General features: G+C 72.4%; 98 protein-coding genes and 1 riboswitch (1 of these 99 running past the window's edge). Of the genes, 44 read left to right on the top strand and 54 right to left on the bottom strand.

Features of this window, described 5'->3' with window-relative positions; translation table 11 throughout:
* The 5 genes in view from BXA11_RS09295 to BXA11_RS09275 are tightly spaced (at most 55 nt apart) and all read left to right on the top strand, a layout consistent with a single transcriptional unit that may run on beyond the window.
* A protein-coding gene (locus BXA11_RS09295; RefSeq protein WP_076434147.1) for a peptidase associated/transthyretin-like domain-containing protein crosses the window boundary here: on the top strand, positions 1–30 show its 3' end. Its footprint begins 462 nt before the window's first position; 30 of the gene's 492 nt are visible here — the last part of the coding sequence; the start codon falls outside the window, past its left edge; it ends in the stop codon at positions 28–30.
* Complete coding sequence (gene pcaB / locus BXA11_RS09290) at positions 20–1,201, top strand: 3-carboxy-cis,cis-muconate cycloisomerase (RefSeq protein WP_076434146.1); 1,182 nt, start codon at positions 20–22, stop codon at positions 1,199–1,201. The genes BXA11_RS09295 and pcaB overlap by 11 nt, the downstream gene beginning before the upstream one ends.
* Positions 1,198–1,965, top strand: a complete 768-nt coding sequence (gene pcaD, locus BXA11_RS09285; RefSeq protein ID WP_076434145.1) for a 3-oxoadipate enol-lactonase — start codon at positions 1,198–1,200, stop codon at positions 1,963–1,965. Before pcaB ends, pcaD begins: the two co-directional genes overlap by 4 nt.
* The gene (gene pcaC / locus BXA11_RS44415; protein ID WP_076434144.1) at positions 1,962–2,333 is read left to right on the top strand and encodes a 4-carboxymuconolactone decarboxylase; all 372 of its coding nucleotides are present in this window, start codon (positions 1,962–1,964) and stop codon (positions 2,331–2,333) included. The genes pcaD and pcaC overlap by 4 nt, the downstream gene beginning before the upstream one ends.
* A 55-nt stretch (positions 2,334–2,388) precedes the next feature.
* Positions 2,389–3,792, top strand: coding sequence for an MBL fold metallo-hydrolase (locus tag BXA11_RS09275; protein WP_076434143.1), 1,404 nt, complete (start codon positions 2,389–2,391; stop codon positions 3,790–3,792).
* 28 nt (positions 3,793–3,820) lie between these two features.
* Here the strand turns inward: BXA11_RS09275 and BXA11_RS09270 are convergent, their stop codons facing one another.
* A complete protein-coding gene (locus BXA11_RS09270) occupies positions 3,821–4,927 on the bottom strand; it encodes a class I tRNA ligase family protein (RefSeq protein WP_076434142.1) in 1,107 nt (368 codons plus the stop codon).
* Positions 4,928–4,937: 10 nt separating this feature from the next.
* Complete coding sequence (gene polX, locus BXA11_RS09265; RefSeq protein WP_076434309.1) at positions 4,938–6,656, bottom strand: DNA polymerase/3'-5' exonuclease PolX; 1,719 nt, start codon at positions 6,654–6,656, stop codon at positions 4,938–4,940.
* Positions 6,657–6,814: 158 nt separating this feature from the next.
* Between polX and BXA11_RS09260 the strand changes: the two genes are divergently transcribed.
* Together BXA11_RS09260 and BXA11_RS09255 are read left to right on the top strand one after the other, a co-directional pair.
* A complete protein-coding gene (locus BXA11_RS09260; RefSeq protein WP_143734165.1) occupies positions 6,815–8,005 on the top strand; it encodes a sensor histidine kinase in 1,191 nt (396 codons plus the stop codon).
* A complete protein-coding gene (locus BXA11_RS09255; RefSeq protein ID WP_030507990.1) occupies positions 8,002–8,607 on the top strand; it encodes a response regulator transcription factor in 606 nt (201 codons plus the stop codon). Before BXA11_RS09260 ends, BXA11_RS09255 begins: the two co-directional genes overlap by 4 nt.
* Before the next feature lie 15 nt (positions 8,608–8,622).
* Here the strand turns inward: BXA11_RS09255 and BXA11_RS09250 are convergent, their stop codons facing one another.
* The 3 genes from BXA11_RS09250 to BXA11_RS09240 all read right to left on the bottom strand — a co-directional run bounded on the left by BXA11_RS09250 (position 8,623) and on the right by BXA11_RS09240 (position 12,213).
* Complete coding sequence (locus BXA11_RS09250; protein WP_239105326.1) at positions 8,623–9,624, bottom strand: acetamidase/formamidase family protein; 1,002 nt, start codon at positions 9,622–9,624, stop codon at positions 8,623–8,625.
* A gap of 5 nt (positions 9,625–9,629) precedes the next feature.
* Positions 9,630–11,024 carry an APC family permease gene (locus BXA11_RS09245; RefSeq protein WP_076434139.1) on the bottom strand — a complete coding sequence of 465 codons (1,395 nt, stop codon included), beginning with the start codon at positions 11,022–11,024 and terminating at the stop codon, positions 9,630–9,632.
* 82 nt (positions 11,025–11,106) lie between these two features.
* Entirely contained in the window at positions 11,107–12,213 is a 1,107-nt protein-coding gene (locus BXA11_RS09240) for a substrate-binding domain-containing protein (protein WP_076434138.1), read from the bottom strand.
* Here BXA11_RS09240 and BXA11_RS09235 point away from each other — a divergent pair, their 5' ends adjacent.
* From BXA11_RS09235 to BXA11_RS09225, 3 genes are all read left to right on the top strand, one after another.
* Positions 12,214–12,666 (top strand): MarR family winged helix-turn-helix transcriptional regulator, encoded by a 453-nt coding sequence (locus BXA11_RS09235; RefSeq protein ID WP_076434137.1) that lies wholly within the window; start codon positions 12,214–12,216, stop codon positions 12,664–12,666.
* A 106-nt stretch (positions 12,667–12,772) separates the two neighbouring features.
* The gene (locus BXA11_RS09230) at positions 12,773–13,510 is read left to right on the top strand and encodes a TetR/AcrR family transcriptional regulator (RefSeq protein WP_076434136.1); all 738 of its coding nucleotides are present in this window, start codon (positions 12,773–12,775) and stop codon (positions 13,508–13,510) included.
* A 15-nt stretch (positions 13,511–13,525) separates the two neighbouring features.
* Positions 13,526–14,812 (top strand): cytochrome P450 family protein, encoded by a 1,287-nt coding sequence (locus tag BXA11_RS09225; protein WP_076434135.1) that lies wholly within the window; start codon positions 13,526–13,528, stop codon positions 14,810–14,812.
* Here BXA11_RS09225 and BXA11_RS09220 read toward each other — a convergent pair.
* Complete coding sequence (locus BXA11_RS09220; RefSeq protein ID WP_076434134.1) at positions 14,796–15,758, bottom strand: ankyrin repeat domain-containing protein; 963 nt, start codon at positions 15,756–15,758, stop codon at positions 14,796–14,798. The two genes, BXA11_RS09225 and BXA11_RS09220, sit on opposite strands and share 17 nt — an antisense overlap.
* A gap of 207 nt (positions 15,759–15,965) precedes the next feature.
* Between BXA11_RS09220 and BXA11_RS09215 the strand changes: the two genes are divergently transcribed.
* A complete protein-coding gene (locus BXA11_RS09215; RefSeq protein ID WP_076434133.1) occupies positions 15,966–16,715 on the top strand; it encodes a nucleotidyltransferase domain-containing protein in 750 nt (249 codons plus the stop codon).
* A gap of 24 nt (positions 16,716–16,739) precedes the next feature.
* Here the strand turns inward: BXA11_RS09215 and BXA11_RS09210 are convergent, their stop codons facing one another.
* The 3 genes from BXA11_RS09210 to BXA11_RS09200 form a co-directional block, all read right to left on the bottom strand.
* Positions 16,740–18,338 carry a peptide chain release factor 3 gene (locus BXA11_RS09210; RefSeq protein ID WP_076434132.1) on the bottom strand — a complete coding sequence of 533 codons (1,599 nt, stop codon included), beginning with the start codon at positions 18,336–18,338 and terminating at the stop codon, positions 16,740–16,742.
* Positions 18,339–18,515: 177 nt separating this feature from the next.
* Positions 18,516–19,094, bottom strand: coding sequence for a TetR/AcrR family transcriptional regulator (locus BXA11_RS09205; protein ID WP_076434131.1), 579 nt, complete (start codon positions 19,092–19,094; stop codon positions 18,516–18,518).
* A gap of 19 nt (positions 19,095–19,113) precedes the next feature.
* Positions 19,114–20,106: an ArsR/SmtB family transcription factor gene (locus tag BXA11_RS09200; RefSeq protein ID WP_076434130.1), complete on the bottom strand. Its 993-nt coding sequence runs from the start codon at positions 20,104–20,106 to the stop codon at positions 19,114–19,116.
* Between the two features lie 63 nt (positions 20,107–20,169).
* On the opposite strand from BXA11_RS09200, the gene BXA11_RS09195 reads away from it, so the two are divergent.
* Together BXA11_RS09195 and BXA11_RS09190 are read left to right on the top strand one after the other, a co-directional pair.
* The gene (locus BXA11_RS09195) at positions 20,170–21,150 is read left to right on the top strand and encodes an aldo/keto reductase (RefSeq protein ID WP_076434129.1); all 981 of its coding nucleotides are present in this window, start codon (positions 20,170–20,172) and stop codon (positions 21,148–21,150) included.
* A gap of 159 nt (positions 21,151–21,309) precedes the next feature.
* Positions 21,310–23,262, top strand: a complete 1,953-nt coding sequence (locus BXA11_RS09190; protein ID WP_143734164.1) for an HNH endonuclease signature motif containing protein — start codon at positions 21,310–21,312, stop codon at positions 23,260–23,262.
* 50 nt (positions 23,263–23,312) lie between these two features.
* Here the strand turns inward: BXA11_RS09190 and BXA11_RS09185 are convergent, their stop codons facing one another.
* The 6 genes from BXA11_RS09185 to BXA11_RS09160 all read right to left on the bottom strand — a co-directional run bounded on the left by BXA11_RS09185 (position 23,313) and on the right by BXA11_RS09160 (position 29,427).
* Entirely contained in the window at positions 23,313–24,614 is a 1,302-nt protein-coding gene (locus BXA11_RS09185) for a condensation domain-containing protein (protein ID WP_083744085.1), read from the bottom strand.
* A 112-nt stretch (positions 24,615–24,726) separates the two neighbouring features.
* A complete protein-coding gene (locus tag BXA11_RS09180) occupies positions 24,727–25,902 on the bottom strand; it encodes a lipid-transfer protein (protein WP_076434126.1) in 1,176 nt (391 codons plus the stop codon).
* Positions 25,899–26,324, bottom strand: coding sequence for a MaoC family dehydratase (locus tag BXA11_RS09175; protein WP_076434125.1), 426 nt, complete (start codon positions 26,322–26,324; stop codon positions 25,899–25,901). Before BXA11_RS09175 ends, BXA11_RS09180 begins: the two co-directional genes overlap by 4 nt.
* Positions 26,321–27,256 carry a bifunctional MaoC family dehydratase N-terminal/OB-fold nucleic acid binding domain-containing protein gene (locus BXA11_RS09170; protein ID WP_076434124.1) on the bottom strand — a complete coding sequence of 312 codons (936 nt, stop codon included), beginning with the start codon at positions 27,254–27,256 and terminating at the stop codon, positions 26,321–26,323. The genes BXA11_RS09175 and BXA11_RS09170 overlap by 4 nt, the downstream gene beginning before the upstream one ends.
* 103 nt (positions 27,257–27,359) lie before the next feature.
* Positions 27,360–28,190: a phosphoenolpyruvate hydrolase family protein gene (locus BXA11_RS09165; RefSeq protein ID WP_076434123.1), complete on the bottom strand. Its 831-nt coding sequence runs from the start codon at positions 28,188–28,190 to the stop codon at positions 27,360–27,362.
* 1 nt (position 28,191) lies between these two features.
* A complete protein-coding gene (locus BXA11_RS09160) occupies positions 28,192–29,427 on the bottom strand; it encodes a Tm-1-like ATP-binding domain-containing protein (RefSeq protein ID WP_076434122.1) in 1,236 nt (411 codons plus the stop codon).
* Between the two features lie 90 nt (positions 29,428–29,517).
* Between BXA11_RS09160 and BXA11_RS09155 the strand changes: the two genes are divergently transcribed.
* Positions 29,518–30,909 (top strand): aminotransferase-like domain-containing protein, encoded by a 1,392-nt coding sequence (locus BXA11_RS09155; protein ID WP_076434121.1) that lies wholly within the window; start codon positions 29,518–29,520, stop codon positions 30,907–30,909.
* A gap of 75 nt (positions 30,910–30,984) precedes the next feature.
* Here the strand turns inward: BXA11_RS09155 and BXA11_RS09150 are convergent, their stop codons facing one another.
* The 10 genes from BXA11_RS09150 to BXA11_RS09105 form a co-directional block, all read right to left on the bottom strand.
* Positions 30,985–31,743 carry a sugar isomerase domain-containing protein gene (locus tag BXA11_RS09150; protein ID WP_204054109.1) on the bottom strand — a complete coding sequence of 253 codons (759 nt, stop codon included), beginning with the start codon at positions 31,741–31,743 and terminating at the stop codon, positions 30,985–30,987.
* A gap of 10 nt (positions 31,744–31,753) precedes the next feature.
* A complete protein-coding gene (locus BXA11_RS09145; protein WP_159454753.1) occupies positions 31,754–32,494 on the bottom strand; it encodes a GntR family transcriptional regulator in 741 nt (246 codons plus the stop codon).
* A complete protein-coding gene (locus BXA11_RS09140; protein WP_076434118.1) occupies positions 32,491–33,345 on the bottom strand; it encodes an ROK family protein in 855 nt (284 codons plus the stop codon). The genes BXA11_RS09145 and BXA11_RS09140 overlap by 4 nt, the downstream gene beginning before the upstream one ends.
* Positions 33,342–34,166 (bottom strand): carbohydrate ABC transporter permease, encoded by an 825-nt coding sequence (locus tag BXA11_RS09135; protein ID WP_076434117.1) that lies wholly within the window; start codon positions 34,164–34,166, stop codon positions 33,342–33,344. Before BXA11_RS09135 ends, BXA11_RS09140 begins: the two co-directional genes overlap by 4 nt.
* Positions 34,163–35,068 carry a carbohydrate ABC transporter permease gene (locus tag BXA11_RS09130; RefSeq protein WP_076434116.1) on the bottom strand — a complete coding sequence of 302 codons (906 nt, stop codon included), beginning with the start codon at positions 35,066–35,068 and terminating at the stop codon, positions 34,163–34,165. Before BXA11_RS09130 ends, BXA11_RS09135 begins: the two co-directional genes overlap by 4 nt.
* Positions 35,065–36,384, bottom strand: a complete 1,320-nt coding sequence (locus BXA11_RS09125) for an ABC transporter substrate-binding protein (RefSeq protein ID WP_204054110.1) — start codon at positions 36,382–36,384, stop codon at positions 35,065–35,067. The genes BXA11_RS09130 and BXA11_RS09125 overlap by 4 nt, the downstream gene beginning before the upstream one ends.
* 138 nt (positions 36,385–36,522) lie before the next feature.
* Positions 36,523–37,683, bottom strand: coding sequence for a steroid 3-ketoacyl-CoA thiolase (locus BXA11_RS09120; protein ID WP_076434115.1), 1,161 nt, complete (start codon positions 37,681–37,683; stop codon positions 36,523–36,525).
* Positions 37,676–38,302, bottom strand: a complete 627-nt coding sequence (locus tag BXA11_RS09115; RefSeq protein ID WP_076434114.1) for a TetR/AcrR family transcriptional regulator — start codon at positions 38,300–38,302, stop codon at positions 37,676–37,678. Before BXA11_RS09115 ends, BXA11_RS09120 begins: the two co-directional genes overlap by 8 nt.
* A 125-nt stretch (positions 38,303–38,427) precedes the next feature.
* Complete coding sequence (hsaA, locus tag BXA11_RS09110) at positions 38,428–39,594, bottom strand: 3-hydroxy-9,10-secoandrosta-1,3,5(10)-triene-9,17-dione monooxygenase oxygenase subunit (protein WP_076434113.1); 1,167 nt, start codon at positions 39,592–39,594, stop codon at positions 38,428–38,430.
* Entirely contained in the window at positions 39,591–40,355 is a 765-nt protein-coding gene (locus BXA11_RS09105; RefSeq protein WP_076434112.1) for a TetR/AcrR family transcriptional regulator, read from the bottom strand. The genes hsaA and BXA11_RS09105 overlap by 4 nt, the downstream gene beginning before the upstream one ends.
* A 112-nt stretch (positions 40,356–40,467) precedes the next feature.
* Here BXA11_RS09105 and BXA11_RS09100 point away from each other — a divergent pair, with 112 nt between their 5' ends.
* The 3 genes from BXA11_RS09100 to BXA11_RS09090 are packed head-to-tail and all read left to right on the top strand — an operon-like array spanning position 40,468 to position 44,625.
* Entirely contained in the window at positions 40,468–41,058 is a 591-nt protein-coding gene (locus tag BXA11_RS09100; RefSeq protein ID WP_076434111.1) for an NADPH-dependent FMN reductase, read from the top strand.
* Position 41,059: 1 nt separating this feature from the next.
* On the top strand, positions 41,060–42,787 hold the full coding sequence (locus BXA11_RS09095; protein ID WP_076434110.1) for an ABC transporter ATP-binding protein: 1,728 nt from the start codon (positions 41,060–41,062) through the stop codon (positions 42,785–42,787).
* On the top strand, positions 42,784–44,625 hold the full coding sequence (locus BXA11_RS09090) for an ABC transporter ATP-binding protein (protein ID WP_076434109.1): 1,842 nt from the start codon (positions 42,784–42,786) through the stop codon (positions 44,623–44,625). The genes BXA11_RS09095 and BXA11_RS09090 overlap by 4 nt, the downstream gene beginning before the upstream one ends.
* On the opposite strand, the gene BXA11_RS09085 is transcribed toward BXA11_RS09090, so the two are convergent.
* From BXA11_RS09085 to BXA11_RS09070, 4 genes are all read right to left on the bottom strand, one after another.
* The gene (locus BXA11_RS09085) at positions 44,546–44,884 is read right to left on the bottom strand and encodes a TraR/DksA family transcriptional regulator (protein ID WP_030512336.1); all 339 of its coding nucleotides are present in this window, start codon (positions 44,882–44,884) and stop codon (positions 44,546–44,548) included. The two genes, BXA11_RS09090 and BXA11_RS09085, sit on opposite strands and share 80 nt — an antisense overlap.
* Positions 44,881–45,657, bottom strand: a complete 777-nt coding sequence (locus tag BXA11_RS09080; protein ID WP_076434108.1) for a rod shape-determining protein — start codon at positions 45,655–45,657, stop codon at positions 44,881–44,883. Before BXA11_RS09080 ends, BXA11_RS09085 begins: the two co-directional genes overlap by 4 nt.
* The gene (locus BXA11_RS09075; protein WP_076434107.1) at positions 45,654–45,938 is read right to left on the bottom strand and encodes a TraR/DksA C4-type zinc finger protein; all 285 of its coding nucleotides are present in this window, start codon (positions 45,936–45,938) and stop codon (positions 45,654–45,656) included. Before BXA11_RS09075 ends, BXA11_RS09080 begins: the two co-directional genes overlap by 4 nt.
* 199 nt (positions 45,939–46,137) lie before the next feature.
* On the bottom strand, positions 46,138–46,509 hold the full coding sequence (locus BXA11_RS09070; RefSeq protein ID WP_143734163.1) for a hypothetical protein: 372 nt from the start codon (positions 46,507–46,509) through the stop codon (positions 46,138–46,140).
* Between the two features lie 207 nt (positions 46,510–46,716).
* Here BXA11_RS09070 and BXA11_RS09065 point away from each other — a divergent pair, with 207 nt between their 5' ends.
* Together BXA11_RS09065 and secD are read left to right on the top strand one after the other, a co-directional pair.
* Positions 46,717–47,124 carry a hypothetical protein gene (locus tag BXA11_RS09065; RefSeq protein ID WP_076434106.1) on the top strand — a complete coding sequence of 136 codons (408 nt, stop codon included), beginning with the start codon at positions 46,717–46,719 and terminating at the stop codon, positions 47,122–47,124.
* 33 nt (positions 47,125–47,157) lie between these two features.
* Positions 47,158–49,404 carry a protein translocase subunit SecD gene (secD, locus tag BXA11_RS09060; protein ID WP_076434105.1) on the top strand — a complete coding sequence of 749 codons (2,247 nt, stop codon included), beginning with the start codon at positions 47,158–47,160 and terminating at the stop codon, positions 49,402–49,404.
* A 61-nt stretch (positions 49,405–49,465) separates the two neighbouring features.
* Here secD and BXA11_RS09055 read toward each other — a convergent pair whose 3' ends face one another.
* Positions 49,466–50,188, bottom strand: coding sequence for a glycoside hydrolase family 25 protein (locus BXA11_RS09055; protein ID WP_051762834.1), 723 nt, complete (start codon positions 50,186–50,188; stop codon positions 49,466–49,468).
* A gap of 12 nt (positions 50,189–50,200) precedes the next feature.
* A riboswitch (cyclic di-AMP (ydaO/yuaA leader) is annotated at positions 50,201–50,345 on the bottom strand.
* Positions 50,346–50,862: 517 nt separating this feature from the next.
* Between BXA11_RS09055 and BXA11_RS09050 the strand changes: the two genes are divergently transcribed.
* The gene (locus tag BXA11_RS09050; RefSeq protein ID WP_076434104.1) at positions 50,863–51,435 is read left to right on the top strand and encodes a flavin reductase family protein; all 573 of its coding nucleotides are present in this window, start codon (positions 50,863–50,865) and stop codon (positions 51,433–51,435) included.
* Between the two features lie 850 nt (positions 51,436–52,285).
* The gene (locus BXA11_RS09045; protein WP_159454752.1) at positions 52,286–54,448 is read left to right on the top strand and encodes an HNH endonuclease signature motif containing protein; all 2,163 of its coding nucleotides are present in this window, start codon (positions 52,286–52,288) and stop codon (positions 54,446–54,448) included.
* Between the two features lie 23 nt (positions 54,449–54,471).
* Here the strand turns inward: BXA11_RS09045 and BXA11_RS09040 are convergent, their stop codons facing one another.
* Positions 54,472–55,362 carry an IclR family transcriptional regulator gene (locus BXA11_RS09040; protein ID WP_076434102.1) on the bottom strand — a complete coding sequence of 297 codons (891 nt, stop codon included), beginning with the start codon at positions 55,360–55,362 and terminating at the stop codon, positions 54,472–54,474.
* A gap of 436 nt (positions 55,363–55,798) precedes the next feature.
* On the opposite strand from BXA11_RS09040, the gene BXA11_RS09035 reads away from it, so the two are divergent.
* A complete protein-coding gene (locus BXA11_RS09035) occupies positions 55,799–57,481 on the top strand; it encodes an alpha/beta hydrolase (RefSeq protein ID WP_076434101.1) in 1,683 nt (560 codons plus the stop codon).
* On the opposite strand, the gene BXA11_RS09030 is transcribed toward BXA11_RS09035, so the two are convergent.
* Together BXA11_RS09030 and BXA11_RS09025 are read right to left on the bottom strand one after the other, a co-directional pair.
* Positions 57,470–58,057 (bottom strand): TetR/AcrR family transcriptional regulator, encoded by a 588-nt coding sequence (locus BXA11_RS09030; protein WP_076434100.1) that lies wholly within the window; start codon positions 58,055–58,057, stop codon positions 57,470–57,472. The genes BXA11_RS09035 and BXA11_RS09030 overlap by 12 nt on opposite strands.
* A gap of 76 nt (positions 58,058–58,133) precedes the next feature.
* On the bottom strand, positions 58,134–59,417 hold the full coding sequence (locus BXA11_RS09025) for a C39 family peptidase (RefSeq protein WP_076434099.1): 1,284 nt from the start codon (positions 59,415–59,417) through the stop codon (positions 58,134–58,136).
* 253 nt (positions 59,418–59,670) lie between these two features.
* Between BXA11_RS09025 and BXA11_RS09020 the strand changes: the two genes are divergently transcribed.
* Together BXA11_RS09020 and BXA11_RS09015 are read left to right on the top strand one after the other, a co-directional pair.
* Positions 59,671–60,498, top strand: a complete 828-nt coding sequence (locus BXA11_RS09020) for a D-alanyl-D-alanine carboxypeptidase family protein (protein ID WP_204054099.1) — start codon at positions 59,671–59,673, stop codon at positions 60,496–60,498.
* Positions 60,499–60,643: 145 nt separating this feature from the next.
* Positions 60,644–62,179, top strand: a complete 1,536-nt coding sequence (locus BXA11_RS09015; RefSeq protein ID WP_076434097.1) for a M28 family metallopeptidase — start codon at positions 60,644–60,646, stop codon at positions 62,177–62,179.
* Between the two features lie 18 nt (positions 62,180–62,197).
* On the opposite strand, the gene BXA11_RS09010 is transcribed toward BXA11_RS09015, so the two are convergent.
* A complete protein-coding gene (locus BXA11_RS09010) occupies positions 62,198–63,124 on the bottom strand; it encodes a DMT family transporter (protein ID WP_204054100.1) in 927 nt (308 codons plus the stop codon).
* A gap of 152 nt (positions 63,125–63,276) precedes the next feature.
* On the opposite strand from BXA11_RS09010, the gene BXA11_RS09005 reads away from it, so the two are divergent.
* The 12 genes from BXA11_RS09005 to BXA11_RS41210 all read left to right on the top strand — a co-directional run bounded on the left by BXA11_RS09005 (position 63,277) and on the right by BXA11_RS41210 (position 74,105).
* Positions 63,277–63,870 (top strand): TetR/AcrR family transcriptional regulator, encoded by a 594-nt coding sequence (locus BXA11_RS09005; protein ID WP_076434096.1) that lies wholly within the window; start codon positions 63,277–63,279, stop codon positions 63,868–63,870.
* Entirely contained in the window at positions 63,867–65,018 is a 1,152-nt protein-coding gene (locus BXA11_RS09000; protein ID WP_076434095.1) for an FAD-dependent oxidoreductase, read from the top strand. Before BXA11_RS09005 ends, BXA11_RS09000 begins: the two co-directional genes overlap by 4 nt.
* An 83-nt stretch (positions 65,019–65,101) precedes the next feature.
* Positions 65,102–66,433: an MSMEG_0569 family flavin-dependent oxidoreductase gene (locus BXA11_RS08995; RefSeq protein ID WP_076434094.1), complete on the top strand. Its 1,332-nt coding sequence runs from the start codon at positions 65,102–65,104 to the stop codon at positions 66,431–66,433.
* A gap of 5 nt (positions 66,434–66,438) precedes the next feature.
* A complete protein-coding gene (locus tag BXA11_RS08990) occupies positions 66,439–67,254 on the top strand; it encodes an amidohydrolase family protein (RefSeq protein WP_076434093.1) in 816 nt (271 codons plus the stop codon).
* Between the two features lie 37 nt (positions 67,255–67,291).
* Entirely contained in the window at positions 67,292–67,807 is a 516-nt protein-coding gene (locus BXA11_RS08985) for an MSMEG_0572/Sll0783 family nitrogen starvation response protein (RefSeq protein ID WP_030512256.1), read from the top strand.
* Between the two features lie 4 nt (positions 67,808–67,811).
* A complete protein-coding gene (locus BXA11_RS08980; RefSeq protein WP_204054101.1) occupies positions 67,812–68,876 on the top strand; it encodes an MSMEG_0568 family radical SAM protein in 1,065 nt (354 codons plus the stop codon).
* Between the two features lie 7 nt (positions 68,877–68,883).
* A complete protein-coding gene (locus BXA11_RS08975; RefSeq protein ID WP_076434305.1) occupies positions 68,884–70,314 on the top strand; it encodes an MSMEG_0567/sll0787 family protein in 1,431 nt (476 codons plus the stop codon).
* Positions 70,311–71,153, top strand: coding sequence for a carbon-nitrogen hydrolase family protein (locus tag BXA11_RS08970; RefSeq protein WP_076434092.1), 843 nt, complete (start codon positions 70,311–70,313; stop codon positions 71,151–71,153). The genes BXA11_RS08975 and BXA11_RS08970 overlap by 4 nt, the downstream gene beginning before the upstream one ends.
* Entirely contained in the window at positions 71,150–71,986 is an 837-nt protein-coding gene (locus BXA11_RS08965; RefSeq protein ID WP_030512252.1) for a carbon-nitrogen hydrolase family protein, read from the top strand. Before BXA11_RS08970 ends, BXA11_RS08965 begins: the two co-directional genes overlap by 4 nt.
* Complete coding sequence (locus BXA11_RS08960; RefSeq protein WP_076434091.1) at positions 71,983–73,065, top strand: MSMEG_0565 family glycosyltransferase; 1,083 nt, start codon at positions 71,983–71,985, stop codon at positions 73,063–73,065. Before BXA11_RS08965 ends, BXA11_RS08960 begins: the two co-directional genes overlap by 4 nt.
* Before the next feature lie 9 nt (positions 73,066–73,074).
* Positions 73,075–73,701, top strand: coding sequence for an HAD-IA family hydrolase (locus BXA11_RS08955; RefSeq protein ID WP_076434090.1), 627 nt, complete (start codon positions 73,075–73,077; stop codon positions 73,699–73,701).
* A complete protein-coding gene (locus BXA11_RS41210) occupies positions 73,701–74,105 on the top strand; it encodes a VOC family protein (RefSeq protein WP_204054102.1) in 405 nt (134 codons plus the stop codon). The genes BXA11_RS08955 and BXA11_RS41210 overlap by 1 nt, the downstream gene beginning before the upstream one ends.
* Before the next feature lie 3 nt (positions 74,106–74,108).
* Here BXA11_RS41210 and BXA11_RS08950 read toward each other — a convergent pair whose 3' ends face one another.
* From BXA11_RS08950 to BXA11_RS08940, 3 genes are all read right to left on the bottom strand, one after another.
* Entirely contained in the window at positions 74,109–74,684 is a 576-nt protein-coding gene (locus BXA11_RS08950; protein WP_076434089.1) for an NADPH-dependent FMN reductase, read from the bottom strand.
* Positions 74,685–74,792: 108 nt separating this feature from the next.
* Positions 74,793–75,932: an acyl-CoA dehydrogenase family protein gene (locus BXA11_RS08945; protein WP_076434088.1), complete on the bottom strand. Its 1,140-nt coding sequence runs from the start codon at positions 75,930–75,932 to the stop codon at positions 74,793–74,795.
* Complete coding sequence (locus tag BXA11_RS08940; RefSeq protein ID WP_204054103.1) at positions 75,929–79,366, bottom strand: indolepyruvate ferredoxin oxidoreductase family protein; 3,438 nt, start codon at positions 79,364–79,366, stop codon at positions 75,929–75,931. The genes BXA11_RS08945 and BXA11_RS08940 overlap by 4 nt, the downstream gene beginning before the upstream one ends.
* A gap of 162 nt (positions 79,367–79,528) precedes the next feature.
* Between BXA11_RS08940 and BXA11_RS08935 the strand changes: the two genes are divergently transcribed.
* Complete coding sequence (locus BXA11_RS08935; protein ID WP_076434087.1) at positions 79,529–80,008, top strand: Lrp/AsnC family transcriptional regulator; 480 nt, start codon at positions 79,529–79,531, stop codon at positions 80,006–80,008.
* Here the strand turns inward: BXA11_RS08935 and BXA11_RS08930 are convergent.
* The 5 genes from BXA11_RS08930 to BXA11_RS08910 all read right to left on the bottom strand — a co-directional run bounded on the left by BXA11_RS08930 (position 79,983) and on the right by BXA11_RS08910 (position 86,359).
* The gene (locus BXA11_RS08930; RefSeq protein ID WP_143734162.1) at positions 79,983–81,521 is read right to left on the bottom strand and encodes a serine/threonine-protein kinase; all 1,539 of its coding nucleotides are present in this window, start codon (positions 81,519–81,521) and stop codon (positions 79,983–79,985) included. The two genes, BXA11_RS08935 and BXA11_RS08930, sit on opposite strands and share 26 nt — an antisense overlap.
* A gap of 86 nt (positions 81,522–81,607) precedes the next feature.
* Positions 81,608–83,329, bottom strand: coding sequence for an amylo-alpha-1,6-glucosidase (locus tag BXA11_RS08925; protein WP_076434085.1), 1,722 nt, complete (start codon positions 83,327–83,329; stop codon positions 81,608–81,610).
* 29 nt (positions 83,330–83,358) lie between these two features.
* On the bottom strand, positions 83,359–84,165 hold the full coding sequence (locus BXA11_RS08920; protein ID WP_076434084.1) for a carbohydrate ABC transporter permease: 807 nt from the start codon (positions 84,163–84,165) through the stop codon (positions 83,359–83,361).
* Entirely contained in the window at positions 84,162–85,073 is a 912-nt protein-coding gene (locus tag BXA11_RS08915) for a carbohydrate ABC transporter permease (RefSeq protein ID WP_208865556.1), read from the bottom strand. The genes BXA11_RS08920 and BXA11_RS08915 overlap by 4 nt, the downstream gene beginning before the upstream one ends.
* Before the next feature lie 5 nt (positions 85,074–85,078).
* Positions 85,079–86,359 (bottom strand): sugar ABC transporter substrate-binding protein, encoded by a 1,281-nt coding sequence (locus tag BXA11_RS08910; protein ID WP_083744080.1) that lies wholly within the window; start codon positions 86,357–86,359, stop codon positions 85,079–85,081.
* Between the two features lie 390 nt (positions 86,360–86,749).
* On the opposite strand from BXA11_RS08910, the gene BXA11_RS08905 reads away from it, so the two are divergent.
* Complete coding sequence (locus BXA11_RS08905; protein WP_076434081.1) at positions 86,750–90,322, top strand: LamG-like jellyroll fold domain-containing protein; 3,573 nt, start codon at positions 86,750–86,752, stop codon at positions 90,320–90,322.
* A gap of 65 nt (positions 90,323–90,387) precedes the next feature.
* Here BXA11_RS08905 and BXA11_RS08900 read toward each other — a convergent pair whose 3' ends face one another.
* On the bottom strand, positions 90,388–90,966 hold the full coding sequence (locus tag BXA11_RS08900) for a TetR/AcrR family transcriptional regulator (RefSeq protein ID WP_051762805.1): 579 nt from the start codon (positions 90,964–90,966) through the stop codon (positions 90,388–90,390).
* A 203-nt stretch (positions 90,967–91,169) separates the two neighbouring features.
* On the opposite strand from BXA11_RS08900, the gene BXA11_RS08895 reads away from it, so the two are divergent.
* Both BXA11_RS08895 and BXA11_RS08890 read left to right on the top strand, forming a co-directional pair.
* The gene (locus BXA11_RS08895; protein WP_076434080.1) at positions 91,170–92,612 is read left to right on the top strand and encodes an MFS transporter; all 1,443 of its coding nucleotides are present in this window, start codon (positions 91,170–91,172) and stop codon (positions 92,610–92,612) included.
* A gap of 23 nt (positions 92,613–92,635) precedes the next feature.
* Positions 92,636–93,523 carry an oxidoreductase gene (locus BXA11_RS08890; RefSeq protein ID WP_076434079.1) on the top strand — a complete coding sequence of 296 codons (888 nt, stop codon included), beginning with the start codon at positions 92,636–92,638 and terminating at the stop codon, positions 93,521–93,523.
* An 8-nt stretch (positions 93,524–93,531) separates the two neighbouring features.
* Here the strand turns inward: BXA11_RS08890 and BXA11_RS08885 are convergent, their stop codons facing one another.
* The 8 genes from BXA11_RS08885 to BXA11_RS08850 all read right to left on the bottom strand — a co-directional run bounded on the left by BXA11_RS08885 (position 93,532) and on the right by BXA11_RS08850 (position 106,501).
* A complete protein-coding gene (locus BXA11_RS08885) occupies positions 93,532–95,226 on the bottom strand; it encodes an AMP-binding protein (RefSeq protein ID WP_083744115.1) in 1,695 nt (564 codons plus the stop codon).
* A 59-nt stretch (positions 95,227–95,285) separates the two neighbouring features.
* Complete coding sequence (locus BXA11_RS08880; RefSeq protein ID WP_076434078.1) at positions 95,286–96,551, bottom strand: TIGR02679 family protein; 1,266 nt, start codon at positions 96,549–96,551, stop codon at positions 95,286–95,288.
* Positions 96,548–100,906 carry an SbcC/MukB-like Walker B domain-containing protein gene (locus BXA11_RS08875; RefSeq protein WP_076434077.1) on the bottom strand — a complete coding sequence of 1,453 codons (4,359 nt, stop codon included), beginning with the start codon at positions 100,904–100,906 and terminating at the stop codon, positions 96,548–96,550. Before BXA11_RS08875 ends, BXA11_RS08880 begins: the two co-directional genes overlap by 4 nt.
* Positions 100,903–102,360, bottom strand: a complete 1,458-nt coding sequence (locus tag BXA11_RS08870; protein ID WP_076434076.1) for a DUF2398 family protein — start codon at positions 102,358–102,360, stop codon at positions 100,903–100,905. The genes BXA11_RS08875 and BXA11_RS08870 overlap by 4 nt, the downstream gene beginning before the upstream one ends.
* Positions 102,357–103,925, bottom strand: a complete 1,569-nt coding sequence (locus BXA11_RS08865; protein ID WP_083744079.1) for a TIGR02677 family protein — start codon at positions 103,923–103,925, stop codon at positions 102,357–102,359. Before BXA11_RS08865 ends, BXA11_RS08870 begins: the two co-directional genes overlap by 4 nt.
* A gap of 172 nt (positions 103,926–104,097) precedes the next feature.
* The gene (locus tag BXA11_RS08860; RefSeq protein WP_076434075.1) at positions 104,098–104,703 is read right to left on the bottom strand and encodes a class I SAM-dependent methyltransferase; all 606 of its coding nucleotides are present in this window, start codon (positions 104,701–104,703) and stop codon (positions 104,098–104,100) included.
* An 80-nt stretch (positions 104,704–104,783) separates the two neighbouring features.
* Positions 104,784–105,644, bottom strand: coding sequence for a haloalkane dehalogenase (locus tag BXA11_RS08855; protein WP_076434074.1), 861 nt, complete (start codon positions 105,642–105,644; stop codon positions 104,784–104,786).
* A gap of 41 nt (positions 105,645–105,685) precedes the next feature.
* A complete protein-coding gene (locus BXA11_RS08850) occupies positions 105,686–106,501 on the bottom strand; it encodes an NAD(P)H-binding protein (RefSeq protein ID WP_076434073.1) in 816 nt (271 codons plus the stop codon).
* Between the two features lie 431 nt (positions 106,502–106,932).
* On the opposite strand from BXA11_RS08850, the gene BXA11_RS44410 reads away from it, so the two are divergent.
* Together BXA11_RS44410 and BXA11_RS08840 are read left to right on the top strand one after the other, a co-directional pair.
* A complete protein-coding gene (locus tag BXA11_RS44410) occupies positions 106,933–108,363 on the top strand; it encodes a family 43 glycosylhydrolase (protein ID WP_076434072.1) in 1,431 nt (476 codons plus the stop codon).
* A 159-nt stretch (positions 108,364–108,522) separates the two neighbouring features.
* Positions 108,523–110,976, top strand: a complete 2,454-nt coding sequence (locus tag BXA11_RS08840; RefSeq protein ID WP_076434071.1) for an N-acetylmuramoyl-L-alanine amidase — start codon at positions 108,523–108,525, stop codon at positions 110,974–110,976.
* A 44-nt stretch (positions 110,977–111,020) separates the two neighbouring features.
* Here the strand turns inward: BXA11_RS08840 and BXA11_RS08835 are convergent, their stop codons facing one another.
* Positions 111,021–111,674: a hypothetical protein gene (locus tag BXA11_RS08835; protein WP_076434070.1), complete on the bottom strand. Its 654-nt coding sequence runs from the start codon at positions 111,672–111,674 to the stop codon at positions 111,021–111,023.
* A gap of 476 nt (positions 111,675–112,150) precedes the next feature.
* Here BXA11_RS08835 and BXA11_RS08830 point away from each other — a divergent pair, with 476 nt between their 5' ends.
* Together BXA11_RS08830 and BXA11_RS08825 are read left to right on the top strand one after the other, a co-directional pair.
* Positions 112,151–113,140 carry a hypothetical protein gene (locus BXA11_RS08830; RefSeq protein WP_244303580.1) on the top strand — a complete coding sequence of 330 codons (990 nt, stop codon included), beginning with the start codon at positions 112,151–112,153 and terminating at the stop codon, positions 113,138–113,140.
* A 221-nt stretch (positions 113,141–113,361) separates the two neighbouring features.
* Entirely contained in the window at positions 113,362–113,589 is a 228-nt protein-coding gene (locus BXA11_RS08825) for a hypothetical protein (protein ID WP_030512223.1), read from the top strand.
* Between the two features lie 257 nt (positions 113,590–113,846).
* On the opposite strand, the gene BXA11_RS08820 is transcribed toward BXA11_RS08825, so the two are convergent.
* Together BXA11_RS08820 and BXA11_RS08815 are read right to left on the bottom strand one after the other, a co-directional pair.
* Positions 113,847–114,050 carry a cold-shock protein gene (locus tag BXA11_RS08820; RefSeq protein WP_030512222.1) on the bottom strand — a complete coding sequence of 68 codons (204 nt, stop codon included), beginning with the start codon at positions 114,048–114,050 and terminating at the stop codon, positions 113,847–113,849.
* A gap of 371 nt (positions 114,051–114,421) precedes the next feature.
* A partial coding sequence (locus BXA11_RS08815; protein ID WP_076434068.1) for a glycoside hydrolase family 11 protein occupies positions 114,422–115,106 on the bottom strand: 685 nt, incomplete at its 5' end.

Below are 115,106 nucleotides of genomic sequence, written 5' to 3'. Positions count from 1 at the left end.
GAGCGGGAGACGGTCTTCCTTGAGTTCTGACGGAGGCGCTGATCGCGGGCTGCTCTCCCCGGTGTGGGCGGGCACGGAGGTGGCGGCGGTCACGGCCGACGACGCCTGGCTGCGGGCGATGCTGGAGGCGGAGGTGTGCCTCGCGCGGGCGCAGGCCCGCCTCGGCGTCGTCCCCGGGCGGGCCGCCGCCGCGATCGCCGAGGCGGCCCGTCATGACCGCCACGACGCCGCCGGCCTCGCCCGCCGCGCCAGGGACGCCGGCAACCCCGTCGTCCCGCTGGTCAAGGACCTGCGGGCCGCGGCCGGCGAGGCCGGGTCCTGGGTGCATCACGGCGCGACGAGCCAGGACATCCTCGACACGGCGGCGATGCTGGTCGCCGCGCGGGCCCGCGAGGTGATCCTGCGCCACCTCGACCGGGTGCTCGCCGCACTGGCCCGGCTGGCCGCCGACCACCGGGACACCCCGATGGCGGGCCGGACGCTCGGGCAGCAGGCCGTGCCCACCACGTTCGGCCTGAAGGCCGCCGGGTGGCTGACCGGCTGCCGGGACGCGCGCGACCGCCTGGCGGCGGTGCCGCTGCCGGTCCAGCTCGGCGGCGCGGCCGGCACCATGGCCGGGTACGGCGAGAGGGCGCTCGACCTGCTGCCGCTGTTCGCGGCCGAGACCGGGCTGGCCGAGCCGGTGCTGCCCTGGCACACGCTGCGCACGCCGGTGACCGACCTGGCCGGCGCGCTCGCCGCCGTGACGGGCGCGCTGGGCAAGCTCGCCACCGACGTGATCCTGCTGGCGCAGAGCGAGGTGGGCGAGGTCGCCGAGCCCGCCGCGCCGGGCCGGGGCGGTTCGTCGGCGATGGCGCACAAGCGCAACCCGGTGCTGGCCACGATGATCAGGTCGGCGGCGCTCCAGGCCCCGGCGCAGGCGCAGGTCCTGCTCACCGCGCTGGTCGCCGAGCACGAGCGGCCCGCCGGGAGCTGGCACGCCGAGTGGCAGCCGCTGCGCGAGTGCCTGCGCCTGGCGGGCGGCTCGGCCGAAACGGCCGCCGAGCTGGCCGAGGGGCTGGAGGTGTTCCCCGGGCGCATGCGGCACAATCTCGATCACCTGCTCGCCGTGCTGGCCGAACACGGGGAGGACCCCGGCGTCGGATCCGCGCCCGCTCTGGTCGACCGGGCTCTGGCGCACCACGAGAGAAAGGCACCATGATCCCGCACCACCGATTCGACGGGCCGCAGGACGCCCCGGTCGTCGTGCTCGGGCCCTCTCTGGGCACGACCCTCGACCTGTGGGAGCCGCAGCTCCCCGTGCTCACCCGCACCTGGCGGGTGCTCCGCTACGACCTGCCCGGCCACGGCGGCTCGCCGGCCGCCTCCGGTTCCGCGCGTGATCTGACCGTGGACGACCTCGCCGACGGGGTGCTGGCGCTGCTCGACCGCAACGGCCTGGACTCGGTCGCGTACGCGGGGGTGTCGCTGGGCGGGGCCGTCGGGACCGCGCTGGCGCTGCGTGCGCCGGACCGCGTCGCGAGCCTGGTCCTGTGCTGCACCTCCGCCCGGTTCGGCACGGCGGAGAGCTGGCGCGAGCGCGCCGCGCTGGTCCGCGCCGAGGGCACCAAACCCCTGACCGAGGCGACGCGGAGCCGGTGGTTCACGGCGGGCTTCGCCGACGCCGAGCGCTACCTGGACATGCTGCGTGGCGCGGACCCCGAGGGATACGCCGCGTGCTGCGACGCCCTGGCGGTCTTCGACGTCCGCGACCGGCTCGGCGAGGTCCGCGCGCCCGCCCTGGTGATCGCCGGAGCGGACGACCCGGCGACGCCGCCGTCGGACGCCGAGGTCCTGGCCCGGAGCATCCCGGAGGCCGAGCTCGTCGTCGTGCCGGGGGCCGCGCACCTGGCCGCCGCCGAGCGCCCGGACGTCGTGAACACGGAGATCACCCGGCACCTGACCACCCGCTGGAGGACGGCATGAGCCACGAGGACGGCATGCGGGTGCGCCGCGAGGTGCTGGGCGACGCGCACGTGGACCGGGCGCAGGCGCGGACCACCGAGTTCACCGCGGACTTCCAGGACCTGATCACCCGGTACGCCTGGGGCGAGATCTGGACCCGGCCGGGGCTGGACCGCCGCACCCGCAGCTGCATCACGCTCACCGCCCTTGTGGCGCGCGGGCAGCTGGAGGAGCTGGCCATGCACGTGCGGGCCGCGCGGCGCAACGGTCTCACGACCGAGGAGATCAAGGAGGTGCTGCTGCAGACCGCGATCTACTGCGGGGTGCCGGCCGCCAACGCCGCGTTCGCCGTCGCCCAGCGGGTGCTGGCGGAGGACGTCCCGGGATGAGGTGAAGTCCTTTTCCCTGGGTACGGGTGCCTCACGAGCACGAGGAGGGACCTGAATGATCGAAATCATCCCAGTCGAAACCCCCTCCCTGGGCGACCGAAGCTACCTCGTCACCGACGGGGAGGTCGCCTTCGTGGTGGACCCGCAGCGGGACATCGACCGGATGCTCCGCCTGGCCGAACGGCGCGGCGTCGAGATCCGCCACGTCTTCGAGACCCACGTGCACAACGACTACGTGACCGGCGGGCCCGCCCTGGCCGCGGCCACCGGCGCGGACTACCACGTCAACGCGGCCGACCCCGTGGAGTTCGACCGGAGCCCGACCGAGGACGGGGACGTGGTCGAGGCCGGCCCGCGCATGCGCCTGCGGGCCGTCGCCACCCCCGGCCACACCTTCACCCACCTGTCGTACGTGCTGGAGTCCCAGGACCGGCCGCCCGCCGTGTTCACCGGAGGTTCGCTGCTGCACGGCACGACCGGGCGGCCCGACCTGCTCGGCCCCGAGCACACCGGCGCCCTGGTGCGCGCCCAGTACGCCTCGGCGCACCGGCTGGCCCGCGAGCTCGCGGCCGAAACCGACGTCTTCCCCACCCACGGGTTCGGCAGCTTCTGCTCGGCCACCCAGTCGGACGTCGCCGAGTCGACGATCGGCAGGGAGCTGCGGGTCAACCCGGTCCTGACCCGGAGCGAGGACGAGTACGCGGAGTCGCTGCTGGCCGGGCTGGACGTCTACCCGGCGTACTACGCGCACATGGCCCCGCTCAACCTGGCCGGGCCGGACGCGCCGGACCTGTCCGCGCCGCGCCGCGCGGACGCCGCCGAGCTGCGCCGCCGCCTGCGGGCCGGCGAGTGGGTCGTGGACCTGCGGTCCCGTACGGCGTTCGCGGCGGGGCACCTGGCCGGGGCGCTCAACTTCGGGCTGGACGGCAACCTCGCCGTCTACCTGGGCTGGCTCATCCCGTGGAGCTCGTCGGGAACGCCGCGGATACCGGTGACCCTGCTGGGCGAGACACCCGGGGACATCGCGCAGGCGCAGCGCGAGCTGGCGCGGGTCGGCATCGACCGCCCGGCCGCTGCCGCCACGGGAGGGCCCGCGGAATGGACCGGCGACGACAAGCCCGCGTCCATGCCGACGGCGACGTTCGCCGACATGGCGGCCGTGCGGCGCCACCGCCCGATCGTGGTCCTGGACGTGCGCCGTGCGGTGGAGTGGCGCGAGTCGCACGTCCCCGGCGCGATCCACATCCCGCTGCACGAGCTGCCCGCGCGGCTGGACGAGGTGCCCGGCGGCGAGGTGTGGACGCACTGCGCGAGCGGCTACCGGGCGTCCATCGCCGCCTCGATCCTGGCCGCCGCCGGGCGGGACGTGGTGGCCGTGCACGACGCCTACGACCCCAGCACCGTGATCTTGCAATTTGTCGCAGACAGCGGCGTCGACCTGGCACGGAACCATCCGTGATCATGCAATGCCGCCCGATGGGCCGTCGTCAGCGGAGGGCCAGCAGCGCGATCACGGTGCGGGCGGCCTGCCCGCCCTCCGCCTCGGCGATCGCCAGGGCGGTCGCGACGTCCAGGTCGTCCAGCAGCGCGCGCACCGCCGCCCGCTCCCCCGCCGCCGAGGCCGCGGGCCGCCCGGCCGCCGCATGCAGCCGTTCCAGCCGGGCCGCGGCCTTGTCCAGGCCGCCGGGGCGGTAGTCCCAGTCGGCCGCCCACGGGTGGCCGAGGAGCAGCAGGCGCACGGCGCCGACGGGGTGGTGCCGCAGGAGGTCGGCGGTGAAGACGAGGTTGCCCGCCGACTTGGCCATCTTGGCGCCGTCCACGCGGACCACCCCCACGTGGAGCCAGGCGCGGGCGAACGGCCGCACTCCGGTCACCGCCTCGGCCATCGCGGCCTCGTAGGCGTGGTGCGGGAAGCGCAGGTCGGCGCCGCCCGCGTGCAGGTCGAGAGCCGGGCCGAACGTCGTCAGCGCCATGGCGGCGCACTCGGCGTGCCAGCCCGGCCGCCCGTCGCCCCACTCGCTCGGCCAGCCCGGCTCTCCCTTCGCCGACGGCCGCCAGACCGCGACGTCCGCCGGGTCGTCCCTGCGCGGGCCGGCCCCGCCGGAAACGGGGTCGTCGCCGAACTCCGCCAGCAGGCGGGCCGCCTCCTCGGCGTCGAGCCCGGCCCGCTCGCGCACGCCCGCGCCCCGGAAGTACACCGCGCCCTCCCGCTCGTACGCGTGGCCCAGCTCCAGCAGCGCGCGGGCGAGCGCCACGACCTGCGGCACATAGGTGTGCGCCCGCGGCTCGTACGTCACGGGGTGCACGTGCAGCGCGGCCATGTCCCTGTCGAAGTAGAACTGCTGCACGGCGGCGAAGCTGTCGTAGGGGCTGCCGGCCCGGCGCGCCGCCGAGGTCAGCACGTCGTCCACGTCGGTGACGTTGCGGCACACCTCGACGGGCACGCCCGCGTGCCGCAGCACCCGCACCGCCACGTCGGCCCACACGAACGTCCTCGCATGGCCGAGATGGGTCGTGTCGTAGGGCGTGATCCCGCACACGTACATCCGGGCGCGGCCCACCACGGGCAGCGGCGTCGTGCCGATCGTCAGCATGCAACCCCCTTCATCCCAGGCGGAGGAACTCCCGCAGCCGATCCAGTGGCCACGTGTTGATTACCCGGTCGGGGGTGAGCCAGCCGCGCTGCGCGGTGCCGACGCCGTACCGCATGACATCGAGGTGCGGCACGGCGTGCGCGTCGCTGTCGATCGAGAACAGCACGCCCCGGTCGGCGGCCCGCCGGACGAGGCCCGAGGGCAGGTCGAGCCGGTCGGGGAAGGAGTCGATCTCCAGCGCCGTCCCGGTGCGCACACAGGCGTCGAACACCCTCGGCCAGTCGGCGTCCACCGGCTCCCGCCTGCCGATGATCCGCGCCGTCGGATGGCCGATGATCTTCACGTACGGGTTCTCGCAGGCCCGGATCAGCCGCCGGGTCATCTCCTCGGGCGGCTGGGTGAAGTGCGAGTGCACCGAGGCCACGCACAGGTCGAACCCGGCCAGGAACTCCGGCGGCCAGTCGACCTCGCCCTCCGGGCCGATGTTGAGCTCGCACCCGTGCAGCAGCGTCATGCCGTGGCGGGCCGCGCCGAGGCGGCGGAGCCGTTCGCGCTGGTCCAGCGCCTTCTCGTCGGTCATCCGCTGCATGAAGAGGTCGGGCGCGTGGTCGGTCACCGCGTAGTAGGCGTAGCCGCGCGCCGCGGCCGCCTCGACCATCTCCTCCAGCGGCGCGAGCCCGTCGGTCAGGTCGGTGTGGGTGTGCAGGTCGCCGCGGATGTCGGCCAGGGTCACCACCGTGGGCAGCCCCCCGGCCAGCGCGGCCTCGATCTCCCCGGTGTCCTCGCGCAGCGCCGGCTCGATCCACGGCAGGCCGAGCATGCCGTACACCTCGGCCTCGTCCGCCGAGGTGATCTTCTCGCCGGTCGCCACGTCGAACACGCCGTACTCCGACAGCTTCAGCTTCCGGTGCACGGCGATCTCGCGGGTGCGGATGTTGTGCGCCTTGGAGCCGGTGAAGTACTGCAGCGCGGCTCCCCAGGAGTCCCCCGGCACCACCCGCAGGTCGACCTGGAGCCCCGCGGCCGTGCGGACCGAACTCTTCGTCTCGCCGTGCGCGATCACCTCGGTGACGTACGGCAGTGTGGTGAAGGCCGCCATCAGAGCGGCCGGATCCTCGGCCGTGGCCAGGACGTCCACGTCGCCGATCGTGTCCTTCATCCGCCGCAGCGACCCGGCGTACGCGCACCGCTCGCAGCCCGGCACGGCCTGCAGCGCGGGGACGATCTCCTCGGCGACCGCCATCGCGATCCCGATGTGCACCCGGCTGCCGGTCTTGCGCATCACCTCGATGCCGTGGAGCAGGTTCTCCTCGGTCTTCGTCCCGAAGCCGTGCAGCCCCTCCAGGGCCCCGGCGTGGATGGCGTCCTCCAGCTTCTCGATCGAGTCGACGCCCCGCTCGTGATACAGGACCATGGCCTTCTTCGGCCCGAGCGTGGGGATCGTGGTCAGCAGGCGCACCCCGGCGGGGATCTTCGTCCGCAGCTCCTCCAGCTGGTGGATCGACCCGGTCCGCAGGTATTCGTCGATCTTCGCGGCGATCGACGCGCCGACGTTCGGGATCGCCCGCAGGGCCGCCGCGTCCATGCCGTCGATCTCGTGGCCGTACCCGCCGACCGACCGGGCCGCCTTCTCGTAGACCCGCACCTTGAACGCGTCTCCCCCGGTGATCGCGATCAGGTCGGCGTACTCCTGCAGCAGCCCGGCGACGTCCTCGTTGCAGCGTCTCATCACAGGCACCCCCAGGCCAGCCTGCGACGAGCCCCGGATCCCCCTCCAGGTGCGGAGGTCCCGGCCCGGTGTGACCGAAGACCCGGGTGATTCGTACTGCTCTCAAGGCGACATCCCGCCCTGCCCTCCCGGGCCGGAAGTTGACCATAATGGCGGCCATGACGGAAGCGGCGGAGCGGGCGGAGGAGCGCGAACCCGAGTCTGCCCCGCCGCGCCCTTCCCTGCCGCGGCCCGTGCGGCTGCCTGGCCGGTTGCTCGCCCCGGCGTTCGGGCTGACCGTCCTGCTGCTGATCGCGCCGGCCGCGACCGCGGCGTCGGCGGTGCCGGCCTGGCCCGCCTGGTCCCTGGTCGCCGCCGCAGGGCTGTCGTTCGTGGGGACCGTGCTGACCGCCCGACGGGATCGCCCGGGCGTACGGCCCCTGACGGTGGCGTTCGTCGCGCTGCTCGCGGCGGTCACGGTCACGGCGGCCCTGGCCTACAGGACGGACGGATGGCAGACGCTGTTCTCTCTGCTCGCCGTGGCCGTGGCGCTCGTGCTCCCGGTCCGTGCGGCGCCCCCGCTCGTCGCCGTCACGGCCGTGCTGGCCACAATCGTCCCTGTGCACGGCTCGTTCGGCGAAGCGCTGTGGGGCGCCGCGCTGACCACCTTCCTCGCCGGGATCACGACGTACGGCTTCCGCCGGATGGGCGAGGTGATCGAGGAGCTCGGCCGGACCCGGGAGGCGCTCGCCGTCGCCGCCGTCTCGGCCGAGCGCCTGCGCTTCTCCCGTGACCTGCACGACCTGCTCGGCCACACGCTCTCGATGGTGGTCGTCAAGGCCGAGGCCGTACGGCGGCTGGCCCCCCGCGACACGGAGGCGGCCATGCGGCACGCCGCGGACATCGAGGCCATCGGGCGGCAGGCGCTGACCGAGGTGCGTGAGGCGGTCACGGGTTACCGGGACGCGAGCCTCGCCTCCGAGCTCGACAGCGCCAGGGCGGCCCTGGCCTCGGCCGGCGTCGACTGCGTGGTGAAAGAGTCGGGGCCCGCGCTGTCGCGGGAGACCGACATGCTGCTGAGCTGGGTCGTCCGGGAGGGGGTCACGAACGTCGTGCGGCACTCCGGTGCCCGGCGCTGCGTCATCACGCTGCGCCGCGACCGCGACCCGGTGCTGGTGGAGATCGGCGACGACGGGACCGGCGCTGTGACCGGCGAGGAGGACGGCAGCGGCCTGCGCGGGCTGCGCGAGCGCCTGACCGCCGCGGGCGGGCGCCTGACCGCCGTCCGCGGGCCGCGGGGGTTCGTCCTCACCGCCGAGATCCCGCACGCGGGCGTGGACGATGACGACGACCGGAAGGACGGCCTGTGACCCGTGTGCTGATCGCCGAGGACCAGACGATGATGCGCGACGCGCTCACCGTGCTGCTCGACCTGGAGGACGACTTCGAGGTCGTCGCGCAGGTCTCGGCGGCGGGCGAGATCGTTCCCACCGCGCTGCGGGTCAAGCCCGACGTGGCCCTGCTCGACATCGAGATGCCCGGCGGCAGCGGTCTCGACGCGGCCGCGGACCTGCGGGCCGCCCTTCCGGAGTGCGTGGTGGTCATCGTCACGACGTTCGGACGGCCCGGTTATCTGCGCCGGGCGCTCGACGCGGGCGCCCGGGGCTTCGTGGTCAAGGACCGGCCCGTCGGCGAACTGGCCCAGGCGATCAGGCGCGTGCTCGCGGGCGAGGTCGTGGTCGATCCCGCCCTGGCCACGGCCGCCCTCAGCGCCGGGCCGAACCCCCTGACGCCGCGCGAGCGCGAGGTGCTCGCCGCCGCCGCGGACGGCTCGGCCGCCGCCGACATCTCCCGCCGCCTCTACCTGTCGGAGAGCACCGTACGCAACCACCTGTCCGCGTGCATCACCAAGACCGGCACCCGCAACCGCATGGAGGCCGTCCGGGTCGCCCGCCACAACGGCTGGCTGTGACCCCTCGACGACCCCTCAGCGGGTGGACAGGTACTCCTCGCCGAGGGCGCGCAGGCGCGCGTGCGCGGAGCCGTACACGTCCGGGCCGTTCAGGTACGCCTTGGGCAGCTTGGCCACCATCGTGTAGTTGGTGTCGCAGACGTTGCCGACCGGGGCCTCCCCGCCCTGGCTGACGAGCTGGTAGGCGTCCAGTTCGTCGAGGCCGGTGAGGGAGGCGGTCCAGGTGACGAGGTCGTGCTGGCTGATGCGGTAGGCGTCCTCCAGCGGCCGGGCCGAGCCGGTCGACATGATGTGGCGGTCGTCCTCCAGCCGGGGCCACGGCGTGACGGCGCCCTTGATCAGCTCGACGGCGACGACGGTGTTCATCGCGGCCTCGACGGCCGTGCCGCAGACCTCGCCGTGGCCCTGGCGGCAGTGGCCGTCGCCGATCGCGAACAACGCGCCCGGCACGTTGACGCCCAGGTAGACGGTGACCCCGGCGCGCAGCTCGGGCGTGTCCATGTTGCCGCCGTGGGCGTCCGGGGTGATGGTCATCCGCGCCTCGGCGGCGGCCGGGGCGACGCCCACGGTCCCGTGCATCGGGTCGAGCGGCATCTCGACGGCGAAGTCGCCCCGCCGGGCGCGATAGCGAACGGTCCGCCGCGCGGCGTCCACCTCGTACATCCACACGGCCTCCTCCAGCGGCGGCTGGAGCGTGGCGGTGGTGTGCGTGCTCGTCAGCGCGCCGAAGTGCGGGAACGTCGTGGAGACCGCCCAGTCGCGGGCGGGCTCGATGGAGACGAAGTGGAGGGCCAGGGTGTCGCCGGGCTCGGCCCCCTCGACGTGGAACGGGCCGGTGACCGGATTCAGATACGGGAACTCGCAGACCTGCGACGGAAGGTCGCCGGGGCCGCGCACCCGGCCGCCGAAGCAGTCCTCGGTGTACAGCTCCAGCACCGCGCCGGGCGCGACGGACTCGACGGCCGGACGGCCGCCGAAGGTGTACGCGAGGTCGTCGGGACGGGGACGGTAGGACACGATGTTCACTCGTTGGCCTCCGGGGTGACGGCGGACAGGGTGGGGCGCCGGCCCATCATGTAGGAGCCGGCGAGGATGACAACGCCGATGGCCAGCCAGACGAAGCCGAGCACCTGGGCGGCGATGCTGGCGTTGATCACGACGTAGAGCAGGATCAGGAAGCCGATCGCGGGGGCCACGAGGTGCCGCCACCAGTCACGGCTGCGGTTGCGGACGACGTAGTGGACGACGACCGAGACGTGCAGGGCGAGGAACGCGGTCATCGCGCCGAAGTTGACCAGCGTGCCGAGCAGCGTGATGCCGTCGTCGCGCGAGCTCATGTACAGGCCGAGGACCAGGGACACCCCGGCCACCAGGAACGTGGCGTTGACCGGCACCTTGTGCTTGGGGTGCACCTTGCCGAGGAACGCCGGGAGCTGGCGGTCGCGGGCCATCGCGAACAGCAGGCGGGAGGTGGCCGCCTGGGCGACGAGGGAGTTCGCGAATCCCCAGGCGACGGCCGTGGCGACAGCCGTCAGCACGCCCAGCCAGTGGCCCCCGGCGTACTCCGCGATGTCGTAGAACGCGTTGTCGCCGCCGTGCGCGAGGAGATCGGCGCGGTTGGGGGCGAGCAGCGCCGCCACCCAGGTCTGCACGACGAACAGCGCGCCGGCCAGGACGAGGGCGAAGACCATCGAGCGGCCCAGGCGCCGGGTGCTCTCGCGGCTCTCCTCGGCGAGCATCGAGATGCCGTCGAACCCGAGGAACGACAGCACCGCCACGGACACGGCTCCGAACGCCAGCGGCCAGGAGAACGTGGAGGAGTCGAACAGCGGGCTGAGCGCGGCGCCGTGGCCCTTGCCCTGCGCCAGAGCGACGATCCCGACGACCAGGAAGATCGCCAGCACGATCAGCTCGGCGACCAGCATGATCTTGTTCATTCGGGCGGTCATCTCGATGCCGAGGTAGTTGACCACCGTGTTGAGCACGATGAAGGCGATCAGCCACACCCAGATCGGAACGCCGGGCACGAACGACGTCATGGCCGAGCTCGCCACGAGGTACAGCAGCGCCGGAACCAGCACGTAGTCGAGCAGGATCACCCAGCCCGCGAGGAAGCCGACCGGGGCGGCGATGCCCCGGCCCGCGTACGTGTAGACCGAGCCCGCCATCGGGAACGCGCGCGCCATCTGGGCGTACGACAGGGCGGTGAACGCCATCGCGACCATGCCGATCACGTAGGCGAGCGCCACCATCCCGCCGGACGACTTGAAGACGCTGCCGAAGATGCCGAACGGCGCGATCGGCACCATGAAGATCAAACCGTAGATGAGCAGGTCGGCGAAGCCGAGCGAGCGCCGCAGCTCCTGCTGGTAACCGAAGCGCTCGACGCCGGGCGCCGTTGACTGTGGGGAGGACATGGATCCGCTCCTAAACGCACACGGGGGCAGAGCCGTACGATAGGGGCAATCCTTGAAAACGAAAAGATTTCCGATGGAAGTTTTACATCGGGGACATCAGCGGCGTGACGACCTCGAAGTCCAGCCCGTCGGCCCGGGCGAGGTACACCCGCTGGCGCACCCGGCCGGCGACCAGCGTGAGCGGGCCGCGTCCGGAGACGATCATCGTGCCGTCGGCGACCGCCTCGACGGCGGGCACCGCCAGCGTGCCCGCGCGCCGTGCCAGCGCCGCCAGCATGAGCACGCCCTCGTAGCAGCCGTGCCCGTGCCCGTTCAGCAGCGGCGCATCCGGGCCGAACATCGCCGTGTAGCGCTCGGCCAGGGAGAGGTTGGCGTCGGTGGCGATGCCGCCGAAGTACCCCATCGCGGCGTAGAGCCCACCGGTCGTGTCGCCGCCGGCGGCGAGCAGCCCGTGCTCCTCCAGCGCGCCGCACAGCCGCGCGCACCCGAGGCCGCTGGTGGCGAAGGCCCGGTTGAACTCGATCAGGTCGCTGCCGATGAGGGTGAGCAGCACGGCGTCCGGCCGCGCCGCGGCCACCTCCGCCAGCAGCCGGTCCGTCGCGGCGGTCCCCGGCGGGACGAGCCGCTCCCCCACGACCGTCGCGGACCGGGCGCGCAGGTGGCCGCGGGCCGCGGCGTGCACCAGGCGCGGCCAGACGTAGTCGTTGCCGAGCAGGAACCAGCGCCGGGCCCGCCGGTGCCCGACCAGCCAGTCGATCGCCGGGGCGACCTGCAGCGAGGCGGGCTCGCCGAGGTAGTACACGCCCGGACGGCGGGCGCCGCCCTCGTACGGCGGGGTGTAGACGAAGGGGGCCGCGCCGCCCAGCTCCTGTTCGACCGCGACGCGCACGTCGCTGGCGTGGGTGCCGACCACCGCCTCGACGACGCCGGAGCGCACCAGGCCCCGCACCTCCGAGGCGACCGCGGCCGGGCCGCGGCCCCCGTCCACGAGCACGAGTTCGACCGGCCTGCCCAGCACACCCCCGGCGGCGTTGACCTCCCGCGCGGCGAGCACGGCACAGTTGATCGCTCCCGGCCCGAGCAGGCCGAGCACGCCGGAGACCGGCACCACCAGTGCGACGCGGAGCGTGTCCGCGGGCAGCAGATGGGCCTCATAGGAGTCGATGACGACTGTGACAGGATCGGCCACATGCACGAGTATCCCCCCGTCGAACAGGTGACCGGCCTCGGGTCGTCGCTCGCCTATCTGCTGAGCCGCGCCGAGCGCGGCGTCAATCGCGGGCTGGCCGCCGTGCTGGCCTCCGAGGACGTGACCATCGAGCAGTGGCGCATCCTGCAGGCGCTCGCGGACGGGCGCGGGCACTCGATGGGCGACCTGGCCGAGGCCGCGCTGATGCCCCACCCCACGCTGACCAAGGCGGTGGACCGCCTGGTTGAACGCGCGGTGGTCTACCGGGGGCACGACCCGGCCGACCGCCGCAAGGTCGCGGTCTTCCTCGCCGACCGGGGCCGCGATCTGCTCGCCCGCCTGGAGGCGGGCATCGCCGAGCATCAGCGGTCGATCCTCGCGGCGTACGGCCCGGCCCGCACCGAGCGGCTGATGCGCGACCTGGAGTCGCTGCTGGCCTCCCTGGAGGCCTGAGCCGGGGCGGGCGGGATTCAGCCTTGCCCGGCCGCCTTTCGCGGCGTACGTTCGACTGCGTGACCGGAATCGTCATCTCGGTCACGGCCGCGGCGGAGGGGGCGCGATGACGGATCTCGACTCCCGACCGGCGGAACCCGCCTCCACCCGGCGGGACCGCGAGCGGCGGGCCGAGCGCATCCTCGACGCCGCGGGCGAACTCCTGGTGTCCTGGGGATACCCGCGCGTCACGGTCGAGGACGTGGCCCGGCGGGCGGGTGTCGGCAAGGGCACCGTCTACCTGCATTTCAGCACGAAGGAGCTCCTCTTCCTCGCGGTGCTGATCCGCGCCGAGGCGCGCATCATCGAGCGCTTCACTCTCGGCGTGCGCGCCGATCCCGCCGCGGTCCTGCTCAGCAGCGTGGCCAGGTCGGTGTACCTGTGGATGCACGAGGAGCCGGTCTTCCGGGCGACGCTCCTCGGCGACGGCGACACCCTCGGCACGCTGAGCAGGAGCGCCGCCGAGAACCTGCCCGGCCTGCTCGACGTGCGCGACCGCGCGCTCCTGGCGCACGTCGAGGTGCTGCGCGAGCACGGCCTGGTCCGCACCGAGCAGTCCCCGGCACTCCAGGTCCACGCGTACGAGTCGATCCTGACCGGCTTCGTCACGATCGAGCCTCTGTCGCCGTCCACCGTGCCCGCCCTCGACGACAACGCGGACATGATCGCCCATGTCGTCCGCTCGGCCTTCGAGCTTCCAGGACGGTCCGAGAGCGTCCGGGCGGCGGCGCCGCGAGTGAACGAGATCTACCAGCGCCTGCTGGACCGGCTCAACCAGGAGATCCAGCGGCACAGACGCACCTGACACGTGGAGGCAGGCATGAGCACTTCCAGCACGGCAGGACCCGTCAACCTGTTCGACGCGGACCTGGTGCGCGATCCGTTCGGGGGCTACGCGCGCCTGCGGGAGCAGGCCCCGATGGTGCGCGGTTCCTTCCCCGGCCTGGACTCCCCGGTCTGGCTCGTCACGCGGTACGACGACGTCAAGACCGTGCTGAGCGACCGCCGGTTCGTCAACAACCCGGCGAACGTGCCGGGGGCGAACGTGCACAACATCCGCGAGCAGCTCATCGAGGCGCGGGGCATTCCTCGCGAGTACGCCCCGTACATCCTGGACAGCGTCCTCGACTCCGACGGCGACGACCACCTCCGGCTGCGCCGGCTGGTCTCGCGCGCCTTCACCGCCCGCCGTGTGGCCGAGCTGCGGCCCCGGGTGGAGGAGATCGCCGAGGACCTCCTCGACCGGCTGCCCGGCCACGCCGAGGACGGCGTCGCCGACCTGATCGAGCACTTCGCCTATCCCCTGCCGATCACCGTCATCTGCGAGCTGGTCGGCATCCCCGAGGAGGACCGACCGCTGTGGCGGGAGTGGGGCAGGAGCCTGGTCTCGCTCCAGCCGGGAGCGATGGCCGAGCCGCTGCGGCACATGGTGACCTACATCCGGGAGCTCATCGCCCGCCGCCGGGCCGAGCCGGCCGACGACCTGCTGACCGGCCTGATCCGCGCCCACGACGAGGACGGCGACCGGCTGACCGACACCGAGATGGTCACCATGGTCCTCACGCTCGTCCTCGCCGGGCACGAGACCACGGCCCATCTCATCGGCAACGGCACCGCCGCCCTGCTGACCCACCCGGACCAGCTCGCCGCGCTGCGGGCCGACCCGGCACTGCTGCCGCGCGCCGTGCACGAGCTGATGCGCTGGTGCGGGCCCGTCCAGGGCACCCGCATCCGGTACGCCGCCGAGGACGTCGAGTTCGACGGCATGACCGTGCGCCGGGGCGAGCCGGTGATGGCGGTGCTGGTCTCGGCGAACTACGACCCCCGGCGCTTCGACGACCCCGACCGTCTGGACATCACCCGGGAGCCCGACGGGCACAAGGAGGTCCACGTCGGCTTCGGCCACGGCCTGCACTACTGCCTGGGCGCGGCCCTCGCCCGGCAGGAGGGCGAGGTGGCCTTCGGCGCCCTGCTGCGCCGCTGTCCCGGGCTCGAACTGGCCCTCGCGCCGCGGGACCTCGACCGGCAGTTCCTCCCCTTCTCCTGGCGCCTCGCCTGCCTTCCCGTACGCCTGGGGGAGGGCGGTCAGCTCATTCAGGCAGGATGACGAGGCGTTTGGGGGCGTGGAACAGCCAGTCCTCGGTCACCTCGACGCCGGTCAGCAGGGCGGCGAGGGCCAGCCCGCGGGCGAGACCGCCGGGTGAGGCGGTTGAGTGGTCGTAGAAGCGGCACAACCACTCCTCGGGAAGCATGTCGGCCTCGGGCCGCTGCGACGACTGGAGGTAGCGGATCTCGGCGCCGTCGCGCCAGACCTCGATCGTGGTGTCCACGATCATGTTGGTGACGATGCTGACGGCCGGGCCCGGCGAGCTGAGTGGACCCCACAGCTCGTCGGCTCCGGGGTCGAAGCTGATGGCGCTGTAGACCACGACACCGGCGCTTCCCGGCGGCCGCCCCAGCCATAGCGCGGCAGCGCCGAGGGACGGGCCGACGTCCATGTACTCGTCCTCGTCCACGAGCGGGCAGCCGGCGGGGTCCAGGCCGAGCCGGTGGATGGCCGAATCCTCGTCGATGCCCGCGACGAACGCGAAGCCGTCGCCCTCGCCGCAGTAGGTCTCCCAGGAGTCGTACGCTGCGACGAGGGCGTCCGCTTCCGCCTGCCGGCGCAGCAGGCCGACGTCCCTGGCGGGAGCGCCAGGCAGGGCGGCGAACAGGTCGGCCAGCGGCCCGGTCAGCGCGATGTCCGCGGCGGAGCGGCCAGCGACGACCGGCCGCCAGGGGTCCGCGCCGGCCCGCAGCAGCGCGGCGGTCGCGTCCCGGTGTCCCCAGCAGACCGCGGTCCACAGCGGTGTCTCCCACACGCCGGACGACTCCACGTCGGCGCCGTGCGCGACGAGCACCTCGATCGCCTCCGCGACGCCCTCATAGGCGGCCTCGTGCAGGTCGTCGTCCAGCGTGCGCGGATACCCCTGGTCGCCGCCACCCTCAAGCCGGCTCCGGATGCTCTCGGGGTCGAGCCCCCGCGCGGCCAGATGCTCGGTCCTTCTGCTCACAGCTTCCCCACTCACGCACAGCCGGATGAAGATCCGATAATGCCTGGAGGCCGTCGGGCCCGCCAGGGGTGGGACGCCGGTCGACAGGTAAGATTTGGGGTCCGTGAAGTGACGACGTGGGTTTCCCGTCCGGACGAGGCCGTTGGAGCAATGCTCCGGTCTCGGTGCCGCGTATCCTTCTGGGCCTCACGAGAAACGGCATGTTCCATGACCGATCAGGCGTTCCTCGATCACGTCGCCGACCGCCTCGCCGCCCTGCCGGGCGTCCGGGCCGTCGCTCTGGGCGGCTCCCGCGTGCAGGGCACCCACACCCACGGCAGCGACTGGGACTTCGCCCTCTACTACCGCGGCCCCTTCGACCCGGCCGACCTGCGTGCCGTCGGCTGGGAGGGCGAGATCTCCGAGATCGGCGGCTGGGGCGGCGGCGTCTTCAACGGCGGCGCGTGGCTGACCATCGACGGCCACCACGCCGACGTGCACTACCGGGACCTCGACGTCGTCGAGCACGAGCTCGCCGAGGCCGAGCAGGGCCGCTTCCACTGGGAGCCGCTGATGTTCCACCTCGCGGGCATCCCCAGCTATCTGGTGGTGGCGGAGCTGGCCGTCAACCGGGTCCTGCGCGGCGCCCTGCCGCGGCCCGGCTACCCCGAGCCCCTGCGAAGGTCGGCCCCGCCCATGTGGCGCGACCGGGCGGCCATGACCCTCCGGTACGCCGGGTCCGCCTACGCCGCGCGCGGTCTGGCCGCCGAAGTCGCCGGCGCCCTCGCCACCGCCGCCATGCAGACGGCCCACGCGGTCCTCGCGGCCCGCGGTGAATGGGTCACCAACGAGAAGCGGCTGCTGGAGCGGGCCGGCCTGCGCGACGTCGACACGATCGTGGCAGCGCTACGCCCCGACCCGCACGCCCTCACCCACGCCGTCGCCGAGGCGGAGGCCCTGTTTGGGGCGGCGGTGTGATTCGGCTCCGGCGGGTACGGCGGATCAGCCCGTCGCGCCGGGAAGGCCCTGACCGGCGATCAGCGGTTCGAGGGTCAGACCCTCGTGCTCACGCTGGATGGAGCGCATGCGCCACTGGTCGGCGAACACGGCGAGCAGCGCCTGGTCGCGGCTGCGGGTCAGCACCTCCGCGCCACGCTGGCGCCGCAGCACCTCCGCGGACTCGGCGTCGGTGCGGAGGGCGAGGCTGTACTCCAGCCGGTCGAGGACGATCTCCGCGCCGAACTCGGTGGCCAGGCGTTGCTCCACGACCTCGAACTGCATGGGCCCGACCGCCGCGAGCACGGGGGCCTGGTCGCCGCGCAGGTCGGAGCGGAGCACCTGGATCACGCCCTCGCCATCGAGCTGGTCGATGCCGCGGCGGAACTGCTTGGCCTTGGCGGTGCTCCGGGACCGGGCCACCGCGAAGTGCTCGGGGGCGAAGCTGGGGATGGGCGGGAACTCCACCGGCTTCCCCTCGTAGAGGGTGTCCCCGGGCCGCAGGGCCGTGGCGTTCACCAGCCCGACCACGTCTCCCGGGTACGCCTCGTCGATGGTGGCGCGCTCCTGGCCGAACACCGACTGGGCGTACTTGGTGGCGAAGGGGCGGCCGGTGGCGGCGTGGGTGAGCACCATGCCCCGCTCGAACCGGCCGGAGCAGACCCGGACGAACGCGATGCGGTCGCGGTGGGCGGGGTCCATGTTCGCCTGCACCTTGAAGACCAGGCCGGAGAACGGCGCGTCCAGCGGCCGGACCGCGCCCTCGGCGTCGGGCCGGGGCGCCGGGGCGGGAGCGAGGTCGACGAGCACGTCCAGCAGCCGGGCCACGCCGAAGTTGGACAGCGCCGCGCCGAACAGCACGGGCGTGGACTCGTGCGCCTCGAACGCCTTCTGGTCGTGCTCGGCGCCGATGGCGGCGAGCAGGTCGGCCTCCTCCCCCGCGCGTTCCCAGTCGGCCCCGAGCTCGGCGGCGGCCTGCTCGGGGGTCAGCTCGGTCTCCAGCGCCTTGGTGGCGCCGCCGGGGGTGCGGGTGTAGCGGACCGCGCGGCCCCGCAGCCGGTCGACCACGCCGTGGAAGTTCCCGGCCCCGCCGATCGGCCAGGTGACCGGGGTGGGACGCAGGCCCGTACGCTCCTCGATCTCGTCGAGCAGTTCCAGCGGCTCGCGGCCCGGCCGGTCCCACTTGTTCACGAACGTGATGACGGGGATGCGGCGGTGGCGGCAGACCTCGAACAGCTTCATGGTCTGCGGCTCCATGCCCTTGGCCGCGTCGAGCAGCATGACCGCGCAGTCGACCGCGGCCAGCACGCGGTAGGTGTCCTCGGAGAAGTCCGCGTGGCCGGGAGTGTCCACCAGGTTGAACACGTGGCCGCGGTAGTCGAAGCGCAGCGCGGCCGAGGTGATGGAGATGCCGCGGGCCCGCTCCATCTCCATCCAGTCGGACGTCACGCCCCGCCGGCCGGCCTTGCCGTGCACGGCTCCCGCCTGGGTGATCGCCGAGGCGTGCAGGGCGAGCGCCTCGGTCATCGTGGACTTTCCGGCGTCCGGGTGGCTGATCACCGCGAACGTGCGGCGCCTGGCCGCCTCACTCGTGGCGGTGCTCATCGCCGCAGCCCCCTGTCGGCGCGGGCGCGGGTCGTCGTGGTGCGGTCGTGCGTGCAGGCCATCCGTGCTCCCAAACAGCATGAGGACGGTTGAGGTTACCGCGCCGGACGCTCCACCCCGAATCGGCGGGCGCACGCGGCAGCGAAGGCCGCGCCGTCCGGGTGCCTCGGAACCCTCTCACCCGGCGGCGCCGGCGACCATGCCGCCGATCCGTCGCGCGACCGAGTGGATGACGGCGGTGTCGCGGCGCACGCGGGCGAGCAGGAGGGCTCCCTGCAGCGAGGACAGCACCAGGTCGGCGAGCGCCTCGGCCTCGGCCTCGTCCACGCCGTGCCCGTGCAGACAGTCGGCCAGGCCACCCAGCCAGGAGGCGTACGCCTCGTCACAGGCCGACCGGATGGGTTCGCTGTCGCCCGCGGCCTCCAGGGCGACCGTGGCCACCGGGCAGCCCTCCTGGAATCCCGACTCCTCCAGGTTATGGGCGAGCAGGTCGCCGATCCGGGCGACGGCCTCGGCGGGACCGGGGGCTGCGGCCACCGCGGCGGCGATCCGCTCGCCGAGCTCGCCGCCCGCGACCGCCACCGCCTCGGCGGCCAGTTGCTCCTTGCCGTCGGGGAAGTGGAAGTACAGCGAGCCCTTGGGCGCCCGGCTCTCCGCCAGCACCTGGTTGAGGCCGGTGGCGTTGTAGCCCTGCCGCTGGAAGAGCCCGGCGGCCGTGCGCAGGACCCGCTCGCGCGTGTCGTTCCTTCGGATCACGCCGCGACATTAGACCGGTCTACATACTTCTGTCCAACGGCGCCCGGTCCTCCCCCACGAGCTGTTCGCCGAGGCCGGTGCGCCGGTAGCGCAGCCGCCGGCCGTCCCGTTCGCCGGTCACCAACCCGGCGTCCCTGAGCGTGGTCAGATGGTGCGAGGCGGTCGCCGGAGCCAGCCGGAGGGCGGCGGCCACCTCTCCCGTGCTGGACGGTCGGGCCAGCAGGACGAGCACGGCCGCGCGGGTCGGGCCGAGCAGGGCGGCCAGCGCCTCCGGCGGCTCGACCGGCACCGGCGGGTCCCACAGCCGGCCGTGGCCGCCCGGCGCGTACCACAGGGCCCGCCCTGACGGTGTGTCGGTCATCGTGTACACGTGCGGGCCGGTGAATCCGGTCGGCAGCAGGGTGAGCGGATGCCCGTCCAGGCCGAACTCTCCGTCCTTGTCGTACGCCAGCCGCAGCGCCCCGCCGTCCCAGTCGAGGCGCGGGTGCAGGTCCGTGAGCAGCGCCCGCGGCCCCCGCTCCGCCGCGAGCAGCCCGCGGCGGGTCAGCTCGCCTTCAGCCAGCGCGCGCAGCCGCGGCCAGCTCGGCGCGATCGCCGCCGAGAAGTAGCGACGGATCTCCCGCACCGTCACGGCCAGCGCACCCGCGGGGTCGATCGAGAAGCGCTCGACCTCCGGCGGCGCGCGGTGCCCGGCCCAGGCCCGTTCCACCTCGGCCGCGGCCCGGTCGAACGGGGTGGCGGCCACCACCCGCAGCTCCTGCTCCAGGGTCGGGCGGGTGATGGGCGGCGCCGGGGTGAGGAAGTCCGGCACGTAACCGGTGGGCCCCGGGACCAGCGGACGGAGCGTGGTCAAGTCTCGCAGCAGCGGCTCGGCCCGAGCCCGCCAGGACGCGGGGACCAGGCGCGCCGAGCGGGAGCGCAACGCGAGGCAACTGGCCACGACCTCCGCCATCGGGCTGTGCGCGAACCTGAGCCGCAGCAGGTCGGCGGGGGCGAACTCGATCCGGATCACCCGTCCATTCGAGCACGCTCGAACGGTTAACGGGATGCGCCCCCCGGTTCCTACGGTCGGCGCATGGAATACACCCGTTTGGGGCGGACCGGTCTCCTCGTCAGCCGGATCTGCCTCGGCACCATGAACTTCGGCTGGCAGATCGGCGAGGCCGAGAGCCATGCGATCCTCGACCGGGCGCACGCCGACGGCGTGAACTTCGTCGACACCGCGAACATGTACGGCCGGGAGACCGGCGACGGCCTGAGCGAGCAGTTCATCGGCCGGTGGTTCGGCAAGACCGGCCAGCGGGACCGGATCGTGCTGGCCACGAAGGTGTACGCGCCGATGACCGACTGGCCGAACGACGGCGGACTGTCGGCCCGGCACATCATCGCCGCCTGTGAGGCGTCGCTGCGTCGCCTGCGGACCGACTGGATCGACCTCTACCAGATGCACCACGTGCAGCGGGACACGCCGTGGGAGGAGATCTGGCAGGCCATGGAGACACTGGTGGTCCAGGGCAAGGTGCGGTACGCCGGGTCGTCCAATTTCGCCGGCTGGCACCTCGCCCGCGCGCAGGCCGCGGCCGACCGGAGGAACTTCCTCGGCCTGGTCTCCGAACAGTGCAAGTACAACCTGCTCACCCGGCACGTCGAGCTGGAGGTGCTGCCCGCCGCGAGCGAGCTGGGGATCGGGATCCTGCCCTACTCGCCGCTGCACTTCGGCGCGCTGTCCGGGGCGCTGCGCAAGCAGCGCGAAGGCGCGGCCGGTCGCAGCGTCCTGCACGCCCCGGAACGGGTCGAGCCGCACCGGACGGCGATCGAGGGCTACGAGAAGCTCTGCGCCGACATCGGCGAGGAGCCCACCACGGTCGCGCTCGCCTGGCTGCTGTCGCGGCCCGGAGTGACCGCCCCGGTCATCGGGCCGCGTACGCCGGGGCAGCTCGACCTGCCGCTGACGGCGCTGCGCACCGAGTTGTCCGCCGAGACCCTCACTCGGCTGGACGAGCTGTTCCCGCCTGTCGGCAACGGCGGCCCCGGCCCCGAGGCATGGGCGTGGTGATCCCCACCCCGTGAGTCTCATCCGGCCGCGTACGCGGGGGCGGCGGCCGGACGACCGTCACCCGCCTGCAACTCCAACTTATTAGCTCGGTCAGTTGCTCCCTGCGGAGGAGGGGTGAAAGAATTGAAACAAGTTTTCGAATTGATTGAGGAGGGCGAGATGGATCTGTTCGATCCGGACCCTGATCGCCCTCATCGTGCGAATAACACCGACGACGGCTGGTGGGACCGGTTGACCGCCGACTCGCCGTTGTGGTCTGCCGACGGCTCGTCCGCCCGCGCGCACTTCCCGATCACCGACCTCGACCCGCCGCAGCACACGAGCGCGAACACCAGCGACGGCGCGCCCCGTGCCGCTCGGGACAGGGGCCGGTCGTCGTGGGTGCTGGTGGGGTCGTTGCGGGAGTCGGCGCAGGCGTTGGCGTTGACGCCGCTTCCCGAGGATGCGGATGTCTGCCTTTCTGAGGCGGAGGATTTGCTGTTCGCGCGGGACCGGATCACCTGCGCGCTGGCCGATCGGGTGGGGCGCGTGCATGCCGCTGGGCGGGCCAAGCAGCATGGGCATGCCTCCACCCGCAGCTGGCTGCGTACCGCCGCCGGGATGAGCGTCGGCGGTGCGGGCCGTCTGCTGACGTTGGCGGTGGAGCTGGCGCGTCTGCCGCGGGTGCGGGAGAAGTTCGCCGCCGGGCAGTTGGCGGCGGGGGTGGTGGAGGCGATCTGCGCCGCCACCTCGAACCTGTCTGGTGAGCATGCCGGTGTGGCCGAGCCGATCCTGCTGGAGTTGGCGGGCAAGGCGGGCGCGGCGGAGGTGGCCAAGGCCGGGCGTTATCTGCGGGCGGTGCTGGACCCTGATGGGGAGGACCGTGATGAGCGGGCCGAGTACGGGCGGCGGTTCCTTCGGGTGCGTCCCGGGCGGGGCGGCGGCCTGGAAGGGGAGTTCTCCCTGCCGCGTGAGGCGGCAGCCCGGCTACGGGCCCTGCTGGACGCCTACGCCAAACCCCGAGCGGAAGGCGACGACCGCCCACTGAGCGTGCGCCAGGCCGATGCCCTCATCGCCCTGCTGGAACAGAAGATCGCCACCGAACTCCTCGTCCTGGTCAACGCCGAATCCCTCCCCACCGACCCCGAGGCGGACGCCGGTGCGGAGAGCGATGCCCCTGCCGCAAGCGCCGACCGTGCCACCACCGGTCCCCGCGATGAGGAGGCTCGCCACCCCGGACCCGACGAGCGGCGGGCCGGTGAGCGGCGGGCCGGTGAGCGGCGGGCCGGTGAGTGCGAGCCGCGTGACACCGCGAGCGCCGCCTCTGCCGAGGGCGACGACACCCCGCCTGTAAAGGGCGAAGACCGCGACCGTGCCGGGGCACAAACCGGGGCAACGCACGCCAGGCGGCGCGGGTCAGCATGGCCTGCTGACGGTGGCCGGCCTTCACACGCAGCGCCTTCGAACACAACACCCTCGAACACAGCACCCCCGCCCACAGCGCCCTCGAACACGGCACCTTCCGGCACAGCGCCCGCTCAAGCAGCCCGGCCCGATCCTCCTCCCGAGGACAACTCCGCACATCACATCCACGCCGGGCCTCGGCCTGCGAGGGAGTACCCGCGTGGGCAGGACACGGCATCGGCCGGAGAGCCGCCGGAGGCACTGTCCGGCACGGCGCCGGGGGCGCTGTTCGGGGCGCCGCCGGGGGCATTGCTGGGGACGGAGTTGGGGACGGTGCCGGGGTTGTTGCTGGCCACCGGGCAGATGCTGCCCGTCACCAGCGTGCACCGCCTCGCCCGCACCAGCACCCTCATGCGGCTGGTCATGGACGCCCAGGGACAAGTGCTCGACATGGGCCGCAAAGTCCGCCTGGCCACCCCTGCCCAACGCAGGGCCGTCTTCGCCCGCTACGCCACCTGCTGGATCGACGGCTGCCCACTCCCCGCCACCATGTGCCAGATCGACCACGCCGACAACTGGAGCACCGGCGGCCTCACCGACCTGAAACTCCTCGGACCCGCCTGCCAATTCCACAACCGCGACCGCTACCAGCACCCCCACCACTACACCCGCCGCCAAACCGGCACCGACCGCTGGACCTTCACCTACGAGCGGCCCCGGCCCAGGTGAGCGTGCACCGGCTGCTGGACGCCGCAAGGTCGGCGCTGCTGCAAGAGCGACTACGAGAGCGGCCGAGCCGCGCCGACCACGAAGGACTCCAGCCGGTGCAGCAGCGCGGCCATCTCGCCCTCGGGCAGGCGGGTGGTGTCGGCGCTCAGCTCCACCCCGAGCGTGCCCTTCCAGCGCATCAGTGCCACGCAGAAGTCGCAGCTGCGCTTGTCCGTGCCGGGGAGCCACTCCAGCTCCGACTCCCCGTCCGCGCTACCGGCGCCAGCCGGGTCCTCGCCTGGGCGCAGGTCGTTGAAGCAGCACGACGGGAACAGGGGGACGCCCCGGTCGGCGCTCATCCGGTCGATCATCGCGTTCAGGGCCAGCGAATCGAAACGAGCCCGCCGGTAGGACGCGAGAACCGACGGATAGGCGCTCACGAGCGTCTCGGGAAGGCTCGCGCAGGGCCCCAGGGTGAACAACCCCAACTGGTTCAGGCTGGTGACCAGGTCCCGGCTCCGGTCATTGAAGCGGTTGTGCACGATCGGGGTGATCGCGGCGACCTCGTGTCCGGTCAGCTCGCGCAGCAGCATGGCGACCGCCACCAGCAAGACGGTGGCGGTGCTGACGCCGGCGCGGCGGGCGAGCACCTGGGCGGCGTGGTTGAGCCGGGGCGACGACAGCACTGCCCGCGCGTATCGCGGCGACGCGCCCGCTCCGACCGTTTTCGGGAACATGGCGGACGGCACCGTGCGGAGAAGCGCCTCCCACTGCGCGATGGCCCGGTCCGAACGGGCCGACGCCGCCTCCTCATCCCGCACGAGGTCGAGCAGCTGCGACGGCGGCGGCCCTGCGATCGACCCGCGGAGCAGCAGCATCCGCAGGTCGCGCACCACGACGTCGGCCGCGCGCCAGTCCGCGACGGCGTGGCTGAGCACGAGCGCCACGTGAGTGGCGGCGCCGTCGCAGATCACGAGACCGACGCGCAGCGGCTGCTCTCCGTCGCCGAAGGATCGACCGGCCAAGCGGGCGACGAGGTCCGCCGCGGCGCCGTCCGCGGCGCCGCGAGCCACCTCGACCGTCTCGATCGGCAGAGTCCCGGCCGCCGCCACCTCCTGGTACGGCCCCGCCGCGCCGAGCCGCACCAGCGATCGCAGGGCGTCGTGCCGGCCGATCACCTCCGCCAGGGCGGACGCCACAGCCCGGGGGCTGCGCGGGCCGCCCGCGCCCGGGACGGTGAGGAGCCGGGGCACGTTGAAATAGTGCGCGCTGTCCGGCCCCACCCTTCGGATGGCCTCCCAGATGTCCCGCTGTCCCCACGCGAGCTCCGCCGTTCCCGAACGATTGGAGGCGAAGTCCACAGAAAGCCGCATGGCTCTCCTTCACGAGTGGGGCGGGCGAACGTGGAAACGCTCCAACGAAGGCTAGGTTTCACCTCCGTGCGGGTCAAGATTCCATGATTCACCGCAGGTGAACCACTGGCGTTCAGCGGTCGGCTCCGAGGACCAGGCCGCTCGTGGGCACGCCGGTGCCCGCCGTCACGATCACGTTGCGCACCCCCTCCGGCTGGTTGACGCTGGTGCCCCGCACCAGGCGGACGGCCTCGGCGATGCCGTTCATGCCGTGCAGGTACGCCTCGCCGAGCTGGCCGCCGTGGGTGTTGAACGGCAGCCGCCCGCCGAGCTCCAGGTTGCCCTCGGCGACGAAGTCCTTGGCCTCGCCGGGGGCGCAGAAGCCCAGCTCCTCCAGTTGCGGCAGCACCAGCGGCGTGAAGTGGTCGTACAGGATCGCCGCGTCCATGTCGGCGGGGCCGAGGCCGCTCTGCGCGTACAGCTGTCGTCCGACCAGCCCCATCTCGGGGATGCCGGTGATGCGGGGGCGGTAGTAGCTGGTCATCATGTGCTGGTCGTCGCCCGAGCCCTGGGCCGCGCCGAGGACGACGGCGGGCGGGTGCGGCAGGTCGCGCGCGCGTTCGGCGGAGACCACGACCAGCGCCTGGCCGCCGTCGGTCTCCTGGCAGCAGTCGAGCAGGTGCAGCGGCTCGGCGATCCAGCGCGACGCCTGGTGGTCCTCCAGCGTGATGGGCCGCCGGTAGAACCAGGCCGCCGGGTTGGTCGCGGCGTGCCTGCGGTCCACCACCGCCACCCGGCCGAAGTCCTCACTGGTCGCGCCGTATTCGTGCATGTAGCGGCGGGCGAACATGGCGACCCACTGGGCGGGCGTCGACAGGCCGAACGGGGTGAGCCACGCGTACGCCGCGCTGTCGGCCCCCGTCTCGGCCGGGCCGTCCGCCTGGCCGAGGCCGTAGCGCACACCGGACCGCTCGTTGAAGGCCCGGTAGCAGACCACGACGTCGGCGACGCCGGTCGCGACGGCCAGCGCCGCCTGCTGGACGGTGCCGCAGGCCGCGCCGCCGCCGTGCGGGATGCGCGAGAAGAACGTCAGGTCGCGCATGCCGGTGCTGCGGGCGACGTGGATCTCGGCGTTGGTGTCGGCGGTGAACGTCACCATGCCGTCCACGTCGGACGGCTTCAGGCCGGCGTCGGCGACGGCCGCGAGCACGGCCTCGCAGGCGAGCCGCAGCTCGCTGCGGCCGGAGTCCTTGGAGAACTCGGTGGCGCCGATGCCGGCGATCGCCGCCGCACCCGAAAAGCCGCTCATGTCGCGTCCTTCGCCGGAAGCCGTACGGCGACGGTGCCGGTGACGTGGGCGCCCAGGCCGTTCTCGCCGCGCACGGCGATCTCGACCCGGCGGTCCTCGTCGTGCTTGGCGGTGACCGTGCCGGTCAGCGTCATCGTGTCGCCCGGGTAGTTGGGCACGCCGAGCCTGATTCTGATCGCCGTGACCACGGCGGCCGGGCCCGCCCATTCGGTCACGTACCGGTCGACCAGGCCGTTGGTGGTGAGGATGTTCATGAAGATGTCCGTGGACCCGCGCTCGACCGCGAGGCCGGGGTCGTGGTGGACGTCCTGGTAGTCGCGGCTCGCGATGGCGGTCGCCACGATGAGCGTGCGGGTCAGCGGGATCGGCAGCGGGGGCAGTTCCTCCCCCGTCGCCACCTCCTCGTACGTTCGCCCGTTCATGCCGCGATCCCGCTCTGCGGGCGGAACACCGGAAGTGACAGGTCGGGATCGGCGTCCAGCCAGTCGAGGACGACGGGCATGCCGATCTCGACCTCTCCGGGTTCCACACCGACCAGGTTGGTGACGAGCCGCGTGCCCTCGTCGAGCTCCACGACCGCGACGATCAGCGGATACTCGAACGCCGGGTGGCGGGGGTGGTGGTTGACCACGAAGCTGTAGACCTGCCCGCGGCCGGACGCCTCGGCGGCGTCCCAGTCGAACGAGCCGCAGTGCGGGCAGCAGGGGCCGGGCGGGTGGCGCAGCGTCCCGCACCCGGCGCAGCGCTGGATCACCAGCCGGTGCTCGCGCGCCGCCTCGAACCAGAACGCGTTGTCCCGGTTCACCGCGGGCCGCGGCCGCGGCGCCCGCGCCTCTTTCGGCCTGAAGCGCAGCAGCCGCCAGCGCTGCACGGCGACGACCTCGCCGTCCTGGTCGGTGTAGGTGCGGACCGTGGTCACGAACCGGCCGGTGCCAAGCGCGGTGCTCTTCTCCGGCGAGATCGACTCAACCACCTCGCGGACGCTCACCCGGTCGCCGGCCACCAGCTCGCGGTGGAACTCGAACTCCGAGTCGGTCGCCACCACCGAGGTGTAGCCGTCCTTCTCCAACAGCCCGTCCAGCTCCCGCGCCCCGGCCGCGGCTCCGGCCCTGGCCCCGGCATCCGGGCCCTCCACGGTGGCGGCGTACCCCCGCATCGTCCACGCCTGCATCATCGACGCGGGCGCGACGATACCGGGGCGGCCGGTCGCGCGGGCGGCGGCGTCGTCGCGGTAGATCGGGTTGCGGTCGCCCATCGCCTCGGCCCAGTGCCTGATCATGGGCACGTTCACCGGGTCGGGCCCCTCCCACAGCGGGAGGATCTCCCGTCCGGCGAAATCCTCGTAGCTGGTCATCGGTCCTCCACGCCGGTCTTCCCGCCGTCCCGACGTTAGTCAGCGGGACCCGCCGGAGACCCGGCGAATCCCGCTGACCGGGAGACCACGTCCACGCGGCCGGTCAGGCAGTGCGCAGCCGCAGGCCCTTGAACTCGGTCGCCTGGGCGGCGATCGCCTTCTCCGTGGGGAGGCGTTCCATCGACGACGCCCCGAAGAAGCCCGCGATCCCGTTCGTGTGATCGAGGACGAACTGGGCGTCCTCCGGCTCGGCGATGGGGCCGCCGTGGCACAGCACGATGACGTCGGGGTTCACCGCGACGGCGGCATCGCGCATCTCCTGCACCGCGGCGGCCGCCTCTTCGAGGGTGAGGGCGGTCTCCGCGCCGATGCTGCCGCTGGTGGTCAACCCGACGTGGGGCACGAGGACGTCGGCTCCGGCCTCGGCCATCGCGACGGCCTGCTCCGCGTCGAAGACGTAGGGGGCGGTGAGCAGGTCACGCCGGTGCGCTTCGCGGATCATGTCCACCTCGAGCGGGTAGCCCATCCCGGTCTCCTCGAGGTTCTGCCGGAACTTGCCGTCGTACAGACCCACGGTGGGGAAGTTCTGCACGCCCGCGAAGCCCATCGCCTTGAGCTCGTCGAGGAAGGGGCCCATGAGCCGGAAGGGGTCGGTGCCGCAGACCCCGGCCAGCACGGGGGTGTCGCGCACGACCGGGAGGACCTCCCTGGCCATGTCGACGACGATCGCGTTGGCGTCGCCGTACGGAAGCAACCCGGCGAGCGACCCCCGGCCGGCCATGCGGTAGCGGCCCGAGTTGTAGATGATCAGCAGGTCGACGCCGCCGGCCTCGGCGGCCTTGGCCGACAGGCCGGTGCCGGCGCCAGCCCCGATGATGGGGCGGCCGGCCCCGGCGGTGGCGCGCAGGCGTTCGAGAGCTGTCTCGCGGTTCATCTCATTCTCCAGTCCGGCGTGCGCCGATAAGGCGGTGCAGGGCTTCGGCCGCGGCCCGGCCGAAGCCCGGATCGTTGATGGCGGCGTCCACGTCGTGGACGGGGACGCCGGTGTCCTTCAGACCGTCGCGGAGCGCGGCGAAGCAGGCGGCGTCGGCGTCTGGGTCGGCGAACGGCCCTCCTTCGACGTCGATCCCGGAGACGCCCCTCAGCGGCAGGTAGACCTCCACCGGTCCGGTGGCGCGGCTGAGCTTGTCGCCGATCCTGGCGCCCAGCTCGGCCATCTCCTCGCGGGTCGTCCGCATGAGGGTGACCGTGGGGTTGTGCACCAGGAACTTCCGGTCCGCGAACCTGTCCGGCACGGTCTCCCGGGGGCCGAAGTTGACCATGTCGAGTGCGCCCACGCTGACCACCTGCGGGATGCCGGCCCGTCCCGCCGCCTCCAGCCGGTGGGGGCCGGCGGTGAGCATCCCGCCGACGAGGTCGTCGGCCAGCTCCGTGGTGGTCAGGTCGAGGACGCCGTCGAGCATCCCGGAGGCGGCGAGGGCCTCCATCGCCCGCCCGCCGGAACCCGTGGCGTGGAAGACCAGGACTTCGTACCCGAGGCCGGTCAGGTGCTCGCGGGCCTCGTCGACGGCGGGCGTGGTGAGCCCGAACATCGTGGCGCCGACGAGTTTCCGCTCGTCACCGGTCTCGTCCCGGACCCGGGCGTACCGCTGGGCCATCCCGGCCGCCGCGGCGGCGGCGTTGCCGAGAACCGCGCGCGAGAGCCGGTTGATGCCGGAGATGTCCACGACGGAGTACATGAGGGTGACGTCGGCGTCTCCGACGTACGGGCCGACGTCACCCGAGGCCATGGTCGAGACCAGCAGCTTGGGCACTCCGACGGGCAGGGCCTGGAGCGCACGGGCGGCGACCGACGAGCCGCTGGAGCCGCCGATCGCGAGAAGGCCGTCGAGGCGCCCCTCCTCGAACAGCCGCCGGACGACCACGGCGGCGCCGGTCGCCATCGCGTCCATCGCGGCGCCGCGGTCGCGGGCGTCGCGGAGCAGGTCGAGCTCGGTGCCCGCCGCCCGCGCCACCTCGTCGGCGCCGATGTCGGCGAGCTCCGCCCCGTGCGCGAAGGTGCCCACATTGATCAGGAGCACCTCACAGCCCGCCTCGTTCAGCTGGTCACGGACCCAGCGGTACTCCTCGCTCTTGGTGTCCAGCGTTCCCAGCAGCACTACCGTCGCCACCGCGGCCTCCTGTCGTCGTCGACCTGCCCGTACGGTCGAGGATGTCCGGCCACGGCCGAAGCGGCCAGGCCAATCACGCAGAATTGGTCCATGGCACGTGCGGAACATGTCGACAGTGCCGCGTTGGCCCGCCTCATCGGCGGGTGGCGGGCGGAGGACGGGCCACTGCCGCACGCGCTCGCGGATGCCCTCGCCGAGCTGATCGCCGGCAACGTGCTGGTCGAGGGGGCCGCGCTGCCGCCGCAACGGGCGCTGGCCGCCGCGCTCGGGGTGTCCCGCGGGACCGTGGCCGAGGCGTACGCGGAGCTGGCCGCGCGGGGGCGGCTGACGTCCCGGCAGGGGTCCGGATCACGCGTGCGGGGCGACCGGATCACGGGAGGGGATCATGTCGTCGAGGGGCGGCTCGCGTCCTTCGGCCGCACCCGCCGCCTCGTCGAGCTGGACCTTTCCAGTGGCGCCCTGCCCGCCCTGTCGCTGGTGCGGGACGCCGTGTCGGCGGTCGATCTACGCGAACTCGACGTCTATCTCGCGGACGACGGCTACTACGCGGCGGGGCTGCCTCGTCTCCGCGCGGTCGTGGCCGAGCAGTACACCCTGCAGGGGTTGCCGACCGGGCCCGACCAGATCCTCGTCACCTCCGGCTCCCAGCAGGCCGTCTGGTTGTGCGCGTCGTCCCTGGTCGCGCCGGGAGACGAGGTCCTGGTCGAGGAGCCGGGTTACCGCGGCGCGATCGAGGCGTTCCGTACGGCCGGGGCGCGGCTGACCGGAGTGCCCGTACGGGAGGACGGTCTCGACCTCGACCACCTCGACCGGGTCGCCCATCGGGCCGCCCTGCTCTACTGCCAGCCCGCGGCGCACAACCCCACGGGGATCAGCCTGCCGGCGGCCGAGCGGGAACGGCTCAGCCGGATCGTCGGCAGGCACGGCGTGCTGACGATCGAAGACCGATCCTGCGCCGATCTCGTCCTCGACGACCGCGGGATGCGGCCACCGCTGCCCGATCCCGCGAACCCCGGCCTGGTGATCCGGATCGGCACCGCGTCGAAGCTGCTCTGGGGCGGGTTGCGGGTCGGTTGGATACGTGCGGAACGTCCGGTGATCACGCGGTTGACACAGGCCAAGGCGGCGCTGGACCTGGCCGCGCCGGTGATCGACCAGATGGTGACGGCCGAGCTCCTGGCTCAGGCCGACCGGGCCCGGCAGGAGCGCGCCCGGCGCCTGCGGGCCCATCTCGCCGAGGCGGCGGCGGTTCTGACGGAACTGCGGCCGGCGTGGCGGTGGACGCCGCCGAGCGGCGGCACGGCGCTGTGGATCGACACCGGAACCGACGCCGTCGCCCTGGCCGAGCGCGCACGCGGGAGGGGCGTGCTGGTCACCGCGGGCCCGGCCTTCTCCCCCTCGAACGCGCAGCGCACCCGGCTGCGGCTGCCGTTCTGGAAGCCCCTGGAGCAGTTCGCGCACGCGGTCGAACTCCTCGAATGAGCGACGGCGCCGGTGATGAGGAAGGGCCTGACCACCGGCTACGGCGATCAGGCCCTCAGACGTCACCGCGTCGCCTCACTTCCGGTCGCGGCCCTCGGCGGCGTGCAGACGGCGCTGGTGGTCGGCGAACACCTCGTCGTTCGACGAGACGGTGGCCCCGGGCACGGTCGGGGAGACGAACGTCGGCACCACGACGCCCCGGCCGGCGAGCACGGCCGCCGTACGGGTGACGATCTCGTGGCTGACCACGCTGGCCACCACCGTCGAGGCGCCCCCTGTCGGACGGCCCCAGCCGTCCACCTCGATGATGGCGTCCTGCACCGGCACACCGGTGTCGATCGTGACGTCGCAGATCTCCGCGATCCGCCGGCCGCTGGAGTGCTCGGCCGGGCGTTCGAGGTTGGCCACCGAGGTGACCGCGACGGTGAACAGGCCGCGCTCGGCGGCGTACATGGCCGCCTCGACGGGCGCCGCGTTCCTGCCGCCGTGGCTGTAGACCACCATCACGTCGCCGGAGGCGAGCGGCTCGTGGTCCAGGTACTGCTTGATGTACCCCTCGGTGCGCTCCAGCCAGAGCAGCTCGCGCACGCCGCCCGGCCCCAGCACGTTGTGCCACATCAGCCGGGGATCGGTGAGCGGGTGGATGCCCGCGAAGCTGCCGTACCTGGGGAAGGCGTCCATGGTGGGGATCACCGAGTGGCCGCTGCCGAACAGGTGGATCAGGCCGCCGTTCTGGATGGCGTCCGCGCAGCGCTCGGCCACGGTCGCCAGCGCCTCCTCCTGCGTGGAGTCGAGCCGGTCAAGGATGGTCATCAGGGTTCGGGTGTAACTCACGGCGTTCCTTTCATGAGGTCCGCAACGCCAGTCGCACGCGGTATCGGTCACCGCGCATGACGCTGCGTACGTGTTCGAACGGACCATGGGCGTCGAAGGTGAGGCGTTCGACGTAGAACGCGTGGGCGCCCGCGGTCACTCCGAGGGTCGCGGCGTCCTCGTCGAGCACGCCGCCGACCGTGAAGGTCTCGACGGCCTCGCGCGGGACCAGCCCGTAGCGCTCGTTGAGGGTCCGGTAGAGCGACCGGTCGGTGAAGTCGAGGTCGGCGAGACCCGGAAACCGGTCGAGCGGGAGGAGCGCGGTCTGCACGCCCACCGGCCGGGAGCCGTCGGTTCTCAGCCTGCGCAGCCGCAGCATCCGGGAGTCGGCCGGCAACTGCATCTCGGGGGGCAGATCCTCCTCGCCCGCCGTGACGATCGTCTGGCCGAGGACCCGCGAGCCCGCGCTGTGACCGAGCTGCGCGAGCTCCGCGGTGAAGGATGTGACCCACCGAGCGCCCGCGGTCAGGCTCGTGTCGCGGACGAAGGTGCCCCGGCCCTGTTCCCTGACCAGCACCCCGCGGTCGACCATCCGGGCCACCGCCTGCCGGACCGTGACGCGGCTCACGCCGTACGCCTTGCCCAGCTCCTCCTCGGTCGGCAGCTGCTGGCCCGGCACCCACTCGCCGGCGTCGACGCGTTGCTGCAGACTCCGTTCGACCTGCAGGTAGAGAGGGATTCCCGACGTGGGGTCCATTCCCTTGACGATCACCATTCCTCCGTTCTGGCGATGAGGAGCGCTCCCACGACGCCCGCCCGGGAGCCCAGGGCGGTGGGCCGCACGGGCACCCGGCGGCCGTCGGGTGAGGCGAACCTCGCGACGTGCCGCTGCAGCGGAGGGCCGAGGACGTCCATCGCGTCGGCCAGCCCGCCGCCGATGAGTATGATCTCGGGATCGATCGTGCTGGCGACCGCCGCGACCCCCCGGGCGAGACGGGCGGCGTACGCGTCGAGCGCGGCACACGCCCGCTCGTCCCCCGCGCGGGCCGCCGCCACCAGGGCGGGGCCGTCGCGCAGCGAGGAGCCGGAGGCGGCCTGCTCGAACGGGCCGTGCACCGAATCGCGCACCGAATCGCGCATCGGGTCGTCCGGCACATTGGCCGGCAACCAGCCCCACGATCCGGCGCTGCCGTGGACGCCGCGCCAGATCCTGCCGTCGATCAGGAGGGCGCCGCCGATGCCGGTCCCGACGGCCAGCAGCACGGCGGACCTGACCCCCTTGGCGGCCCCTTCCGCGGCCTCGGCGAGCAGGGTGAGGTGGCCGTCCAGGCCGAGCCGCACCGGCGCGCCAAGGCGGGCCTCCAGGTCGTCCCGCAGCGGACGGCCCTCCAGCCACGGCAGCGCGGGGACGAACAGCGGCCGGCTCTCGCCGGAGGTCCCCGGCAGGCCGACGCCGACTCCCGCCGGTCGTGCGATTCCCGCGCAGAGCCCGGTCACCTGGGTGAGGAACGCGTCGTAGGAGCCGGCCACCGGAGCCGTGACCGGCTCGCCGCGGCCGTCCGGCGTCTCGGCCAGGACCCGTACGGAGGTGCCGCCGACGTCGATGCCGACGAACGTCGTCATCCCTTCACCCCCGTCCGGGAGATGCTCTGCACGAACACGCGCTGGGCGAGCAGGAACACCACGATCGTGGGCACGCTGGCGATCAGCGCTCCGGCCATGACCACGTTCTGGTACTGCACGCTCGTGCTGTAGGACAGCAGGCGGCTCAGCGCGAGGACGACGGGGAACTTGTCGTCCGACTGCAGGATCGACAGCGGCCACAGGAAGTTGTTCCAGTAGAAGACGAAGGCGAAGATCGCGAGGCTGACCAGCGCGGGACGCAGCAACGGCGTGACGATCTGCCAGACGATGCGCGCCTCCGAGGCGCCGTCCAGCCGGGCGGCCTCGATCAGCTCCTCGGGAACGTCCGCGATGAACTGCCGCATCAGGAAGATGCCGAAGGCGTTCGCCAGCCAGGGCAGCATCACGCCCAGGTAGGAGTCGGCCAGGCCCATCGTGGAGACCAGCCAGTACAACGGCACCAGGGTCACGACCGGCGGCAGGAACATCGTGGCGACGACCGACCAGAAGAGCAGGTCGCGGCCCCGGAAACGGTACTTCGCGAACACGAAGCCGGCCATGACGCTGGTCACCAGGACCGACAGCGTGGAGACCCCGGCGATCAGGACGCTGCTGACGAAGGCGCTGCCGAAGGGGACGGCCTGGAAGACCTCGCCGAACGCGGAGAACGTCACGTGGGACGGGAACCAGGTCGGCGGCGCCTTCTGGAGCTCTTCCGGGCCCTTCAGCGCCGAGATCACCATCCAGTAGAGGGGGAACAGCGGCACCAGGATGACCAGCCCGAGCGCGAGAACCGTGGCCGCGCGTGTGATTCGCCTCATGACCGTCCCTCCGCCGCCGTCCGCCTGCGCATGGCCGCGAGGACGACTCCCGCGACGGCCACCAGCACGAGCAGCAGGCTGAAGGCCATCGCGCTCGCCTGGCCCGCCATCCCGTTCTGGAACGCCGCCCGCTGGATCGCGTACGACAGGACCGTGGTGCTCTCGGCCGGGCCGCCCTGGGTGAGGATGTAGACGGGGTCGAAGACCTGGATCGCGTTGATCGCGGCGATCAGCACGATGAACGTCGTCGTACGGCGGAGCAGGGGCAGCGTGACGCTGAACGTCTGCCGCCAGAAGCCGGCGCCGTCGATGCGCGCCGCCTCGTACACGTCGTCGGGGATCTGGGTGAGCCCCGCGATGACCAGGATCGTGTAGTAACCGGTCATCTGCCAGACGTGGAAGATCACCAGCGAGAGCAGCGCCGTCTGGGGGTCGCTCAGCCAGGCGGGCGAATCGATCCCGACAGCGCCGAGCGCCTGCGAGATGGGGCCGTAGTCGGGCGCGTAGAGCGCTCCCCAGACGATCGCGATGGCCACCGTGGGGATCACGTAGGTCGAGAACAGAGCGGCCCGCGCCACCGCCTTGCCCGCGGCCTTCGGGAAGTAGAGCAGCATCCCGAGCGCCAGGGCCAGCGGAACCGTCGTCACCAGGACGAGCACGACGTACACCAGGGTGTTCCCGAGCGCGTTCAGGAAGTCGTCGCTGTGCAGCAGGTCGGTGTAGTTGCCGAGGCCCCGCCACGTCATCTGCGACAGCGGCGTGTACATCGACCAGTCGTGCAGGCTGATCCAGAACGTCAGGGCGATCGGCACGGCGACGAACAGGACGATGACCGCCATCGCCGGCGAGAGGAAGGCGATCGCCGCCCCTCGCCTGGCGCTGCGGGACGCCTGAACCGTCATGCCCCGGCCTTGGCGAGGATGCCGGCGACCTCGCTCTGCGCCGCGGTCATCGCCTGCTGCGCGGTCTCCTTGCCGAACACGACGTTCTCGATGTGCTTCTGCACGGCCTGGCTCATGGCCTCACCGCCCAGCACCGTCGGGAAGGGCTTGGCGTTCGGCAGCTCGGCGACGTACGCCGCGATGAACGGGTCGGACAGTTCGGCCTTGTGCGCCGTGAGATCGCTGGTCCTGCTGGGCAGGATGCCCATCGACATCAGGATGTCGCCCATCGCGGACGAGCCGCCCTTGCCGCTCTCGGGTCCGTTGAGGAACTGGAGGAACTTCCACGCCGCGTCCTGCTTGGACGGCGAGGCCTTGCCGTTGACCATCGTCAGCCAGGAGTAGGACACGCCCGCCGACCCCGTGCCCTCCGGGCCGACCGGCACCGGCGCCACGCCGACGTCGGAGTACCGGTCGCCCATCGCCTGCTTGAGGGCGCTCTGCCACCAGTTCGCCATGATGATCATGCCGGTCTTGCCGTTGACGAAGTTGTCGAGGTACGGCCCGGTCGTGTTGGCGTTGGCGCTGCTCATGGACGGCTGGGTGGCGCCGCTCTTGACGAGGTCCGCGTAGAGCTGCGCGGCGGCCACGACCTTCGGGTCGTCCAGCTTGGGAGTGCTGCCGTCGAGCAGTTGCCCGCCGTTGGAGTTCACCAGCGACAGCCAGGGGTGGACGGCGCCCGAGGCCCAGCTCGTGATCACGCCGAAGCCCTGCTGCGTCACCTTGCCGCCGTCGCGCTTGGTCAGCTTGGCGGCGTCGGCCGTCAGTTCGTCCCAGGTCTTGGGCGGCGCGGGGATGCCCGCCTCGGCGAACAGCTTCTTGTTGTAGTTGAGCGCGTAGAGGTCGACCTCGTTCGGATAGCCGCGCACCTGCCCCTGCTTGGTGACGCCGTCGGCCATGTTGGCCGGCCAGCCGGCCTTGACGTCCGCGGCCACGCCCGAGGGGGCGGGGGCGGCGAGACCGTCGCGCACCAGTTCGGGGAGCCAGAGGTCGTAGATTCCCGCGATGGTGGGACCGTTGGGGCTCGCGCCCTGCGTCCGCAGCGTGCTGAGCAGATTGGCGAACGGAACCGCCCGGATGTCGACGGTGACATCGGGGTTCTTGGTGTGGAACGCGGCGGCCGCGGCCTTGAGCGCCGTCACCTGCTCGGGTCCCCAGTGGGTAAGGAATGAAATCGTCTGCGGTCCGCCGGCCGCTCCGGAGTCACCCGAGCCGCCGCATCCGGCGAGCGCGAGCGCCAGCACGGCACCAAGTGAGATCGCTCCGACAGTTCTCAAGGGGGTCGCCTCCTCCCCGCTGTACGCCGCCGCCGACCGGGCGTCGTTACATCGTTATGTTGTTATAACGAATTTTTGCCGAGAGGGGAAGATAGGGAGAGGACCTAACCTGGATTTCAGGTCAGTACGGCGGCGGCCTCAGATTCGTTCGATGACGGTGGCCGTGGCGTGGGCGCCGCCCGCGCACATGGTGACGAGCGCGGTCGAGCCGCCGGTGCGCTCCAGCTCGTGGAGCGCCTGGGTGAGCAGGCGGGAGCCGGTGGAGCCCACGGCGTGGCCGAGCGCGATGGCGCCGCCGTTCACGTTGACCTTGTCCATGTCGGCGTCGAGCTCCCGCGCCCAGGAGAGCACGACCGACGCGAACGCCTCGTTGATCTCGACGAGGTCGAGGTCGGACAGCGTCATGCGCGCCTTCTTGAGGACGTGCCGGGTCGCGTCGATCGGGCCGTCGAGGTGGTAGTAGGGGTCGGAGCCGACCATGCCGGAGGCGACGATGCGCGCCCGCGGGCGCAGGCCGAGATCACGCGCCCGGGCGGCGCTCGTCAGCAGCACCCCGGCGGCGCCGTCGCTGATCTGCGAGGTGTTGCCCGCGGTGTGGATGCCCTCCGGCAGCACCGGCCGCAACCTCCCCAGGGCCTCCAGGCCGGTGTCGCGCAGCCCCTGGTCCCGGGAGACCACGGCGGTCTCCCCCGTCGGGCCCTCGGGCCCCATCACCGGCGCCTCCACCGTGAGGACCTGCCCGTCGAACCTGCCTTCCTCCCACGCCCGCGCCGCGCGCCGCTGGGAGCGCAGGCCGAACGCGTCGGCGTCCTCGCGGGTGATGCCGCGCCGCCGCGCGATCCGCTCGGCCGCGGTGAACTGGTCGGGCATGTCCAGCGACCACGACGGCGGGAACGGGCTGCCGGCCTCCGGGGTGACCGCCGCGCCGAGGAAGACCCGGCTCATCGCCTCGACGCCGCAGCCGATGCCGACGTCGATCGCACCGGCCGCGATCAGCCCGGCCACCAGGTGGACGGCCTGCTGGCCGGACCCGCACGCGCAGTCGATCGACGTGCAGGCCGTGCCGTACGGCAGGCCGGCGTGCAGCCACGCCTGGCGGGTGACGTTGTTGGCCTGCTCCCCCGCCTGGGTGACGCAGCCGCCGATCACCTGCTCGATCGTCTCGGCGGCGAGGCCGCTGCGCTCGATCAGGCCCCGGTGCACGACGCCGAGCAACTCGGCGGGGTGCAGCCCGGACAGGACGCCGTAGCGCTTGCCGACCGGCGTGCGCACCGCGTCGACGATGACGGCCTCAGGCATCGCACCTCCTTGAGGCGTTGGAGCGGGGCGCGAGCAGCAGCCGGCACGCGATCCGGATGTCGCTTTCGGTGTCGGGGACCGACGACAGGCCGTTCAGGCTCGACTGCAGCACGCCATGCCAGCACTGCATGAGCAGCCGGATCAGCGTGACGTCCATGACGGTCGGCTCCCGGATGCCGAGCGTGCGCAGGACGATCTGCCGGAACGTCCTGTCGATCCGGCCGGTGCCGGCCACGGCGGCGGCGTTGGCGGAGTTCGCCGACTGCAGCATCGCGGTGGCGAGCGCGGGGCGGCTCAGCAGCTGCCTGCTGGCCAGCACGAGCACGTCGGCGACGGCGTCCTCGGGCGCGGTGCCCGGCTTCGGCTGCGGGAGGCTCTCCTCGAACCGGTCGACCTGCTCGGCCATCACGGCGGTGAACAGGTGGGTCTTCGAGGGAAAATACCGGTACAGCGTGGCGATCGCGACCCCGGCCTCCTTGGCCACCTCGTGCATCTGGACGCGCTCGAGACCCTTCTCCGCGCCCATCCTGGCGGCGGCGCGCAGGATGCGCAGGTGCCGGGCCCGCTGCTCCGGCGAGCTCGGCTCCGCCGGCGCCCTGACCTCGGCGATCCTCGGCACGTCTCCCCCTGACCGTTCGTGTGTCGCAACGACGATACAAAGCCGTGCGGGGGTGCCTGCCAACGGTCCATGCCACTCAGCGGGACGAGTCAGTGGGACGAGCGGGCGCCGTCGTCTCCGGCGGCTCAGATCAGGTTGTCCTCGACGGCCAGGCCGAACTCGCCCTTGCCGTACATCGCGAGGGCGCGCTCGACGTCGTTGGCGACGTGGACGCTGCCCGCGTGGGCGTCGCGCCAGGCCCGCTCGATGGGGTTGCCCCGGCTGAGGGAGTTACCCCCGGCGGTCTTGAACAGGATGTCGATCGCCTCAAGCGCCCGTTCCGTGGCGCGCACCTGGTCCCTGCGCACCCGCAGCCGCAGCTCCACCGGGATCGCCTCGCCCCGCACGGCGTGCTCGTACGTCTCCCACACGTTGCGGTCGGTCTGCAGGATGGCCGCGTCGATCTCCGACGCCGCCCGGGCCACCGCGACCTGCGCGAACTGGTCCTCGGCGAACCGGCCGCCGCCCAGGCTGAGCCGCACTCGGTCGCGCATCGCGGTCACGTACGACCGGTAGCAGCCGACGGCCATCCCGATGACCGGGGCGGTGATCGTGGTGGTGAACACGGTGCCGAACGGGATGCGGAAGAGCGGGCCGGTGTTCACCTCCTGCCCGGGGCCGCGCAGCTGTGCCATGTCGTGGTTGCGCATCACGCGGTGCGCGGGCACGAAGGCGTCCTCGACGATGATGTCGTTGCTGCCCGTGCCGCGCAGCCCGATGACGTCCCACACGTCCGCGATGGAGTAGTCGGAGCGGGGCACCAGAACGGTCATGACGTCCACCGGCCTGCCCTGGTCGCCGAGGACGAGGCCGCCCACCATCGCCCACACCGCGTGCTCGCAGCCGGAGGAGAAGCGCCACCGGCCGGACAGCCGGTAGCCGCCCTCGGCGGGGACGAGCCGCCCGACGGGCGCGTACGACGAGGAGATCAGCGCGTCCGGGTCGCTCCCCCACACCTCGTCCTGGGCGGCCTCGTCGAACAGGGCGAGCTGCCAGGGGTGCACCCCGAGCACGGCCGCGGTCCATCCGGTGGACCCGCACACCGCGGAGATCTCCCGGATCACCTCGTAGAAGCTCACCGGGTCGCTCTCCGCACCGCCGTACCTCTTGGGCTGCAGCATCCGGAAGACCCCGGCCCGGACCAGCTCCCTGATCGACTCCGCCGGGACCCGCCGATCCTCGTCGGTCGACCGGGCCCGTTCGGCGATCTTCGGCAGCAGCGCCCGAACCGCGTCCAGGACCTCGTTGCTCATCGGGGAGTCCTCCGTGTCACGCTCGTCGGCAGCCGGGCGGCGATGCCGTCGAGGACGCTGTCCAGCCCGAGCTCGAACTGCCAGTCGTCGTCGTCCTTCCTGACGCCCTCGCGGATGTAGCGCTCGAACGCGGGATAGCGGCCCGAGTCCAGCAGCCACCTCATCCGAGATGAGTAGAGGGTGCGAAGGTCGTCCATCTTCTCCGCGCCCTCCTTGCGCATCAGCCTGGCCATCCTGATCCGGGCGGTGGTCGCCCCGGTGACGAACGCGGTGACCGTGCCGATGACGGTCATCGCCGTGTCGGCGTCGAGGCCGAGGCCGTCCAGCGACGCGAGGAGCCGGTCGGTGCGCGCGACGAAGTTGGGGGTCAGCGGCCCGGAATGGGCCGTGGTCTCGACCAGCCAGGGATGGCGCAGGGTGAGGGCGCGCAGGCGCAGGGCGGACACGCGCAGGACCTCCCGCCAGTCGCCGCCCTCTCCGGCCCGTGCCTCCTCGGCGTAGACCGCGTCCACCATCAGCTCGATCACGTCGTCCTTGCCGCGCACGTAGCGGTAGAGGCCCATGGTGGCGACCCCGAGCCGCTCGGCCAGGCGGCGCATCGAGACCGCGTCGAGCCCCTCGGCGTCGGCGATCTCCACTGCCGCCGTGGCGATCTGCGCGTGGGTCAGCGCCGCACGGGGAGGCCGGGTGGGCCGCTCCATCCGCTGCCAGATGGACTCGTGGGTCACATCGTGCGCGTCGTCCGCTTTCTTCCCGGCCATCGTCGTGCTCCTCCCGGTTCGCCGTGTACATCGTACTCGGACTTGTACATCGTACGCATCAGCGCGTACGGTGTACCCGTTGCGTACGGCGTACTCACCTCGTGGAGGAACGATGTCCGGAGAAGACCGGCTCAAAATGGGGATGATCATCGGTAGCGTGCGGGAGGGGAGGGTCGCGCCCCTCGTCGCGAACTGGTTCGCCGGTCAGGCCGAGCGGCGCGACGACGTGGCGCTCGACGTGATCGACCTGGCCAAGACCCGGCTCCCCGACGGGCTGCGCGGGCATTTCGGCGGCGAGAAGCCGGAGGAGACCGTCGGGCTGCGGCCCCGGGTGGAGGCGGCGGACGCCTTCGTCGTGGTGACCCCGGAGTACAACCGCAGCTTCCCCGCCGCGCTCAAACTGATGATCGACAGCTATCACCGGGAGTGGGCGGCCAAGCCCGTCGGGTTCGTCTGCTACGGCGGCATGTCCAGCGGCCTGCGGGCCGTCGAGCAGCTCCGGCTGGTCTTCGCCGAGCTGCACGCGGTGACGATCCGCGACTCCGTCGCCTTCCAGAGCCCCTGGACGCTGTTCGACGCGGAGGGGAACTGGCCGAAGGACCCCGCGGGCCCGGAGGGCGCGGCCAAGGTCATGCTCGACGAGCTCGTCTGGTTCGGCCGGGCCCTGCGCGAGGCGCGGGCGGCGCGGCCGTACGGGGGCTGAGATGGGCTCCCTGCTCCGCTCCGCCCTGCGTCCCCATCGCGGCGCCGTCGCCCTGGTCGCCGTGCTCCAGATCGCGCAGGCGCTCGCCGCCCTCCTGCTGCCCACGATCAACGCCACGCTCATCGACGACGGCGTGCTGCGCGGCGACACCGGGCTGATCCTGCGTCTGGGCGGCCTCATGGTGGCCGGGACCCTGGCACAGGTCCTGTGCTCGGCCGTGGTGGGCGTCCTCGCGGCCAGGACCGCCGCCGCCGTCGGTCACGAGCTGCGCGCCGACGTCTACGCGAAGGTCCAGTCGTTCTCCTCGCGGGAGGTGGGCCGCTTCGGCCTCCCGTCCCTGATCACCCGCACGGTCGGCGACGTGCAGCAGGTGCAGACGCTGGTCTTCATGGGGCTGACCGGCCTGGCCGGCACGCCGATGATCTTCCTCGGCGGGGTGGTCATGGCGTTGCGGCAGGACCTGCGCCTGTCCACGCTGCTGCTGGTCGCGCTGCCCGCGCTGTCGGCCGTCCTGTGGGTGATCCTGCACCGGCTCACCCCGCTGGCGCATGCGACGCAGCGCGGCGTCGACCAGGTCAACCGGCTGATGCGCGAGCAGATCGCCGGGGTCAGGGTCGTCCGGGCGTTCGCCGCCGAGGACCGCGAACGCGCCGGGTTCGCCGAGGCCAACGGCGCGCTGCTGGGCTTCGCCGTACGCGCCGCGCGGCTGGGGACCGTGATGTTTCCCGCCGGGATGCTGATCGGCAACCTGTGCGGCGTGGCGATCATCTGGTACGGCGGGCACCTCGTCGACGACGGCGTCACCCGGGTCGGCTCGCTGGTGGCGTTCTTCAACTACCTGGCCGTGATCCTGGGATCCGCCCTGCTCGCGACCTTCACCGTCCTGGCCGCGCCGCGCGCCCGGGTCTCCGCGCTCCGGATGCGCGAGGTGCTGGAGACCGGGTCCCGACCGGACGCGCCGCCGGCCGCCAGCGACCGGATGTGGAAGGGAGAGGTCGAGGTCCGCGACGCGCACGTGCGCTATCCGGGGGCCGAGGAACCGGTGCTGCGCGGCGTGCATCTCCACGTCCGCCCCGGCGAGACCGTCGCGGTCGTCGGCTCCACCGGCTCGGGCAAGACGACGCTGCTGAACCTCGTGGCCCGGCTGCTCGACCCGACCGCCGGGCGGGTGCTCCTCGACGGGACGGACGTCGCGTCGCTGCCCGCCGAGGAGCCGGCCGGCGTCGTCGCGCTGGTGCCGCAGCGGCCGTACCTGTTCTCCGGCACCATCGCCGGCAACCTCAGGTACGGCAGGCCCGAGGCGACGGACGCCGAGCTGTGGCACGCGCTGGAGGTCGCGCAGGCGCGCGACTTCGTCGAGGCGCTGCCGGAGGGCCTGGAGACACCGCTCGGGCAGGGGGGCGCCTCGCTGTCCGGCGGCCAGCGGCAGCGCCTGACAGTGGCGCGGGCGCTGGTCGCCCGTCCCCGGGTGCTGCTGCTCGACGACCCGTTCTCCGCTCTCGACCCGGTCACCGAGCGGGCGCTCGCCGACGCGCTGGCGCGGGAGACCCGCGACGTCGCCGTCGTCCTGGTCGCCCAGCGGATCTCCTCGGCCCGCCACGCCGACCGGGTGGTGGTGCTCGACGAGGGCCGCGTCGCCGGGTCGGGAACCCACGAGGAACTGATGGCCTCGTGCCTCGCGTACCGCGAGATCGTCTTCTCCCAGACAGGCCAGGAGGTGGCCGCGTGACAGCCCCGAAGCACGGAACCGTCCGGCGTCTGCTGGAGACGGCCCGCCCCGAATTCCCGCTCGCCGTGGCCGCCCTCGGCTGCGCCGCCGTGGCCGTGGCCCTGACCGTGGCGGTCCCCCGGCTGCTCGGCGCGGCCACCGACCTGGTGCTGTCGGCCGTGTCCGGGCACCGCCGGGTGGACTTCGCCGCGATCGGCGGGGTGCTGCTCGGCGCCCTCGCCTGCTATCTGGCCGCGTTCCTCCTCTCCCTCGCGCAGCAGCGGACGACCGCGACCGTCGCGCAGCGGCTGGTCTTCCGGCTGCGGGAGCGGACCCAGGCCAAGCTCGCGCGGCTGCCGCTCGCCTACTTCGACGGACGGCAGCGAGGCGATGTGCTCTCCCGCGCCACCAACGACGTCGACAACGTCGGCCAGACGCTGCAGCAGGTGCTCAGCGTGGCGGTCACCGCGCTGATCACTCTCGTCGGCGTGCTGGCGATGATGGTGTGGACCTCGCCGCTGCTCGCCCTCGTCTCGCTGGTCATGGTGCCGCTGTCCGTCGTGGCGGCCAGGGCGGTCGGCAGGCGGGCCCAGCCGAGGTTCGTGGAACAGTTCGCCGCCACGGGCCGGCTCAACGCCCACATCGAGGAGACCTACACCGGGCACGCCCTGGTCAGGGTGTTCGGCCGGCGGCGCCAGGCCGTACGGGAGTTCGGCGAGCGCAACGACGCGGTGTTCCGCGCGGGGTTCCGGGCGCAGCTGCTGTCCAGCCTGATCGGCCCGTCGATGTCGCTCGTCATGAACCTCAACTACGTGCTCGTCGCGGTGATCGGCGGCCTGCGGGTCGCGGCGGGCGCGCTGTCGGTCGGCGACGTGCAGGCGTTCATCCAGTACTGCCTGCAGTTCGGGCAGCCGGTGAACCAGGTCACGTCGATGTCCACCCTCCTGCAGTCGGTGCTCGCCTCGGCCGGGCGGATCTTCGAACTGCTCGACGAGGACGAGGAGGAGCCGGTCCGCGACCCCGTCCGCCTTCCGGCCGCGACCACCGGCCGGGTGACGTTCGAGAACGTCTCGTTCCGGTACACACCGGATCGCCCCCTCATCGAGAACCTGTCCCTGGTCGCCGAGCCGGGGCAGACCGTCGCGATCGTCGGCCCGACGGGCGCGGGCAAGACCACGCTGATCAACCTGCTCATGCGCTTCTACGACGTCACGGGCGGGCGGATCACGGTGGACGGGGTGGACATCGCCCGGGTGCCCAGGCGGGAGCTTCGCGCCAGGATCGGCATGGTGCTCCAGGACACCTGGCTGCGGCACGGCACGATCGCCGACAACATCGCGTACGGCGCCGGCGACGTGCCGCGCGACCGGATCGTCGAGGTGGCCAGGGCCACCGGCGTCGACCACCTCGTGCGCACGCTGCCCGACGGGTACGACACGGTGGTCGACGACGACGGCGAGGGGCTCAGCGCGGGCGAGCGGCAGCTCGTCACCATCGCCCGCGCGTTCCTGGCCGATCCCCCCATCCTGGTGCTCGACGAGGCCACCAGCGCGCTCGACACCCGCACGGAGGTGCTGGTGCAGCGCGCCATGACCTCGCTGCGGGCCGGGCGCACGGGGTTCGTCATCGCCCACCGCCTGTCGACCGTCAGGAACGCCGACCTCATCCTCGTGATGGACGAGGGGCGGATCGTCGAGCAGGGCACGCACGACGAGCTGCTGACGGCGGAAGGCGCGTACGCCCGGCTGTATCGAGCACAACTCCCCGGCGGGGACGGCCTCAGCGGGCCTCGTGGCGCCGCTGGCAGGCGATGCAGTAGCGGGCCATGGGCCGGATCTTCAGCCGCCCGAACGGGATGACCGCGGTGCAGTCGGCGCACCGGCCGTAGCTTCCCTCCTCGATCCGCTCCAGCGCCTTGCGCAGCTCGGCGACCCCCCGCTCGGTGGCGGCGAGGTCGGCGAGCAGGGCGAGTCTCGCGGTGTCGTCGTTGCCGCCGTCGACGGCGGCCCGCAGGTCGCGCAGCTGCACCTCGCGCCGGTGGAGCTGCTCCTCCAGGTCGGCACGCATGGCCTGCGTCTGCAGCTCGCTGATGGCGGTGAACTCGTCACTGGTGGTCATCGTCGAGGTCCTTTCGTCCGATGGCATTCGTCTATGGCAGAGGTGCCGGAAGTGCGGTGCTCGACCGTGGGCAGCAGGCAGGCCAGCCCTCTGACGGTCGCGTTGACGGGATCGGGCGCGGGGCTGACGGTGATCCGCAGCTCCGCGCAGAGCTTGCGGGCCAGCTCCGGGTCACGGGCGCCGCCGCCGGTGATCAGCAGGCCCTGCCGCCGGGCGGTGGCCCGCAGGGCGGCGGGGATGCGCGCGATCAGGTCGGCGACCATCGCCACGACCCGTTCCCGCGCGTGCGCCGGACAGCCGGCCAGGTCGCCCACGTCGACCTGTACGGCGCCCGCGTCGGCGATCTCGCCGGCGCGGATGACGACGGCCTCGGCGATCCCCGCTCCCGCGTCGAGCAGGATCCTGGGCCTCGGGTCGGCGATGTCCACCCCGCAGCCGACCGCCGCGGCCAGCGGCTCCTCGACGATCGTCACCCGGCAGCGGGCGGCGCTGCTGACCGCCGCGTACGCCGCTCGCCGGTCGAGTCGCGAGGCCGCGACGGGCACGCCGAGCAGCACGCGTTCCAGCGGCGGGTGTTGCCCGGTCACGGCGTCGCTCAGCGCCGCGCGGACCAGCCGGGCGCAACTTGGCATGTCGGCGACCATGCCGTGCCGCACCGGCCACCGGCGCGTCCCCGGCTCGCCGAACGACGAGGGCCGCTCCTTGATCGCCGTGCTGCCGGACAGCAGCAGCCGGGTCCGCGCGGTGCCGAGGTCGAGGGCCAGGGCCGTCATGCCGTCAACCGTGTCTCGCCGGCGCAGGAGGCGCACTGCTGCACCTGCGGCGCGGCCCTGAGCCGGTCGAGCGGCAGGAACGCCTCGCATCGGATACAGGTGCCGTAGAGGCCCCGCTCCATCCGCTCCAGTGCCGCCTCGATCGCGGCGACGTCGAGACGCGCCCGCCGTGCGCGGGCGGCGTGGAGCCGCTCCTCGAGCAGCATGCGCAGCTCGGACAGCTGCGTCGTGTACCGCCGGCACTCCTCCATGAGGAGGCGCGGCGACCTGATCTCTGCCATAAGCGGCATCACTCCAGGTGAGGGATGAGGTGGCGCGCGAGCACGCGCGCCGTCGGCGCACCGGTGCCGGTGCGCGAAACGAGTACGCGGGAATGGCCCGCGCGCGATGGTGGTCAGGGCTGGGAGGACGGCCGCATGACGGCGCGCGCCACGGCCGCCGGGGCGGTAAGGCGGGTCAGGCGCGCTTCGAGCGAGCTCGTCAGAGGGCCTGTGGCGGGCTGCGCGAGCCGGCGGTGCGATGCCCGGTCTGTTGCGGGCTGAGGACGATGTCCTCGTGATGCCGGGCGGGCTCCGGCGCGGAGACGGGAGCATCCGGCGCGGCCGCCACGCTGCGCGGCCGGAACGGGAACGGCAGATGCTCGGGACCTGCGGCGCCCGTGGGCAGGGTCGCCGACTGCGGCGTCCACGCCCCCGGCGTCCACACCTCGGCCGCGGCCTGCGGCGCACGCTGAGCGGGATCCCCGCCGTACCAGGCGGGGGTGGAGGCGACCAGCGCGAGGGCAAGCATCAGCAGGCCCACCACCAACGTGAAGGCGGTGGACCCGCACGTGCCACGTCGTGAGGTCGCCATGTGACCGACCATAACCCACCTTCGCGAAACGGTCATCCGCGTTTCCCGTTGCCCGTTTCTCCCAATCGGTCCCTGCCCGATTTCCGCCATTTGTTGTGCATACCCGCATCTCCGGAAACGTTCCCGTCCACTCGGGTGCGTTCTCCGTTCCCCTCTACTTGGGTACGGTGGCCGCAAGGCACGGGTTTCGCGGGAGGGGGGGGAAGGATGGCGCGACGCAGGCTGACCGCCGCGCTGCTGCTCCTGCTGCACGCGATCTTCCTGACCTCCGGCGGCGTGCCCGCGTCCGCGGGCACACTGCAGACGCCACATCGCGTCACCGGCATTCACCACACCGCCGGCACTCACCTCGCCACCGGCCGGCCGGCCGTCGAGACGGGCGGCGTGCGCTGCCCTCCGGCGCACGCCACACGGCCGGCTCAGGGCGACCCGCCCCGGGTCCAGGCGGGCGCGGGCGGCCCCGGCGCGTCCGGCGGACCGGTCGTGCTGCCCAACCCGGCGGCGCCGCGCGGCGGCACCCGGGTCACCCGGGCCGGGCCGCATCACGACGGCCCGCCCGCCCAGTGCCCGCGCCGGGCCGCCACGGCCCGCGCTCCTCCCTCCACCGCGTACTGAGACCTTTCCCACTCGTACGCCTGTGGAGGCTTCATGTCCCGTGCGCCCATGTGGCGTGCGGTGGCGGCGCTCGCCGTCATCGCGACCTCACTGCTGCTCGCTTTCACCATGGCCCCGCGCCTCGGCCTCGACCTGCGCGGCGGCACCCAGCTCGTCTTCGAGACGAAGGACTCACCCACGGTCAAGGCGGACGCCGACGCCACCGACCGCGCCCTCGACGTGCTCCGGCGCCGGGCGGACGCCCTCGGAGTCGTCGATCCCACCCTGGTCCGCTCCGGCGAGAAGCGGATCATCGTCGAACTGCCCGGCGTGCTCGACCCGCGCGAGGCCGCCGCGGTCATCGGCAAGACCGCCCAGCTCAACTTCCATCCGGTGCTCGGTCCCGCCGAGGACGGCGACAGGGACGCGGTCGCCGACGAGAGCGGCCAGAAGCTGAAGCTCGGGCCGGTCGCGCTCAGCGGGGCGGGCGTCACCGACGCCGCCGCGCGCAGCGACCCCCAGATGGGGCCGGGCTGGTTCGTCACGATCGACTTCAAGGAGCCCGGTCCCTGGCGGGAGCTGACCGGGACGGCGGCCTGCGCGCCGGTCGGCGACCACAAGCGCCGCGTCGCCATCGTCCTCGACAACGAGATCATCTCCTCGCCGCAGGTGGACGAGTCGATCGCCTGCGAGGCGGGGATCTCCGGCGGCAGCACGCAGATCACCGGGTCGTTCACCGCCCAGGAGGCGCAGAACCTCGCGGTGCTGGTCAAGGGCGGCTCGCTCCCGGTGCCGCTGGATCTGGTCGAGCAGCGCACGGTCGGCCCGACCCTCGGCGCCGACGCCATCGCCGCGAGCGCCAAGGCCGGCGTCGTCGGGGTGATCCTGACCGCGGTGTTCATCGGCGTCGTCTACCGGCTGGTGGGCGTGCTGGCCGCGGTCGCGCTCGCCTGCTACGGCCTGATCTCGTACGCCGGGCTCGTGGCCATGGGGGCCACGCTCACACTGCCCGGCCTGGCCGGGTTCGTCCTGGCGATCGGCATGGCCGTGGACGCCAACGTGCTGGTCTTCGAACGGGCCAGGGAGGAGTACGGCGAGGCGCCCCGCCGGGGTCTCAAGGCGGCTCTCGAACGCGGCTTCAAGAACGCCTGGAGCGCGATCGCCGACTCCAACATCACTACCCTGCTCGCCGCCGGGCTGCTGTTCTGGCTGGCCTCGGGGCCGGTGAAGGGCTTCGGCGTGACGCTGGCCATCGGCGTGCTGGCCTCGCTGGTCTCGGCGATGCTGATCACCCGGGTGCTCGCCGCCGCCCTGATCGCGAGGATCGGCCCGCGGGCGTCCGGCATCGGCTCGATCGGCCGGGTCAGGACCTGGCTGACCCGGCGCGGGCCGGACCTGATGCGCGGCAGGCGGCTGTGGCTCGCCGTCGCGGCCGGGCTGCTCGTGCTCGCGGGGGCGGGGCTGGTCACCCGCGGCCTGAACTACGGCGTCGAGTTCACCGGAGGCCGGATCGTGGAGTTCGGCACGAGCCGGCCGGTCGACGTCGCGGCGGCGAGGCAGGCGGTGGCGGACGCCGGGTTCCCCTCGGCCGTCGTCCAGAGGTCGGACGACGCGATCTCGGTGCGCACCGGGCAGATCAGCGCCGACGACGTGGTGCGCGTGGAGCAGGCGCTGGACCGGAGCGTGGGCGAGGTCACCAAGCAACGCGACGAGCTCATCGGTCCGAGCCTGGGTGAGGAACTGCGCCGCAACGCGCTCATCGCGCTCGCCGTCGCGCTCGCCGCGCAGCTCGCCTACCTGGCGTTCCGGTTCCGGTGGACGTTCGGCACGGCGGCCGTGGCGGCCCTGTTCGTGGACGCGGCCGTCGTCGTCGGCACGTTCGCCTGGCTGGGCAAGCCGATCGACGGGGTGTTCCTGGCCGCGATGCTGACGATCATCGGTTACTCGGTCAACGACAAGGTCGTACTGTTCGACCGGGTGCGCGAGCTGTGGCCGCTGCGGCGCCGGGAGCCGTTCGGCCGAGTGGTGAACGCCGCGATCCTGCAGACCGTGCCGCGCACGGTGAACACCGGGCTCGGGGCGCTGTTCATCCTGGCGGCGCTGGCGGTGTTCGGCGGCGACTCGCTGCGTGACTTCGCCGTCGCCCTGCTGATCGGCATCGTCGTGGGGACGCTGTCGTCGTCGTTCGTGGCCGGGCCGGTGGCGATCGCGCTGGAGCGCCGGTCCGGCCAGCCGCCGCCGGCTCCCGCCGCGCCGCGTGCGAGGCCCGCGCGGCGTGACGGCTCCGGCGCGGTGGTCTGACCGATCCGGTCGACCGGCCTGGGCCCCGGGGCGGGGACGCCCCGCCCCGGGGTCCGTTCGGCTACGGCCGGCCGAGCGCGCGCAGCTGGGCGGGCGTCAGCGCGGAGACGTTCTGGTCGATGGGCGTGTCGGTGTACTGGTGGATCGCCCAGGACTTCCAGTCGGCGGGCGGCGTGATGTCGCCCGGTGCCTTGCTGTAGTGAGCCACCCACAGGGGGTACTGGCCGAGGCCGCGGCCGTACTTGTTCGCGAAGTTCCAGCCGCTGTAGAACATCGGCCTGGTGCCGGTCTTGGCCGTCACGTACTCCAGCCAGGTCTTGGCCCACCTGTTGACCTGCTCGACGGACTCGCCGTCGGCGGTCTCCAGGTCGAGGACCAGGATGTCGCCGGGCTTGCGCGGCTGCGAGTTCACCACGCTGAGGAAGTGGTCGGCCTCGGCGATGGGGTCGTTGGAGGGATGGCCGTAGTGGTAGACGCCGCGGACGATGCCCTTCTTGGCCAGCTCCTGCCAGTGCCGGGGGAAGGACGAGTCGACCCAGTCGGTCCCCTCGGTGGCCTTGATGAACCCGAACTGCGCGCGGCTGTTCATCCAGTCGTGGTCGGCCTCGTAGCCGGAGACGTCCTGGCCGTACGTGTGCGGGTTCGCGTACGCCGGGGCGGGCAGGGCGACGGCCGCCGTGACGGTGGCCGTGGCGGCCGAGACCGCGAGGGTCGCCGCAGCGAGGGCGGAGCGCAGGCGCCGGCGGGAGGGCCGGCCCCCGAGGGAGAGCCGATGGATGGACATGGCGGGGTTGACTCCTTGCTTCCATTCCGCCTACCGGGTTAGCTGACGGGTTCGGGCAGGAAGTGCCCTACGGGCGCATCTGGGGGCCTGCGCGCCGATTCACCCCGAGAGAGTGGGTCCCCGGCTCCGCATGACGCGGATTCGGCGGCCGCGCGACCACCGCGCGGTCCGGGCAACGACACGGCAAGGGATACGACGGAGAATGTCGGCCGGTACCCATGCCGTGTGCCCTAAAGGTACACACAGCACCAGAATGGTGTAAACAGGACAAAACCCGTCTTTACCTGCAGCGGGACGGCGACGCCCGGCCCGTGTCGATCAGCTCGATGCCGGGCACGACGTACTCGGTCGCGGCTCGTCCCGCGACAGCACCATAACGTCGAGCAGGTGGCCGTAGCCGGGCTCGTGCACGCCCATCACCGCCGCATCACCGGGGAGGACAGCCCCGCTCGACGTCCGCACTCGTCCGCAATTCGGTGCCGCTGACTGGACAGATATCGCGAACAGGACGATCATCCCGATGAGCGAGGCCGGGGCGGGCCGGCAGGTGACCTGCTCGGACCGTAACCCCGCCCGTACGCGGCTTCCGTCGACCGGGATCCCCGTGTGATCCGCCCGTAAGGGGGTTTGTAAGTTCGTCACCTGAGGCACCGACACGTACGCGAGGTGAGTCCATGACCGCTGCACCCGCCGACCCCGAGTTCACCGAGGTGGCGCCGCCGACGCCGGCCGAGTTCCGGCGCGCGCTGGGCATGTTCGCGACCGGCGTTACCGTGGTCACGGGCCTCGACGACGGGGAACCGGTGGGCTTCGCCTGCCAGTCGTTCGCCTCGGTGTCCCTCGAACCGCCGCTGATCCTGTTCTGCGCCGACCACAAGGGCCGCGCCTGGCCTCGGATCAGAAAGTCGGGCCGCTTCTGCGTGAACGTCCTCGGCGAGGATCAGATCGACATCTGCGGCCGATTCGGCTCCAGCAGAGGCGACAAGTTCGCTGGACTCGACTGGGACCTGTCGCGATGGGGCACTCCGGCGTTGCGGAAGGTGCTGCTGCGAGTCCACGGCGACGTGCGCGACGTGCATGTCGCCGGTGACCATGATGTGATCATCGGCCACGTCCGCGAGCTCGAACCCGTCGTCACCGAGCAGCGCCCGATGCTGTTCTTCCGCGGCCGGTTCGGAGTGGAGCAGGACGACCAGGCCGCCGCCCTCGGTCCCAATCTGTGGGGCTGGGGCGACCACTGGGGGTGAGCACCGACCTCCCCCTGCCGCGGCCCCTTCCGGTGATCCGCTGTCCGAGTGCGCGGGGCGACGCCGGCGAGTCCGCAGCCTTCCCTGGTCGACGCCCTAACCAGCCGGGTTGATTTCGAGGAGGCACAGTCCCTCTCGCTGCAGGACACGATTCCCGAGCTCACCGTCGCCGTACAGGGCGATCGACGGCGCGCCCCGACCCCACCCGGACATCGATAACGATGACGTCAAAGCCGCGACCGCACGGCTGACCGCTCTCGGCGCCATCTATAAGTGGAGTTGCTGCTGGCAGGATTGCCCCTTCCTGCGCGTACCCGGCGCGTCCTTGCCGTCGCGAGCGACCCGGATGCATGCACCAGCACCGCCAGAACCAGGCCCTGACCTGCCCATCTCCTCCCACCTGTAACTCCAGCTAATCGCTTCGTCGCGTTGCTCGACGACCTGGCGTGATGAGAGAATTCATACACACTTTCGAATTTCTCAAGGATGTGCGATGGATCTGTTCGACTCTCATCCTGACCGCCTTCATCGTTCGAATGGTTCCGATGACTGGTGGGACCGGTTGACCGCCGACTCGCCGTTGTGGTCTGCCGATGGCTCATCCGCCCGCGAGCACTTTCCGATCGCCGACCTCCAGCCGCCGCGGCACACGAGCGACGGCGCGCCCGGTGCCCGGAGCGCGGACGGCCCGGGTTCAGATGCCGACGGCGCGGATACCCCCGATGCAGTCGGTCGTCCGCGTGCTCGGTCGTCGTGGGTGCTGGTGGGGTCGTTGCGTGAGTCGGCGCAGGGGTTGGCGTTGGCGCCGCTTCCCGAGGATGCGGATGTCTGCCTTGCTGAGGCGGAGGATTTGCTGTTCGCGCGGGACCGGATCACCTGCGCGCTGGCCGATCGGGTGAGCCGGGTGCATGGTGCGGGGCGGGCCAAGCAGCACGGGCATGCCTCCACCCGCAGCTGGCTGCGTACCGCCGCCGGGATGAGCGTCGGCGGCGCGAGCCGCCTGCTGACGTTGGCGGTGGAGCTGGCGCGTCTGCCCCGGGTGCGGGAGAAGTTCGCCGCCGGTCAGTTGGCGGCGGGGGTGGTGGAGGCCATCTGCACCGCCACCTCGAACCTGTCCGATGAGCATGCCGGTGTGGCCGAGCCGATCCTGCTGGAGTTGGCGGGCAAGGCAGGCGCGGCGGAGGTGGCCAAGGCCGGGCGTTACCTGCGGGCGGTGCTGGACCCCGACGGAGAAGACCACGACGAGCGGGCCGACTACGGGCGGCGATTCCTGTTGTTTTTGGAAGGGGAGTTCTCCCTCCCCCGCGAAGCGGCAGCCCGGCTACGGGCCCTGCTGGACGCCTACGCCAAACCCCGCGCGGAAGGCGATGACCGCCCGCTGAGCGTGCGCCAGGCCGATGCCCTCATCGCCCTGCTCGAACAGAAGATCGCCACCGAACTCCTCGTCCTGGTCAACGCCGAATCCCTCCCCACCGACCCCGCCACCGACCCCGCCACTGACGACACCAGCGACCCCCACCCTGCCGACTCCGACCCCGCCAACCCCGTAGACACCGACGACTCTGCCCCGGGCGAGGCCGCCACCCCCGACCCCGCCACCACCACCGACCACCCCGCGGACCACGACCACGCCGGAAGCACCGACGGCCCCAGCAAGGCCGACGACGTCGTTCCCGGCGCGATGGGCGACCCCGGTCACGCGGGCAGCACCGACGACCCGGACGAGCTCGACACTGGCGAGGACGAGACCGGGGGCGAAGCGGGGAGCGATGCCGGTGCCGATGGAGCCGCGGACGTCGGAGCCGGAAGCGCCGACCGCGCCACCACCAGTCCCCGCGACGAGGAGCCCCGCCAGCCAGGGCCCGACGATCGCGGGGCGGGTGAGCACGGAACCTCTGAGCGTGGGACCGATAGGCGCGCACCCCGTGAGCGCGGGACTGGTGAGCGGCGGGCCGGTGAGCGGCGGGCCGGTGAGTGCGAGCCTCGCGACACCGCGAGCGCCACCTCTGCCGAGGGCGACGACACCCCGCCTGTAGAGGGCGATGACTGCGACCGTGCTGTGGCAGAGACTGGGGCACCTCACGTCTGGCGGCATGGGTCAGCATGGCCTGCTGACGGTGGTGGGCCTTCGAACACAGCGCCCTCGAACACAGCACCCCCGGACACAGCGCCCTCGAACACAGCAGCTTCCGGCACAGCGTCTGCCCAGGCAGCACAGCCGGATCCTCCTCCCGAGGACGTCTTCGCGCGTCGCACCCACGCCGGGCCTCGGCCTGCGGGGGACTGCCGACATGAGCAGGGCACGCGTGAGGACCTCAGCGACGTGCGCTGTGGCCAGTACTGCCATGACCGGGGCCGCGAGGAGCAAGGTGGCGAGGAACCGGGCCGGGCTCGGCAGGATGCGGCGGACGGCCAGAGCGCGTGCCGGTGCGGCAGCGCAGCGCAGTGCGCGTGTGCGACGCAGGCACCGGGAACAGCGGGAAGCCCGGGGACGGGGACGCCGGGGACGGGGCAGGGCGCGTCACCGGGGACGCCGCCCGGGGAGCCGCTGGGGCGGCTACGCGGGACGGGGCCGGGGGCACTGTTCGGGACGGCGTTGGGGACGGTGCCGGGGCTGTTGCTGGCGACCGGGCAGATGCTGCCCGTCACCAGCGTGCACCGCCTCGCCCGCACCAGCACCCTCGTGCGCCTGGTCATGGACGCCGAAGGGCAGGTGCTCGACATGGGCCGCAAGGTCCGCCTGGCCACCCCCGCCCAACGCAGGGCCGTCTTCGCCCGCTACGCCACCTGCTGGATCGACGGCTGCCCACTCCCCGCCACCATGTGCCAGATCGACCACGCCGACAACTGGAGCACCGGCGGCCTCACCGACCTGAAACTCCTCGGACCCGCCTGCCAGTTCCACAACCGCGACCGCTACCAGCACCCCCACCACTACACCCGCCGCCAAACCGGCACCGACCGCTGGACCTTCACCTACGAGCGGCCCCGGCCCGGGCGGCTGCGGATCTGATCGTGTTCAGGTCGAATGTGCCCTCAGAGCCAGTCGCCGTTCTGGCCGACGGCCAGCAGGGGGTTCATGGTTCCCGGGGACCAGGTGCGGTCCGGCGCGCGGTGGACGGCCCGGGATCTGCGCTGGGAATCCAGGTCGGGGAAGAGGGCGAGCGAGACCTGCCGCGCGGCGTCGACCACGAGCGGGGCCATCTTCTCCAGCGCCGTGCGGGCGTCGCCCACCAGGGAGATGCCGGCCACCGGCCCTTCGTGGCCGCGAACGGCCGCGGCGACGCAGGAGATGTGGGGGAAGCACTCCCCCCGCTCGAAGGCGAGACCGCGGCGCCGCCGGATGCGGTTGAGCTCCTGGTGCAACGTGCCGATGTCGCCGATGGTCCGGCTGGTCAGACGGCTGATGTGCCCGTCGATGAGCGCCTCGACCTGCTCGGGCTCCAGCCAGGCGAGGATCGCCTTGCCGAGCGCGGTGCAGTGGGCCGGAGCCCGGCCGCCGACACGGGACGGCACCGACAGGGCGAACCGGCCGCCGACCTTGTCGAGGTAGAACACCTCGGCGCCGTCGAGCACGGCGAGGTGGACGACCATCCCGGTCCTGATCTGCAGGTTGTGGAGCAGCGGCGCGGCGGCCTCCCGGATCTCGTCGTGGCTGCCGTCCCGGCCGCCGAGCCGGAGCGCCCGCCTGCCCAGGCTGTAGCCGAACGGCGTGTGGTCCAGCCAGTTCAGCCGTACGAGCTGGTCGAGGATGCGATGAGCCGTCGAGCGTGGGAGGTGGGTGCAGCGCACCACATCCTCGAGCGTGAGACGGGTGGCGCGACCGGGGAACGCGTCCATGATGAGCGTCATCCGTTCGACCATCGACGGCGGCGGCTCTCGTCGAGCGGGCGCCGTCGCCTCCCGCTCGGCACGGAGAGCGGTCATCGCACCTCCCCAAAAACTGAAATTGATTCTTGCTCGGAATGTAGCAACGCATCACACCCCTGAGAAGAGGACGAAGAGACAGCCCGTCCTGCTGCCTTCTGTCCGATCCTGCCCGATGATCGGGCTCCTCCCCGGCTCTCCTTCGTTCACCCACGGTTGACTGCGCAGGAGAGTCAATGAGCGCCGAACGGGAACCGTGACTCGCCATCGACCCGCTCCCGCGCGGTGCTGCGCCGCTTCGATCTGCTGACCGAGGTCGTCGGGCTCGACCCCGCGCAGGTCGCCATCGCCAGGGCCCTGCTCCCGCGCTGGGGACCGAGGCGGCCTTGGGCGGGGGTGTGACCGGGACGTCCCCCACCCGCGGCGTGACCCGTTCGTGACCTTGATAGCCTGCCTGCTCCGTAGGCCATCGGACGCTGCATGGATCGGGGACCTGATGGGGGAAAGACAGCGGCTGCGTCTCAACGCGCCGCTGGGCACGGCCGGAATGGTCCTCGCCGCCGCTTTCTTCTCCCTGTCTCTCACGCCGTCGCTGCTGCCCCGGCCTTGGACGCTGCAGGGGATCATCGCCGGGGTGCTCACCGCCACCGGCTATCTGGTGGGAGTGCTCGCCGGCGCACTTGTGCGCCCGGCCGCGGCCCGGCTCCCGGCGAAGTGGCGCGCGGCATGGAAGCGTAAGGGAAGACGGCGGGTCCGGCGGCTGGTCGCGACGTTCGGCTGCGGTCTCGGCGCGGCCTCGCTGGTCCTGGGTGTACGCGCGCAGCGGGACATCTACGCGCTGATGGGGATGAACCCGCCGGAGCGGCTCAACTATCTCGGCGTCCCGCTGATCGCGGCGGCCCTGTTCCTCGCCCTGCTGGCCGCCGCCCGGACGCTGCGGATCGCGGCGCGGGCGCTGGGCCGCCTCCTCGGACGGTGGTTCCCCGCGACGGCCGCGCAGTTCGCCGCGGGGCTCGGGGTGGGCGTGCTGGCCGTCTTCCTGACCGACGGGATCCTCACCGAGGCCCTGCTCAAGGGGGCCGACCACAGCTTCGCCGCGATCAACACCGAGACCTCGCCCGGCATCACCCCGCCGACGGCCGCCACGCTGTCGGGCAGCCCCTCCTCGCTGGCCTCCTGGGCGTCCCTCGGCTTGGAGGGCCGCGCGTTCGTCGCGCACGCGCCGACGGCAGGCGAGCTGAGCGGCTTCGCGGGGCGGCCCGCCGTCTCTCCGATCCGGGTCTACGCGGGGCTCGACTCCGCCGCGACCACACGCCAGAGGGCCGCCCTGGCCGTACGGGAACTGGAGCGGACCGGCGCGTTCGGCCGCAAGGTGCTCTGCGTGATCACGACGACCGGCACCGGCTGGGTGGACCCGCAGGCGGCCGCCGCCCTGGAGTTCATGTACGGCGGAGACACCGCGCTGGTCTCCATGCAGTACTCCTATCTGCCGAGCTGGCTGTCGTTCCTGGTGGACCGCGAACGCGCCAGGGCGGCCGGGCGCGAGCTGTTCGACCAGGTGTACGCCCGCTGGTCGGCGCTGCCCGCCGGGCACCGGCCCAAGCTGCTGGTCTTCGGGGAGAGCCTGGGTGCGTTCGGCGCGGAGTCGGCGTTCGGCGGCGACCGGGACCTGCGTGAGCGCACCGACGGCGCGCTGTTCGTCGGGCCGCCGGACAGCAGCGCGCTGTGGCGGCGGCTCGTCGACGGCCGCGACCCGGGCAGCAGGGAGGCGCTGCCCGTCTACCGGAACGGCGAGACCGTGCGCTTCGCCAACCGCCCCTCCGACCTGGACGCGCCCGATTCACCCTGGAACGCGCCGCGGGTCGTCTACCTCCAGCATCCCTCCGACCCGATCGTGTGGTGGGCGCCCCGGCTCGTCCTCTCCCGTCCCGACTGGCTGGAGGAGCGGCGCGGCGACGACGTGCTGCCCTGGATCCGGTGGTATCCGTTCGTGACGTTCTGGCAGATCACCGCCGACCTGGTCTTCTCCCTCGACGCGCCGCCGGGGCACGGCCACGACTACGACGGCGAGGTGATCGCGGCGTGGGCGCGGATCGCCCCGCCGGACGGGTGGGACGACGCGCGGACCGCGGCGCTGACCACGCTGCTCGTGAAGCACGCGTCCGGCTCAGACGAGTGAGTCGAGCCAGCCGATCAGCCGGGCTCCCTCGCGCGTCATGATCTGGGGGTCGCGCAGGGCGTTCGCCAGCAGCGACATCCCCTGGTAGGCGCCCACAAGGGTCAGCGCGAGGCCGTCGGGCTCCGGCAGGCCGAGCTCGCGGAACTGCTGCTCGGCCCATTCGAGCAGCAGCCGGATGACCTTGCCCGCCTCCGCGTCCAGGCCACCCTCGTCACGTTTGTCCAGCTCGGCGGCGAGTGTGCCGGTCGGGCAGCCGTACCGGGCCGCGAGGTCCCGCTGCCCGACCCAGGTCTCCACGAGGCCCTTGAGCCGCTCCCGGGGGTCCGGCAGCCGCTCCAGCCGTTCGGTGAGATCCCGCAGGTGGCGGGAGTGCTCGGCCAGCGCCGCGGCGACGAGCTCGTCCTTGGTCTTGAAGTAGTAGTACACGTTGCCGACCGGAACGTCGGCGGCGCGGGCGATGTCGGCGATGGTGGTGCGCTCCGCGCCCTGCTGGTGCACCACCTGCGCGGCCGCGGCCATGAGCCGCTGCCGCTTGGCGCTCGCGGCCCTCACCCGGGCACTCGTCGAGTCAGTCACCTGACTGACTATAGGCCTGACTCACTACAGAAGGGCCGGGCCCCGCGGTCGTACGCCGCGGGACCCGGGGAGATCTCTACCAGTTCGCCGGGAGTCCCGGAGTGGTGGGCGGCAGGGGGTGGTTCTTCGGGTGGATGACGTACACGATCCCGCCGCTGCCGGTGCTGCGCAGCCAGACGTTCTCGAAGTTGGCCCGCGGGTAGACGTGGCGCACCGCGTCGTCATCCGGCGAGGCGGGATCGTTGGCGATCACGTCACCGTTGGCGGTGAAGCCGACGATGACCATGAGGTGGCCGTTGGTGCTGTATCCGGCACCGGGCAGCTCCTCGGCCTTGAACGACTGCGAGGTGACGACGGGGATCCCGGCCCGGATCAGCCGCTCCATCTCGGTCAGCGAGCGGAGCCGGGTGACGAACCCCTCAAGCCCGTACCGTCCGGCGTAGGCCGCGTTGAACGGCCAGTTGCCCGCCCCCTCGTACGCGTAGTCGTAGGTGTACCTGGCGGCGTAGTCGACCTCGGGGTCGGGGTCGGAGGGGTCCACCCAGGAGGTGTCCTGCTTGCTGGGCCACTTCCCCCAGTAGCCGAGGACCATGGTGGTCGAGGTCGGGCTGCACCACGCCTCTCCCCCGCCGTCCCACTCGGGGTAGTGGCCCTCGTGGACGTTCTGCGAGCGGCGGGGCACCGGAAGCTCGACGCCCCAGGCGACGCCGCCGGGGCTGACCGGCACGGTCGCCCGGTCGGGCACCGCGGAGGCCATCGCGCCGAGCGTGCGCACGACCGGCTGCACGGCCGAGCCCGGCGCGCGGTAGAGCGTGACGCGCAGCTGGTAGGCGGTGATCGCCTTGCCCGCCGCGGCCACGAACGTGTCGACCGAGACGGTGCCGTCGGCGTCCCGCTGCCCGGACAGCGACGTGCGGCGGATGTCCTCGTCGCCGTACGCCCAGCGGCCGAGCACGTACCACTTCGTCTGCCCGGCGGCGTGGCGGCCCCGCATCTCGACCTGCAGCCAGCTGCCGGCGGGCACGTCGGCGTTCCAGGAGGCGACCAGCTCGGTGGCGGCGAACCCGACCTGCTGCTCACGGCCGGTCCACCGGGCGTACTCCCAGGTCTTGGTGCCGAGTGCGTCGGTGTAGGAGATCGTGCCCACGGGCGCGGCGAAGGACAGGGTGTTGCCCGCCTTCACGCCCTCCCGGACGCCGGGGCCGAAGTGGGCCCGCTGGTAGACGACGTCGACGGGGGACGGCGGGGGCTTGGTCGCGGCCTCTGCGGCGGTGGCCGGGACGGTGAGGGCGGAGGTCGTCAGAAGGGCGGACAGGGACACGGGCAGGAACGCGGTCAGGAACGCGGTCAGCACGCGCATGGCTCACCTCGGGGTCTCGTCGGCGTCCCCGACGCTAGATACCTGCCGCCCTCCCGCGCATCGGCAGGAATACGTATCCGCTACCGGCCTTTGCGGGGCAAGTCGCGAATTATCCGAGAAGCCACCTGAAACCCCGTGAGTCACATGCGTTTCGCCCCTTTACTGATATTTTGCGAACTTTAGCCTTAAAAGCCCGAATAGCCATGGCACGCTGATTCGCATGTTCGCTCGGAAGCTTTCTCTTGGTGTCTCCATGGCCGCCTTTGCCCTGGCTACGGGAGTGGGGGCGCCGGTCGTCGCCTCGCCCGCCCTGGCCTCTCCCGGCCTGGCGCAGGCCCCTTCCGCGCCGCAGGTGCACGGGCGGGCCGTCTATCTGTGGGACGCCACGACCGGGCAGGACCTGCTGGACAAGAACGCGGGCAAGCGCCTGCCGGTCGCCAGCCTGACCAAGATCATGACCGCATACGTCGTGCTGCGGGACGCGAAGCTCGACGACGAGGTCACGGTCAAGCGTGAGGACCTCGAGTACGCCTGGGACAACGACGGCACGACGGCCGATCTCGAGCCCGGCGACACCCTGCCGGTCCGCGAGCTGCTGTATGCCCTGCTGCTCCCCTCGGGCGCGGACGCGGCGCACGCCCTGGCCCGCGTGTACGGCCCCGGCGTGCCCGGCTTCGTGGACAAGATGAACGCCACCGCACGCCAGCTCGGATTGAAGGACACCCTGTACGTGAACGCCGACGGGCTCCCGACGTCCCGCGGCGACGGCTACTCCACGGCACGCGACCAGGCCAGGCTCGCGGAGATCGCGCTGCGGAACCCGGTCTTCAAGAAGGTCACCTCGACCAGCGAGCACTCGACCGAGGACGGCCGGTACGACTGGTACAACACCAACCACATGCTCGGGCTGCCGGGCGCGATCGGCGTGAAGACCGGCTCCACGAACGCCGCCGGGTTCTGCCTGGCGTTCGCCGCCGACCGGGGCGGTCACCGGCTGATCGGGATCATCCTCGGCGAGAACGTGGCCAACCGCCGTTGGGACACCGCCGAGACGCTGCTCGACTGGGCGAGCGAGCGCTGACCTCCGCGGACCTTCGAGCGGACCTCTGACTAGAGCGGGGCGCGCCCGCGCAATATCCCGGCGGGTGAGAAAACAGGGTCTTTCCGGATCTGTCAAACCCGGTTAGGTTCCCGATCACTGTCCATTGGTCCCAAAGGAGAGCCCAATGCGCGCCTCGCCCGGCATGCGCGCCGCCGTCGTCACCGCGGCGTCCGCCCTCGTGCTTCCCCTCCTGCCGGCCGCGCCGGCGAACGCCGATCCCGACCCGGCCGCCATCGCGCAGACGGTGGTCGCGTCGGCGGTGAAGAAGCACCTGCGCAAGCTGCAGGACATCGCGAACGCCAACGGCGGCACGCGCGCCGCCGGCACTCCCGGCTTCGCGGCCTCGCGCGACTACGTCGCAGGCGTGCTGAAGAAGGCCGGCTACACGGTGACCGTGCAGGAGTTCGAGTTCCCGTTCTTCCAGGAGAACTCCACCGCGGTCCTGCAGCGGACGGCGCCCTCTCCCAAGACGTACGCGCCCACGCCGCCGGACGGCAGCAGCGTCGGCGACTTCGCCACGATGACCTACTCCGGGTCGGGAGACGTCACGGGAGCCGTCACGAACGTGGACCTCGTGCTGCCTCCCGGGCCCACGCCCAACTCGTCGACCTCCGGCTGCGAGGCCGCCGACTTCGCCGGCTTCCCCGCGGGCGCCGTCGCGCTGGTGCAGCGCGGCACCTGCAACTTCCAGGTGAAGGCGGAGAACGCGCAGGCCGCGGGCGCGTCCGCGGTGATCATCATGAACGAGGGCCAGCCCGGGCGCACCGAGACCCTGCAGGGCACGCTGGGCGAGCCCACCGTGCACATCCCCGCCGTGGGCGTGAGCTTCGCGGCCGGCCAGGAACTGTCCGCCGCCGGAACCACGGTGCGCGTGAAGACCGACACCACCAGCGAGATCCGCACGACCCACAACGTCATCGCCGACTCCCGGTGGGGCGACGCGAACAGGGTGGTGCAGCTCGGGGCGCACCTGGACAGCGTGCCGGCCGGGCCCGGCATCAACGACAACGGCTCGGGCAGCGCCGCGATCCTTGAGGTCGCCACCGCGCTCGGCAAGATCCCGACGAGGAACAGGCTGCGCTTCTCCTTCTGGAGCGCGGAGGAGCTGGGCCTGCTCGGCGCCGAGCACTACGTCGCGAGCCTGTCCCCCGCCGACCTGGCGAAGATCAAGCTGTATCTGAACTTCGACATGGTCGCCTCTCCGAACTACGCCCTGAAGATCTACGACGGCGACGACTCCGACGCCACCGGCGCGGGCCCCGGCCCCGAGGGATCCGGCGAGATCGAGAAGCTCTTCGAGAAGTACTTCGACACCCTCCGTCAGCGTCACAACGGCACCGACTTCGACGGACGGTCGGACTACGGGCCCTTCATCGACGCCGGGATTCCGTCCGGCGGGACGTTCACCGGCGCCGAGGGCGTCAAGACGCCCGAGGAGCAGGCGATGTTCGGCGGCACCGCCGGGGTGGCGTACGACTCGTGCTACCACCAGGCCTGCGACACCCTCGCCAACATCAGCGACAAGGCTCTCGCGCTGAACACCGGCGCGATCGCCACCGCCGCGGCCGTCTACGCCTTCAGCCGCGACCTGCCGGGTCCGGACAACCGCACCACCGCGCGCTCCGCAGCCGCCGCACGCACCTCCGCGGGCATGCGGTAGCCGTACACGGCCCGCCGGTCAGGTGCGGTCGCGAGGGGCCTGCTGCCCCTGTTCCGACTTCGCCAGGAACGGCGAGCGGCCGAGGATGACGATGCCCACCACGAGCGCCATCAGGCCGCCGACCTCCCCCGCGAGAGCGGGGGGATCGACGCGCAGGCGCTCGTCGAACATCGCGACGCCCAGGACGATGCCGACGATCGGCTCGGTCGCCGTGGTGGCGGGCAGCGAGATCCGCAGCGGCGCGGCGTCGAAGGCGCTCTGGTTGAGCAGGATGCCGGTCGCGGCGATCACGGGCAGCAGATAGGGCTCCCAGGAGGTGAACAGCGCCGCGGGTCCCTGCGCGAGCGTCAGCAGGGACCCGCGGGTCAGCGCGTCCTGGAGGCCGTACAACGCCCCCGCGGCGGCGGCGAGCAGCATCGCCTTGGTCTGCAGGGACGACCGCAGCGCCACGGCGACCATGCCCGCGGCCACGCCCGCCACGATCAGCACGGCGATCCACACCGTGGAGCCCGACGCCGGTATCCCGCCGCCCTCGGGGCGGCCGGCCACGAGGAAGGCGGCCACGCCGCCGCTGACCAGCACCGCGCCCAGCCACTCCGTCGGGCCCAGGCGCTCCTGGTAGAACAGGGCCGCCGCGGCGAGGGCGAAGATGAGGTTGGTCGCGAGAAGCGGCTCCACGGACGCCACGTCGGCACGCCGCAGGGCCAGGGCCCCGAGGACCTGCCCGCCGACCATCGCGGCGATCCCGGCCAGCCACACCGGTTTGCGCGCCAGGTCGAACAGCAGGCGCACATGCAGCATCTCGCCCAGCGGTTCGGTGTACGCGACGTGCTGCTGCGCGACCCAGCCCAGGCCGAGGAGGGCCGCGGCCGCCAGGCCGAGAACCACCGTGACGATCACGGCGGCACGCCGTCCGCCGGCGCCCTCGGCATCATGATCGGTCACTCCCCTCGGCGGCCGGGTCTCCCATGTATCCGCCCATCCCCCGCGACGACGACCTCATGTCCGGTGCTATGGTTTTGGGCAAACGTCCAAGTCGGTCGCCCAAGTCAGTCGTACAAGGCGGTCGTACGAGAACCGAACGGAGCACGTGGGAGATGGCGGAGGCGTCCGCGGACCGGGGCAGGACCACACGGCAGCGGCTGCTCGGCGCGGCGGCGGCCCTGATCGCCGAGGCCGGCTGGGGCGGAGTCAGCACGCGGATGGTGGCCGAGCGGGCCGGGGTCGCTCCCGGGGTCGTGCACTACCACTTCGCGTCGCTGCCCGACCTGCTGATCGCGGCCTCGACGGGGGTCGCGCGCGCGATGCTGGAGGAGCTGGCCGGGCGGCTGGCGGAGCAGCCCGACCCCGAGACCGGCGTCGAGTGGCTGCTGGGCGAGCTGTCCCGCTACACGGGAACCGACCCCGCCTCGCTGCTGATCGTCGAGATGTACCTGGCGGCGGCCCGGCTGCCCGAGCTCCGCGACCTGCTGCACGAGATCGTCGCCGATTCCCGCGCGCGGATCGCCTCCTGGCTACGTGATCGCGGCCACGCCGGCGACGCCGAGGCCACCGCGGCGGTCCTGGTCGCGGCGGTGGACGGCCTCGTGCTGCACCGCGGGCTCGACCCCGGCCTCGACCTCACCGCTCTGGCCGGACCGCTGCGGGCGATGGTGCGTACGGACGGACACGAGGAGGGCAGTGGGACATGAAAGCGATCGTCTGCGGTGCCGGGATAGCCGGGACGGCCCTGGCCTGGCACCTGGAACGCGCCGGCTGGGACGTCGAAATGGTCGAGCGCGCCCCGGCGTTCCGCGAGAGCGGATACATGATCGACTTCTACGGCCCGGGACTGGAGGCGGCCGGGCGGATGGGGCTGCGCCCCCGGCTGGAGGAGGTCCGTCACCCCGTCCACGAGATCGGTTACGTCGACGGCTCCGGACGGCAGACCAGCCGGCTCGCCGTCAAGGCGGGCTTCGCCGAGGTGGTCAGCCTGCTGCGGGGCGACCTCGCCCGCGTGCTCGCCGAGCAGGTGCGCGCGCCGGTGCGGTACGGCACGACGGTCGCGGCCGTCAGGCAGGACGACGAAGGCGTCGAGGTCGAACTGACCGACGGCACCCGGCACGAGGCGGACCTGCTGGTCGGCGCCGACGGCGTGCACTCGCGGGTCAGGGAGCTGGTCTTCGGCCCCGAGGAGCGCTTCGTCCGCTATCTCGGCCACCACGTCGCCGCTTACGTGGTCGAGGACGAGGACCTCAGCCGGCGGGTCGGCGCGCGCTACCGGATGCTGACCGTGCCGCATCTGATGGCCGGGGCCTACGCGGTGGGCGAGAACCGGCTCGCCCTGCTGTTCCTGCGCCACGAGCCCGACCCCGCCGTTCCCGCCGATCCGGCCGCCTCGCTGCGCGAGCACTTCGGGCAGCTCGGCTGGATCCTGCCCGAGGTGCTCGGCGGCTGCCCGCAGCCGCCGGAGCTGTACTACGACCAGGTCACACAGGTCGAGGCGCCCAGTTGGAGCAGCGGCCGCGTGGTCCTGCTCGGCGACGCCTGCCAGGCGGTCTCCCTGTTCGCGGGCCACGGCGCGTCCCTGGCGGTGGCCGCCGCGTGGGTGCTCGCCGGCGAGCTGCGCGCGGCCTCCTCCGGCGACCTGTCCCCCGCCCTCGACCGGTACGCGGCGCGCATGCGACCGGTCGTCGCCGACGTGCAGTCGTTCGGACGCCGTTTCCTCCCCTGGATGGCGCCGTCCAGCCGCCTGCGCATCACGGCCCGCGACTGGCTGCTTCGGCTTGCCTCCCTCCCCGGAGCCGACCGGCTCTTCATGAACTCCCTCAGCCCCGGCGGCCACCGCCTCATCACCTGACGGACCGCGGGGTGACGCACCGGTAACGGCTTTTTATTCCGGATGCCGTGGTCCGGTAATCGGGGCGGACTGAAGTGGCCGTCATGGAAACGGCGGCAGAGACCAGCACACCGCGGATCGCCGGAGCCCATTACCCGGTCGCGGTCGTCGGCGGCGGCCAGGCGGGGCTGTCGGTCAGCCACTGCCTGGGCCGGCGCGGTATCGAGCATGTCGTCATCGAAGCGCGGCGGGTCGGTCACGAGTGGCGCGAGCGCCGCTGGGACTCCTTCTGCCTGGTCACCCCCAACTGGCAGTGCGACCTGCCGGGCTTCCCCTATCGGGGGCCCGACCCCGACGGTTTCATGGTCCGCGAGGAGATCGTCCGCTATCTGGAGGACTACGCCGCCTCCTTCGGGCCCCCGCTCGCCGAGGGCGTGCGCGTCACCCGCCTGCGGAGGGCCCCCAGCGGGACGTTCGAGCTCGCGACCACCGCCGGCGACCTCACGGCCGACCAGGTCGTGGTGGCCACCGGCCCCTACCACGCGGCCGCCGTCCCCCGGCTGGCCGAGCGGCTGCCCGCGGGGATCACCCAGATCCACTCCTCGCGGTATCGCCGTCCCGCGCGGCTTCCCGAGGGCGAGGTCCTCGTGATCGGCACCGGGCAGTCGGGCTGCCAGATCGCCGAGGACCTGCATCTGGCCGGACGGAGGGTCCACCTCGCCGTCGGGAGCGCGCCCCGCGTCGCCCGCTTCTACCGGGGCAGGGACTGTGTGGCGTGGCTGCACGACATGGGCCACTACGCCAGGAGCATCGACGAGTTCGGCGACGCGGACGCCGTACGCCTGCGGGCCAACCACTACGTCACCGGGCGCGACGGCGGGCGCGACATCGACCTGCGGGCCTTCGCCCGCGACGGGATGCGCCTGTACGGCCGGCTGACCGGCGTGACCGGCACGGCGCTGGAGTTCGCCGCCGACCTGAAGGACAACCTCGACCGGGCCGACGCGGTGGCCGAGGGGATCAAGGACGCCATCGACGCGTACATCGCCGCGCGCGGCGTCGGCGCCCCCGCCGAGCCCCGCTACGTGCCGGTCTGGGAGCCGGGCGAGCCGGTGCGCGCCCTCGACCTGGCCGCCGCCGGGATCACCTCGGTCGTCTGGGCGACCGGGTTCACCCGCGACCACCGCTGGATCGAGATCCCCGCCTTCGACGGCCGGGGCTATCCGATGCACTGGCGCGGCGTGACGAATTGTCCGGGGCTCTACTTCCTCGGGCTGCCCTGGCAGCACACCTGGGGCTCAGGCCGGTTCGAGGCGGTGGGACGGGACGCCGAGTTCCTGGCCGGGCACATCGAGGCGTCCCGGCGGCTGGCCGACGTCTGCGGCGCGCTGACCGGCGCGCCCGCCGAACTCTCACCCGCGTTGCCGGTCGGGTGACTCCGATGATCTTCGACGCCCACCGCCACATCGGCGTGCTGCCCGCCCATCCCTTCTACGGCGGCCCCGCGGTGAACCCCGACGTCACGGCGCGTGCCACGGTCAAGCAGCTGATCGCCGACCTCGACGCGGAGGGCACGGAACGCGCGCTGGTGCTGCCCAACTACGGCGTGCCCGACCCGGCGGTCGCCTTCGCGCTCAACGACCTCGTCCTGGAGGCCGCGCAGGCCGACGACCGGATCCGCGCCGGGCTGTGGGTCTCGCCGCTGCCCCGCGACGAGGAACGCACCGCCGGCGCCCTCGCCCTGGCGGGCGAGCGGGGCGTGCGGGCGCTCAAGCTCAGTTTCCTGCTCGGCGGGCGGCCCACCGACCCCGGCTGCCGTCCCGGCCTCGACCGGATCTTCGCGGCGGCCGAGCGACACGGTCTGGTCGTCCACGTCCACACCTCGCCCGGCGCCGCCTCGGACGTCGACGAGGTCGGGCACCTGGTCGAGTGGTACGCCGACCGCGTGCCGGTGCACCTCGTGCACTTCGGCGGCGGGATGAGCGGCCACATCAAGCTGGCCGGCTCCCGGTTCTTCGACTGGATCGCGGCCGGCAAACGCGTCTACACCGACCTGTCCTGGGCCATCGGCTTCGCGCCGTACTGGCTGGCCAAGGAGATCGAGCGGCGCGGCCTCGGGCACGACCGCGTGCTGTTCGCCAGCGACCAGCCGTGGGGCGACTTCGCGGGCGAGCACGCCCGGATGCGCGCCGCGGCCGGGGACGGCGAGCTGGGCGCGCTCGTCTTCCGCCGCACGTTCGCCTCCCTCTACGACTGACCCCCACTCACCCCCCTGCGGCCAAAGGAGAGACACCATGTCCGTCGACATGAACGACCTCGAGAAGAAGAGCATCGAGGAGATCCCCCACCCGTCCCTGCCCGAGGGCTCCAGCATCTACGGCACGACCAAGGTGTTCCCCGACTACAAGGCCGAGAACGGCGAGTCGTACTTCACGCTCGTCCACGGCATCGCGCACGAGTCGTCCGTCAGCTTCGTGGCCGTGCTGCAGGCCACCCGGGCGCTGCGCAAGGGCTTCGAGACCGCCATCTACTTCTACGGCCCGGGCTCGCTGAACTGCCTGGCCACCCGCGGCTTCCCGACGACCGGCAACTCGGCGTTCCCGGGCGAGCACAACATCAACAACCAGCTCAAGACGTTCATCGCCGAGGGCGGGAAGGTCTACTGCTGCCGGTTCGGCCTGTCCCTGCACGGCGCCCGCGAGGAGGACCTCATCGAGGGCGTGATCCCGACCCACCCGCTGGACGTGCAGGACGCGCTGATCCACTACGCCCGCAAGGGCGCCATCATCAACTCCACCTACCAGCTGTAGTGCCGTGACCGTCGATCTGCGGATCATGACCCGCGCCGAGCTGGCCCTGCGCGGCGTGGCCTTCGACACGCCCGTACGGCGGCCGGACGGCGCGGGGCCCAGCGGCGACGGCCACGTCCTCGTCGACGGCGCCGGCGCGGCGCTGCCCATCGATCCCGGCAGCCCCTACACCGTTCGCGACGGCACGGTCTGGCTCGGCGAGCAGGACACCGGGGTCTCCCTGGTGCCCGTGCGGCGGCCGAGGTTCTACGACCTGACCACCGCCGACGGCGTGCCGTACGAGAAGATCGCCCGGCTGCACGGCGCGGACGTGCTCGCCACGACCGTCGTGCAGACGTGCGTTCGTTACGGCGAGGCCGAGCGCTGCCGTTTCTGCACCATCGAGGAGTCGCTGCGGTCGGGCGCGACGGTCGCCGCGAAGACGCCCGCCCAGCTCGCCGAGGTGGCGGAGGCGGCCGTGCGGCTCGACGGCGTACGGCAGATGGTGATGACCACCGGCACCACCACCGGGCCCGATCGCGGCGCGCGCACCCTGGCGCGGTGCGTGCGCGCCGTGCTGGACGCCGTGCCGCACCTGCCGATCCAGGTGCAGTGCGAGCCGCCGGGCGACCTGGCCTGGATCGGCGCGCTGCGCGAGGCCGGGGCCACCGCGATCGGCATCCACGTGGAGTCGCTGGACGAGGAGGTCCGGCGGCGCTGGATGCCGGGGAAGTCGTCGGTGCCGCTCGCCGAGTACGAGGCCGCCTGGGACGAGGCGGTCCGGGTGTTCGGGCGCAACCGCGTCTCGACGTACCTGCTGGTGGGGCTGGGCGAGGACCCCGACGAGCTGATCGCGGGCGCGGGCCGCCTCATCCGGCGCGGTGTCTATCCCTTCGTGGTCCCGTTCCGCCCGATGCGGGGCACGCTCGCGGCCCGCGACGGGATCGGCGCCCCCGGCGCGGGCCTGCTGACGTACGTCACCGAGGGCGTGGCGGCGCTGCTGCGCGCGGCCGGCATGCGCGGGGCGGACCAGGGGGCGGGCTGCGCCGCCTGCGGGGCGTGCGGTGTGCTGAGCGCGGCGGGCGGGTGAGGTGACGATGCACCTCGACGGCGACACGGCGCCCGACATCCTCGCGCTGCTCGGTGACCGCAGCACGCTGGCGCGCCGCCCGGGAGTGCGGATCGAGCAGGCGGCCGACGCCACTACCCTCCGGGCCTACCGTCGGCTGCGGCACGACGCGTTCGTCCGGGAGCAGGGCTTGTTCGAGAAGCACGACCTCGACGACAGGGACGACGATCCCCGCACGGTCACGCTGGTGGCCAGGGACGCGGCGGGCACGGTCGTCGGCGGCGTGCGGCTCGGACCGGCCGGCGACGGCACCGACATCGGCTGGTGGACGGGCGGGCGGCTGGTCGCCGCGCGTGGTTCCGGGGGCACGGGCGGCATCGGCGCGGCCCTGGTGCGGGCCGCGTGCGCCCGCGCCGAGGCGGAGGGCGTGCTGCGGTTCGAGGCGACCGTGCAGGTCAGGGCCGAGACGTTCTTCCGCCGCCTGGGCTGGACCCGGGTGGGGCCGGTGACGGTGGCGGGCGCGCCGCACGTGCTGATGCGTCACCCGATCGGCCGGGTCGCGGCCCACGCGGCGGCGGCCAAGTCGGCGCTCGGGCCGCTGCTCGCCGCCCTCGCCGGGCAGTCCCCGCACGCCCTCGGCGGCCCGGGTTTCGTCGGCGACGACGGAGCGCCGGTGCCCGGCGGCGACGTCGTCGCGGCCTGCGACGCGATCGTGCCGTCCATGGTCGAGCGCGACCCGGAGTGGGCCGGCTGGTGCTCGGTCCTGGTCAACCTCAACGACCTGGCCGCGATGGGCGCCACCCCGGCGGGGCTGCTCGACGCGCTCGCCGCGCCCGACGCCGCGCACGCCGCCCGGGTGCTCGACGGCCTGGCCCGGGCCGCCCGCGCGTACGGGGTGCCGCTGCTCGGCGGGCACACGCAGCTCGGGGTGCCGGCCGCGCTGTCGGTGACGGCGCTGGGCCGCGCCGCGCGTCCCGTGCCGGGCGGCGGCGGACGCCCCGGCCACGCGGTGCGCCTCACGGCGGACCTCGGCGGCGGCTGGCGGGCCGGCTACCGGGGCCGCCAATGGGACTCGACCACCTCCCGGCGTACGGACGAGCTGCGCGCGATGCTCGGCGCGGTCGCGGCCGGCCGCCCCGCCGCCGCCAAGGACGTGTCGATGGCGGGGATCGCCGGCACGCTCGGCATGCTGGCCGAGGCGAGCGGCTGCGCGGCCGTGCTGGACGTGGCCGCGGTGCCGCGTCCGGCCGCCGCCGCCATGGGCGACTGGCTCACCTGCTTTCCCGGCTTCGCGATGCTCACGGCGGACGAGCCGGGCGCGCCGGCGCCTCCGGCGGGGCCGGCCGCCTCGGCGGTGTGCGGGGAGTTGACCACCGGCAGCGGCGTGTCGCTGCGCTGGCCCGACGGACAGGTCACGGAGGCCGTCGGCGGCCCGGTGACCGGATTGGGGGCCGCGTGAGCGCCCTGCGCATGGCGGCGGTGTCCGCCGGTTTCGGCCGCGACCTCGACGAGGACTTCGCGATCGTCGAACGCCTCGTCAAGGAGGCGCGCAACGCGGACGTACGGCTCCTCGCGCTGCCCGAGGCGTGCCTCGGCGGCTACCTGCTCAGCCTGGACGGCGACGCCGCGGACGCCGGGCCGCCCCCGCTCGCCGTGGACGGCCCCGAGATCCGGCGGCTGGCCGCGCTGGCCGGCGACATGGTCGTGGTCGCGGGCTACTGCGAGGACGGCGGCGACGCCCGCTACAACAGCGTGGTGTGCGTCAGCGGCGACGGCGTGCTGGGCAACCACCGCAAGGTGCACCAGCCGCTCGGCGAGAACGCCAGCTACGCCTCGGGCGACGGCTTCCGCGCCTTCGACACGCCCGTCGGCAGGATCGGCATGATGATCTGTTACGACAAGGCGTTCCCCGAGTCCGCCCGCGCGCTGGCCCTCGACGGCGCGCAGATCGGCGTGTGCGTGTCGGCCTGGCCCGGCTCGCGGACGAACGCGGCGGCGGACCTGGAGCGCGACCGCTGGAAGCGGCGCTTCGACCTGTTCGACCGGGCGCGGGCGCTGGAGAACCAGATCGTGTGGCTGTCGGCCAACCAGGCGGGCACGTTCGGGTCGCTGCGCTTCGTGGGCAGCGCGAAGGTCGTGGACCCCGGCGGCGAGATCGTCGCGGCGACGGGCGTCGGGCCGGGCGTGGCCGTCACCGAGATCGACGTGCCGCGGGCGCTGGAGACCGCGCGCCGGTCGATGGGCCACCTGCGCGACCGCAGGCCGGAGACGTACGGAACGGCAGGGCACGCGGCGTGACCGTTCTGCGGATCGCCGCGGCGGCCGCCCACTTCGGCCGTGACCTCGCCTTCGACCTGGCCCGCATCGCCAAACTGATCGACGACGCCCGCGCCGCGGGGGCCCGGCTGCTCGTGCTGCCCGACGCCGCGCTCGGCGGCTACCTCGCCGACCTGCGCAGGCCGGACCCCGACGCGCTGCCGCCCGCGCTGAAACCGGACGACCCGGTGATCGCGCGGGTGGCGGCGCTGGCCGCCGAGATGGTGGTGTGCGTCGGATTCTGCGAGGACGGCGGCGACGTCCGCTACAACGCGGCCGTGTGCGTCAGCGGCGACGGGGTGCTCGGCCTGCACCGCAAGGTGCACCTGCCCGCGGGCGAGACCGCGGCCTACGGCCCGGGCGACCGCTTCGACGCCTTCGACACCCCGGCCGGGCGGATCGGCATGCTGATCGACTACGACAAGACCTTCCCCGAGTCGGCCCGCAGCCTCGCGCTCGACGGCGCGCAGATCCTGGCGTGCCTGTCGGCGTGGCCCACCAGCGTCACCAACCGCGCGCCCCGGATGGCCCAGGACCGGCAGTCGCGGCTGTTCGACCTGTACGACCAGGCGCGGGCCGCCGAGAACCAGGTCGTGCTCGCCTCCTCCAACCAGACCGGGGTGATGGGCGGCATGCGGTTCCTGGGCCAGGCCAAGGTCGTCGGGCCGGGCGGCGACGTGCTCGCCCGCACCTGGTCGAAGGCCGGGCTGGCCGTGGCCGAGCTCGACGTCGCCGCCGAGATCGACCGCGCCCGGCGGATCCTCCATCACCTCGACGAGCGCAGGGCCGACGTCTACCGGGAGGCACGCGGGTGAGAATAGCGCTGCTCAGCTACTCGACCAGGCCCCGCGGCGGGGTCGTGCACACCCTCGCCCTCGCCGAGGCGCTCGCCGCGGCGGGACAGCACGTGACGGTGTGGACGCTCGGCCGGGGCGGCGACACGGGGTTCTTCCGCCCGGTCGACCCGGCCGTGCGGCTGCGCGTCGTGCCGTTCTCCGACATCCCCGGAGAGGGCGTCGGCCCGCGGGTGCTGCGGTCGATCGCGGTGCTGCGCGGGGCGTTCACCCCGGAGGCGGCGTCGTACGACGTCGTGCACGCCCAGGACTGCATCAGCGCCAACGCGGCGGGCCGGTGCGTGCGGACGGTCCACCACGTGGACCACTTCACCACGCCCGAGCTGGCCGCCTGTCACGAGCGGGCCATCGTCACGCCGTACGCGCACGTCTGCGTGTCGCAGGCGGTGGCCGCCGAGCTCGCGGCCGGGTGGGGCATCACGGCGACGGTGATTCCCAACGGCGTCGCCTACGAGCGCTTCGCGTGCGCCGATCCCGTCGCCGCCCACATGTGGCGCAGGCAGTTCGGGACGTACGTGCTGACGGTCGGCGGCATCGAGCCGCGCAAGGGCTCGCTCGACCTGCTGGAGGCGTACGCGCTGCTGCGGGAGGCGCGCCCGGACGCCCGTCTGGTGATCGCCGGAGGCGAGACGCTCTTCGACTACCGCGACTACCGCGCGCGGTGGGAGGCGCGGGCGGCGGAGCTGGGCGCCGAGCCGCTGGTCCTCGGGCCGGTCGCCGACGCGGACCTGCCGCCGCTCGTCGCGGGCGCCGCCGCCTTCGCCTTCCCGTCGGTGAAGGAGGGCTTCGGCCTCGCCGCGATGGAGGCCCTGGCGGCGGGCGTCCCCCTGGTGATGCGCGATCTGCCGGTCCTGCGTGAGGTCTTCGGCTCGGCCGCGCGCTTCGCCGTCAGCCCCGCCGGGCTCGCCGCCGAGCTCGCCGACGCCCTCTCCGCCGACGATCCCGGCAGGCGCACGGCGGGCCGGGCGGTCGCCGTCCGGCACACCTGGCGGGCCGCCGCCGAACGGCACATCGCCCTGTACGAGTCGCTCGCGTCGTAGTCTCGGACCATGGCGGCCAGAGCGTTCGACGCGGTGCTGTGCGATTTCGACGGCGTCCTGAAATTTCAGGACTTCGAGGAGCAGGCCGAGATCGAACGGGCGTACGGGGTGGAGCCGGGCACGGTGGCGCGGGTGACCGGCCGGTCGGCCCTGGTGGTCCCCGCCCTGACCGGGCTGGTGACCCGCGAGGAGTGGCTGGCCTCGGCCGTTCCCGTCCTCGCCGGGCTGGTGGGCTCGGCCGCGCGGGCGAGCGCGCTGACCGCCGACTGGCTGGCCGCCCGCACCTGGGCGGACGAGGAGGTGCTCGCACTGCTCACGCGGGCGCGGGCCCGCGTCCCCGTCGTGCTCGTCAGCAACGCCACCTCGGAACTGGCCGCCCACCTGCGCGAGCTGGAGCTGCACGACGCCTTCGACCACGTCGTGAGCAGTTACGACGTGGGGGTGGCCAAGCCCGACCCGCGGATCTTCGAGATCGCCGCCGGGCACGCGGGCGCCCCGCCGGAGCGGTGCCTGTTCGTGGACGACCGGGCCGAGAACGTCGAGGCGGCGAGAGTGCTCGGCATGACCGGGGTCGTCTACCGCGCCCCGGCGGACCTGGAGGCGGCGCTGCTCCCGCTGTTCGAAGAGGCTCCGTGATGACGGTGCGGCGCGTGCTGGCCTTCATCGACAGGCCCGGGGACCGATTCGAGGAGGCCGCCGCGTTCTGGACGACCGCCACCGGCACTCGCCTGTCGCCGCGGCAGGGCGACGACGGGGGCGGCGCCCATCTCGACCTGGAGGTGGACGACGTCCGTGCCTCGCTGACCCGGGCCGTGGCGCTCGGTGCCGCCGTCGCCGCCGACCACGGCGACTGGGCCGTGCTGCGCTCCCCTGAGGGCAGGGCGTTCTGTCTCGTCCCCGGAGAGGGGACGACACGGCGGCCGCCCGTCTTCGCCCGCCTCGACCAGGTCTGCCTCGCACTGGCTGGTCATGCGCGACCCGGCGGGCGGCGTCTACTGCCTCACGCGCCGGGACCCCGAGACCGGCTCACTGCGGGGTGACCGTCAGGCGGCGGGGCGCAGGTGCCGCAGCGCGGGGGCGAGCCGGGCGAGCTCGGCCAGCATCGTGTCCGCCGCCGCGTTCATCACGTCGTTGGGCTGCAGCCGGCCCTCCCCATCGAGGAACTGGGTGACGAAGGGGATGGAGACCGCATCGAACACGGGCACCATCTTGAGCGTGGTGACGACCTGCTTGAGCATCTGAACGGCCCGGGTGCCCGCGGAGACGCCGCCGTAGCTGACGAACCCGACCGGCTTGTAGTGCCACTCGTGGTGCAGGAAGTCGAGGGCGTTCTTCAGCACGGCGTTGAAGCCGTAGTTGTACTCCGGCGTGACGAACACGAACGCGTCGCCGCGTTCGATGGTCGCGCTCCACTCCTTGGTGTGCTGGTGGATGTACTGCCGGAGGCGGGGGTGGTTGGGCTCGTCCATGAACGGCAGGTTCACCTCCGCCAGGTCGACGAGCTCGACCTCGAAGGCGTCCTGGGCGGCCGCGCGCTCGCGGAACCACTCCGCGACCGGTAGCCCGACCCGCCCGGGACGCGTGCTGGCGATGACGATCTGCAGAACAGGCTTCTCCACAATTCCCCCAAAACACCATTAAGCGGACATAACGCACTTAACAGTACGCCGTGATCGGTAAGAACAACGGCAGGGGCACGCGGCTTCCCGCACTTCGCCGGAGAGATCTCAGCGGGCGAGGTGGCGGCTGATGACGAGGCGCTGGATCTGGTTGGTGCCCTCGAAGATCTGCATGATCTTCGCCTCGCGCATGTAGCGCTCGACGCGGAACTCCCGCGTGTAGCCGTACCCGCCGAAGACCTGGACCGCGTCGGTGGTGACCCGCATCGCGGTGTCGGTCGCGACGAGCTTGGCGACACTGGCCTGCCTGCCGTACGGCAGGCCGGCGTCGCGGCGGCGAGCCGCGTCGAGGTAGGTCGCCCGGGCGCAGTCCACGCCCGCGGCCATGTCGGCGAGGAGGAACCCGAGCCCCTGGTGATCGATGATCTTCTTGCCGAACGTCTCGCGCTCCTTGGCGTACGCCACGGCCTCGTCGAGCGCGGCCTGGGCGAGGCCGACCGCGCAGGCGGCGATGCCGAGCCTGCCGGAGTCGAGCGCGCCGAAGGCGATGGGCAGGCCCTGCCCCTCCGCGCCGATGAGGCGGTCGGCACTGATCAGCACGCCGTCCCAGTGGGCGGTCGTGGTGGGGACGGCGTGCAGGCCCATCTTCTCCTCGGGGCGGCCGAAGGTCAGGCCGTCGGCGGCGCCGGGGGCGAGGAAGCAGGAGACGCCGCGCGGGCCGGAGTCCGTGCGGGCGAACAGCGCGTAGAAGTCCGCCAGGCCGCCGTGCGTGATCCAGGCCTTGGTGCCGGTGATCCGGTAGCCGTCCTCCGTCTTCTCGGCCTTGCAGGTCAGAGCCGCGGCGTCGGACCCGGCCTGGGGCTCCGACAGGCTGTAGCCGCCGATCAGCCGCCCGGCGAGCATGTCCGGCAGCCAGCGCTCCCGCTGCTCCGGCGTGCCGTACACCGCCAGGGGCAGGCAGGACAGCGTGTGCACGCTGACCGCGACCGCGACCGCGGCCCACCGCGCGGCCAGCTCCTCGAGCACCTGGAGATACACCTCGTACGGCTGGCCGCCGCCGCCGTACTCCTCCGGGTAGGGCAGGCCGAGGAGCCCGGCGGCGCCGAGCGTGGCGAACAGCCCCTCCGGGTAGGTCTCCGCGCGTTCGTGCTCGTCGACGCGGCGGGCGAGTTCCTTGTCGGCGATCTCACGGGTCAGCTCGATGAGGTCCCGGGCGTCCGGGCCGGGCAGCAGACGGTCGACGGTCACGATGACTCCTGGAGGACGGGGTCGTCCAGCTCGGCGAGAAGGGTGGCGGCGCGGTCGCGGAACTCCGCGACACGGGCGAGCTTGATGTCCTCATACCCCCGGATCAGGTCCGGCAGGGCGGCGATCTCCGCGACGACCGCGGCGGTCGCCGGGGTCAGCCGGTCGAGCGCGCGCCTCACCAGCTCGCGGTACTCCACGACCAGCGTACGCTCCACGCGGCGGACGGCGGCGTGCCCGAACACGTCGAACGCGGTGCCGCGCAGCACGCGGGCGGCCCGCAGCCCGTGGAACACGACGCCGGCGGACCGGCGCAGCCTGATCTTCCGTTTGAGGCCCATCGCCCGCAGCACCGGCGGGTGCAGCAGCACCGACACGGCCGCGCCGGGGCCGAACTCCCGCTCGCGCCGGGCCCGTTCCGCCGGGTCGAGGTGCAGCCGGGCGACCTCGTACTCGTCCTTGTACGCCATGAGCTTGTGCAGCCCCCGGGCGTACGCGAGCCCGACGCGCACGCCGGCCTCCTCCCCCGCCCGCTCGGCGGCCAGCGCGGCCACCCGGCGCACGTCCAGCGCGTACGAGCGGGCGTAGCCCGCGTTCTGGTAGCCGGTCAGGTCGGCGACGCGTACGGCCAGGGTCTCCTCCAGCCCGCCGGACGCGGGCGGCGCCGCCGTCTCCGGCTGGGGGATCGCGGCCCGGAAGACGGCCTCGCGGTCGATCACGGCGGCCCGCCCCCACCGGAAGGCCGCCAGGTTCTGCTCCACCGCCGCCTTATTGAGACGGATGGCCCGCTCGATCGCGTCCGCCGAGATCGGAATGCAGCCGTGCTGGTAGGCCGCGCCGACGAGCACGAGGTTGGCGGGCATGTGATCGCCGAACAACGCCTCGCACAGCGCGCCTGCGTCAAGGTGGAGGCCGGCCGCCGACGCAGTGGCCGACGCGATGCGGGCGAGCGCGTCCCCGGGCCCGGAGAGGGCGGCGCGGCCGGTGACCATGGCGGCGGTCGGCACGACCGCGGTGTTCACGACGGCGACCGTCCGCCCCGGCGCGGCGACGGCGAGGGTGTCGTCCGCGGCGGCGCCGAGCACGTCGAAGCAGACGAGGACGTCGGCGGTGCCGCGGGCGGCGCGGACCGAGCCGGTGATCGGCTGCGGGGAGATCCGCACGTCGCTGACGACGGGACCGCCCTTCTGGGCCAGCCCGGTCTGGTCGAGCCCGGCGGCGTGCAGGCCGTCGAGATGGGCGGCCATCTGCAGGATCTGCGAGACGGTCACCACCCCCGTGCCGCCGATGCCGGGCATCCGCAGCAGCACCGAGCGCTCCGGGAAGCGCGGCGCCGGCTCGGTCAGCGCCACCGGCGGCTCGGGCACGGCACGCGAGACCTTGGAGCGGGGCTCGACGAGCAGGAACGACGGGCAGTCGCCCTTGAGACAGCTCAGGTCGGAGTTGCACGACGCCTGGTGGATGCGGGTCTTGCGGCCGAACTCGGTCTCCACGGGCTGCACGGACAGGCAGGTGGAGGCGTCGCCGCAGTCGCCGCAGCCCTCGCACACACGCTCGTTGACCACGACCCTGGCCTTCGGCGTGGGCAGTTTGCCGCGTTTACGCAGCCGCCGTTCCTCGGCCGCGCAGCGGTCGTCGTGGATCAGCACGGTCACCCCGTCGATCGCGGCGAGTTCCTTCTCCACGTCCGGGAGATCGTCGCGGTGCCGTACGGACGCGATCGGGGCCAGCCGCACGGCCCGGTAGGTCTCCGGCTCCGGCGTCGTCACCACGATCCGGCGCACGCCCTCGGCGGCCAGCCACCGCGTCAGCGCCGGCACGTCGAGGCGGCCCTCGGCGCGCTGCCCGCCGGTCATCGCCACGGCGTCGTTGTAGAGCAGCTTGTAGGTCATCGAGACGCCGGCCGCGACGGCGGCCCGTACGGCCAGGGAACCGGAGTGGTGGAAGGTGCCGTCGCCGAGGTTCTGGGTGAAGTGGCGGTCGGAGGTGAAGGGGGCCAGGCCGAACCACTGGGCGCCCTCGCCCCCCATCTGCGTCATGCCGACCTGCCTGCCGCGTCCGTTGCCGTCCAAGGCGATCATGGCATGGCAGCCGATGCCCGCACCGACCAAGGTGTCATCGGAGGCGCGCGTGGCGGCGTTGTGCGGGCAGCCCGAGCAGAAGTACGGCGTGCGGGCGGCGACCAGCGGGAGCATGATGCGGCGCCGGGCAGGGGCGGGCGCCAGGATCGCCACGTGGCGGGGCAGGCGGTCCGGGCCGAGGCAGGTGGCGAGCGCCCCGGCCACGTCCTCGGCGCCGAGCGTGCCGCGCGACGTCAGCAGTTCCCGGCCGAGGACGTCGGGACGCCGACCGGTGTCGTACAGCGCCTGCTTGAGGTGCCCCTCCAGGAACGGCACCTTGTCCTCCACCACGAGCACCCGGCCGAGCCCCTCGGTCATGGCGGCGAGATCGTCGTAGGCGAGCGGGAACGGCATGGCGAGCCGGATGAGCCGCAGGCCGAGGTGGTCCATCGCGGCGTCGTCCAGGCCGAGGTCGGCGAGGGCGCGCAGGACGACGGCGTAGGAGGTGCCGGAGGCGAGCACGCCCGTCGTTGCGCGCGGCGCGTCGTGGGCGACCCGGTTGAGGCCGTGCGCGCGGGCGTACTCGCGGGCCAGGCCGAGCCTGCGCGTGAGCATGTCGTGCTCGGCCTCGAGCGAGGCCGGGCCGACCAGGGTGGGCGGCGCCCCGCGGTCGGCGCGGTCCGGCACCGGGATGCCGGTCCGGATCGTCTCGCGCAGCGCTCCGAGGTCGACGGTGGCGGAGGAGTCGGCGACGTCGGCGACGATCTTCAGGCCGGCCCAGAGGCCGGTGGCCCGCGACAGCGCCACCGCGTGCAGCCCGAGCTCGACGACCTCCGCCACGGAGCCGGGGGCGAGCAGCGGCATCGACAGGCTCTGGCACATCGGCTCGCAGGAGCTGGGCACCGTCGACGACTTGCTGCCCGGGTCGTCGCCGATCCAGGCCACCGCCCCGCCGAGCGGCGCGGTGCCGGCGAGGTTGCCGTGCCGGATCGCGTCGGCGGCCCGGTCGAGGCCCGGGTTCTTCCCGTACCAGAACCCGGTCACCCCCTCGTGCCTGCGGCCCGGCACCTGGGCGAGAAGCTGGGTGCCCGCGACCGCCGTGGCCGCGAGCTCCTCGTTGAGGCCGGGCCGGGCCACCACGCCCGCCTCCTCAAGGAACCGCGCGGCCCTGGCCATCTCCAGGTCGACCCCGCCCAGCGGCGAGCCGGGATATCCGGAGACGAAGACCCGGGTGTCCAGGCCGCGCGCGGCGTCGAGGCGGCGCTGCTCCAGGGTCAGCCGGACGAGGGCCTGGACGCCCGAGATCAGCACGGTGCCGCGCTCGGCCGCGTACTTGTCGTCGAGCGAGACGGGAGGCGTGGACACGGGCGGGGACACGCGAACCTCCTTGAGGTCGGTAAGTGACCCACAGCACACCAACGCTCCGGGCGTACGCGCAAGCATCGCGCGAGAACCGGCCGCCAAGACGCAAAAATATGGACGAGTCCGCCTCAGGCGCTACTGTTTCTTGCGCCGTACCGGGTGGAGAGGAAGTAGCCCATGGCGGAGATCGACGACATCGACCATCGGCTGCTGCGTCTGCTGCGCGAGGACGGGCGCAGGACCTTCTCCGAGATGGCCGCCGAGATCGGCCTGTCGGTGGCCGCCGTGAAGCGGCGGGTCGACCGCCTGCGCGAGATCGGCGTCATCACGGGCTTCACCGTGCGGATCGACTACGCCAAGCTCGGCTGGGGCATCGAGGCGTTCACCGAACTGCGCTACCCCGGCACGACCCCGGTCGGCAAGATCGTCCGTACCGCCACGGACGTGCCGGAGGTGCAGGAGGTGTTCACCATCGCCGGCGACCCGGACGCGCTCATCCACGTCCGCGTCCGCGACCTCGGCCACCTCCAGCAGGTCATCGACCGCCTGCGCCGCGCCGGCGACGTGACCGGCACCAAGACCCTGCTCGTGCTCGGCTCGTGGACCCGCGACCTCGGGCCGGTCGAGGACCTCAGTCGCCGTTCCCCCGGACGCTGAGGCCGCCGGCGTTCAGGAAGTCGGTCAGCGGGCCGTCGGCGAGCCTGCCGGCCCGGTACTCCTGCCGCAGCTTGACCAGCAGGTCGCCGACGCGCCGGGCAGCCTTGTCGCCCCTGTCCCCGCCCCGGTCTCTCCCTCTGCCGTGGCCTCCGGACATGTCCCTGGCCGTCTTCCTGATCGTCTCGTGGGCGTCGCGGGCCAGCTTCGGCTCGATCCCGCCCCGCCTCTCCTGCTCCTGCACGGCGCGGTCGAAGGCGGCCAGCCACTCCTGGTAGCTCCGGTAGACGCGGCGCGCGGACGGCGTGGGAGACGGCCTTGGGGACGGCTTCGGGGACGGGCGAGAGGTCGTCCCGGTCACCCGGGGCACCGGGGTGGGTGAGGTCCCGGCATGGGTGGCGGTGGGCGACGGGGCCGCGGCCGCGGGTTCCGCCTGCCCCCCGCCGTCGGACAGGGCCGCCACCCCGATCGTGACCACGGCGAGCCCCGCCACCGCGGCGCCGAGCCGGATGAGCGTGCGCCGCTCGGGCGACACCCCCGCCTTACGCCCCGAGGGCACGCCGGGCGGCAGGGTGCCGGGCGGGGCGGTGTCGAGCAGCGGGGTGTCGAGCAGCGCCGTGTCGCCCGCACGCGCGCCGCCCGCGTACGGCGCCGGCGACGGGGGCGGAGTGGGTGCTCCCGCCTCCCACGTCGGCCTTCCGGCCGAAAGCGCGACGGCCGCCAGAATCCGGCGGGCGACCTCCGCGTCGGCGGGCCGGGCGGCGGAGTCCTTGGCCAGCAACGCCATGATCAGGCGCTCCAGCTCGGCGGGGATGTCGGGGCGGTGCCGGCTGGGCGGCGCCGGGGCCTGGTGGATGTGCTGATACACCAGCTCAGGGGCCGACCCGGTGAACGGCGGGTGCCCGCACAGCAGCTCGTAGCAGACGCACCCCAGCGCGTACAGATCACAGGCGGACCCGCCGCCCCTGCCGTCGATCTGCTCCGGAGCCAGATAGGCGGCGGTGCCGACGACGGTGCCCACCATGGTGAGCCGCGCCGCCTCGGTCGCCACCTGGGCGACGCCGAAGTCGACCACCTTGAGCACGCCGCTCGCGGTGAGGTGCAGGTTGGCGGGCTTGACGTCCCGGTGCACGACTCCCGCGCGGTGCGCGGCGTCCAGGCCGGCGGCGGCCTGGCTCATGAGGTGACACGCCTCCGCCACGCCGTACCGGCCCCGGTCGAGCAGCTCCGCGGCCAGGCTGCGGCCGGTGAGCAGCTCCATCACCAGGTAGGGCCGCGCGTCCTGCTCGCCCACGTCGAGCACCGTCACCACGTTCGGGTGGACGACGCGGGCGGCGGCCCTGGCCTCGCGGGCGAAACGTTCCCGCGAGGCGACCCCGGCGACCTGCGGCGTAAGGATCTTCACCGCCACGGGGCGGTGCGCCCGCAGGTCCCGGCCCCGCCAGACCTCGCCCATCCCGCCCTGGCCGATCAGCTCCTCCAGCTCGTAACGCCCGCCGAGCGTGGACGGCACCACGTCCCGCACCCCCCATGGCCATTCGCGCCCCTCATGATCGGGAGCCAACCTATCCTCTCGGGCGGGCGGGGCGGGAACGGCCGGCGTTACGCGGGGGTCCGCGGTCGCGACGAGGCCGCAGACTCCTCCGGCTGTGCCCGCCCTTCGCCGCGCCGTTCGTGGGCGGCGGCGAGGATGAGATAGGCGCCGGCCGTCCAGGTGTAGGCGCGGTCGCGCAGCCCCTCGCCGGTGCGCGCGTCGAAGTTCTCCGCGAAGCCGGACCGCTCGCACAGCGCGCGGAACCGGGCGCTGATCTCGTCGGCGAGCTCGGTGTGCCCGGCGCGGCGCAGGCCGTCCTCGATGAGCACGGTCGAGGGGGCCCAGATCGGTCCCCGCCAGTAGCCGTCGTCCTGGTAGTGCTCGGACTCGGGGTGCTCGGTGGCGGGCCCGAAGGCGGTCAGATGCGCGGCGATGCGTGCGGCGAGCGCCGTGTGCACCGGCTCGGGAAGCTCGTCGCCGAGCACGATGGGCATGAGGTCGAGCAGGCTGGAGCTCGACCAGGTGTGCCCCGTGTGCGCTCCGCGGGCGACGAACCGGTCCCCCGTCCACAGTTCGGCGAGCAGCGCGTCGCGCATCCGGTCGGCGGCGCCGGACCAGTGGGCCGCCGCGGACGGGTCGGGGGCCCGGCGGGCCAGCTCGCGCATCTGCAGGACGAGGAACGCGGCCAGGTCGGCGGTCTCCACGACGCGTTCGGGGTCGAAGCTGGTGGCGTTGTCCCAGCCGCTGTCGTTGCCGTGCTGGTAGTGCGGCAGTTCCCGGCCGGGGACACGCCGCGCCGTGAGCCAGAAGGTCGTCCAGCGTTCCAGCAGCCGGTAGACCTCCTCCGCCTCGGCCGCCTCCGGGAGGCGGCGCAGGGCCCAGCCGTGGATGGGCGGCTTGACGAAGTTGTAGAGGATCTCCGAGTGGGTGACGGAGTCGGGCAGCGCGCCCGCGGCGTCCTGGTGGTCGAAGGGCAGCAGGAACTGGTCCCACGCCAGGCCGGGCAGGCCGCCGGCGAGGGCGAGGGCGTTGAAGCAGTGGTCCCAGCTCCACACCTTGTCCATCCAGTGCTTGGACATCAGCACGGCGGGCCGGGTGACGAACCCGGCCGGGCGCACGGTCGCCGACCACAGGACGTAGGCGGCCAGCTCGGCCGCGGGCGTCCGGTCGCTGCGCCAGGGCGCCACCGCCGCCGTGAACGCGTCGAACTCGGCCCGTGCCGCCTCGGCCACCTCCTCGAAGGCGCCCGTGCGCGTGTAGGGGGCGCGCGCGGTCTCGTACTCCTCGACGGCGATCTCCCATTCGCCGCTCAGGACGACGCCCCGCTCGGCGGCGCCGAGCGCCTGGGCGCCCCGCGCCTCGGCCTGCCCGGCGAGCACCGTGATCCGATAGCGGCGTCCGGTCTGGTAGACCGTGAAGACGAACGATCCGTCCACCGGATCCTGGTAGAAGTACGGGCCGCTGAACGGGGTCAGGACGGGGTCGGCGGCCAGGAGGCTCAGTCCGAGGCCCCGGCCGCGCAGCCGCACCGTGTCGGCGTTCTCGTAGGCGAGGTCGATCCGGCCGTCGGCGCCGCTCCAGGTGAGCCGGTGGGGCGTGGCGGTGACATCGCTCTCGGCGGACGGCGCCAGCCGCAGGATCGGATGCATGCCGGTCTGGTGGGAGACCAGATGCACGTCCCGCGCGTAGGTGTTCTGGGCGACCACCGGCGAGAAGCCGAACCAGGAGCCGCGGTAGCTGAACGGGATTTCCCGCAGGGAGAACACCGGGCCTGAAGCGGCGACGGTCATGAAGAGGGGGTCCCTTCTCGAAAAAAGGCTCAGTCCTTGACGGCGCCGGCGGTGACGCCTGCGGCGACGTAACGCTGGGCGACGATGAGCAGAACGGTGGCCGGGATGGAGGCGACCACGGCGGTGGCCATGATGGCGTTCCACTCCTGGTTGTTGTTGCCGATGTAGTGGTAGATCCCCAGCGTGATCGGCTGATGGGCGCCGCCCTGGTCGAGCGTGGAGGCGAAGACGAAGTCCGACCAGGCCCACAGGAACGCGAACAGCGACACCGTGATGACCGAATTGCGGGAGACCGGCAGCACGATCGAGACGAACGTGCGCATCACCCCGGCGCCGTCCACCCGGGCCGCCTGCAGCAGTTCCTCGGGGATGCCGGACATGAACGTGGTGAGGATCAGCACGGCGAACGGCACCGCGAGGGTGGAGTCGGCCACGATCAGCCCGGGAACGGTGTTGAGCACGCCGGTGGTGAGGAAGATGGCGTAGAAGCCCATCGCCATGATGATCCCGGGGATCATCTGCGCGATCAGCAGCACGAAGCTCAGCACGCCGCCGCCGCGCGGGCGCAGCTTGGCCAGCGAGTACGCCGCGGGCGCCGCGATCACCAGCGTCAGGGCCACGGTGCCCAGCCCCACCACGAGGCTGGTGGCGAGGTAGGGCCCCTGCTGCTCCAGCACCGCCCGGTAGCCGTCCAGCGTGCCGTGGACCGGGAACCAGTACGGCGGCGACTTGCGCATGTCCTGGTCGCGGGTGAACGAGACGTTGACCATCCAGTAGACCGGGAACAGCATCACGGCCGTCAGTGCCAGCCCGGCGGCGGTCTTGAGCCGCCTCATGCCGCGGCCTGCCGTCGCTGCACGCGGATGTAGACGAGCCCGAAGACCAGCGCCATCACGATCAGCAGGTTGCCCACCGCCGCGCCCGGGCCGAAGGAGGGCAGCAGGTTGCCGAAGCCCAGCCGGTAGGACCAGGTGGCCAGCGTCGTGGACGCGTCGCTCGGGCCGCCCTTCGTCATGATCCAGATGATGTCGAACACCTTCAGCGTGTAGACCAGCCCGAGCAGCAGCGTGATCGCCGAGACCGGCCGCAGCAGCGGGAACGTCACCCGCCAGAACCGCTGCCAGGGGCCGGCCCCGTCGAGCGCCGCCGCCTCGTACACCGCCGAGGGGATCGCCTGCAGTCCGCTGTAGAGCACGACCAGGTTGAACGGGATCCCGATCCAGATGTTGGCGATGATCACCGACCACAGCGACCAGTCCGGCGACGTCAGCCAGTTGACCGGACCGGCGCCGACCCAGCTCAGGGCGGCGTTGACCACGCCGGATTCGCTGTTGAGCATCCACGACCAGGTCGACGCGGACACGATCAGCGGCAGCAGCCACGGCACCAGGAACAGCGCCCGCAGCGTCGCCGACAGCCGGAAGTTCCGGCTGAAGAACACCGCCAGCGCGAGCCCGATGGTGAACTGGAAGGCCAGCGACACCACCGTGAACACGATGGTGTGCCACAGCGCCGGGGCGAAGGTGGCGTCGGCGAACACCTTGGCGTAGTTGGCGAATCCGGCGAACGGCGCGTCCCCCTGCACGAACGAGCGCACCGTGTAGTTGCGGAGGCTCAGCTCGACGTTGCGATACAGCGGGTAGGCGTAGAAGATCAGCAGGTAGAGGACGACGGGGGCGAGGAACGCCCACGCCGCCCACTGCCCCGATCGGGTGCGCGCCGGCGTTCTCGTCGCTCGGCTCATGCTCATTACTGGGTCGCGCTCGCCGCCGTCGACTGCGCCGCCGCCATCGCCTCCTGCGGTGCCGTGGAACCACTCAGCGCGGCCTGCACGGCGCCCCACATCGGCTCGGAGATCTTCGGGTACTTGGTGCCGAGGTTGTCGCTGGTGCGGCCCTTGGCCGCCTTGACCGCCTCCACCCACACCTTCAGCTCGGCGTTCTGCTCGACCTGCTTGGTCTGCACCGCTTCCGTCGGCGCGATGTACGACAGCGTGGTCGTGGTGGTCAGGGAGTTGTCGGTGCTGGTCAGGCAGCTGACGAGCTTCTGGGAGGTGGCGTAGCGTGCGGTGTCCGACTGCACCGGGATGCTCACGAACTCGCCGCCGGTCGGGGCGGGAGCGGTGCCGCCGTCCTTGGCGGGAATCGGGATGATGCCGTAGTCGAAGCCGGTCTTCTTGGCGTTGGCGAGCTGCCAGGTGCCGTTCTCGCCGAAGGCGAAGTCCCCGGTCGCGAACTCCTGCCAGCTCGTGGTCTGGGTGTTGTTGATGACCGAGTTGGGCGCGTAGCCCTTCTTGAGCCAGTCGGCCCACAGTGCCACCGATGCGACACCCTCGGGTGAGTCCAGTTTCGTGAGGTTCGCGCCCGAGCCCCAGAACCAGGGCAGGAACTGGAAGCTGCCCTCCTCGGTGCCGATCGCCGAGAACGTGATGCCCTTCTTGCCCGCCGCCTTCACCTTCTCCAGCGCCGCGGTCAGCGACGCCCAGTCCTTCACCGAGTCGGCGTCCACCCCGGCCTTCTTCAGCACCTCCTTGTTGTAGTAGAGGGCGAGGGTGTTGGCCCCGATCGGGATGCCGTACGTCTTGCCGCCGAGCTGGCCCGCGGCGAGCAGGTTCGGCGCGATCGACGTGACGTCGAGCTTGTTCTCCTCTGTCGTCGTCAGCACGCCGGCCTCGGCCAGCGTCGAGACGACCGGGTTGTCCACGATCAGCACGTCCGGCGAGTTGCCCTGCTGTGCGGCCAGCAGCGCCTTGTTGGTCAGGTCGGTGGTGTCGTAACCGGTCCGCTCGACCGTGACTCCCGCCTGGGTGCCGCACGTGTCCAGCAGCTTCACCCAGTCGGAGCTCTTGTCGTACTGGGGGTAGGGGTCCCAGATCGTGTAGGTCCCGCCTCCAGCGGCGGACTGGCCCGCGCCCGCCGAGGGGGCGCCGGCGCCGTCGGGCTGTGACGAGCAGGCGGCCAGCCCGGTGGCGGCCACGAGGACCGCCGCACCCATCCCGGCCACACGCCGGCCGCTTGACCCTGGTCTCATGACGTGACCTCCTGGCGTTACGCGCCTGTTTCCGATCTGAGTCGAACCGATTCGGCGAATCGGTTCGCCGACGATAGGCCCGGCTCGGCGCGCGCGTCAATGGGGTACGCGGCCCGATTTGCGGAGACGCCTGCCGGACAGCGAGTCGGATGGCGGGTCGGATGGCTCGTGTCAGCGAGATGACGATGACGTGCCGGAAGGGTTTCCGGACCTTGACCGCTTTGCGACAGCGCGCTTATCGTCCAGTCGAATCGATTCGCTTAACCGATTCGACTGGCCCCGACCCCTACATCACTCAGCCCCCCGCGAATGGGACAGCGCATGGCCGTACCCTTGTCCGGGCGAGCACGCAGGCGCGCGCCTCATGCCGTTCTCGCCTCCGTCCTCGCGATGACCGCGATCCCCCTCGCCGCCGTGCCGGCGCACGCCCTTCCGGCGGACAGCGCCGCCGCACCGGCACTCGTCCTCCACTACGACTTCGAAGGCGACCTGTCGAGCGGCGTCGTCGAGGACCGCTCCCCCTCCGGCCTCGACGGGGCCCTGGCCAACCCGGGCTCGGCCAAGACCGCCGTGGGTCCCGACGGCACGCAGGCCCTGTCACTCCCCGGCGGGGCGACCGGCTCGACGACCGCCCCCTTCGTGACGATCCCCAACGGCCTGTTCCGCGACCGCCACGCCATGACCATCTCCACGTGGCTCAAGTGGGCGGGCGGCGCCGACTTCCAGTGGGTCTACAACCTCGGCAAGGACAACGCGACCGCCACCTTCGTCACCCCGTCCTACGCCGGCGACGCCACCACGCGATCGTCCATCAAACCGGTCAACGGCAGCGCCGAGGTGGGGGTGCCGGGCGCGCAGAAGCTGCCCACCGGTCAGTGGGTCAACCTCGTCACGACGATCGACGGCAAGACCCTCACCTACTACGTGAACGGCGTGGCCATCGGCAGCACCACCGCCCAGATCGACCTGGCCGCGGTGATGCACTCCGACCGCAACACCACCTCGGGCTTCCTCGGCAAGCCGTTCTGGGGCGGGCACCCGTTCCTGGCCGGCGATCTGGACGACTTCCGCGTCTACGACGCCGCGATGGACGCCGAGCAGGTCGCGGCGCTCGCCGGAGACCACAAGGCCACTGTCACCAAGGTCGACCAGGCCTCCTTCGCGATCACCACCTACCCGGGCATCGCACCGGCACTGCCCGCGACCGTCAACGCGCAGTTCTCCGACGGCATCCGCCGGGGCGTTCCGGTCGTCTGGGAGGCGGTCGACCCGGCCGCGTACGCCAAGCCGGGCCGGGTCACGGTCAAGGGCACCGCCTACGGGACCGCGGTCGAGGCCACGGTCGACGTCGTCGCCAACGACCTGACCATCGACCTCGGCACCGAGACCGGCGCCTTCCACGGCGGCGCGTCGGGCACTCTGTACGGCGTGTACGGCGAGGGCGTGCCGACCTCCAACCTCCTTGAGGGCATGCGGCTGCGCACGGTCGCGACGAAGGCCCAGGACGGCCCGCAGCACCCGGGCGCGGACGCGCTGGAGGTGGTGAAGCCGCTCGCCGACAGCACCGGCGGCGACGTGTACATCTACATGACCGACATCTACCGGGGCTTCCCCTACGAGTGGCCCGGCACCACGCCCCAGGCCAGGCTGGACGACTTCAAAGCCAAGATCGCCAAGCAGGTCGACCAGGTCCGCACGCTCGACCCCAAATATCAGGACCACATCGTCTTCGTGCCGTTCAACGAGCCCGAGGGCAACATGTTCGGCACCGGCACGTGGAGCTACAACAAGATCAGCTGGTTGAGCGACCCCCAGTACTACTTCAAGGCGTGGGACGAGGTCAACGCGCTGATCAAGGGCAAGCTTCCGAAGGCCAGGATCGCCGGCCCCAACACCAGCGTCCTGTACGACCAGGTGCAGGGCTTCCTGCGGCACGCCGTGCAGGCGGGGACGGTCCCCGAGGTCATGACCTGGCACGAGCTGGGCGACCCGGCCCGCATCCGCACCAACGTGGCGAAGTACCGCCAGTGGGAGCGGGCCATCTTCGCGGGCACCCCGTACGAGGGCAGGCAGCTCCCGATCAACCTCGACGAGTACGCCTTCAACTACCACACGTCGGTGCCCGGCCAGATGGTCCAGTGGGCCTCGGCCATCGAGGAGTCGAAGGTCGACGCCGACATCGCCTACTGGAACATCGACGGCAACCTGTCCGACTCGGCCGTCCAGGCCAATCGCGGCAACGGCCAGTGGTGGCTGCTCCACGCCTACGGCCAGATGACCGGCGACACGGTCAAGGCCACCCCGCCCCGGCCGAACGTCAGCTACACCCTGCAGGGCGTCGCGACGCTCGACAAGGCCAAGGCGCAGGCCCGCGCGCTGTTCGGCGGAGCGTCCGGTCTCGTCGGCGTCCACTTCGCCAACGTCGACACCGCGCTGTTCGGGGGCACGGTGCACGCCCTGATCCAGGAGATCCCCTGGACCGGCCAGGTCGGCGACTCCGCGCAGCCCCGGGTCGTCGCCGAGCTGAACCAGAAGGTGACGGACGGCGCGGTGACCTTCGAGTTCGGGTCCGCGCTGCCCGCCCTGAAGGAGTCGTCGGCCTACCAGATCATCCTCACCCCCGGCGGCCACGCCTCCTCCGGCACTCCGGCGACCACGCTCTGGCAGGCCACGTACGAGGCGGAGAACGCCGGCCACACCGGCACGGGGTACAGCCGCAACGGCCCCGAGGGGACTCCGTCCGACGTCGGCAAGTTCTACACCTCCGGCGGCTACGACGTCGGCGGGCTGCGCACCGGCTCCGACGTCACGCTGAACTTCCCGGTGTCGGTCCCGCAGGACGGCACGTACGACCTGTCGGTCTTCGCGAACTCGCTGAACACCTACGGCGCGGTTCAGGAGCAGGGCCCGACCAACGTCTTCCTCCGCGTCGACGGCAAGGACGAGCGGGAGCTCCACCTTCCGCTGGGCTACAAGTGGGTGGTCTGGGACCACACCGACACGAAGGTCACGCTGTCGAAGGGGGACCACACGATCACCCTGGCCGCCAGGAGCCTCGACGGCACCCGCGCCACCAAGGGGGACGCGATCATCGACAAGATCGACCTGACCCTCGCCAACCCGGCCGCGAGCGAGTCCGTCTACGAGGCCGAGTACGCCACGCTCGACGGAGGACGCACCGCCTACGGCGAGAAGAAGGTGTCCGGCTCCGGTGTGGCCGACCTGCGCAAGGGGCAGGCGGCGACGTTCTGGGTCTACTCGCCCGGCGACGGCGAGTCCACGCTAGGTGTCGACCTGCGCGGCGGCGGCAAGGGCACGCTGACCGTCAACGGGCAGGACATCGCCGAGCCGTCCGGGTCCTCCCAGATCAAGGCGTTCCTGTCCGGCGGCGTCAACAAGATCACCTACACCGCGCGGACGGGCAGGGTGCGGTTGGACCGGCTTACGGTCGAGAAGACCGAGGGCGCGCTCACGCCGGCCTGGTACGAGGCCGAGTCGGCCCACGTCGCCGGCGCCGCCAAGGTGGCCGCCTACCCGCTGGCGAGCGGCGGCAAGGCCGTCACCGACATCGGCGGCGCCCCCGGCGACGCCGGCACCCTCACCTTCGACGTCACCGCGCCCGAGAACGGGACGTACACGCTGACGGTTCGCTACTCCAACCCCGAACAGTCCCCCGCGTCCCACTACAACCCCGACCCGCTGGCCCGCCACGCCGAGATCTCGGTCAACGGCGCCGCACCGCGGCGGGCCTGGTTCCCCCACTCCTTCCACGCCGACAACTTCTGGGAGCTGACCATCCCCGTCCAGCTCAAGAAGGGAGCCAACACCGTCGCCTTCGCCTCACGCGAGCTGCCGAACTTCGACGGCGCCACCTACATCTCCGAGACCTTCCCCGACATCCTGCTCCGATCGCAGTACGCCCCGATCATCGACAAGATCGCGGTGACGCCGATCGTCAAGTAACACGCCGGGCACCTCAGCCGGGCGGGGCCGACGGCCCCGCCCGGCATTCTTGTTCTCGGCGGAATTCAGGCCGGGCGGGCCCGGAGGCCGTCGAGCGCCATGCCCAGCACCCGCTCACGCTGCTCGTCGTCGACGAACCCGCCCCCGGTGATACCGGAGATCATCCGCAGGACGTCGTCGAAGGTCACGTCGCCGCGGACCTCCCCGGCCTCCCTCGCGCGGTCGAACAACGGCCCCCCCGCCTCGTACATCGCGGTCCTGCTCGACCGCATCATCTCCGAGTCGCGGTTGAGCGCCTCGGAGATGGCCCGCTTGGTGGCCACGTAGTCCACGAACCGGCGCAGCCAGGCGGCCAGCGCCTCCCACGGCGGCAGGTCCGCCACCTGCCTCGCGGCGTCGCACAGCTCGTCGATCTCGTCCAGGTAGACGCTGTCGAACAGGTCCTGCCGCGTGGGGAAGTTGCGGTAGAGCGTGCCGATGCCCACACCGGCGCGCCGGGCGACGTCCTCCAGCGAGGCACCCGTGCCGTGCTCGGCGAACGCCTCCCGCGCGGCGGAGAGCAGCGCGTCGAAGTTGCGCCGCGCGTCGGCGCGCTGGGGACGCCGCACCCGCGTCCGGGGGCCCTCGGCCGCCTTCTCCGTCACCGGTCTTCCTCCCGAGGTTGAAGTGGAGGCACCCCTCCGCTAATGTGGAGGCATGCCTCGACTTTAGCAGGCGGACATTCGCGTTCGCGTCATCTCCCGCGACGCCCCCCCTGATCGTCGTTCTTGTCGCACGCCGTCCCCGTTGCCGGGGCGGCGTCACCGGCGCGCCTCGCCGGGCCGGTTCCTCCTCTCGAAGGATCTCGATGTCACGCACCACCTCGCCGCAACGGCTGACCTTCCTCGCGCTGGCAGCCGCCACGGCCGCGTTCTCCATGCTGCAGTCCCTGGTCAGTCCCGTGCTGTCCACCATCCAGCACGACCTGCACACCGGGCAGAGCACGGTGACCTGGGTGCTCACCGCCTGGCTGCTGTCCGCGTCCGTCGCCACGCCGCTGATGGGCCGCATCGCCGACATGATCGGCAAGGACCGCACGCTGCTCGTCGCACTGGGCGCCATCGCGCTCGGCTGCCTCGTCGCCGCCGTCGCCCCCAACGTCGGGGTCCTGATCGTCGGCCGGATCATCCAGGGCCTCGGCGGGGCCGTGTTCCCCGTGTCGTTCGGGATCGTGCGCGACGAGTTCCCCGCCACCCGGGTGCCCTCGATCGTCGGCATCCTGTCGGCCGTCATCGCGGTCGGCGGCGGCGTCGGAATCGTGCTCGCCGGCCCGATCGTCGACGCCCTCGGCTGGCGCTGGCTGTTCTGGATCCCGGCGATCATCGTGGTCGCCACCGCCCTCGTGGCCTACCGCAACGTTCCCCGGTCGCCGGTGCGCACGCCCGGCCGGGTCAACTGGGCGGCCGCGGCGCTGCTGTCCGGATGGCTGGTGACGCTGCTGGTCCCGCTCAGCGAAGGGCCGGCCTGGGGCTGGGGTTCGGCCGCCGTCATCGCGCCGCTCGCGGGCGCCGCGCTGCTGTTCGCGGCGTGGATCGCGGTCGAGCTGCGCTCCCGCGACCCGCTGATCGACATGCGCATGATGCGGCTTCCGGCCGTGTGGACGACCAACCTGGTGGCGCTGCTGTTCGGCGCCGGCATGTTCGCCTCGTACGCGTTCCTGCCGCAGTTCATGCAGATGCCTGTGGCCGTGACGGGCTACGGATTCGGATCGAGCGTCACCGGGGCCGGGCTGCTGATGCTGCCCATGCTCGTCACGATGGCCGTCGCCGGCACCGTGAGCGGCCCGATCTCCCGCGTCGCCGGGGTCAAGGCCCAACTCGTGTGGGGATGCGCGCTCGGCGCGCTGTCGAGCGCCGGCATCGCCCTCTGGCACGACCGGCCCTGGCAGCTCGCCGCCGCGACCGCCGTGTTCGGGCTCGGTCTCGGCCTGGCCTACGCCTCGATGACCAACCTGATCGTGCAGAGCGTGCCGGCCGGCCAGACCGCCGTCGCCGGTGGAATGAACACCAACATCCGCACCATCGGCGGCTCCATCGGCACCGCCGTGATCAGTGCCGTCCTCACCGGCCACCTGCGGCCCGACGGCCTGCCGTACGAGTCGGGCTTCACCACCGGCTTCCTGGTGCTGGCCGTGACCCTGGCGGCCACCGTCGCCGTTGCGCTGCTGGTCCCGGGGGCGCGCCGCCGTACGGCGCCCGCCGCCGAGGCGGCCGAGCGGGTCCCGGCGGTCCCGGTGGGTACGGCCCGCTGAACATCAGGCAAAGGAGACACATCATGCAGAGGACATGGCTCATCACCGGCGCCTCCCGGGGCCTGGGACACGCGCTGGCCCGGGAGGTGCTCGAACGCGGCGACCGCCTCGTGGCCACCGCGCGACGGCCGGAACTACTGGACGATCTCGTCCGAGCCCACGGCGACCGGGCACGCGCCGTCGCGCTGGACGTCACCGACGCCGCGGCGGCGCAACGGGCCGTACGGCTGGCCGTCGAGGAGTTCGGCTCGCTGGACGTGCTGGTGAACAACGCGGGGTACGCGAACTCCTCGCCCATCGAGGAGACCTCCGACGAGGACTTCCGGGCGCAGTTCGAGACCAACCTGTTCGGCGTCGTCACCATGACCAGGGCCGCGCTGCCGGTGCTGCGGGCGCAGCGGTCCGGGCACATCCTGCAGATCGGCTCGGTCGGCGGCCGGGTCGGGGGCACGCCGGGGCTCGGCGCCTACCAGGCGGCCAAGTTCGCCGTCGAGGGGTTCTCGGAGGTGCTGAACAGCGAGGTCCGGCCGCTGGGGATCACAGTGGTCATCGTCGAGCCCGGCGGGTTCCGTACGGACTGGGGCGGCTCGTCGATGCGCATCCCGCCCGTGGGGCCCGACTACGAGCAGACCGTCGGCCGGGTCAACGCCTACCGGCGCGAGGTGGACGGCGCCCAGCCGGGCGACCCCCGGCGGGCGGCCAAGGTGATCGCCGGGCTGGTCGACGTGGACGAGCCGCCGCTGCGGCTGCTGCTCGGCTCCGACGCGCTGCGCATGACCGAGCAGGCCTCCCGCCTCCGCGCGGCGGAGGCGGAGCGCTGGGCCGCCGTCAGCCGTTCGACCGACTTCGACGGCGTCGTGGGCCTGACCGAGGAGCCGGTCACCCGGCTCCTCGCGCACGGCGAACGGTGACGGCCGGGTCAGGCCCGCAGCTCGGGGAACTGGTCGTCGCGCCACTCCCCGGACAGAGCGGTGCCGGCCTCCGCGGCGTCGCTCTCCCTGGCCCGCAGCTCGACCCGGCGGATCTTCCCCGAGATGGTCTTGGGCAGCTCGGCGAACTCCAGCCGGCGCACCCGCTGGTAGGGCGCGAGCCTTTCACGGGCGTGCCGCAGGATGGCCCCGGCGGTCTCCCGGTTCGGCTCCCAGCCCGCGGCCGGCACCACGTACGCCTTGGGCACGGCGAGGCGGATCGGGTCGGGGGCGGGCACGACCGCCGCCTCCGCGACGGCGGGGTGCTCGATGAGCACGCTCTCCAGCTCGAACGGCGAGATCTTGTAGTCGGACGCCTTGAACACGTCGTCGGTGCGGCCCACGAAGGTGATCGAGCCGTCGGCGTCCCTGACCGCGACGTCGCCGGTGTGGTAGAGGCCCTCGGACATGGCCCCCTCCGCACCGTCCAGGTATCCGGTCATCAGGTTGACCGGGCGGGCGGCGAGATCGAGGCAGATCTCGCCCTCGTCCGCCGGCCGGCCGGTCACCGGGTCGACGAGGACGACCGGGACGCCGGGAAGGGGGCGGCCCATCGAGCCGGCCTTCACCGGCGCGCCGGGCGTGTTGGCGATCAGCGCGGTCGTCTCGGTCTGGCCGTACCCGTCCCGGACCGTCAGCCCCCACGCCCGCTCCACCTGGGCGATGACCTCGGGGTTCAGCGGCTCCCCCGCGGCGACCACCTCACGCAGGCTGCCCGGCCCGTCCCCGAGGTCGGCCTGGATGAGCATGCGCCAGACCGTGGGCGGCGCGCAGAACGTGGTGACCCCGGCCCGGCGGATCTGCCCGAGCAGGGCGGCGGCGTCGAAGCGGGAGTAGTTGTGCACGAACACCGTCGCCTCGGCGTTCCAGGGCGCGAAGAAGCAGCTCCAGGCGTGCTTGGCCCAGCCGGGCGAGCTGATGTTGAGGTGGACGTCGCCCGGCCGCACCCCGATGAAGTACATCGTCGTCAGGTGCCCGACCGGGTAGGACACCTGGGTGTGGCGCACGAGCTTGGGCCTGCTCGTCGTCCCCGAGGTGAAGTAGAGCAGCAGCGGATCACCGGGGGAGGTCCGGGCCTCGAACGGATCCGGCTCAGGCGTCGCGTAGGCGTCGCCGTACCGGAGCCATCCGGCGGCCTCGCCCACGCAGACGCGGCCGTACTCGCCCGGCACGCCGTCGAACTTGTGCGTGTCGGCCGCGTTGGCGATGACGTGCCGGACACGCCCACGCTCCACGCGGTCGGCGAGGTCTGCCGTGCCCAGGGCGGTGGTCGCCGGCATGATCACCGCCCCGAGCTTCATCACCGCCAGCATCGACTCCCACAGCTCGACCTGGTTGCCGAGCATCAGCAGCACGTGGTCGCCCGCGCCGACCCCCTGGGCGGCCAGCCAGGCCGCCACCTGGTCGGAGCGGCGCGCCATCTCGTCGAAGGAGTAGCGGCGCTCGGAGCCGTCCTCCTCGACGATCCACAGCGCCGTACGGGGGTTTCCCCTGGCGATCGCGTCGAACCAGTCTGTGGCCCAGTTGAACCTGTCGCCGAAGATCGGCCAGGCGAACTCCCGTGCCGCCCGCCCGGGCTCCTCCCTCAGGCCGAGCAGCAGGTCGCGGGCTTCCCTGAAGACATGAGTGCTGGTCGTCTCGCTCACGGTGACTCCTTCGTCGCGCAGGCCACGGACGTCAACGTACGACCGCCCCTCGCGCCGTGTCACCCCCGGAGATCCGCCAGCAGGGAGCCCGCGACGGCCTCCTCGTAGACCGCGGTCCCCCGCTCGCCCATCGCGTCCGCGAGGGCGGGATCCCAGGGTGTCGGCACCGGCCGCCCGGCGAGCCGCAAGTGCTCGTCGCCTTCGTGGAGGTCGCCGAGGTTCGCTAGACCGGCGAGGTAATCGGCGGCGGTCATGCGCCAGAGCTCCGCGCTGTAGCGCCGCGCCACGGCACCGGCCATGTCCACTCCCGGCCAGTCGAAATCGCCGTGGTAACGCAGGCGGGCACCTCCGCGTACGGCTGTCGCCGCCAGCCGATGGAAAGCCGTCGACGGGCGTCCCTCGGTGCAGACGAGGGGCGGGCATTCCGGCCCGAGTTCCGCCGCCGCGCGCCGCAGCACGGCGGGGTTCTCGCACACGTGCACGACCGGGGCGCGCAGGGCGATGGAGAAGGTGGTGAGCTGGTGGAGCGTGACCTGGAACGGAGTGCCGAAGCGGGCGGCGCCGGTCAGCCACTCCCCCAGCCCCTCGCCCTCCGCCGGCAGGTTCAGGACGAGGATCCGGCTGGCGAGGTCGTCGACGACCACCTCATAGCAGTCCCACAGATTCCGGCGCTCCTCCGCTGTGCTCGGGGCCGGAACGCCCGCGCGGATCGCCAGGGCCCGCAGCACCAGGGTGGACAGGGTGGCCGGATGGTCGAGGGCCTTGGGATGACCCGTGATCTTGGTGGCCAGCCCGGCGAGGGTGATCTCCGGGTCCTCCTCGGGCCGTGCCTCGAGGAACTCCAGGACGCGGGCGGCCCTGGCGAGCGCCCCGGCCGTGCGCGGGCGGCCGGCGAGCCTGCTCACGGTGCCGTCCCGGCTCACCTCGTCGAGCCACCCGCGGTACCACTCCGCGCTCTCGTACAGCGGGCTCTCCTTCGCGGGCCGAAGGACCTCGTCGCGGGCGGCGAGTGCGCGGGCCACCTCGCGGGGACGGTTCCGCAGCGGCCCGCCGAGCGTCTCCAGCAGGTCGACGAGGCCGAGGTTGGTCCCGGCGCGTACGACGGCGTCGAGCTCGCGCAGCGTGACGCCGATGCGCTTAACGCCGGGTTCGCGGTAGCCCATGATGCCGATAAGCGCCTTGCGCTCCGCCTCGTCGGGCTTGTAGACGCCGACCGAAGCGTCCAGGCTGCCGCCGTTGCTTTCCAGACGGCGCCGCGCGGCCTGGAGCAGGCGGCGATACTCCGGCCCCCGGTAGCGCTCCACCGCTTTTGCGGTCACTGTCATACGCCGGCCTCCGCGTCGTCGGGCTCGTCGTCGCCGTCGGCGGCGAGGAGGGTGCCCTCGGTGAGGGCGGGGGCGCGGCGGCTCGGCCGGAAGCCGAGCAGCGTCTCGGCCAGCTCCTCGTTGCCGGAGAAACCGGCGTCGGCGTCGACGGTCTGGGCGCCGTCCCAGAGCATGAGCATCGCCGACACCGCGTGCGCGCTCTTGTCGTGGTGCATGTCATAGTGCGCGGCCATCGGCACCGTGTCGAAGTGGATCCACAGGTCGTGGCCGGTCATGAACAGATCGAGGCCGAACTTCGCGGTCAGCCCCAGCAGCTCGGGCTTGTACCGGTCGTCGATGCCGGCGAACGCCTCGTCCAGCGCGATCATCCGTGGGCACGTGGGCTTGGCGGACGAGTAGAGGGCGTTGGCCGCGGCGAACAGCGGGAGGTGGATGGCCGCCGATTTCTCCCCACCGGACATCTCCTCGTGCTTGGCCCGGGTGAGCTTCACCTCCTTCTCCCCCGGCACGGCGAGCACCAGCTCGAAGCCGTACCAGGTGCGGTAGTCGAGCACGTCGGCCAGCGCCTGCTTGTAGGTGGCGCGCGGATGGGCGGCCCGGTAGTCGCGGATCATCTCCCGCAGCAGGCCGCGCAGCTCGCCCAGGCCGGGCGCGCCGAGCCCCTGCGCGTCCCTGTCGAGGAGCCGCGAGACCGCGACCTGCCGGTCGTTCAGCCGGTCGGAGCGGCCCCATCGGATGCCGATCCTGGTGCCGGACGACATGGGCCGTGACCGGGTGTCCTCGTTCATCCCCCGCACCAGGTCACGCGCGGTGCGGACCCGGTCGTGCACCTGCTGGGCGAGCGTGGTGAGCAACTCGTCCTCCAGCACCGTGCGCTCCCGTTCCTCGAGCAGCAGCCCCTGCTCCTGGACGCGGTCGGCGACCCGCCGGGCGAACGCCGCGACGGGATTGCGGCCGCCCTCGTCGCTGACGTAGACCATGACGACGCCGGTGGGGTCGTGCTCCAGGCGATAGTCCTCGGCGCAGCCGTCGAGCGCGTCCTGGAAGGTGCGCAGCGAGGCCGACAGCCGGCTCGCGGCGTTCTTGAGCGCGCTCTCCCCGGGCACGCGGATGTCGGCCATCTCCGCGGCGAAGGCGTCCAGCAGCGCGGCCACGGCTCCCGGCAGCACCCGGCCGACCAAGGCGGCGGGGTCCGGCGGCTGTCCACCCCCCTCTCCGGCGGCGGAGTGGGCGGACAGCTCGGCGGCCACCGACGCGGCCGCCTCCGCCGGTTCGGGCCAGCCGACGTGGGCGGGCCACGGCGCGGTTGCGGTGACGCCGAGCAGCGGGCGCAGCTCCAGATGCGCGTACGGCCCGAACGCCGCGACGTGCTCGAAGAGGTGCCCGAGCGCCTGGCCGAGGGAGGCCTGGCCGTGCCTGAGGTCGGCCTGGGCGACGATCAGCGCCTCGTTCTCCCGCGCCGCCGTGGCGGCGTGCTCTTCGCACCGCCCCCGGACCTCGGCGAGACGGCGCTCGGCCTCGCCGATCTGGGCGAGCACCTCGCGCAGCGGCGCGTCCAGGGCCTCCTCGCCCGCCCTGAGCTCCTCGGCGTCGGCCCGGTGCTCCCGCTCCTTGTCCTCCAGAGCGCGGGAGTCCGCGTCGTGCCGCTCGCGCTGCCGGGCGATGGTGGCCTGCCGCGACGCGAGGTCCCGCTCCTCGGACACGGCCCGCTCGCGGCCGTCGTGCAGCCGCTGCGCCGTCGAGAGGAAGTCGTCGACGGCCCGCGCGACCGCGTCGACCTCCTGTTCGGCGACGGGCATGCTCCGTTCCGCCGCGACCTGCCGCAGCCTCCGGCGCGACGCGTCGACCTGGGCCACCGCGGCGTCGAGGTCGCGGCGGCGGTCCGCGAGCGCCGACCGCGCCTGGGCCAGCAGCGCGGACTCCTGCGACACGCGGGTGACGGCTTCGACCACCGCCGTGGCGGGCGGAAGCTCCCGCCGGGCCCGGGCGAAGTCCTCAAGGCGGCGGTTCGCGCGCGCCAGGTCGCGCTGGGCGTCCTCGTGCGCCCGGCTCGTCTCACCGATCGTCTCGTCATACTCGGCGAGCCTGGCCGCGCGGCGGTTGGCCCGGTTCGTGGCGCCGATGTACTCGGGCGACGGCTTGGGCCGGGCGCCGAGGAGGAGCCCGAGGCCGAACTGTGCCCGGCCGGTCACCGTCGGCGCGGGACCAGCCTGACGATCCCGGGCGGGCGTGATCGTGTCGGCGACCGCGACCGACCGCAGCACGTCCGCGACGACCGCCGCCGGCACCAGGTCCTGTTCCTCCGGCACGAGGACGTCGGCGAGCGTACGGCCGGAGGGGCGGCTCTCCTCGGGGAGCGGGAGCAGGTAACCGTCGGATTCCAGGACCTCGACGGCGGCGAGGGTGTGCCGTGCCTGCGGGTGCACCCAGGCGGTCAGCAGCCCCGCGCCGTACAGCGCGCCTTCGAGGCCGGCCGCCTCCTTCTCGTCGAGGTCGCCGGCGAACCGGACGAGCCGCCACAGGGGCGCCCCCGGGCGTCCGTCACGGTCCGCCGTCCTGCGGTCGTCGTGCGGCGGCGCCTCGTCGCGCTCCGCCGCGATCTCCTCCCGCTCGCGGCGCAGGCGGACGAGGTCGGCGGCGAGGTCGCGCGCCCGGGCGGACAGGCGTTCCGCGGACCTGGCCGCCTCCGTCCGCCGCTCCTCGGTCCGCACGCTGTAGACCTCGGCCAGGGACGGCGCCCCGGCGTCTCCGGCATGGGTGAGCGCCTCCGCCAGCGCCGCCACGTCGGCGGGCCCGGCCACCGCCTCGTCGTCCTCCGGGTTCAGGTCACCTGGCGCGTCTCCCGGGGGCTCGGACGAGCCGGCCCAGCGGGTGGCCCAGACGTCGAGCGCCTCGCGGGCCCGGCGGCGTGCCGTCACCAGCGCGGCGTCGGCGGCCTCGCACCGCGATTCCCGTTCCTCGACGTCCTTGTCCGCCTTGTCCCTGTCGGTCTCCGCCCGCAGGCGGTCCCGCTCCGCCCCCGACACCCGGGCGATCTCGTCGCGGACCATCGCGACGTCGTCCCTGCGGGCGGTGGCGCGTGCCCTCGCCGTCGTGAGCAGGTCCTCCCCCGTGTCGGCCGGGCCGTCCCCGTCGTGGGAGACGCCGGCCCGCTCCGCCGCGTCGGCGAGGTCGGTGGCGTGGCGGACGATCGCCGCCCGCGCGCCCTCCAGCCGCTCCGCGAGCTCGCCCGCCTCGCCCTCCAGGGCGGTCAGGTGCTCGGCGCCGTCCGCCAGCCGGGCGCGCTCCCGCTCGATCTCCTCACCGGTCTTGACGATCTGACGGCGGCGCAGCTCCAGCTCGCCCCGGGCGCGGTAGGCGTCGTCCGCGCGCAACGCGGCGAGCCGGCGCTCCAGCCCTTCCCGTTCGGCCTCGGCCGCGGCGGCCGCCGCCGAGGCGGCCTCACGTGCCGCCGCGGCCCCCTTCCGCGCCTCCTCCGCACGCACGAGCGTGCGGGCGTGCTCCACCGCTCCGTCCATCTCCGTGTGGATGCGGGCGAGCCGGGCCTTCGCATGGGTGCGCAGGTACGCGACGTAGTCGGTGAGGAACGCCCGTACGGCCGCGTCGGCGACGGCGAAGTCGTCGAACTGCTTCTGGACCGCCGCCAGGTTCTCGAAGTCGCGGGCCGCCTGGTCGACGAGCTCCTCGTCGATGGGGCTGAGACCCGAGGTGAGCGTGCCGGAGACCTTGTCGGGGTCGAGGTCCTTGGCCAGCAGCGGACGGCGCAGCGCCAGCAGCAGGTCGAGGAGCTGCGTGTAGCGCTCCCTGCCGAGCCCGAACAGGCGGGCGTCCACCGCGTCCCGATACTGGGTGGCGGTCTCGCTGTGGGCGTCCGGGCCGAGGACGGCCTTGAGCTGCCGCTCGGTCAGCGGCCGGGAGTCGGGCGCCAGCAGCCCGAAGTCGACGCCGAGGCGCCTGTCGGTGACGAAGAACGAGGTCCGCACCCCGTCTCTGTGCCGGTGCGCGCGGATGCCGATGATGAGGGTGACGGTCTCGTCGGTCGCGGCGGGCTCCGCCCCGATCTCCCGCCGGGCGAACTCCGTCCACACGTAGCCGTACTCGGCCTCCTGCCCCCGATAGAGCAGGTTGGACTTCATCGTGCGGTTCTCGCCGCTGAACGGGTCGAGCCGCCGGGCGTCCGCCACGCCGTCGAGGATGAACGGGAAGAGCACCTCCAGCGCCTTGGTCTTGCCCGAGCCGTTGTGCCCGCGCAGCACCAGCCGCCCGTCGGCGAAGGCGAACTCCTCGTCCACGTAGTCCCAGACGTTGATCACACCGGCCCTGCTGGGCTGGAACCGGTCGCTCGGCGGCGTCATCGCTCCTCCTCCTGCGTGAACGAAACCTCCTGGCCGGACGAACCCTGCTGGCCGGACGAACCCTGCTGGCCGGACGAACCCTGCTGCGCCGCCGGCTCCGGCAGGGCCACCAGCGACAACTGGCCGCCCGACGTCCGGGTGGGCAGGGCGGCCCGGATGTTGCGGTAGCGCAGCGCGGCGGGCAGGACGAGCACGCCTCCGGGCACCGGCCTGAGCAGCGTCAGATCCGCGAGGAAGCCGACGACGGCGTCGAGCAGCCCCCGGGGATCCTGCTGCCAGACGCTGGTGAACGAGGCCGCCCCGAACTCGTCGTACAGCTCGGTCGTCATCGTCTCCAGGCGGCTGCGCTCCACGAACGGCGCCTCTGCGGGCGCGGACCGGTCGTTGGGGAATGGCTCGGCCTCGGACGGAGACCAGGCGAGCTCGGCGACGATCCCGTCGCGGGGCAGGCCCGCGTCCATCCGCGCCACGAGACCGGCCTGGTCGTGGGCGAGCGCGGGCACGGGCAGCCGCTCCGGCACGTGCTCGGGATCCTCCAGAAGATCGGCGACCTTCGCCAGCAGCAGCCCCGCCGCGCGGCTCACCGCGTTGCCCCGGCCCGGGAACGGCCGGTCGGTGAAGACGCCGCCCGGATCGGCGAGCATGACGCCCTCCGCCCGCCGTTCCAGCACCAGGCCGGTGAACCGGACGAGGTCCTCGGCGAGGCCGGGGGCGTGCAACGCGTCGGCCACCTCGGGCTCGACGTCCGCGTAGTACACCACGGGGAACTCGACGAGCAGCCGCCGCGCCCTGCGGGCCGGGTTCGCGTGCGGCGGCTCGTGCACCAGGCCGGCCGCGCTGGTGAGGTGCTGGACGGGCCTGGCCGGCTTGAACAGCACCGCACAGATGTCATGGTCGATGTCGTACAGCGCGTCGCCGCGTTCGGTGTCGCGCGCCCACCACTCCAGGCTGCCGTCGGACAGCCGGAGCGCGCCCCGGTCCACCAGCCAGCCCAGCACGTCGACGACGGCGGCCTTGTGCGATCCGATCGCGGGGTCGAAGCCGAGGCCGTCGATGGAGTTGGCCAGCGGGGTGAAGATCCGCACCAGGTCCGCCAGGCTGATCTCGATGCGGGAGCGCTGGAACGACCCGAGCACCAGGCACAGGTAGGCCAGCCGGCGGCGGTCGAACGGCTTGCCCTTGCGGGAGAAGATCGAGCGCTGCGTCTCGTCCAGGACGTCGAGGTGGCGGACCAGCCGCACATGGTGGGTCGTGGCGATCAGCGTGTAGCCGAGCAGCTCGCGGAAGTCGCGAGTCATCTCGTCGGCCCAGCGCAGCACCTGGTCGAGCACGCCGGGACGCGGCCGGTCCTTGGTGATCAGGTCGCAGGTCAGCACGCGGCGTACCGCCTGCTGGTAGGAGCCGAGGTCGGCGACGGAGACGCCGGCGGCGGCCCGGGCGCGGGGAGTCGTCACCGGGCACCCCCTGTTTCCGAGCCTGTTCCCGGGCCTGCCGCCGAACCCGCCGCCGGAGTCCGCCCGGCGAGCTCGACCCGGAACCCGGGCAGGTGGAGCAGTCCCTGCGCGGTGCGCACGGCGCTTCCGGTGTCGCTCGGCACGAGCCGGACCATCACGGCGTCGTTGGCGCCGGATCCTCTCTTCAGGCGGCCGGCGACGACCGTGCGGCCCTCAAGCGCCCGCGTCATCAGTTTCAGCAGGACCCGGGTCTCGGACTCGTCGAGCACCCGCCCGTGCGCGCCCAGCTCGGTCAGGTGGCCGGCGGCCTCGCGTTCGGCCCGGCGTTCCGCCGCCTGCTCCCGGCGCAGCGCCGCCCGCGCCCCGGGGTTGCCGCGCACCGGCGTGGGCACGCCCGTCGTGGGCGCCTTGCCGCTGCGGAAGAGCGTGACCGACACCTCCACCCCCGGCGCGTCCCACCAGGTCGCCCTGGGCGAGATCTGTTCGGTGTCCTCGTGGGCCGTGCCCAGGTGCCGGGCGCTCCGCAGGTTGAACGCCGCGCCCGTCAGCGCGTGGGCGGCGCCCTCGTCCGGCGCGTTCCAGACCCATTCGGCCAGGTGCCGCAGCTGGGTGGCCCGGTTGACGCCGCCGCGCTGCGCCTCCGAGATCTGCCGCAGCAGCGCGATCACCCCCGACACCGCGACGCGTGTGGCGTTGCGCAGCTCTCCGGCGCGGGACTCCTGCGGCCCCTCAGGGGCGAACCACGCTCGCAGGACCGACCAGCGGCGGCGCCAGTCCTCCAGCCGCTCGTGCCGCTCCATGAAGGGCCGCTCGTCCGCTGCCGCCGCGCGGTCGAGCAGGGAGGCCAGGCCGCTCGCCTCGACGTCGCGTACGGCGGTGGCCAGGCGGGGCAGGTAGCGGTCGAGCTCCGCCATGAACTCGGACATGTGCGTCAGCAGGGCGTTCTTGTAACGCAGGAACGTCTCGGGGGAGGCGTCGGTGGACCTGATGATCTCGCCCAGCGTCACATGGAAGTGCGCGGAGCGGCGCCCCATGTCCTCCATCACCGAGTCCAGCCGCGACAGCCGGCGGTAGACCTGCTCGCCCTCCCCCGCGCGGTTGGCCGCCGCGAGCGCCTTGAGGTCCTCAAGGATGTCGGAGAAGACCAGGCGCGACAGGTTGGCGTCCTGGATGCGGGCCGCGAGCAGCCCCTCGACCGAGGTGTACGCCCAGTAGCCGAGCTCGCTGAACTGGTAGACCGACTGCCTGTTGCGGTAGCGGACGAGGTTGCCGGCCCGGGACGCGTCGTCGAACCGGTGCACCACCCCGTCCTCGTACAGGGCGTCCAGCCGGTCGCGCAGGTTGCCGTCGAACGTGGGCACCTCGTCGTGGAGCCGCGTCAGCTCGTTCAGGGCCGACTGCACCTCCCCGGCGTCCACCTGGACCCGGTGCACCTCCCGCAGCCGGTCCATCGCCCGCAGGACCCAGAGATAGGCCACATGGTCGTCGCGCCTGGTGAAGTTGAACAACCTGAACCGATCGCTGATCGCCAGCGAGTCGAGGTCCAACGCCCTGCGGTCCGCCATCCGGTCCCCCCGATCCGTGTCGCGGGTCCGTGCCACCGTTCCGTGCCGCACCCGCCCGATCGCGGAGACCCGCCCACCAGGAGAGGCGGGCGGGGCTCCGCGTGCCGAGAAGACCGTATTGGAGGGCACCGACAGTTGCGACCTGCCCGGGGGCAGGCGACCGGCGCGGGCGTCACGCGGGGCGGAGGAGCGCGACCAGGAAGGTCGAGTCGTCCCTGAACGGACGCAGGTCCCAGGTGGACAGCAGCAGGTCGGGTTCGAGCGCGCCGGCGGCCGCGTCCGCGAAGAACTCGCTGAACTCGTAGCCGCGGCCGGCGCCGAAGCCGATCGCGACCCGGCCGTCCGGCGCGAGGTGCGCACGGAACCGTCTCAGCACCTCGCGACGGGTGCTGGGCGCGAGGAACGCCATCACGTTCCCGGCGCAGACGACGGCATCGAACGGCGTGGTGATGCCCTGCGCGGGAAGGTCGAGTTCGGCCAGGTCTCCGACCATCCATCGCGGCCCGGAGTGGTCCTGCTCGGCGGCCTCGATCAGGGCCGGATCGACGTCGACGCCGACGACGTAGTGGCCGGCCTCGGCCAATGCGCCACCGACCCGGCCGGTTCCGCAGCCGGCGTCGAGGATGCGGGCGCGGCGCGGCACCATGGCGTCCACGAGGCGGGCTTCCCCGGCGAGGTCGTCACCGGCGTGAGCCATGGAGCGGAAGCGCTCGATGAACCAGGTGGAGTGATCGGGGTCGGCGGCGACCTTCTGCATCCAGATGCTCTGTTCAACCATGCCTGAATTCTCCCGAGCGGAGGAGGCGGCGAGCGACGCGGTACCGGAGGGCCGGACGCCCGGGCGTCACCGGAGAGGCGTCACCGGAGCCCGTGCGCCTCCGCCCAGTCCGCGACGGCCCCGGCGATCAGCTCCGGGTGGTCTTCCGGGGTGTGGTGCCCCGCGACCTCGTCGAACCGCCGGATCTCCAGGCCGGCGACATTGGCCGCACACCAGTCGATCATGTCCTGGTGCACCATCGTGCCGGGTCCAGGCGCGAAGGCGAGCAACAGCTTCGGCACCTCCGGGCTGGCGGCCAGCCACTTGTCGTACGCCTCCACGCGTGCCACCACGTCGGCCGGCTCACCGCCGAGCGGCATCGAGCGCGCCCACCGCAGCAGCGGCAGGCGGCTCTCGCGCGTCGGGTACGGCTTGCGGTAGACGGCCAGGTCGTCCGGGTCGATGGGGGCCGCGACGGTGCCCGGCAACCCCTGTTCGATGAAGGCGTCGTCCTCCAGGATCATCTTCTCCCCGACGCCCTCGGTCTTGATCGCAGCGAACAGCTCCCGGCCGCCTTCGGGGAACTCCTCCCAGGTCATCGGCTTGACGATGGTCTCGGTGAAGGCGATCCCGCGTACGCGGTCCGGGTGGCGGGAGGCCCAGTCGAAGGCCAGCGCGCCGCCCCAGTCGTGGCCGACGAGCACCACGTCGCGAAGGTCGAGGGCGTCGAACCACGCATCCAGATAGCGGGCGTGATCCGCGAAGGTGTACGCGATGTCGGGCTTGCCGGAGTCACCCATGCCGATCAGGTCGGGGGCCAGCCGGCGGCCCTCACCGATCGCGGGGATGACGCGCCTCCACAGGTGGGACGAGGTGGGGTTGCCGTGCAGGAAGACCATCGGCGCACCGGAGCCGGTGTCGCGGTAGTGGACGGTGGAGCCGAGAACGTGCTGAACGGGCACGACAGGTCCTTTCAGAGGTCGAGCGGAACACATCGATCGGTTCATCGGAAGGCGGCGGCGTTGCGGACCGCCCAGTCGGCGAAGGACCGGGGAGCACGGCCGAGCACGCGCTCGACGTCCGGGCTGATCCGCCGCTCCGCGTCCGTCGGCTCCCCCAGGATGGCGAGCGTCCCCTCCACCACCTGCTCGGGCATGAACTGCAGCATCTGCGCCCGGGCCTCCTCCCTGGTCTGCTCGGCGAACCGCACCGGCGTGCCCAGGGCCGCGCCGATCGCCGCCACGCGTTCGCGCGGCGTGGTCGGCGCGGGACCGGTCAGCTCGTAGACGCGGCCGACGTGCCCGTCCTCGCGCAGGACGGTCGCGGCGACCTCGGCGATGTCGGCCGGGTCGATGGTCGGCAGGCCGACGTCGCCGAACGGGGCGGCCGCCGTACGGCCCCCGCGGACGGACTCCGCCCAGGCGTAGGCGTTGGAGTGGAAGCCGCCGGGCCGCAGGATGGTCCACTCCAGACCGGACCGGCGCACCGCGTCCTCGAAGGCGGCGGGGTGGCGGTAGAAGTCCGGCCTGGTCCCCGCCCCCTGCGAGGACAGCAGGACGACCCGCCGGACCCCGCCGGCCATGGCGGCGTCGAGGATCGCCTGCGGGTTCTGACCCGCCACCAGCAGGAACAGGGCGTCCGCGCCTTCGAAGGCGTCCTTCAGCCCGGCGGGGTCGTCCAGGTCGGCCCGCACCTGCCGCACGCCCTCGGGCAGTTCGGCGGTCCGCCGGGAGACTGCGGTCACCCGCTCGCCTGCGGCGGCGAGCAGCGCGACGACCTGCCCGCCGACGTTTCCGCTGGCGCCCGTTACCACGATCATGATTGCTCCTCAGTGAGTTAGTTGACTGACTGAGAAGACCGTAGCGGCCCATGGGACCACTTGTCCACTTCTGGTCAGTCGACCGACTCAGAAATGCCGAAAGGCCCCGGAAAACCCGGAGGTCGTACGCCGCCCGGCTCGTCTCGCGGGTGCGGGCGCCAGGGACCGCGCGGCCGCCGTCGCCAGAAACTTTCACCGCCGTCGTCGCCGTTCGCGGCGCGGAGCGTGCGCAGCCAGGTGAGCGCGGGGGCGCACCGGCGCCAGTTTGACGGGGCCCTTGACGACCCGGAACGCGACGCTGACACTGAGCGGCGATCTCCCCCGAACGACAGCGTGCTCGCGAGGGCACTTCCGTGCCGTGATTGTTAGCGCTCACATCGACACGCTCACATCGACACCCCGTACCGTCCGTCCCGACGAGAGGCACCCCCGTGGACACCTCCGTACGCTCTCCCGCATGGCCGCGCCGCGTCCTCGCCCTGGCGGTCCTGGCGCTGCTCGCGATCTGCCCGTCCCTCGTGGCCGCCGGCCCCGCCCAGGCGGCGACCATCGACACGAGCGCGTCGTACGTGCTGGTCAACCGCAACAGCGGCAAGGCGCTGGACGTCTACAACAAGGCGACGAACGACGGCGCGCCCCTGGTGCAGTGGGCCCGCAACGACGGCGCCAACCAGCAGTGGCAGTTCGTCGACTCCGGCGGCGGCTACTACCGCCTCAGGTCGAGTCTCAGCGGCAAGGTCGTCGACGTCTCCGGCCGCTCCACCGCCGACGGCGCCGACGTCATCCAGTACACCGACAAGAACGCCACCAACCAGCAGTTCCAGGTCGTCGACACCGACAGCGGCTACGTGAAGCTGATCAACCGCAACAGCGGCAAGGCCCTGGAGGTCTGGGAGTGGTCCACCGCCGACGGCGGCCGCATCTCCCAGTACACCGACCTGGGCGGCGCCAACCAGCAGTGGCAGCTCGTCAGGCTCACGTCCTACCCCGGCCCGGGCTACGTCACCGGCGACGTCACCGTGCACGACCCCGAGGTGACCAAGAAGCCCGACGGCACCTACCTGCTCGCGCACACGGGCGACAACATCGCGCTCAAGACCTCGTCCGACCGGACCGCCTGGCGCAACGCGGGCGTGGCCTTCCCCGGCGGGGCCTCCTGGACGCACGCCTACACCAACGGCAGCAACACGCTGTGGGCGCCGGACATCACCTACGTCAACGGCAAGTACTACATGTACTACGCGGCCTCGACCTTCGGTTCCAACCACTCGGGCATCTTCCTGGCCACCAGCACGACCGGCGCGTCGGGCTCGTGGACCAACCAGGGCCTGGTCATCGAGTCGACCACCTCCGACAACTGGAACGCCATCGATCCCAACCTCGTCATCGACGACCAGGGCCGCTGGTGGCTCGACTTCGGCTCGTTCTGGTCGGGGATCAAGATGGTCCAGCTCGACCCGGCGACCGGCAAGCGGCTGGACGGCACGATCCGCAGCATCTCGGGCCGCAACGGCGGCGCGACCGAGGCGCCGTTCATCTACCGGCACGGCGGCTACTACTACCAGTTCGTCTCCTTCGACCTGTGCTGCAAGGGCGCGTCCAGCACCTACCGCATCATGGTCGGCCGCTCCACCTCGGTCACCGGCCCGTACGTCGACCGGAACGGGACGGCGATGACGTCGGGGGGCGGCACGCAGGTGCTGGCCGGGCACGGGAGCATCCACGGCCCCGGCCACCAGGCCGTCCTCGCCGACAACGACGGAGACGTGCTCTTCTACCACTGGTACGCCGACGACGGCTCCTCCCGCCTCGGCATCAACAAGCTCGGCTGGGACGGCGCCGGCTGGCCCTACGTCTACTAGTCACCGGAGAGAGATGATTTTCATCTGACTCGGCCTGTCTGGCGAAAAGTTACGATCTCGACGAGATTTGCGTGGCGCTCTGGCGTGCGGCCGCGCGCGGCGGTGTGATTGCCCCGGCCTGATCCCCCCCACAGGCATTCGAGAAGGGGTCGCACAACGGTGAGAACTCCACATCGCGGCATCGCCGTCGCGGTCGCCGCGGCGGCAGCGCTGTTCCCCGCCGCGCCGTCCGCCCTGGCCACCGCCTCCACGGCCGGGCCGCGGGTCTCCTGCACGGCAACGCTGTCGGCGCCCACGCGCGAAGCCGCCTTCGGCGAGGCGGCCAGGGCGACGGGCGCGCCGGAACCACTGCTCAAGGCCGTGGCGTACATGCTGTCCCGCTGGGACGACCACCGGGGCAAGCCGAGCTCCGACGGCGGCTACGGCGTGTTCGACCTCGGCGACCGGGCGCCCGAGGCATGGGACGGCGCGGACAAGGGACGCGCGGCCTCGACCACGAGCCAGATCGCGGCGGCGGCCGGGCTGACCGGGCTCACGGCCGACGCGCTGCGCCGGGACCCGAACGCCAACATCTGCGGCGGGGCCGCGCTGCTGGCGTCCTACCACGACGGCGGCGACGGCCTGGGCTCCTGGCGGGACGCGGTGGCACGGTTCGGCGCGAAGAACGACTTCGTCCGGCAGGTCTACCAGACCCTGCGCAGCGGCCAGAGCCGCGTCACCGCCGACGGGCAGCGGGTCACCCTCGCCGCCGACGAGTCGGTGCCCCTGCCCGCCATGCGGCTCGCCGCCGGCGCCGACGTCGACTGCCCGGCCGGTCTCGACTGCGAGCCGATCCCCGCGCCGTACGCCAAGGGCTCGGCAGCCGAGCCGGACAACACGACCGACTACGGCAACCACGACCTCGCCGACCGGACCGGACCGGGCGGTCCCGCACTCGACTACATCGTCATCCACGACACCGAGGGCTACTACGACCCCTCGGTCCGGTTGGCCCAGGACCCGACGTACCTCGCGTGGAACTACACCATCCGGTCCTCCGACGGCCACATCGCGCAGCACCTCGACGCCAAGGACGTCGGCTGGCACGCCGGCAACTGGTACGTGAACATGCACTCCATCGGCATCGAGCACGAGGGCTTCGCCGGGACCGCGGCGTGGTTCACCGAGTCGATGTACCAGACCTCGGCCACGCTGGTGAAGCACCTCGCGCAGAAGTACGGGATCCCGCTCGACCGGGCGCACGTCATCGGCCACGACCAGGTGCCCGGGACCGTCCTCGGCGCCACCAAGAGCATGCACTGGGACCCGGGGCCGTACTGGGACTGGGACCACTACTTCGACCTGCTCGGCGCTCCCATCGGCGGCGACCTGAAGACCACCGCCGACGTCGCCCCCGGCGACGTCGTGGAGGTGCGCACCGGCTACCAGGACAACCCCCAGCCGGTGACCGGCTGCGCCGCCGCCTCCCCGCCCTCCCCCGACTGTGTCACCGGGGCCGGCACCAACTTCCTCCCCCTCCACCAATCGCCGTCCGAGACGGCGCCGCTCGCCGCCGACCCCGGCTGGAAGCCCGGCTCCACCGCGGGCTCGACGTACGCGAGCGACATCAGCGCCCGGGTCGTCTCCGGCCACAAGCTCGTCGTCGCCCAGGTGCAGGGCGACTGGATCGGCGTGTGGTGGGCCGGCTCCCTCGCCTGGCTGCACAACCCCGCCGACCGGCCCGTCGTGGTCCGCACGCAGGCGAAGACGGTCACCGTGAAGTCCGCGACCACCCCAGCAGCCGTCTACGGCCGGGCCTACCCCGAGGCGTCCGCCTACACCGGCACCGGCATCCCGGTCCAGGCGCTGTCGCCGCTGGAGTACAAGATCCCGGCCGGGCAGACGTACGCCGTGAGCGACGACGACCTGGTCACCGACTACTACCGGGCGACCACCTTCGACGGGTCGGCGCCCGGCGACCGCACCGACCTCAAGGGCCAGGACCGGTACTACCAGCTCTGGTACGCCCACCGGCAGGTCTTCGTCCGCACGGCCGAGGTGGACCTGCACGACGCGCAACGGTCGCCGGTGTCCAGCACCGCGCCGCCGGTGATCAGCGGGTCCGCCAAGGTCGGCGGTGAGCTCACCGCCTCCCCCGGCACCTGGTCGCGGCAGGTGGCGGGCTTCACCTACCAGTGGTACGTGGACGGTGCGAAGGTCCCCGGGGCCACCGAGCCGGCGTACCGGCCGGGCGCCGGGGACCTCGGCAAGAGCGTGCTCGTCGAGGTGACCGTCGACGACCCGTACTTCACCGCCACGTCGGCACGGTCGGCGGCGACCGCGCCGGTGGCGTCGGGAACGTTCACCTCGGCCCAGCCGCCCGCCGTGAGCGGGACGCCGAAGATCGGCCGCACGCTGACCGCCTCCCCCGGCGCCTGGACGCCCGCTCCGGAGAAGGTCGCCTACCAGTGGCTGCGCGACAGCGTCCCGGTCAAGGGCGCCACGGGCCGCACCTATCACCTCAAAGGCCACGACCGCGGCGCCCGCATCGCCGTACGGGTGACCGTGTCGGCGAAGGCCTATGCGAAGGCCACCGCCACCTCGGCGGCGACCCGGCCGGTGACCACCCGCTGAAAGCACGGCGGGGCCGGGGAGGGCTCTCCTCCCCGGCCCCGCCGTCAGGCGTGCCGCGGGTAGGCCGAGACGAGCTTCGCGGCGGCCTTCCGCGCCAGGTTCAGGGTGTCCTTCCAGTGGCTCGCGCGGGCGCTGACGACCTGGACGACGGCGACCGCCGATCGATGCCGGATCACCACGTAGTCGAAGTGGTACAGCTTGGCGTCCTGCCCTTCGTATACCGGGTTCGAGTCCTGGACCTCTAAGGCGTAAGCCGCCTGGCCCAGCCTGCCCGGCGCGTGCTTGACGATCTTCACCATGTTGCGCCGGTCGCCCGCGCCGTCGCAGGCCGCGGCGACCCGCTGGGCGGTGGAGGTCATCTTCTTGAGCGCGGCGGCGTCGCCGGTGTACAGGCGCTCCCCGCCGGACGCACGCCCCAGAACGAGGGCGCTGTGCGCCGGCTCGTCGAACACCGCGTCGAACGCCCGCGCGGCGGTGAGGCAGGGGGCGTCGTCCACCTCCAGCCCGGTCAGGTCGAGCCGCTTGAGATTCATGGGCACCGCGCCCCATTCCTTGCCGAGATCCTTGGTCGTGACCAGCAGCTTCTTGAGTTGCGTACGGCTCAGCGGTCGGTCGGACGCCGCCGAGGCCGGGACGGCGGCGGCGAGCGAGGCGGCGAGCGTCAGAGCGGTCACGGCGATCCGGGCTGGCTTCTTCATGCAGGCGTCCTTGTCGGTCGGGGGGATACCTTCGCGGGCTTGCTCATGCGGATTTCACCGGCGCCTCGGCAGCGTACACAATCCCGGGCATTCACCGCTTCGCGCTTATCGCCTTCAATTCGGCGTGCTTCTCGCCGATTTCGGGCCGAGCTTCCTGTGGGGCTTTACCCGGCGTACTGTGTTGGCCGGCGCTCCGGCCGCTTTCCCCGCCCACACTTCAGGAGCCGACGATGGATAACGAGATTCAGCTGCTCAGTGACGGCGATGGCCTTGCGGTCATCGGGAATCCGGCTGCCGTGGATCGTTTCCTCGTATCCGAGGGACTGCCGTCAAAGGACCTCGGACTGAAACGGCTCAGATCTGTCCTCAACACCGGGGCCGAGGCCGCACAGGCAGGTTCCGAGATTGCCGCAAACGCGGGCCGCTGGGTGAAGCTGACCGAGAAGTCCGCGCGAGCGATGCAGAAACACCCCCTGATGAAAGGTTCGGAGACGGGCGTCAGCCGTGCTGTGCTGACCGAGAAGGGCAAGATCAATGGACTCCTGGAACTGGTGAGGACGCCCGGATCGTTCCTGACCAACCCGGCGATTCTGGCCGGCGCCGCGGGGCTCATGGCGCAGCTCGCGATGCAACAGACCATGGACGAGATCACCGACTATCTCGCCGTGATCGACGGGAAGGTCGACGACGTGCTCCGCGCCCAGAAGGACGCCGTGCTGGCGGACATGATCGGAGTGAACCTCATGATCGAGGAGGCCATGACCATCCGCGAGCAGGTGGGCGTGGTCTCCGAGGTCACGTGGTCGAAGGTCCAGGCCACGCCGGTGACGATCGCGCGGACGCAGGCCTACGCGTTGCGTCAGCTGGACGCGCTCGCGGAGAAGATGGACCGCAAGGCCAAGATCGGTGATCTCGCCAAGACGTCCAAGGAAGCCGAGCTCACGGTTCAGGAGTGGCTCGCCGTCCTCGCTCGTTGCTTCCAGATGCAGGACGCGATCGCCGTGCTCGAACTCGACCGGGTGCTGAACGCGTCTCCGGAGGAGCTGGACCGGCATCGCCTCGCGCTCCGGGCCGCGCGGCAGAACCGGCTGGACCTCATCTCCCGGAGCACCGAGCGTCTGCTGGCCCGCATGGAGGCGGCTGCCGTCGCCGCCAACACGAAGGTGCTGCTGCACCCGACGACGTCCCGGGCCGTGGTGCAGTCGACCAACCATGTCGCGGTCACCGTCGTCGACTTCCACGGACGGCTCGGGATCGAGCGCGGCCGGCAGTCGCTGGAAGCCAGACGTTGGGCGGACGCAGCTGCGGAGGTGAGGGACAAGGTGCTCGAGACGGGAGCAGAGGGCGTCGACGCCGCCGTGCACCTCGGTACGGAGACACTCGACCGGGCCAAATCGGTGATGGGCAGGCTTTCCAGCGGGATCGCCGAGCGAACGCTCCGTCCGCGCGGGGACGAGGAAAGCTGACTGCCGCCTGAATCTCAGGGGCGACCTGGACGCTCCGTTCCCGGGATCCGTGCTCGTCAACGAGCTCTCCCCGGCGGTCCAGGAGGACGCCCAGGCCGGGCATCTGCTGAAGCCGGAAGCGTCCGCGCACACCTGGCGCACCGACTACCAGGACGCCTGACGGCCCCGAAGTCCATGGGGTCGGTTGTGAGCGGTTCGGCGAGCAGCACATACTTGATGAGATGAAGCCAGCCAGCGGCGCGTCCCGCCGTCACCTGCCCACCAGTCCCTTCAAGCCCCCGCCTCCGGCCCCGCCTGTCGAACAGTTCAGTGTGAACGACCAGGTCACACATGATCGGTACGGCCTCGGCGTGGTCGTGGAAGTAGAGGAGGGGGTGGCTGTGATCGTCGATTTTCGATCGCAGCAGGAAAGAATCCTGACCCCATACAAGAAGCTGCACAAACTCTGAGACGGATGCGCCGCAGGGGAAGCGCGTCGTGCGAGTACAGCTCCGCCGGCGACACGCCGGCGGACGCCCACGCGCCGGCGCACTCCCTCACGGCCGGATCTGAATGTGCATCCGCCCTCGCCGGAAGCTCCCCTGCCCGGACCGGGCAGCGGCGCTTGGAGGATCGACGAGGTGCGGCACGACGGAGCGTGTGCCCGGACATGAGTCGGGGCCCGCGCTTGTAGAGCGCGGACCCCGAATCACGATGCGTACCTGAGTCAGGCGGGCACGATGTTCTCGGCCTGGGGGCCCTTCTGGCCCTGGGTGATGTCGAACGACACCTTCTGGCCCTCCTGCAGCTCGCGGTACCCCTGGGCGGCGATGTTGGAGTAGTGGGCGAAGACGTCGGGGCCGCCACCCTCCTGCTCGATGAAGCCGAAGCCCTTTTCCGCGTTGAACCACTTCACGGTTCCGAGAGCCATGTTGAATCTCCTTTAACAGGGACCGAACCGGAATCCGCACTGTGCTGATTCCGCGTCGCCCGATGAGGCCCCTCCGGAGAAGGCCGGAAAAACAAAATGCGCCTGAAGGTCACATCCCGCCAGGCGCACACGAGTTTCATGGGTACCACAACTGCAACTCGGTAGACCGTAGCACATGCAGGGGGCGACGGGCACATCTGAGGTTCAAAAATCCGGATGCCACGGCCGGGCCGCATGACCGAAGTCATCAATTCCCTCGTGCGCGGCCACAACGTCATCAGACAGGAGACGGACGCCATCCGGCGACACCGCACATGGCGCGGCGGCCGTCGGCCGCCGCGCCATGGGTGCGGTGTTGCGGGTGTGCAGGATCAGCCGGCGCTACAGGAAACCGTCGGCCAGGTCCAGTTGCCGTTGTGCTGGATGGTGACCCCGAAGTTGTTGCCGCTGCCGTTCGGCTTGGCGGTCATCACCTGGGAGCTGGGCCAGGTGGCGCTGGTGTTCCAAGTGGCGATGATCTTCGCGGGGGACGGGACGTTCATCGTGACCGTCCAGTTGTTCGAGCCGCTGACCGAGACGTTGAGGTTGTAGCGGTCGCTCCACGACTGGCCGGCGGACAGCGTCGCGGTGCAGCCACCGCCGCCGCCACCACCGCCACCACCGCCGCCGCCGCCACCGCCGCCGCCACCGCCGGTGGAGCCGCCGATGGTGATGTTGGAGCTGCCGCTGCTCTGGTAGCCCTCGGTCGCCAGGATCTGGTAGTCGTGGTTGCCCAGGGACATGCCGGCGCGGGCCCAGGCGTCGAAGTGGTTGCCGACGGTGATGGTGCCGCCGGTCCTCTTCTGCTGACGGACGCTCCAGTACTGGTTGAAGGTCTGGTTGCCGTCGATGGAAGGCGCGTTGTAACGCGTCGTCTGGTAGATGTCGTAGGTGCCGCCGTCGGAGGTCACGGTGCCCTTGAAGGTGCCCGTGGGCCGGTAGGTGCCCCAGTTCTCGACGATGTAGTACTCCACCAGCGGGCTCCGCGTCCACCCGTACAGCGCCAGGTAGGCGTTG

This window comes from Microbispora rosea (assembly GCF_900156315.1).
Classification (GTDB): domain Bacteria; phylum Actinomycetota; class Actinomycetes; order Streptosporangiales; family Streptosporangiaceae; genus Microbispora; species Microbispora rosea.
This window is presented reverse-complemented; position numbering and strand designations above follow the sequence as displayed.

Bases quoted from the DNA above. Each gene is read 5' to 3' on its own strand.
- pcaD (WP_076434145.1), top strand. From the start codon at position 1,198: ATGATCCCGCACCACCGATTCGACGGGCCGCAGGACGCCCCGGTCGTC.
- pcaC (WP_076434144.1), top strand. From the start codon at position 1,962: ATGAGCCACGAGGACGGCATGCGGGTGCGCCGCGAGGTGCTGGGCGAC.
- BXA11_RS09275 (WP_076434143.1), top strand. From the start codon at position 2,389: ATGATCGAAATCATCCCAGTCGAAACCCCCTCCCTGGGCGACCGAAGC.
- BXA11_RS09270 (WP_076434142.1), bottom strand. From the start codon at position 4,927: ATGCTGACGATCGGCACGACGCCGCTGCCCGTGGTGGGCCGCGCCCGG.
- polX (WP_076434309.1), bottom strand. From the start codon at position 6,656: ATGAGACGCTGCAACGAGGACGTCGCCGGGCTGCTGCAGGAGTACGCC.
- BXA11_RS09260 (WP_143734165.1), top strand. From the start codon at position 6,815: ATGACGGAAGCGGCGGAGCGGGCGGAGGAGCGCGAACCCGAGTCTGCC.
- BXA11_RS09245 (WP_076434139.1), bottom strand. From the start codon at position 11,024: ATGTCCTCCCCACAGTCAACGGCGCCCGGCGTCGAGCGCTTCGGTTAC.
- BXA11_RS09235 (WP_076434137.1), top strand. From the start codon at position 12,214: ATGCACGAGTATCCCCCCGTCGAACAGGTGACCGGCCTCGGGTCGTCG.
- BXA11_RS09230 (WP_076434136.1), top strand. From the start codon at position 12,773: ATGACGGATCTCGACTCCCGACCGGCGGAACCCGCCTCCACCCGGCGG.
- BXA11_RS09225 (WP_076434135.1), top strand. From the start codon at position 13,526: ATGAGCACTTCCAGCACGGCAGGACCCGTCAACCTGTTCGACGCGGAC.
- BXA11_RS09215 (WP_076434133.1), top strand. From the start codon at position 15,966: ATGACCGATCAGGCGTTCCTCGATCACGTCGCCGACCGCCTCGCCGCC.
- BXA11_RS09210 (WP_076434132.1), bottom strand. From the start codon at position 18,338: ATGAGCACCGCCACGAGTGAGGCGGCCAGGCGCCGCACGTTCGCGGTG.
- BXA11_RS09195 (WP_076434129.1), top strand. From the start codon at position 20,170: ATGGAATACACCCGTTTGGGGCGGACCGGTCTCCTCGTCAGCCGGATC.
- BXA11_RS09190 (WP_143734164.1), top strand. From the start codon at position 21,310: ATGGATCTGTTCGATCCGGACCCTGATCGCCCTCATCGTGCGAATAAC.
- BXA11_RS09185 (WP_083744085.1), bottom strand. From the start codon at position 24,614: ATGCGGCTTTCTGTGGACTTCGCCTCCAATCGTTCGGGAACGGCGGAG.
- BXA11_RS09180 (WP_076434126.1), bottom strand. From the start codon at position 25,902: ATGAGCGGCTTTTCGGGTGCGGCGGCGATCGCCGGCATCGGCGCCACC.
- BXA11_RS09175 (WP_076434125.1), bottom strand. From the start codon at position 26,324: ATGAACGGGCGAACGTACGAGGAGGTGGCGACGGGGGAGGAACTGCCC.
- BXA11_RS09170 (WP_076434124.1), bottom strand. From the start codon at position 27,256: ATGACCAGCTACGAGGATTTCGCCGGACGGGAGATCCTCCCGCTGTGG.
- BXA11_RS09165 (WP_076434123.1), bottom strand. From the start codon at position 28,190: ATGAACCGCGAGACAGCTCTCGAACGCCTGCGCGCCACCGCCGGGGCC.
- BXA11_RS09155 (WP_076434121.1), top strand. From the start codon at position 29,518: ATGGCACGTGCGGAACATGTCGACAGTGCCGCGTTGGCCCGCCTCATC.
- BXA11_RS09140 (WP_076434118.1), bottom strand. From the start codon at position 33,345: ATGACGACGTTCGTCGGCATCGACGTCGGCGGCACCTCCGTACGGGTC.
- BXA11_RS09135 (WP_076434117.1), bottom strand. From the start codon at position 34,166: ATGAGGCGAATCACACGCGCGGCCACGGTTCTCGCGCTCGGGCTGGTC.
- BXA11_RS09130 (WP_076434116.1), bottom strand. From the start codon at position 35,068: ATGACGGTTCAGGCGTCCCGCAGCGCCAGGCGAGGGGCGGCGATCGCC.
- BXA11_RS09120 (WP_076434115.1), bottom strand. From the start codon at position 37,683: ATGCCTGAGGCCGTCATCGTCGACGCGGTGCGCACGCCGGTCGGCAAG.
- hsaA (WP_076434113.1), bottom strand. From the start codon at position 39,594: ATGAGCAACGAGGTCCTGGACGCGGTTCGGGCGCTGCTGCCGAAGATC.
- BXA11_RS09105 (WP_076434112.1), bottom strand. From the start codon at position 40,355: ATGGCCGGGAAGAAAGCGGACGACGCGCACGATGTGACCCACGAGTCC.
- BXA11_RS09100 (WP_076434111.1), top strand. From the start codon at position 40,468: ATGTCCGGAGAAGACCGGCTCAAAATGGGGATGATCATCGGTAGCGTG.
- BXA11_RS09095 (WP_076434110.1), top strand. From the start codon at position 41,060: ATGGGCTCCCTGCTCCGCTCCGCCCTGCGTCCCCATCGCGGCGCCGTC.
- BXA11_RS09085 (WP_030512336.1), bottom strand. From the start codon at position 44,884: ATGACCACCAGTGACGAGTTCACCGCCATCAGCGAGCTGCAGACGCAG.
- BXA11_RS09080 (WP_076434108.1), bottom strand. From the start codon at position 45,657: ATGACGGCCCTGGCCCTCGACCTCGGCACCGCGCGGACCCGGCTGCTG.
- BXA11_RS09075 (WP_076434107.1), bottom strand. From the start codon at position 45,938: ATGGCAGAGATCAGGTCGCCGCGCCTCCTCATGGAGGAGTGCCGGCGG.
- BXA11_RS09070 (WP_143734163.1), bottom strand. From the start codon at position 46,509: ATGGCGACCTCACGACGTGGCACGTGCGGGTCCACCGCCTTCACGTTG.
- BXA11_RS09065 (WP_076434106.1), top strand. From the start codon at position 46,717: ATGGCGCGACGCAGGCTGACCGCCGCGCTGCTGCTCCTGCTGCACGCG.
- secD (WP_076434105.1), top strand. From the start codon at position 47,158: ATGTCCCGTGCGCCCATGTGGCGTGCGGTGGCGGCGCTCGCCGTCATC.
- BXA11_RS09055 (WP_051762834.1), bottom strand. From the start codon at position 50,188: ATGTCCATCCATCGGCTCTCCCTCGGGGGCCGGCCCTCCCGCCGGCGC.
- BXA11_RS09050 (WP_076434104.1), top strand. From the start codon at position 50,863: ATGACCGCTGCACCCGCCGACCCCGAGTTCACCGAGGTGGCGCCGCCG.
- BXA11_RS09040 (WP_076434102.1), bottom strand. From the start codon at position 55,362: ATGACCGCTCTCCGTGCCGAGCGGGAGGCGACGGCGCCCGCTCGACGA.
- BXA11_RS09035 (WP_076434101.1), top strand. From the start codon at position 55,799: ATGGGGGAAAGACAGCGGCTGCGTCTCAACGCGCCGCTGGGCACGGCC.
- BXA11_RS09025 (WP_076434099.1), bottom strand. From the start codon at position 59,417: ATGCGCGTGCTGACCGCGTTCCTGACCGCGTTCCTGCCCGTGTCCCTG.
- BXA11_RS09020 (WP_204054099.1), top strand. From the start codon at position 59,671: ATGGCCGCCTTTGCCCTGGCTACGGGAGTGGGGGCGCCGGTCGTCGCC.
- BXA11_RS09015 (WP_076434097.1), top strand. From the start codon at position 60,644: ATGCGCGCCTCGCCCGGCATGCGCGCCGCCGTCGTCACCGCGGCGTCC.
- BXA11_RS09005 (WP_076434096.1), top strand. From the start codon at position 63,277: ATGGCGGAGGCGTCCGCGGACCGGGGCAGGACCACACGGCAGCGGCTG.
- BXA11_RS09000 (WP_076434095.1), top strand. From the start codon at position 63,867: ATGAAAGCGATCGTCTGCGGTGCCGGGATAGCCGGGACGGCCCTGGCC.
- BXA11_RS08995 (WP_076434094.1), top strand. From the start codon at position 65,102: ATGGAAACGGCGGCAGAGACCAGCACACCGCGGATCGCCGGAGCCCAT.
- BXA11_RS08990 (WP_076434093.1), top strand. From the start codon at position 66,439: ATGATCTTCGACGCCCACCGCCACATCGGCGTGCTGCCCGCCCATCCC.
- BXA11_RS08985 (WP_030512256.1), top strand. From the start codon at position 67,292: ATGTCCGTCGACATGAACGACCTCGAGAAGAAGAGCATCGAGGAGATC.
- BXA11_RS08975 (WP_076434305.1), top strand. From the start codon at position 68,884: ATGCACCTCGACGGCGACACGGCGCCCGACATCCTCGCGCTGCTCGGT.
- BXA11_RS08955 (WP_076434090.1), top strand. From the start codon at position 73,075: ATGGCGGCCAGAGCGTTCGACGCGGTGCTGTGCGATTTCGACGGCGTC.
- BXA11_RS41210 (WP_204054102.1), top strand. From the start codon at position 73,701: ATGACGGTGCGGCGCGTGCTGGCCTTCATCGACAGGCCCGGGGACCGA.
- BXA11_RS08935 (WP_076434087.1), top strand. From the start codon at position 79,529: ATGGCGGAGATCGACGACATCGACCATCGGCTGCTGCGTCTGCTGCGC.
- BXA11_RS08925 (WP_076434085.1), bottom strand. From the start codon at position 83,329: ATGACCGTCGCCGCTTCAGGCCCGGTGTTCTCCCTGCGGGAAATCCCG.
- BXA11_RS08920 (WP_076434084.1), bottom strand. From the start codon at position 84,165: ATGAGGCGGCTCAAGACCGCCGCCGGGCTGGCACTGACGGCCGTGATG.
- BXA11_RS08915 (WP_208865556.1), bottom strand. From the start codon at position 85,073: ATGAGCCGAGCGACGAGAACGCCGGCGCGCACCCGATCGGGGCAGTGG.
- BXA11_RS08910 (WP_083744080.1), bottom strand. From the start codon at position 86,359: ATGAGACCAGGGTCAAGCGGCCGGCGTGTGGCCGGGATGGGTGCGGCG.
- BXA11_RS08905 (WP_076434081.1), top strand. From the start codon at position 86,750: ATGACCGCGATCCCCCTCGCCGCCGTGCCGGCGCACGCCCTTCCGGCG.
- BXA11_RS08895 (WP_076434080.1), top strand. From the start codon at position 91,170: ATGTCACGCACCACCTCGCCGCAACGGCTGACCTTCCTCGCGCTGGCA.
- BXA11_RS08890 (WP_076434079.1), top strand. From the start codon at position 92,636: ATGCAGAGGACATGGCTCATCACCGGCGCCTCCCGGGGCCTGGGACAC.
- BXA11_RS08880 (WP_076434078.1), bottom strand. From the start codon at position 96,551: ATGACAGTGACCGCAAAAGCGGTGGAGCGCTACCGGGGGCCGGAGTAT.
- BXA11_RS08875 (WP_076434077.1), bottom strand. From the start codon at position 100,906: ATGACGCCGCCGAGCGACCGGTTCCAGCCCAGCAGGGCCGGTGTGATC.
- BXA11_RS08865 (WP_083744079.1), bottom strand. From the start codon at position 103,925: ATGGCGGACCGCAGGGCGTTGGACCTCGACTCGCTGGCGATCAGCGAT.
- BXA11_RS08860 (WP_076434075.1), bottom strand. From the start codon at position 104,703: ATGGTTGAACAGAGCATCTGGATGCAGAAGGTCGCCGCCGACCCCGAT.
- BXA11_RS08850 (WP_076434073.1), bottom strand. From the start codon at position 106,501: ATGATCGTGGTAACGGGCGCCAGCGGAAACGTCGGCGGGCAGGTCGTC.
- BXA11_RS08835 (WP_076434070.1), bottom strand. From the start codon at position 111,674: ATGAAGAAGCCAGCCCGGATCGCCGTGACCGCTCTGACGCTCGCCGCC.
- BXA11_RS08830 (WP_244303580.1), top strand. From the start codon at position 112,151: ATGAAAGGTTCGGAGACGGGCGTCAGCCGTGCTGTGCTGACCGAGAAG.
- BXA11_RS08825 (WP_030512223.1), top strand. From the start codon at position 113,362: ATGAAGCCAGCCAGCGGCGCGTCCCGCCGTCACCTGCCCACCAGTCCC.
- BXA11_RS08820 (WP_030512222.1), bottom strand. From the start codon at position 114,050: ATGGCTCTCGGAACCGTGAAGTGGTTCAACGCGGAAAAGGGCTTCGGC.